Source organism: Thalassolituus sp. (genome assembly GCF_984348125.1).
In genome coordinates this window covers 57672-154791 of sequence record NZ_CFHJLR010000004.1, presented here as the reverse complement: position 1 = coordinate 154791, position 97120 = coordinate 57672, and the positions used below count along the sequence as shown (strand labels likewise).

General features: G+C 51.5%; 90 protein-coding genes, 1 other RNA gene and 1 pseudogene (1 of these 92 running past the window's edge). 16 read left to right on the top strand and 76 right to left on the bottom strand.

The window, feature by feature from the left end:
- Positions 1-299 (top strand): hypothetical protein (locus AC5E51_RS04505; RefSeq protein ID WP_491778183.1); only part of this gene is annotated, 299 nt, incomplete at its 5' end.
- Between the two features lie 103 nt (positions 300-402).
- Here the strand turns inward: AC5E51_RS04505 and prpF are convergent.
- The 9 genes from prpF to ppsA all read right to left on the bottom strand — a co-directional run bounded on the left by prpF (position 403) and on the right by ppsA (position 12483).
- A complete protein-coding gene (gene prpF, locus AC5E51_RS04500) occupies positions 403-1581 on the bottom strand; it encodes a 2-methylaconitate cis-trans isomerase PrpF (protein WP_491778182.1) in 1179 nt (392 codons plus the stop codon).
- Positions 1582-1841: 260 nt separating this feature from the next.
- The gene (acnD, locus tag AC5E51_RS04495; protein WP_491778181.1) at positions 1842-4439 is read right to left on the bottom strand and encodes a Fe/S-dependent 2-methylisocitrate dehydratase AcnD; all 2598 of its coding nucleotides are present in this window, start codon (positions 4437-4439) and stop codon (positions 1842-1844) included.
- 388 nt (positions 4440-4827) lie between these two features.
- Positions 4828-5949 (bottom strand): bifunctional 2-methylcitrate synthase/citrate synthase, encoded by a 1122-nt coding sequence (gene prpC, locus AC5E51_RS04490; RefSeq protein WP_491778180.1) that lies wholly within the window; start codon positions 5947-5949, stop codon positions 4828-4830.
- Positions 5950-6216: 267 nt separating this feature from the next.
- The gene (gene prpB / locus AC5E51_RS04485; protein WP_076514839.1) at positions 6217-7095 is read right to left on the bottom strand and encodes a methylisocitrate lyase; all 879 of its coding nucleotides are present in this window, start codon (positions 7093-7095) and stop codon (positions 6217-6219) included.
- Positions 7096-7119: 24 nt separating this feature from the next.
- The gene (locus tag AC5E51_RS04480; protein WP_491778179.1) at positions 7120-7785 is read right to left on the bottom strand and encodes a GntR family transcriptional regulator; all 666 of its coding nucleotides are present in this window, start codon (positions 7783-7785) and stop codon (positions 7120-7122) included.
- Between the two features lie 198 nt (positions 7786-7983).
- Positions 7984-8478: a ribonuclease E activity regulator RraA gene (rraA, locus tag AC5E51_RS04475; RefSeq protein ID WP_491222767.1), complete on the bottom strand. Its 495-nt coding sequence runs from the start codon at positions 8476-8478 to the stop codon at positions 7984-7986.
- Positions 8475-9143, bottom strand: coding sequence for an NAD-dependent epimerase/dehydratase family protein (locus tag AC5E51_RS04470; protein ID WP_491778178.1), 669 nt, complete (start codon positions 9141-9143; stop codon positions 8475-8477). Before AC5E51_RS04470 ends, rraA begins: the two co-directional genes overlap by 4 nt.
- Positions 9133-10086 (bottom strand): alpha/beta fold hydrolase, encoded by a 954-nt coding sequence (locus tag AC5E51_RS04465; RefSeq protein ID WP_068439631.1) that lies wholly within the window; start codon positions 10084-10086, stop codon positions 9133-9135. The genes AC5E51_RS04470 and AC5E51_RS04465 overlap by 11 nt, the downstream gene beginning before the upstream one ends.
- 27 nt (positions 10087-10113) lie before the next feature.
- Complete coding sequence (gene ppsA, locus AC5E51_RS04460) at positions 10114-12483, bottom strand: phosphoenolpyruvate synthase (RefSeq protein ID WP_297533964.1); 2370 nt, start codon at positions 12481-12483, stop codon at positions 10114-10116.
- Between the two features lie 129 nt (positions 12484-12612).
- Here ppsA and ppsR point away from each other — a divergent pair, with 129 nt between their 5' ends.
- Complete coding sequence (gene ppsR / locus AC5E51_RS04455) at positions 12613-13431, top strand: posphoenolpyruvate synthetase regulatory kinase/phosphorylase PpsR (RefSeq protein ID WP_068439635.1); 819 nt, start codon at positions 12613-12615, stop codon at positions 13429-13431.
- Positions 13432-13434: 3 nt separating this feature from the next.
- Here the strand turns inward: ppsR and AC5E51_RS04450 are convergent, their stop codons facing one another.
- The 7 genes and pseudogenes from AC5E51_RS04450 to AC5E51_RS04420 form a co-directional block, all read right to left on the bottom strand.
- Complete coding sequence (locus AC5E51_RS04450) at positions 13435-14280, bottom strand: alpha/beta fold hydrolase (protein ID WP_068439637.1); 846 nt, start codon at positions 14278-14280, stop codon at positions 13435-13437.
- Positions 14258-14944 carry a hypothetical protein gene (locus tag AC5E51_RS04445; RefSeq protein WP_301388534.1) on the bottom strand — a complete coding sequence of 229 codons (687 nt, stop codon included), beginning with the start codon at positions 14942-14944 and terminating at the stop codon, positions 14258-14260. The genes AC5E51_RS04450 and AC5E51_RS04445 overlap by 23 nt, the downstream gene beginning before the upstream one ends.
- A gap of 42 nt (positions 14945-14986) precedes the next feature.
- Positions 14987-15043 (bottom strand): annotated as a pseudogene (locus tag AC5E51_RS04440) (hypothetical protein); the annotation flags it as partial.
- Positions 15044-15063: 20 nt separating this feature from the next.
- A complete protein-coding gene (locus tag AC5E51_RS04435) occupies positions 15064-16707 on the bottom strand; it encodes an OmpP1/FadL family transporter (RefSeq protein ID WP_301378978.1) in 1644 nt (547 codons plus the stop codon).
- A 51-nt stretch (positions 16708-16758) separates the two neighbouring features.
- Positions 16759-17790: a flagellar protein FilC gene (locus tag AC5E51_RS04430; protein ID WP_068439641.1), complete on the bottom strand. Its 1032-nt coding sequence runs from the start codon at positions 17788-17790 to the stop codon at positions 16759-16761.
- A gap of 18 nt (positions 17791-17808) precedes the next feature.
- On the bottom strand, positions 17809-18711 hold the full coding sequence (locus tag AC5E51_RS04425) for a C39 family peptidase (protein ID WP_068439665.1): 903 nt from the start codon (positions 18709-18711) through the stop codon (positions 17809-17811).
- Positions 18712-18939: 228 nt separating this feature from the next.
- Positions 18940-19707, bottom strand: coding sequence for a DUF6160 family protein (locus AC5E51_RS04420; RefSeq protein ID WP_297533961.1), 768 nt, complete (start codon positions 19705-19707; stop codon positions 18940-18942).
- A gap of 342 nt (positions 19708-20049) precedes the next feature.
- Between AC5E51_RS04420 and AC5E51_RS04415 the strand changes: the two genes are divergently transcribed.
- A complete protein-coding gene (locus AC5E51_RS04415) occupies positions 20050-21333 on the top strand; it encodes an anthranilate synthase component I family protein (RefSeq protein WP_491778177.1) in 1284 nt (427 codons plus the stop codon).
- 7 nt (positions 21334-21340) lie between these two features.
- Here AC5E51_RS04415 and thrH read toward each other — a convergent pair whose 3' ends face one another.
- The gene (gene thrH, locus AC5E51_RS04410) at positions 21341-21958 is read right to left on the bottom strand and encodes a bifunctional phosphoserine phosphatase/homoserine phosphotransferase ThrH (protein WP_301179894.1); all 618 of its coding nucleotides are present in this window, start codon (positions 21956-21958) and stop codon (positions 21341-21343) included.
- A 168-nt stretch (positions 21959-22126) separates the two neighbouring features.
- On the opposite strand from thrH, the gene AC5E51_RS04405 reads away from it, so the two are divergent.
- Positions 22127-22855 (top strand): phosphoadenylyl-sulfate reductase, encoded by a 729-nt coding sequence (locus tag AC5E51_RS04405; RefSeq protein ID WP_491778176.1) that lies wholly within the window; start codon positions 22127-22129, stop codon positions 22853-22855.
- 34 nt (positions 22856-22889) lie between these two features.
- Here AC5E51_RS04405 and cysB read toward each other — a convergent pair whose 3' ends face one another.
- Complete coding sequence (gene cysB / locus AC5E51_RS04400) at positions 22890-23864, bottom strand: HTH-type transcriptional regulator CysB (protein ID WP_068439647.1); 975 nt, start codon at positions 23862-23864, stop codon at positions 22890-22892.
- Between the two features lie 129 nt (positions 23865-23993).
- On the opposite strand from cysB, the gene AC5E51_RS04395 reads away from it, so the two are divergent.
- From AC5E51_RS04395 to AC5E51_RS04385, 3 genes are all read left to right on the top strand, one after another.
- The gene (locus AC5E51_RS04395) at positions 23994-24767 is read left to right on the top strand and encodes a sulfite exporter TauE/SafE family protein (protein ID WP_068439649.1); all 774 of its coding nucleotides are present in this window, start codon (positions 23994-23996) and stop codon (positions 24765-24767) included.
- 135 nt (positions 24768-24902) lie between these two features.
- Entirely contained in the window at positions 24903-25082 is a 180-nt protein-coding gene (locus tag AC5E51_RS04390) for a helix-turn-helix domain-containing protein (RefSeq protein ID WP_068439651.1), read from the top strand.
- 70 nt (positions 25083-25152) lie between these two features.
- Positions 25153-26460 carry a 3-deoxy-7-phosphoheptulonate synthase gene (locus AC5E51_RS04385; protein WP_297533957.1) on the top strand — a complete coding sequence of 436 codons (1308 nt, stop codon included), beginning with the start codon at positions 25153-25155 and terminating at the stop codon, positions 26458-26460.
- A 53-nt stretch (positions 26461-26513) separates the two neighbouring features.
- Here the strand turns inward: AC5E51_RS04385 and AC5E51_RS04380 are convergent, their stop codons facing one another.
- From AC5E51_RS04380 to ybfE, 31 genes are all read right to left on the bottom strand, one after another.
- The gene (locus tag AC5E51_RS04380) at positions 26514-27233 is read right to left on the bottom strand and encodes an MlaA family lipoprotein (protein ID WP_297533956.1); all 720 of its coding nucleotides are present in this window, start codon (positions 27231-27233) and stop codon (positions 26514-26516) included.
- A gap of 68 nt (positions 27234-27301) precedes the next feature.
- Entirely contained in the window at positions 27302-28024 is a 723-nt protein-coding gene (locus AC5E51_RS04375; RefSeq protein ID WP_297533955.1) for an HvfC family RiPP maturation protein, read from the bottom strand.
- Positions 28017-28883 carry an HvfB family MNIO-type RiPP peptide maturase gene (locus tag AC5E51_RS04370; RefSeq protein ID WP_491778175.1) on the bottom strand — a complete coding sequence of 289 codons (867 nt, stop codon included), beginning with the start codon at positions 28881-28883 and terminating at the stop codon, positions 28017-28019. Before AC5E51_RS04370 ends, AC5E51_RS04375 begins: the two co-directional genes overlap by 8 nt.
- A gap of 8 nt (positions 28884-28891) precedes the next feature.
- A complete protein-coding gene (locus tag AC5E51_RS04365) occupies positions 28892-29272 on the bottom strand; it encodes an HvfA family oxazolone/thioamide-modified RiPP metallophore (protein WP_301387524.1) in 381 nt (126 codons plus the stop codon).
- Between the two features lie 139 nt (positions 29273-29411).
- Positions 29412-33311: an ATP-dependent RNA helicase HrpA gene (hrpA, locus tag AC5E51_RS04360; RefSeq protein WP_491778174.1), complete on the bottom strand. Its 3900-nt coding sequence runs from the start codon at positions 33309-33311 to the stop codon at positions 29412-29414.
- A gap of 68 nt (positions 33312-33379) precedes the next feature.
- The gene (locus tag AC5E51_RS04355) at positions 33380-35059 is read right to left on the bottom strand and encodes an AMP-binding protein (protein ID WP_491778173.1); all 1680 of its coding nucleotides are present in this window, start codon (positions 35057-35059) and stop codon (positions 33380-33382) included.
- Between the two features lie 133 nt (positions 35060-35192).
- Entirely contained in the window at positions 35193-36158 is a 966-nt protein-coding gene (locus tag AC5E51_RS04350; protein ID WP_491778172.1) for an AgmX/PglI C-terminal domain-containing protein, read from the bottom strand.
- Positions 36158-36652, bottom strand: a complete 495-nt coding sequence (locus AC5E51_RS04345; protein ID WP_273087293.1) for an ExbD/TolR family protein — start codon at positions 36650-36652, stop codon at positions 36158-36160. The genes AC5E51_RS04350 and AC5E51_RS04345 overlap by 1 nt, the downstream gene beginning before the upstream one ends.
- The gene (locus AC5E51_RS04340; RefSeq protein WP_273087295.1) at positions 36649-37158 is read right to left on the bottom strand and encodes an ExbD/TolR family protein; all 510 of its coding nucleotides are present in this window, start codon (positions 37156-37158) and stop codon (positions 36649-36651) included. The genes AC5E51_RS04345 and AC5E51_RS04340 overlap by 4 nt, the downstream gene beginning before the upstream one ends.
- A gap of 14 nt (positions 37159-37172) precedes the next feature.
- Entirely contained in the window at positions 37173-37829 is a 657-nt protein-coding gene (locus AC5E51_RS04335) for a MotA/TolQ/ExbB proton channel family protein (protein ID WP_076514816.1), read from the bottom strand.
- A 103-nt stretch (positions 37830-37932) separates the two neighbouring features.
- Positions 37933-38247 carry a hypothetical protein gene (locus AC5E51_RS04330; RefSeq protein WP_139325766.1) on the bottom strand — a complete coding sequence of 105 codons (315 nt, stop codon included), beginning with the start codon at positions 38245-38247 and terminating at the stop codon, positions 37933-37935.
- 8 nt (positions 38248-38255) lie between these two features.
- Positions 38256-39098 carry a tetratricopeptide repeat protein gene (locus AC5E51_RS04325; RefSeq protein ID WP_491778171.1) on the bottom strand — a complete coding sequence of 281 codons (843 nt, stop codon included), beginning with the start codon at positions 39096-39098 and terminating at the stop codon, positions 38256-38258.
- Positions 39079-41886 (bottom strand): tetratricopeptide repeat protein, encoded by a 2808-nt coding sequence (locus AC5E51_RS04320; protein ID WP_491778170.1) that lies wholly within the window; start codon positions 41884-41886, stop codon positions 39079-39081. The genes AC5E51_RS04325 and AC5E51_RS04320 overlap by 20 nt, the downstream gene beginning before the upstream one ends.
- On the bottom strand, positions 41886-43853 hold the full coding sequence (locus tag AC5E51_RS04315; protein WP_491778169.1) for a hypothetical protein: 1968 nt from the start codon (positions 43851-43853) through the stop codon (positions 41886-41888). Before AC5E51_RS04315 ends, AC5E51_RS04320 begins: the two co-directional genes overlap by 1 nt.
- A 4-nt stretch (positions 43854-43857) precedes the next feature.
- The gene (locus AC5E51_RS04310; protein ID WP_273087310.1) at positions 43858-44355 is read right to left on the bottom strand and encodes a hypothetical protein; all 498 of its coding nucleotides are present in this window, start codon (positions 44353-44355) and stop codon (positions 43858-43860) included.
- Positions 44356-44358: 3 nt separating this feature from the next.
- On the bottom strand, positions 44359-44853 hold the full coding sequence (locus AC5E51_RS04305) for a hypothetical protein (RefSeq protein ID WP_301387515.1): 495 nt from the start codon (positions 44851-44853) through the stop codon (positions 44359-44361).
- Complete coding sequence (locus tag AC5E51_RS04300; RefSeq protein WP_068443123.1) at positions 44823-45431, bottom strand: hypothetical protein; 609 nt, start codon at positions 45429-45431, stop codon at positions 44823-44825. The genes AC5E51_RS04305 and AC5E51_RS04300 overlap by 31 nt, the downstream gene beginning before the upstream one ends.
- Positions 45428-46138 (bottom strand): hypothetical protein, encoded by a 711-nt coding sequence (locus AC5E51_RS04295; protein WP_068443121.1) that lies wholly within the window; start codon positions 46136-46138, stop codon positions 45428-45430. The genes AC5E51_RS04300 and AC5E51_RS04295 overlap by 4 nt, the downstream gene beginning before the upstream one ends.
- Before the next feature lie 78 nt (positions 46139-46216).
- Positions 46217-47398, bottom strand: a complete 1182-nt coding sequence (locus AC5E51_RS04290; protein WP_068443118.1) for a vWA domain-containing protein — start codon at positions 47396-47398, stop codon at positions 46217-46219.
- 2 nt (positions 47399-47400) lie between these two features.
- Positions 47401-48243 carry an AAA family ATPase gene (locus AC5E51_RS04285; RefSeq protein ID WP_491778168.1) on the bottom strand — a complete coding sequence of 281 codons (843 nt, stop codon included), beginning with the start codon at positions 48241-48243 and terminating at the stop codon, positions 47401-47403.
- Positions 48244-48403: 160 nt separating this feature from the next.
- Entirely contained in the window at positions 48404-50599 is a 2196-nt protein-coding gene (locus AC5E51_RS04280; RefSeq protein ID WP_491778167.1) for a VWA domain-containing protein, read from the bottom strand.
- A gap of 60 nt (positions 50600-50659) precedes the next feature.
- On the bottom strand, positions 50660-51328 hold the full coding sequence (locus AC5E51_RS04275) for a YEATS-associated helix-containing protein (protein ID WP_068443108.1): 669 nt from the start codon (positions 51326-51328) through the stop codon (positions 50660-50662).
- Between the two features lie 263 nt (positions 51329-51591).
- Positions 51592-52011 carry a hypothetical protein gene (locus AC5E51_RS04270; RefSeq protein WP_301378951.1) on the bottom strand — a complete coding sequence of 140 codons (420 nt, stop codon included), beginning with the start codon at positions 52009-52011 and terminating at the stop codon, positions 51592-51594.
- Positions 51999-52442 carry a YcgN family cysteine cluster protein gene (locus tag AC5E51_RS04265; RefSeq protein ID WP_301378949.1) on the bottom strand — a complete coding sequence of 148 codons (444 nt, stop codon included), beginning with the start codon at positions 52440-52442 and terminating at the stop codon, positions 51999-52001. Before AC5E51_RS04265 ends, AC5E51_RS04270 begins: the two co-directional genes overlap by 13 nt.
- Positions 52439-52732, bottom strand: a complete 294-nt coding sequence (locus tag AC5E51_RS04260) for a YcgL domain-containing protein (protein ID WP_301378948.1) — start codon at positions 52730-52732, stop codon at positions 52439-52441. Before AC5E51_RS04260 ends, AC5E51_RS04265 begins: the two co-directional genes overlap by 4 nt.
- A 3-nt stretch (positions 52733-52735) precedes the next feature.
- Positions 52736-53878, bottom strand: a complete 1143-nt coding sequence (rnd, locus tag AC5E51_RS04255; RefSeq protein WP_301378947.1) for a ribonuclease D — start codon at positions 53876-53878, stop codon at positions 52736-52738.
- Positions 53875-54402, bottom strand: coding sequence for a toprim domain-containing protein (locus AC5E51_RS04250; protein WP_301378945.1), 528 nt, complete (start codon positions 54400-54402; stop codon positions 53875-53877). The genes rnd and AC5E51_RS04250 overlap by 4 nt, the downstream gene beginning before the upstream one ends.
- 3 nt (positions 54403-54405) lie before the next feature.
- Positions 54406-54732 (bottom strand): YbaB/EbfC family nucleoid-associated protein, encoded by a 327-nt coding sequence (locus AC5E51_RS04245; protein WP_068442809.1) that lies wholly within the window; start codon positions 54730-54732, stop codon positions 54406-54408.
- Between the two features lie 43 nt (positions 54733-54775).
- Positions 54776-56998 (bottom strand): DNA polymerase III subunit gamma/tau, encoded by a 2223-nt coding sequence (dnaX, locus tag AC5E51_RS04240; protein ID WP_301378943.1) that lies wholly within the window; start codon positions 56996-56998, stop codon positions 54776-54778.
- A gap of 111 nt (positions 56999-57109) precedes the next feature.
- Positions 57110-57206, bottom strand: an RNA gene (gene ffs, locus AC5E51_RS04235) — signal recognition particle sRNA small type.
- A 90-nt stretch (positions 57207-57296) separates the two neighbouring features.
- A complete protein-coding gene (ybfE, locus tag AC5E51_RS04230; protein WP_297533933.1) occupies positions 57297-57566 on the bottom strand; it encodes a LexA regulated protein in 270 nt (89 codons plus the stop codon).
- A gap of 208 nt (positions 57567-57774) precedes the next feature.
- On the opposite strand from ybfE, the gene AC5E51_RS04225 reads away from it, so the two are divergent.
- Positions 57775-60198: a Lon protease family protein gene (locus AC5E51_RS04225; protein WP_491778166.1), complete on the top strand. Its 2424-nt coding sequence runs from the start codon at positions 57775-57777 to the stop codon at positions 60196-60198.
- Positions 60199-60295: 97 nt separating this feature from the next.
- Here the strand turns inward: AC5E51_RS04225 and AC5E51_RS04220 are convergent, their stop codons facing one another.
- From AC5E51_RS04220 to AC5E51_RS04205, 4 genes are all read right to left on the bottom strand, one after another.
- The gene (locus AC5E51_RS04220) at positions 60296-61924 is read right to left on the bottom strand and encodes an ATP-binding response regulator (protein WP_491778165.1); all 1629 of its coding nucleotides are present in this window, start codon (positions 61922-61924) and stop codon (positions 60296-60298) included.
- A gap of 47 nt (positions 61925-61971) precedes the next feature.
- Positions 61972-62547: a chalcone isomerase family protein gene (locus tag AC5E51_RS04215; RefSeq protein WP_491778164.1), complete on the bottom strand. Its 576-nt coding sequence runs from the start codon at positions 62545-62547 to the stop codon at positions 61972-61974.
- Between the two features lie 125 nt (positions 62548-62672).
- Complete coding sequence (locus AC5E51_RS04210; RefSeq protein ID WP_084188703.1) at positions 62673-63137, bottom strand: DMP19 family protein; 465 nt, start codon at positions 63135-63137, stop codon at positions 62673-62675.
- A gap of 77 nt (positions 63138-63214) precedes the next feature.
- On the bottom strand, positions 63215-64126 hold the full coding sequence (locus AC5E51_RS04205) for an alpha/beta fold hydrolase (RefSeq protein WP_297533925.1): 912 nt from the start codon (positions 64124-64126) through the stop codon (positions 63215-63217).
- A gap of 123 nt (positions 64127-64249) precedes the next feature.
- Here AC5E51_RS04205 and AC5E51_RS04200 point away from each other — a divergent pair, with 123 nt between their 5' ends.
- Positions 64250-64429 (top strand): hypothetical protein, encoded by a 180-nt coding sequence (locus AC5E51_RS04200; protein WP_068438634.1) that lies wholly within the window; start codon positions 64250-64252, stop codon positions 64427-64429.
- On the opposite strand, the gene AC5E51_RS04195 is transcribed toward AC5E51_RS04200, so the two are convergent.
- Genes AC5E51_RS04195 through AC5E51_RS04180 form a run of 4 tightly spaced genes read right to left on the bottom strand, consistent with a single transcriptional unit; the run spans position 64426 to position 68036 of the window.
- Entirely contained in the window at positions 64426-65043 is a 618-nt protein-coding gene (locus AC5E51_RS04195; protein WP_068439593.1) for a MiaE family protein, read from the bottom strand. The genes AC5E51_RS04200 and AC5E51_RS04195 overlap by 4 nt on opposite strands.
- Positions 65040-65456 (bottom strand): acyl-CoA thioesterase, encoded by a 417-nt coding sequence (locus tag AC5E51_RS04190; protein WP_068439594.1) that lies wholly within the window; start codon positions 65454-65456, stop codon positions 65040-65042. The genes AC5E51_RS04195 and AC5E51_RS04190 overlap by 4 nt, the downstream gene beginning before the upstream one ends.
- 46 nt (positions 65457-65502) lie before the next feature.
- On the bottom strand, positions 65503-66264 hold the full coding sequence (locus AC5E51_RS04185; RefSeq protein WP_491778163.1) for a 5'-3' exonuclease H3TH domain-containing protein: 762 nt from the start codon (positions 66262-66264) through the stop codon (positions 65503-65505).
- On the bottom strand, positions 66264-68036 hold the full coding sequence (locus AC5E51_RS04180; RefSeq protein ID WP_488074200.1) for an ABCB family ABC transporter ATP-binding protein/permease: 1773 nt from the start codon (positions 68034-68036) through the stop codon (positions 66264-66266). The genes AC5E51_RS04185 and AC5E51_RS04180 overlap by 1 nt, the downstream gene beginning before the upstream one ends.
- A gap of 89 nt (positions 68037-68125) precedes the next feature.
- On the opposite strand from AC5E51_RS04180, the gene AC5E51_RS04175 reads away from it, so the two are divergent.
- Genes AC5E51_RS04175 through AC5E51_RS04165 form a run of 3 tightly spaced genes read left to right on the top strand, consistent with a single transcriptional unit; the run spans position 68126 to position 70737 of the window.
- Positions 68126-69196: a DUF2817 domain-containing protein gene (locus AC5E51_RS04175; protein WP_491778162.1), complete on the top strand. Its 1071-nt coding sequence runs from the start codon at positions 68126-68128 to the stop codon at positions 69194-69196.
- 59 nt (positions 69197-69255) lie between these two features.
- Positions 69256-69972 carry a TorF family putative porin gene (locus AC5E51_RS04170; RefSeq protein ID WP_297533920.1) on the top strand — a complete coding sequence of 239 codons (717 nt, stop codon included), beginning with the start codon at positions 69256-69258 and terminating at the stop codon, positions 69970-69972.
- Positions 69973-69984: 12 nt separating this feature from the next.
- Positions 69985-70737, top strand: a complete 753-nt coding sequence (locus AC5E51_RS04165; protein WP_491778161.1) for an alpha/beta fold hydrolase — start codon at positions 69985-69987, stop codon at positions 70735-70737.
- Here the strand turns inward: AC5E51_RS04165 and AC5E51_RS04160 are convergent.
- From AC5E51_RS04160 to AC5E51_RS04150, 3 genes are read right to left on the bottom strand one after another with little or no spacing between them, the layout of a single operon-like run.
- On the bottom strand, positions 70702-71187 hold the full coding sequence (locus AC5E51_RS04160) for a hypothetical protein (protein ID WP_068435884.1): 486 nt from the start codon (positions 71185-71187) through the stop codon (positions 70702-70704). The two genes, AC5E51_RS04165 and AC5E51_RS04160, sit on opposite strands and share 36 nt — an antisense overlap.
- Positions 71188-71202: 15 nt before the next feature.
- Entirely contained in the window at positions 71203-72573 is a 1371-nt protein-coding gene (gene rhlB, locus AC5E51_RS04155; protein WP_302473635.1) for an ATP-dependent RNA helicase RhlB, read from the bottom strand.
- A gap of 12 nt (positions 72574-72585) precedes the next feature.
- Entirely contained in the window at positions 72586-73161 is a 576-nt protein-coding gene (locus AC5E51_RS04150) for an elongation factor P hydroxylase (RefSeq protein ID WP_068435889.1), read from the bottom strand.
- Between the two features lie 78 nt (positions 73162-73239).
- Between AC5E51_RS04150 and AC5E51_RS04145 the strand changes: the two genes are divergently transcribed.
- Together AC5E51_RS04145 and AC5E51_RS04140 are read left to right on the top strand one after the other, a co-directional pair.
- On the top strand, positions 73240-74640 hold the full coding sequence (locus AC5E51_RS04145) for an MATE family efflux transporter (RefSeq protein WP_068435891.1): 1401 nt from the start codon (positions 73240-73242) through the stop codon (positions 74638-74640).
- Positions 74641-74763: 123 nt separating this feature from the next.
- Positions 74764-76365, top strand: coding sequence for an aldehyde dehydrogenase family protein (locus tag AC5E51_RS04140; RefSeq protein WP_068435893.1), 1602 nt, complete (start codon positions 74764-74766; stop codon positions 76363-76365).
- Between the two features lie 73 nt (positions 76366-76438).
- On the opposite strand, the gene AC5E51_RS04135 is transcribed toward AC5E51_RS04140, so the two are convergent.
- Both AC5E51_RS04135 and AC5E51_RS04130 read right to left on the bottom strand, forming a co-directional pair.
- A complete protein-coding gene (locus AC5E51_RS04135; RefSeq protein WP_301376788.1) occupies positions 76439-78049 on the bottom strand; it encodes a methyl-accepting chemotaxis protein in 1611 nt (536 codons plus the stop codon).
- A 153-nt stretch (positions 78050-78202) separates the two neighbouring features.
- Positions 78203-78865: a thioredoxin family protein gene (locus AC5E51_RS04130; protein WP_068435896.1), complete on the bottom strand. Its 663-nt coding sequence runs from the start codon at positions 78863-78865 to the stop codon at positions 78203-78205.
- Positions 78866-78971: 106 nt separating this feature from the next.
- Here AC5E51_RS04130 and AC5E51_RS04125 point away from each other — a divergent pair, with 106 nt between their 5' ends.
- Complete coding sequence (locus AC5E51_RS04125; RefSeq protein WP_301376787.1) at positions 78972-79649, top strand: DUF6436 domain-containing protein; 678 nt, start codon at positions 78972-78974, stop codon at positions 79647-79649.
- Here AC5E51_RS04125 and AC5E51_RS04120 read toward each other — a convergent pair.
- From AC5E51_RS04120 to AC5E51_RS04110, 3 genes are all read right to left on the bottom strand, one after another.
- On the bottom strand, positions 79569-81608 hold the full coding sequence (locus AC5E51_RS04120) for a transglutaminase TgpA family protein (RefSeq protein WP_301376786.1): 2040 nt from the start codon (positions 81606-81608) through the stop codon (positions 79569-79571). The two genes, AC5E51_RS04125 and AC5E51_RS04120, sit on opposite strands and share 81 nt — an antisense overlap.
- Positions 81605-82417 (bottom strand): DUF58 domain-containing protein, encoded by an 813-nt coding sequence (locus AC5E51_RS04115; RefSeq protein WP_301376785.1) that lies wholly within the window; start codon positions 82415-82417, stop codon positions 81605-81607. Before AC5E51_RS04115 ends, AC5E51_RS04120 begins: the two co-directional genes overlap by 4 nt.
- A 166-nt stretch (positions 82418-82583) precedes the next feature.
- The gene (locus AC5E51_RS04110) at positions 82584-83483 is read right to left on the bottom strand and encodes an AAA family ATPase (protein WP_301376784.1); all 900 of its coding nucleotides are present in this window, start codon (positions 83481-83483) and stop codon (positions 82584-82586) included.
- A 289-nt stretch (positions 83484-83772) separates the two neighbouring features.
- On the opposite strand from AC5E51_RS04110, the gene AC5E51_RS04105 reads away from it, so the two are divergent.
- Positions 83773-84900 carry a putative solute-binding protein gene (locus tag AC5E51_RS04105; protein ID WP_301376783.1) on the top strand — a complete coding sequence of 376 codons (1128 nt, stop codon included), beginning with the start codon at positions 83773-83775 and terminating at the stop codon, positions 84898-84900.
- Between the two features lie 89 nt (positions 84901-84989).
- Here the strand turns inward: AC5E51_RS04105 and AC5E51_RS04100 are convergent, their stop codons facing one another.
- From AC5E51_RS04100 to AC5E51_RS04050, 11 genes are all read right to left on the bottom strand, one after another.
- Positions 84990-86204, bottom strand: coding sequence for an O-succinylhomoserine sulfhydrylase (locus tag AC5E51_RS04100; RefSeq protein ID WP_301376782.1), 1215 nt, complete (start codon positions 86202-86204; stop codon positions 84990-84992).
- 5 nt (positions 86205-86209) lie between these two features.
- A complete protein-coding gene (gene purF, locus AC5E51_RS04095) occupies positions 86210-87727 on the bottom strand; it encodes an amidophosphoribosyltransferase (RefSeq protein WP_068435910.1) in 1518 nt (505 codons plus the stop codon).
- A 30-nt stretch (positions 87728-87757) separates the two neighbouring features.
- Entirely contained in the window at positions 87758-88249 is a 492-nt protein-coding gene (locus AC5E51_RS04090; RefSeq protein WP_273091307.1) for a CvpA family protein, read from the bottom strand.
- 78 nt (positions 88250-88327) lie between these two features.
- The gene (locus AC5E51_RS04085; protein WP_068435914.1) at positions 88328-88882 is read right to left on the bottom strand and encodes an SPOR domain-containing protein; all 555 of its coding nucleotides are present in this window, start codon (positions 88880-88882) and stop codon (positions 88328-88330) included.
- Positions 88867-90117, bottom strand: a complete 1251-nt coding sequence (gene folC, locus AC5E51_RS04080) for a bifunctional tetrahydrofolate synthase/dihydrofolate synthase (RefSeq protein ID WP_491778160.1) — start codon at positions 90115-90117, stop codon at positions 88867-88869. The genes AC5E51_RS04085 and folC overlap by 16 nt, the downstream gene beginning before the upstream one ends.
- A gap of 18 nt (positions 90118-90135) precedes the next feature.
- The gene (gene trpA, locus AC5E51_RS04075) at positions 90136-90957 is read right to left on the bottom strand and encodes a tryptophan synthase subunit alpha (protein WP_491227340.1); all 822 of its coding nucleotides are present in this window, start codon (positions 90955-90957) and stop codon (positions 90136-90138) included.
- Between the two features lie 291 nt (positions 90958-91248).
- Positions 91249-92433: a tryptophan synthase subunit beta gene (gene trpB / locus AC5E51_RS04070; protein ID WP_076514884.1), complete on the bottom strand. Its 1185-nt coding sequence runs from the start codon at positions 92431-92433 to the stop codon at positions 91249-91251.
- A gap of 13 nt (positions 92434-92446) precedes the next feature.
- Positions 92447-93094 (bottom strand): phosphoribosylanthranilate isomerase, encoded by a 648-nt coding sequence (locus AC5E51_RS04065; protein WP_301389048.1) that lies wholly within the window; start codon positions 93092-93094, stop codon positions 92447-92449.
- Between the two features lie 70 nt (positions 93095-93164).
- Positions 93165-93680 carry a protease complex subunit PrcB family protein gene (locus tag AC5E51_RS04060; RefSeq protein ID WP_491778159.1) on the bottom strand — a complete coding sequence of 172 codons (516 nt, stop codon included), beginning with the start codon at positions 93678-93680 and terminating at the stop codon, positions 93165-93167.
- 20 nt (positions 93681-93700) lie between these two features.
- A complete protein-coding gene (truA, locus tag AC5E51_RS04055; protein ID WP_491778158.1) occupies positions 93701-94528 on the bottom strand; it encodes a tRNA pseudouridine(38-40) synthase TruA in 828 nt (275 codons plus the stop codon).
- Between the two features lie 4 nt (positions 94529-94532).
- Positions 94533-97120, bottom strand: partial view of a motility hub landmark protein FimV gene (locus AC5E51_RS04050; protein WP_491778157.1) — the 3' portion only. It continues 739 nt past the right edge of the window; 2588 of the gene's 3327 nt are visible here — the last part of the coding sequence; its start codon lies beyond the right edge, outside the window; the stop codon is at positions 94533-94535.

Sequence of the window (97120 nt, the reverse complement as noted above, 5' to 3'; positions counted from 1 at the left end):
CCAAACCTGCAGCAGAAGCCAAACCTGCAGCAGAAGCCAAACCTGCAGCAGAAGCCAAACCTGCAGCAGAAGCTAAACCTGCAGCAGAAGCTAAACCTGCAGCAGAAGCTAAACCTGCAGCAGAAGAGCAATCTGCAGAAGCTGAGAAGAAGCCGACTCGCCGTCGTCGTCGCGCGCCGTCAGGTCGTGCACCGAACGACCCTCGTAATGCTGGGACCGCCAGCAATGAAGGTGACGAAGCAACCTCTGAAAAGCCGAAAAAGCAGGAAGTTGCTGAAGAGAGCCAGAGCGGAGAGTAATCTTCGCCCCTCTTTAGAGGCCACTCCCCTCTGAGTAACTCAGAGGGGAGCAGACGTAGAAAAGCCCGCAGATGCGGGCTTTTTTATAACCAGATACTTCTGATCAGAAAGTATCACCGGGGATATGAACATTCCCTTCCATAATGATGCGCGCACTGCGACTCATTACAGCTTTCTTAGCGGTCCATTCACCATTCACTTCCTCAGCCGCCGCGCCGACACGCAACGTTCCAGAAGGATGGCCAAAAGTAACCGCATCGCGATTACCGCCACCGGCCGCTTCGTTAACCAGAGTACCCGGAATCGCAGCTGCCGTCGCAATAGCAACCGACGCTGTACCCATCATGGCGTGGTGCAGTTTGCCCATCGACAGGGCGCGGACGCTAAGATCAATATCGCCCGTACCGATTTGCTTGCCGCTGGATGATTCATAGGCCGTTGCTGGTGCAACGAATGCAATTTTCGGCGTATGCTGGCGATCAGCCGCCTCGGCGACATCTTTGATCAGGCCCATTTTTACCGCGCCATAAGCACGCATGGTTTCAAAGCGAGCCAGAGCGTCTGCATCTGAATTCAGATCTTTCTGCAGCTCCGTACCTTTGTAGCCAATATCCGTAGCGTTTACGAAGATCGTTGGAATGCCCGCATTAATCATGGTCGCCTTGAAAGTACCGATACCCGGAACTTCAAGATCATCCACCAGATTACCAGTCGGGAACATAGAACCTTCACCATCGGCTGGGTCCATAAATTCGATGACAACTTCAGCCGCAGGAAAGGTCACACCATCGAGCTCGAAATCACCCGTTTCCTGCACTTCACCGTTAGTGATAGGTACGTGAGCTATGATGGTTTTGCTGATATTTTTCTGCCAGATACGAACCGTACAGATACCATTCTCGGGTATTCGGTCAGCGTCAACCAGGCCTTTGGAGATCGCAAACGCGCCAACAGCCGCAGTCAGATTACCGCAGTTACCAGACCAGTCAACGAACGGCTTATTGATCGATACCTGACCAAACAGATAGTCCACATCATGATCTGGCTGCTCGCTTTTTGCCAGAATAACGGTCTTGGAAGTGCTTGAAGTCGCACCGCCCATACCGTCGATTTGCTGACCATAAGGATCAGGACTGCCAATAGTCCGCAGCAGAATCTTATCTCGCGCATCACCTGGTACCTGAGCCGCTTCTGGTAGGTCCGTCAGGCTGAAGAAAACACCCTTCGACGTACCGCCGCGCATGTACGTCGCTGGGATTTTAACTTGTGGTTTATGAGTCATAAGATGCCCCATTAAATAATAAAAATAAGGTGGGCCATGCCCACCCTACCGATTCAGCTCTTTCGCCAACACCTCAACTACCTATCGACGGAAACAAGTCCGTTCGGGAGGCGTCAGTGAGACGGAAATCTATTCCCAACGCATTGAAGCGTCGGCGAAGACGCTGAGGCGAGGCGCAGACCAGCGAGGAAGCGGAGCGTACTGAAGTACGTGAGCATTCCGAGTTGATCTGCAACACTGTCTCAGCAATGCAGCCAGCTTCAGGCTCCCTTGAGGAAGTCTTTGGCGAATTTTTGTAGTACCCCACCGGCGCTGTAGGTCACAACTTCTTCAGCAGTATCCAGACGACAGGTCACCGGCACTTCAATGGTTTCGCCATTCTGACGATGGATAACCAGCGTCAGGTCGCAACCAGCAGAACGCTCACCAATTACGTCGTATGTCTCAGTACCATCCAGCTCCAGTGTCTTGCGCGTGGTGCCTTCTTTGAACTGTACCGGCAGTACACCCATACCGATCAGGTTTGTACGGTGAATACGCTCAAAGCCTTCAGCAACGATCACTTCAACACCCGCCAGACGAACGCCTTTGGCAGCCCAGTCACGTGACGAACCCTGACCGTAGTCTGCACCGGCAACGATAATCAGCGGCTGCTTGCGTTCCATGTAGGTTTCAATCGCATCCCACATCCGGACGACTTTACCTTCTGGCTCAATACGCGCCAGAGAACCTTGCTTCACTTCGCCGTTCTCCTGAACCATTTCGTTCATGAGTTTCGGGTTAGCAAGAGTGGCACGCTGAGCCGTAAGGTGGTCACCACGGTGCGTGGCGTACGAGTTAAAGTCTTCTTCTGGAAGTCCCATCTTGTGCAGATATTCACCCGCAGCACTGTTCATCAGAATCGCATTCGATGGCGACAGGTGATCCGTAGTGATGTTGTCCGGCAGAATCGCCAGCGGACGCATCCCCTTCATGGTACGTTCTGCTGCCAGAGCACCTTCCCAGTATGGAGGACGACGGATATAGGTCGACATTGGACGCCAGTCGTACAGTGGGCTCGGTGCTTTTTCAGCTTCGCCGAGATCGAACATCGGGATATAGACGTCACGGAACTGCTGCGGCTTAACGAACTCACCAACGATGGCGTCGATCTCTTCATCAGACGGCCAGATATCCTTGAGGCTGATCGGATTGCCATCAGCATCGTTACCCAGAGTGTCCTTTTCGATATCGAAACGAACAGTACCCGCAATCGCATAAGCGACAACAAGTGGTGGCGAAGCCAGGAATGCCTGCTTAGCGTATGGATGAATACGACCATCGAAGTTACGGTTGCCCGACAGGACAGCGGTGGCATACAGGTCGCGGTCAATGATTTCCTGCTGAATCTCAGGATCAAGGGCTCCCGACATACCGTTACAGGTCGTGCACGCGAACGCTACGATACCGAAGCCCAGCTTCTCAAGCTCTGGGAGAAGCCCCGCTTCTTCAAGGTAGGTGCGCGCCACTTTTGAACCCGGCGCAAACGACGACTTAACCCAAGGCTTACGTATCAGGCCCAGCTCATTGGCTTTTTTCGCCAACAGACCAGCCGCAACCACGTTGCGAGGGTTAGAGGTATTGGTACAGGAGGTGATAGCAGCGATGATGACCGCACCATCAGGAATCAGACCTTCAGCTTCCTGAGCTTTGGCCTCTTCCAGGTTACCCGCGATGCCCTTAGCTGCCAGATCTGCCGTTGCAAGAAGCGCATGAGGGTTTGAAGGGCCTGCCATATTACGACCAACAGAAGAGAGGTCAAATTTCAGAACACGCTCGTACTGTGCACTTTCCAGTGCGTCTGCCCACAGACCAGTTTCTTTAGCATACTGTTCTACCAGAGCCACCTGATCGGAGTCACGACCTGTCAGGTTCAGATAATCGATGGTTTGCTCATCGATGTAGAACATAGCGGCGGTTGCACCGTATTCAGGTGTCATGTTGGAAATCGTCGCCCGGTCACCGATCGTCAGGCTTGAAGCGCCTTCACCGAAGAACTCGAGGTATGCACCAACAACACGCTCTTTACGCAGAAACTGAGTCAGAGCCAAAACGATGTCCGTTGCGGTAATACCTGGCTGGCGCTTACCAGTCAGCTCAACACCAACAATGTCCGGGAGACGCATCATGGATGGGTGGCCCAGCATCACAGTTTCGGCTTCAAGACCGCCCACGCCCACAGAGATTACGCCGAGTGCGTCAACGTGTGGCGTGTGAGAGTCGGTACCGACACAGGTATCCGGATACGCAACGCCGTCGCGCGCCTGAACTACCGGAGACATTTTTTCCAGATTGATCTGATGCATGATGCCGTTACCCGCTGGAATCACGTCGACGTTGTCGAACGCCGTTTTAGTCCACTCGATGAAGTGAAAGCGGTCAGCATTACGACGCTCTTCAATGTCACGGTTTTTCTGGAATGCATCAGGATCAAAGCCGCCACACTCAACAGCCAGAGAGTGGTCAACAATCAGCTGCGTCTGAACCACTGGATTCACTTTGGACGGATCACCGCCCTGAGCTGCGATTGCATCACGCAGGCCAGCCAGATCCACCAGAGCGGTCTGACCCAGAATATCGTGAGTCACAACGCGTGCTGGGTACCAGGGAAAGTCGAGATCGCGCTTACGGTCGATCAGCTGCTCCAGGCTTGCGTTCAGTGCTTCTGGCGCACAACGGCGGACCAGCTGCTCTGCCAGAATACGCGAGGTGTATGGCAGTGTGTCGTATGAACCCGGCTTGATGGCTTCACATGCCGCGCGGGTATCAAAGTAGTCCAGGCTGCTGCCCGGAAGATTCTTACGGAATTCAGTATTCATACTCAATTTCTCATCACGGTTTTGGCGCACTCGATTCGGTGCGCGGATGAAAGCCGGTTTTCAACTCGTCGTGAATCTTTCCATGGAGACTCACGTCTGACTGCCGTCCGACCGCCATGGATGGCGGAAGTGTCGGATTCCGTAGGGAACGGAACCGACCATGGCATGCAGGGTTGAAAACCGGCTTTCACCCACACCCCCTACACCGGGTGGGCCGCTGAAGTCACCGCTCAATATGGCGGGGACTTCGGAGTACTCGAGTGAGAGCGGCTGTTGCGATCTGGCTGTGCACCACATGGATGTGGTGCCCAAGCCCCCAGGGATGGGTTCACGGCGCGCCAGAGAGGAATAGCCGCCTCTCACATTTAACTTTTAGCGGAGCAGCGACTTAGCGGTCAGCAATCGCCGGAACCGCACGATTCTCTTCACCAGTGTATTCAGCGCTTGGACGGATAATACGGTTGTCAGCGCGCTGCTCCATTACGTGAGCTGCCCAGCCAGTCAGGCGGGAACAAACGAAGATCGGAGTGAACAGCTTGGTCGGAATGCCCATGTAGTTGTACGCAGACGCATGGAAGAAGTCAGCGTTACAGAACAGCTTCTTCTCGCGCCACATAACCGCTTCACAGCGTACAGAAATGTCGTACAAGTTCGTGTCGCCATTTTCGTTCGCCAGCTTCTCAGACCACTCTTTGATCACAGCGTTACGCGGGTCAGATTCGCGGTAGATCGCGTGACCGAAGCCCATGATCTTATCTTTGCGCGCCAGCATACCCATGATGGACTCTTCAGCGTGCTCTGGGTTGTCCATGCCTTCGATCAGTTCCATCGCGGCTTCGTTCGCGCCACCGTGCAGTGGGCCACGCAGGGAACCAATAGCACCAGTGATACAGGAGTGCATGTCACTCAGCGTTGATGCACATACGCGTGCAGTGAAGGTAGATGCGTTGAACTCGTGCTCTGCATACAGAATCAGTGATGCCTGCATCACCTGAACATGCAGTTCAGATGGCTTCTCGCCATGCAGAGTCCACAGGAACTGTTCGGCAATAGAATCAGCAGCGGTATTCTCATCAATGCGCTTGTCATTGTGAGAGAAGTTGTACCAGTAGTTGATCATGCCTGGGAAAACAGCCAGCATGCGATCAGTCGCTTCCTGCTGTTCATCGAAGCTTTCTTCGGTTTCGAGGTTGCCCAGCATCGAACAGCCAGTGCGCATCACATCCATTGGATGAGCAGAAGCAGGAATGCGCTCTAGCACTTCCTTCAGCGCCTGTGGCAGACCACGCATGCCCTTCAGCTTAGTTTTGTAGGCATCCAGCTCAGCCTGAGTAGGCAGCTCGCCTTTCAGGATCAGGTACGCAACTTCTTCAAACTCACAGTTTGCAGCAAGATCTTTAACGTCGTAACCACGGTAAGTCAGGCCAGAACCTGATTTACCTACCGTCGACAGAGCAGTTTTACCGGCGACCTGGCCCCGCAGACCAGCACCACTTAATTCTTTAGCCATGTTTTAACTCCTGTTGAGCTAGCTGCATCGGTATCGCTGTGTTGAAGCTCTCTGAAAAATACTTACTTAGCAACAGTAAGCTCCGCTTTTTCATCGAGCTTCGCCTTGCGCTACCTTCTTCGCAAACGCTCATTCATTAAAATCAGTATTATCTATATAAAACAGATACTTAGATAAACACTTTAAACTAATTTAGACATCCGCCTGAGGCATCAACACCCACCCCAGAACCACAAGCGAGCGGCTTTGACGCCCGCCCACGGCGACTTACTTATTCTTACCTTCTTCGAACAGAGCATCGAGCTTCTGTTCAAAATCGTGGTAGTTCAGGTAATCGTACAGTTCCATACGGGTCTGCATAATATCGACCACCTTACGCTGGTGACCTTCTTCAAGCAGGCTTTTATAAACAGTCTCGGCTGCTTTATTCATCGCGCGGAACGCACTCAGTGGGTACAGCACCATAGCGGCGCCCCACTCACCCAGCTGCTCGCGACTCCAAAGTTCGGTCTGACCGAATTCAGTGATGTTTGCCAGAATCGGCACATCCAGCGCTTCAGCGAAAGCGCGGTAGTGTTCTTCAGTCTTCACAGCTTCAGCGAAGATGCCGTCAGCGCCAGCTTCAACACATGCTTTCGCACGTTCAATCGCCGCTTCAAGACCTTCCTGAGCGAACGCATCAGTACGGGCCATGATGAAGAAATCCGGATCAGTTCGAGCATCAACAGCCGCTTTGATACGGTCGACCATTTCTTCTTTAGATACGATTTCTTTGTTCGGGCGATGACCACAACGCTTTTGAGCAACCTGATCTTCGATATGCACTGCAGCAGCACCGGCCTTTTCCATCTCTTTAATGGTGCGAGCGATGTTGAATGCGCCCCCCCAACCCGTATCAATATCAACCAACAGCGGCAACGAGCTTGCAGAAGTAATACGACGAACATCTTCAACCACGTCGTTCAGCGACGTCATACCGAGGTCTGGCAGGCCGTAGGAAGCGTTTGCAACACCACCACCGGAGAGATAGATCGCCTGATGGCCAATTTTTTCAGCCATCATCGCGGCATACGCATTGATGGTACCTACAATTTGCAGCGGCTTGTTATCTTCAAGCGCCTTACGGAATTTCTGGCCTGGGGTCATATCAGGTCTCCTGTGCCGTATAAGTTAATGTCGGGCCTCGTGAGCCAGACGAGTTTCAAGGTTAGTCAAAGACACCTGGATATGGCGCCTCATCAGTAGTTCGGCGAGTTGCGGATCACGACTTTTTATCGCCTCCACAATGCGCTGGTGCTCTTTCAATGCCTGCAGCGGGCGCTCTGAGCTGGTACTGGTGCGATAACGATACATACGGATTATGTGATAGAGGTCACCACAGAGCATTTGATGCAAACGGCTATTCTTGCTGCCTTCGATAATGCGGTAGTGAAAATCCAGATTGCCCGACTTCTGGTAGTAACTGAGTCCCTGATCTGCCTCAATGGAACGTGCATGTTCTTCGAGAAGCTTTTCAAGTGCTGAAATATCAGCGTCAGACATACGCTCTGCGGCCAGGCGGCACGCCATACTCTCAAGCTCCAGGCGAACTTCATAGATATCACGCAGTTCCTCGAGCGACAAAGACACCACACGAGCGCCAGCATGCGGAACACGAACCACGAGATTGCGTGCCTCAAGCTTCTGAATCGCTTCTCTTATCGGCGCGCGACTGCCGCCATATCGGGTAACCAATGCCTGCTCCGACAGCCTTTCTCCGGGAGCAAGCTCTCCGCGCACAATAGCCGTGGCTAATTCAGAGAACACTTTTTCAGCAAGCGTTTGGGCTTCAGACATAAATTGTCGACAATCCTCAATAAGTCGACCGACATTCTACGCCGAAAAATGCGAGTTTCAATAGATCTACGACCAAGATTGTATACAACCCAAGCATACCCTATCGAGAGCAAGGTACAAAAAAGCCCGGACGTTCCGGGCTCCTTTTCATGCAGTTCATCAACCCACCAACCAAGCGGTTGTTTCAACAGGGTTAACTCAGGCTCCTGGCATTTCCAGTTTCTGCGGAGAAACGATAATGCCGTTATTATCTGCATAGACGAACTGGCCCGGCACGAAATCAACACCACCGAACTTAACCTTAACGTTTACGTCGCCCAGACCACGTTTATCGGTCTTCAGAGGATTCGTTGCCAGCGCCTGAACGCCCAGCTCAGTTTCCATAATGACATCAACATCACGGATACAACCGTAGATAATGATACCTTCCCAACCGTTTTTAGCTGCTTTTTCAGCCAGCATATCGCCCAGCAGCGCGTGACGCATGGAGCCGCCACCATCAACAACCATGACTTTACCTTTGCCGTCGGTGTCGACCAGCTCTTTTACTTTTGAGTTATCTTCGTGGCACTTAACAGTTACGATTTCGCCACCAAAAGACTCGCGGGCACCGTAGTTATTGAACATTGGCTCAACAACAGTGATGAGATCCGGGTATTCATCACAAAGATCCGGGGTTACATATTGAGTCATAGCGTCTCTCCTGAGTTAAACATGTCTATTTCACGTACTTTAAATCGGTGTATTCCGGTCAGATCCTGACCAGCGGCTACTGCGATCGCAGAAGCAACAGCAGCTCCATCCCGACCCTGGATATTTCTAGGTAAAGGCGACCGCAGGATACAACCCGCGATCTTTTCTGCAAACCGCTCCTCGCTGCGCTCGCCCAGCAATACGGACGGTTGCCAGAATTGCACACAGCGGGCGCCTAACTCGCTGAGCCCCGCCTCCATTTCGCCCTTGATCCTGTTATAAAAAAATATCGAACTGGCATCCGCTCCAGTCGCACTGACAATTGAACAGAGACTGGCACCTTTTGCGATCGCGGCAGATGCGGTCTCAACAACCAGATCCCGATCGACCGCCGCAAGGCCTGCCTTGCCAGCCACTTTTTGCGTCGTACCAAGTGCACAGAAGAAATGATCAACATGATCAGGCATAGGCTCAGAGAACGACTGCCAGATCAGCTGACCGCTATCGATGTATTTCTTAACAGAATCCGGCGCAGAACTACGCGCAATGGCAACGATTTTACGATAGCGGTTCTCCTGCAGCAGGCACTCCAACAGATGGGAACCAATCAGTCCGGTAACACCGACAATAACCGCAACTTTACTGTAAGGCTCCTCAGCTTGCATAAGCGCCAAGCCAATTACTGACCTTCGGCCAGACTTCGCGTTCGGCATCTTCGCCAATGATCATATCAATGTGAGCAAAATCCTTGCTAAAGCCGCTTCCAACGCCAAGGATAAGTTCCTCTTTAGGGCCGCCGTACATTCGATAAAAACGCTGACAATACTTCGCTGGATCCGTGGTATCACCCGCTGCAGAAACACCCAGAAGCGGAATTGTCGCTTCTTTCCACTTCGGCAACAGAGGCTCGCCAGTCGATGGCAACTTCCAACGCCCCAGCAGGCTATGGCGCGCAAGGTACTCATTAATGACACCTGCAGGTTCGTTTTCAGGCCCAATTTTCATCTGGCGACCGTCCAGCTCTTTCCTGAAAGAAACAAGCGCACGAGCAATTGGACCCGCGAGCGGAACCTGCAACGCCATATTCGGGCGCACCACTTGCGTACCAAACATGGCAAATGCTGGCAACGAAGTCAGAAAGCCACCGGAAACCGCAGTCGCGATGATAGTCCCACCAAGTGAATGCCCGAGCCAGGCCGGATAACGTCCACTCTGCTCGTGAATAAACTCATGAACCGCCGGGACATCGAAACGCGCGTACCGCTCAACAGTATTTTTTTGATAGTCATCATTACGGGGAGACTGGCCATGCCCACGGTGCTCGTATAACCAGACATCAAAGCCCTTTTCGACCAGAAAACTGGCCATGCCGCGCCCTTTCGCCGACAACCAGAAGCCTTTATTGGTGAAACTACCGTGAACGAGAACAACCGGAAACCCTCTGTCCTCACCTTGCTCGTTACCAGCCAGACCAATCCGCGACAGCGCTATCTGTACACTCGGGTCAGGATCGCGATTGTGTTTCACCAGATAGATATCCTCAGAGAGATCACCAAGGATATCTGCCCGCGATAAGGTCACGGGGAACAGCGAACTGCTGCTCTTCATAATTCGTTCGTCCTTTACTTGGGTTGTTCAGTCCTGCTTATTGGCAAGAAAGAACCAGGTATCCAACACGGAATCTGGGTTCAGAGAAATACTGTCGATACCTTTATCCATTAACCAGCGTGCGAAGTCCGGATGATCCGACGGCCCCTGACCGCAGATGCCGATGTACTTGCCTGCTTTCTTACACGCATCAATGGCGTTCTCAAGCAGAGCCAGAATTGCCGCATTACGCTCATCAAAGAGGTGAGCAATAATGCCGGAATCCCGATCCAGACCCAGCGTCAGTTGCGTGAGGTCATTCGAGCCAACAGAGAAACCGTCAAAATGCTCAAGGAACTGCTCTGCAAGAATCGCGTTTGCAGGGAGCTCACACATCATGATCAGGCGCAGGTCATTCTCACCACGCTTAAGGCCGTTTTCCGCAAGCAGCTCAACCACCTGCTCTGCTTCACCGACGGTGCGAACAAATGGCACCATAATTTCAACATTGGTGAAGCCCATTTCATTGCGGACTTTCTTCATCGCCCGACATTCGAGTTCGAAACAATCACGGAAATTCTTGGAGATATAGCGCGACGCGCCACGGAAACCCAGCATTGGATTTTCTTCTTCCGGCTCAAATAAGCGCCCACCAATCAGGTTGGCGTATTCGTTTGATTTAAAGTCAGAAAGACGAACGATAACGCGCTTCGGCCAGAACGCAGCAGCCAGAGTTGATATACCTTCAACCAGCTTATCTACGTAGAAATCAACAGGCTCGCTGTACCCAGAGATACGACGCTCGACGGTAGGTTTCACATCCTCAGGCAGCTGATCAAAATTCAGAAGCGCTTTCGGGTGAACACCGATCATGCGGTTAATAATAAATTCCAAGCGTGCAAGGCCAACACCGGCGTTCGGCAATGACTGAAAATCAAAGGCACGATCCGGATTGCCGACATTCATCATAATCTTAAGATCAAGATCCGGCATCGAATCCACGCTGTTGGTGCGAACATCAAAATCAAGCGCACCTTCGTAAACGAAGCCGGTATCACCTTCTGCACAAGAAACGGTGACTTCCTGGCCGTCGAAGAGTCTGTCTGTTGCATCATCGCAACCAACAACAGCGGGAATGCCTAGCTCACGGGCAATGATTGCTGCGTGACAGGTGCGACCACCTCGATTGGTAACAATTGCGGCTGAGCGCTTCATCACCGGTTCCCAGTCAGGGTCCGTCATATCAGCTACGAGTACTTCGCCTTCCTGCACCTTGTCCATATCTTCGATATGTTCAATAACGCGTACTTTACCCTTACCAATCCGGTGGCCAATGCTCCGGCCTTCAGCAAGGATATTGCCGGTTTCTTTCAGCAGGTAGCGCTCCATAACGTTTTTACTGGCGCGACTTTTTACGGTTTCCGGACGGGCCTGGACGATATAAAGCTTGCCATCATCACCATCTTTCGCCCACTCAATATCCATTGGGCGGCCGTAGTGTTTCTCAATGATCATTGCCTGACGAGCGAGCGACTGCACTTCGTCATCAGTAATAGAAAATATTCTGCGCAGGTCACGATCAACGCGTTGAGTCTCAACCGATTTACCAACCGAAGCCTCCTTGTTGTAAATCATCTTGATGGCTTTAGCACCAAGATTGCGACGCAGAATCGATGGTCGACCCTCAGTCAGGTTACGCTTGTGAACGTAGAACTCGTCAGGGTTTACCGCACCCTGCACAACGGTTTCGCCCAGGCCATATGAGGAGGTTATAAATACGACATCGTCGAATCCAGATTCTGTATCCAGGGTAAACATGACACCGCTGGATGCAGTCTCACTACGAACCATACGTTGAATACCCGCAGACAGGGCGACCTTGTGATGATCAAAGCCTTGATGCTCACGGTAAGCGATCGCACGGTCGTTAAACAGAGAAGCGAAGACATCACGGATCGCGAAAAGCACATTGTCGATACCGACAATATTCAGATGGGTTTCTTGCTGACCAGCGAAAGAAGCATCAGGCAGGTCTTCTGCAGTGGCTGATGAGCGCACAGCAACGGCCATGTTGTCATTGCCATCTTCCAGCCATGAGAACTCTTCACGCACTCTCTCTTCAAGCTTTGGCGGCAAAGGTGCCTCGTGAATCCACTCCCTGATTTGCTTACCCGTCGATGTCAATGCCTGAATATCATCAACATCCAGCCCCTGAAGCGCATCATTAATTCGTCCGCCCAGGCCCTCATAGGCGAGAAACTCCCGATAGGCATCTGCCGTTGTTGCGAAACCGTCTGGCACTGAAACGCCAGCGGCCGAGAGGTTTCCGATCATTTCGCCAAGTGATGCATTCTTACCGCCAACGCGCTCAACGTCATTGATGGTTACCTGATTAAACCTGAGAACATAATCGGTCAAGGAAACTCTCCTTCGTGCTGATGATTCAATTTTACGCTTGGGTGATTCGCATGAATCACCTATAGTTGCCTGCGTCTGCGGAACTCCGTCAGGCACGTAATACTAAGTGGACGCAGGAAAAATTACCATATGAAGCGCTTTGCCTATTTTATTTCCGACGGTACAGGAATCACGGCCGAAACATTAGGCAATGCCTTGCTAGCCCAATTCGACAAGCTTCAGTTTACCCGTGTAACACTGCCATACATTGATTCGACTGAGAAGGCTAACAACGCAGTGGCCAAAATCAATCAGGCCGCAAAGGACTCCGGCGCACCCGCCATTCTCTTCGATACGATTGTCGACAAGAACATCCGTTCTATCATCGACACCGCGGATGCATTTAAAGTCGACATTTTTGAAGCATTTCTGCATCCACTGGAGCAGGAATTAGCGACTGAAAGCTCGTACTCGGTCGGCAAGTCACACTCCCCTGCGGATAGTACGCGCTACCTGAACCGCATAGACGCAGTCAATTTTGCCCTCGACAATGATGATGGCGCACGCACCCGCCACTACGAAGATGCTGACGTCATACTCGTTGGCGTTTCCCGGTCCGGCAAAACTCCGACCTGCCTCTATCTTGCTATGCAATTCGGCATTAAGGCGGCGAACTACCCGCTGACAGAAGAAGATATGCTTGATCTGCGCTTGCCTGACAGCCTGCAGAAACACAAACATAAGATATTCGGGTTAACGATTGACCCGGAGCGCCTCTCAGCGATCCGCACAGAACGAAAAGCTAACAGCAGATACGCGTCACTTAAGCAATGCTACCACGAAGTAGACGAAGTGGAGTTTCTGTACGAGCGGGAGAACATCCCTTACATCAGCACAACCGACAAATCGATCGAGGAAATTTCTACTAGAATCCTTGATTCCACAGGGCTGAAGCGCTCTCTCGACTGATATTCAAGCACGTAGTGCATTAATCGCCGAAGCCACCTGCTTCGGCCTCGAATAAACAACGCCATGATCTGCACGCGGAACTTCGTGCAACACCCACGTCGGAGATTCAGCCGCCAGTCTTTTATGACGCATACGCATTGATTCAGGAGACAGGCCTCCGATGAGGCTCATACCTGGGACTGGTGAAATCCAGTTAGCATAATGATCTGAATACCGAGTCAACGCCTGACTAACCGCCCTGACACCATAGCCGAGCCCAGCCAGGTTTTCTGACAAACGTCGCACAACCAGGTCATCGCCAGCTTTATCACGAAACGGGGATACAGCATCCAGAAAACCAAGCACAGCATCCGCCTTACCTGACATCAGCAATTCAGCCTGGTCGCCATATTCTTCAGCTCGATGTATCAAAAGCTCTGGATTACTCGCCAACAAGGCCGCAGGCTCAATCAAACCTAATCGCTGCACCTTAAACGGCGCATCACTCAGCTCCGCAAGATGCATTGCCAGCAGCCCTCCAAAGGAATACCCGACAAGGTCAAACTGACCCCAACCCTGATACCTAAGGAATTCAGCGATAGCAGCCAGGTATTCATCAAAGCCCGCAGACTCTGCATTAACCCAAACAGAATCCCCCATTCCCGGAAGATCGGGAATCAGCACTTCATCCCATTCTGTCAGGTAATTAACAACCAGACGCCACGTCAGATCTCCGGCCAGGCCAGCACCATGCAGCAAGACCAGACGACGTGAATCACCCACAGCTGTACTCATGCTTTCTTCGAAGTTGACGAGCGTAGATGCAATATCACCGTGATTGAGGGTTTTACTGAAACGGTGCGTAGCCATCAGCCCAACGAATCTCCAGCGACATATCTTCCGCGGGTTTCATATCAAGATAAAGAATGAAACTCTCAACACCCTTGTCTTCGACAAGCACCCTGGCCTCCTGATATCCAACGCTATGCCAGCTTTCGGGAATACTATCGAGCGGCAAACGTCGCGAGTAGTACAGAGGCTTGAGGTCTGAGTTTAGCGAGATCAGGCTAGCCTCGACCGGAGCGCCACGCAGCCTGAGCACAAGAAATCGACGACCCGAAGTTGCCTTGGGAGGCTTTCCAATGTGAAAGTACCAGGCTGTGTGATTTCCCTGCGAAGTTGGGAACGAGCGATATCTGACAGGGTCAAACAGCTGCACCGACTTAAATTGCTTAGGGGCTTCAACAAACTGGTCAGTAAACGCTTCGCAGCACGCTCCCTGCGTCATTTGCTTATCAACCCGAAAAGGTGGCGCAAGAATAGGATCCCACCCAATAATGACCTCGTCATCGCCCACAATGGTCTCAGCAGCGGCTTCTTGTTCAGCTTCAGCGTCGTATGTTTCCGTACGAACACGCCCATCTGGCTCTACGATCACGTAAAAGGCAGGATTATCCTCATCGTACTGGCGAAGCTTTTCCTGAACCTCCTCCTCTGTCTGGTAGTCATTATCGTCACCAGGAGGTTGCTCCACTGGCTCTTCCTCACCGGGCTTCAGCGGGACATTATGAATTCGCCCCTGCGCATCAACCCAAGTGTAATAACTGCCGTCAGCCATGGCGACTGACGACAGCAGGAAGAGAAATATTAACCTCAGAACTTGGTCCTGAAGCTGATACCCGCGTGCCCAATGGTCAACTTGGTGTCGACATCGAGCCCTGGGTAAGGGTTGGTAACAACGCATGTAAGACAGTTACGGTTAAGAGAGTTACTTGAATTCGGATACTCATTATTAGAACTCGCGTCCTGCGGATCCGCCTTGATATGCTCAACTGATTTCATAAAACTCATCGACAGGTCGATGGTAGTATCCAGGTCCCACTGGTAGCCAAGGCCGACAGCGTACATACGCATAAAGCCAATCGGCGCCTGCAGGCTACGCGAATCCTTAGGAATTGAGCTACGACGGGGTTCAAAACCAGCACGCAGCTGTATACGTGAGTTAAGATCCATCGCCATACCAATATTGTATGTCCAGACACTACGGAAGTTCAGAGGCATTTCCAGAGTGGTATCAGTTACCAAATCCGGCGACAGGATTTTAGCCGTAGAAAGGAAGCTCACCTGACGGTCAAACTGGATGTCTAAGCTGTCCCATTCATCGAAGTCGGTCCAGCCAGCATCCAGATTGAAGTGAAATATATCAAAATACTTGAACTTCACACCCGCCTGAAAATGCTGAGGATAGGTCAGCTCTGACGTCACATAACCAGACTCATAAGTCTGCCCTTGCGGGAAAGAGAAAATCGCGCCAGTCACAGCACCAATAATCGATGAGTTAAAGGTACGGAAAAAGTCCGCAAAGTCGTCCGTATACTCAAGCTCGTAATCACCGGTCAGCTTGGTATTCGCCTCACTTTGATATGACATACCAAACTTAAACCAACCATTAGGTTCCCAAAGCATACCAAGGTTAAACGATGGAGACAGCGACTCAGTCATAGTGATATCAAGCGTGCCAATATCATCGTAGGGACCAACGTCACCACCACACAGCGTAATAAAAGGCGCCAGCGGATCATTCCGTTTGGGGTTGCCATTTTCATCGGGTTCGAGACAGCCAAAAGCATTTTGCAGCTCCTCGAGCACACCGACCAACACGTTTGGTGCACGAAGTTCCTGCTCTAAAGACACAGCCTGGTGTGAAAACAGGAGACCTGCGCCAACAGAGAATTCATCATTTACCTGATAACCAAATGATGGCGACAAATAAGTAAGCCGCTGAATTGCAACTTCTTTCGCCTGATAACGCCCCGGATCATCATCTCCCTTCGAGAAGCCTGCAGCCATTGGCGCATAGACAGCATTTGCAAAGGTAAATTTTGAGCCCGGCGGCTTAATAGAGAACCCCGCCGTTGGCAGAGCAATGATAGGCAATGGAATACCCTGACGGCCTATTCCAGGAAAATACGCAGCGACGTGCGCTCTACTTTTGCCTTCGTTCAACACAGGATCTTTGGAAGGGTCGAGCAAACCCGCCTCCCCAGGGTCAAAATCATCAGGCAAACTGAATTCAGCTTCAGAGTTCAGAATAATGTTATTGAACTGCAACTGAAACTGACGCCCATCAAGCTTAGTCAGACCAGCAGGGTTAAAGTGAATATCCATGATTCCGGTAGGGTCTGCTGTTACTGCGTTCCCCAAGGACATGGCTTTGTTGTCGATAAATAAGTTCTGCAGGAGTTCAGCATTTGCCACTCCTGGAACCAGCATCGCTAACAGCGCTAACTTCCGCATATTAAACCGCCACAAACTGTTATTTATTATCGTTTTATCAGTCATGACTGATTAGTTGCCCTCTGAAGGTTTTGCACCCTCAATATCAATAGGCAATGACAGTCCCAGCAGGATATCAGGAGAAAGCTCCGTCATACCAAAGCCGACGTTTACGTTTGCGATCGTTTTTGGGGATACGCGCACACCTAAGGCGAAGTTCATAATGCCGGTCATTTGGCCGGTCGTTTCAGAACGAGTCTCCTGACCAGTTGAAGGGCGATACAGAACAAATTCGCTTCCCATAGAGTAAGACCCCTGGAAAGATGCACTCAGAGAAACATCGTATGAAAGCGAGTAAGCAAAACCCATAGAGGCTGAGATATTGCCCTTATTATTCACTTCTTGCAGCAGCTGATCACCACGCACCTGGTTCAGATCAGTAGCGGGAAGGTCATAACCCGCTGAGAGTGAGCCGAACAAGACAACCGGATCAAGAACTTTAGAAGTACTCAAACCGCCACTCAAGCCAAATGTACCCGACCCTGTGGAAAGCGCTTCATTTTCATCAATTTCGTAAGGCGACTGACCGGTCGGTACACGAAGAGAACCGAAATACGTTCTGGATGCTTTACCCGGAATATACTCAGCTGGCTGCCAGCGAACAGTACCGCTGATATCACCCACGCCGTAACCGGAAAGCTCGTCCTGCGTTTCAAACTTGGAAACCAACGGCAGGCGAACACCGAGTGTCAGGTTGTTAAACAGGCCGTAATCAAACGCAAAGCTATTCGTAAATGAATGGCTTGCAACTGGACTTACATCAACACTACGAACGCGAGAGTCCTCAACATTGAGGTCTATGCGCTGGTCACCATAATAGCTGTAGTCGAAGTTATAGTTGAGAGACATCCCGCCTTTTTTCAGCAAGGAATAGTTCTTTTCCGCCGCCTCAAACACTTCCTCAAGTGCTTTCTCAGTATCAGCATCACTGTCCTGTTTTGAAAGAGCCTCGCGAGCCTTGTCCATTTCTTCAGCGGTATCTGCGTAAGCGCCATTCACAGCAGCCAGCAACAAAGTCAGCGATAAAATTCCGGAGCGTTTCATGATTCTGCTTACCTTTTATTATTTTCTTCTGTAACGGAGAGACTTATTAATACCTTGGCCATCTTCGACAAGGCCATCGGTGACCAGGATATTGAAGTTATCCGGATCGCCGCCGTCTTCAGCAGTTTTGATTTCAGTTTCAAATACGAATGAGCCGTCATCCCCCACAACAGCATCGCCATTCTCATCTACTTTTAAGCGATATTCGTATTCGGCGTTATTAAATGAAGCATAAATCGCATTCTGCAGCTGGTGCTCAGATTTGACATGCAACATTGGAAACTCTTTAAAGGCATTCTCAGCAATAATATGATCTGAAACAAAGCGCATATCCTCTTCATGCAGCTCTAAGCCGCTCGCGGGCTTATGGCCATTCGGGAACACTATAAAGAGAACGTTGTTATCCCAGACTTCGAGAAAACGATGAAGAGTAAAAGAGATGTTGCCCAATGCAGGGTCGGCAACGTAAACCCGGCCATCGTACACCGTGCGGATAACAACAAAATGTTTAAATCCCGCATACTGAATCGGTGCGATAGCTGGGTGATCTAAAGTTTCAAGGTCGGATGCTTCCGCCTTGAACCCCCCTGATGGATGACCGAGCGCCGTAACTAAGCGCTTCATGTCTAACATTGAGAAACCCCGACGCTCTACGATTCGTTCAGTCTCACCGAATCGCAGCAAACCTTCCATCACCTGACGTTCCTGGAAGTTCCTACCCAAGTAAAAGTCGAGAAGTGTCGTCAGGGCAGCAGAGCCACAGGAATAGTCATACACCTGACGCACGACATTTTTGAATTTTTTCGCAGCGAGAGGTTCGACATTAACTACCATATCTTCCTGATAGTCTTCACCGACGGCCACACGAACAACGGTGTCCCCCTGCTCTCGCTCATTCACAATGGCAAGCTCATGTGCCATGGCGAACCCGATAACAGATCCTAAGAGAATAATCAGCACGATTCTAAGGCCTCGGCCTCCCCCTTTATATTTTTATTATAATTTGTATCGTTATCCTATGTTACAGAAACAATTTAGCCCAACCAAGTATAATTCACTGATAAATCAGGTTTTTTCGCTCTTTTTCATTAAATACAGACATAAAAAAAGCCCGCCGGAGCGGGCTTTCTTTCTAGACGCTAAGCGAACTTAGCGACCAGAGATGGTTACAGCCGCACCGTTCAGAGCGATATCAGAGATAGCAACTGAACCGATAGAAGATCCACCCAGAGCCAAGTCACCAATCTCGATAGTACCAGCCAGGTCAAGACCTGTGATAGAGATACCGTCGCCATTGAAGGTCAGAGTAGAGTCAGTGCTAATACCAGTACCAACACCGCCAGTACCGTATACACGCAGATCAGTAATGCCAATCGCGTCGTTCAACAGCGTCATGCTACCTGAGGTAACTTCAACAGAACCACCAACTGAAGTAATGGTAGTATCCGTACCAGACTGTGCAATTGTAGTAACGCTACCCTGAACATCCATAGTAACGTCAACGTTACGCGCCAGGTTAGCAGCAGAAAGGCCAGCATCAGTGCGAGTTTCAACGTTACCGATACGTACACGCAGGCCTGACAGATCAGTCGCAGAGCTATCCATGATGATAGAACCAGTTTCATCAATGTCGATTGCGTTGAAGATAGTAATATCAGAACCATCTGCAGAACCAACGATGATATTGCTAATTGCCAAAGAACCGCCACCAGTAGTTACGCCGTCGACAGTATCGGTATACAGAACTTCACCGATAGAAATGGCATCGACATCAGACAGAGTAATATCCAGATCGATACCAGCCTGACCAGTAGCAGCAGCCATTGCCATTTCGTCCATTGCTACCAGTTCAGCGTTAGCAGCGAAAGATACAGCGGCGATAGATGCAGCCAGAGAAGCTTTCTTGAGGAATTTCATTTGTGCACACTCCTGATTGTTTTTATGTAGTACAGCGGGTCTTTCAGTTTACCCGTTGACCATCCTACTTGTTTCACCTTGTGGTGTCACCCGCTTGAATGGTCGATTTTCAATTTGCTTACTGTCTAATGAACTACCAGCAAGCTTTCGAATTAAGCCCCGCTACACGAGACTTGCATTCAATCTATTATGTTGATTTGCAGTTGTCTACCCTTTTTTCACACAAAGTTACGGATAATGGTTACGAAGCGGCTCTGGATGTATACTAGGAGTAAAGAAGCCGCAGAAAATCGCTATTTTTCAGTAGGTTATATACTCACCAACCCAACCAAGTGGCCTGTAATGTTCACCTGCAAACTTGAGCTACCCGGCGCCAAAATACTGAAAACCCTGTCATATCTGGACAACTTCAGCCTGCTCACCATTCCACACAGGCAACGCCATTACTCGAACCTGACAGAAGATGATCACTTCAAGGCAAAATACGTCATTGCGATCAATGAGTCCGAATCGACCAATCAACTACCGCCACTCAAGACCAGGCACCACGATAGAGAGACAGACAGTAAGGGCTGCTTTGTATCAGGTTGGATCGGTCTTCTGGATTACCCCGGCAGCGATAGCCAGACCAGCTTCAGGCGCTACAACTCTTCGCTACTCATAGACCCTGACAGCGACTATTGCATCATCCAGTCTCCTGAACCCATTACTGACTCAACAGTAGCGAGCTACCTTGAAACCCTGAAGCACTGCATGACAGCAACGCAGACCACACCTTCACCAAGAACATGGATGCCAGAGCAGACTCCAGAGCAATATACCGACAGCTTCGCCAAAGTACGCGAGTATCTTTTGAGCGGCGACTGCTACCAGATCAACCTGGCCACCCCCTTCCTCTGCAAGGATGACCTGAGAGATTGTAACCCGTCAGAGCTACTGGAGACTTTTGACGCACCGCATGGATGCATCATCAAAGACAGCGAGCGAACTATCATCAGCGTTTCACCAGAAAGACTTCTCAAGATCTCCCCAAAGACAAGCAAGACTAGCGCGTCACCGACCTTCCAGCTTGAGACGCGCCCAATCAAAGGGACCGCTCCCAGACACATAAATTCAACTGAGGACGCCAGGCTCGCCTCAGAACTAAGAACCAGCCCTAAAAATCAGGCCGAAAACCTGATGATTGTCGACCTGCTACGGAATGACCTGAGCATTCACGCCACCCCGGGCAGCGTCAGGGTGCCCGAACTCTTCACCCTTGAGTCGCATTCCAACGTACATCACCTCGTATCCACCATCACCGCAACACTGAAAGCCGACACACCCGCAACAAAAGCAATTGAAGCGGTTTTTCCGGGAGGCTCAATTACCGGCGCCCCGAAAAAACGTGCGATGGAAATCATCAGCGAACTGGAACCAAGAGAGCGAGGTGCTTACTGCGGCTCCGCTGGCTACATCGATGACAGTGGATCTTGCGACTTCAATATCCTCATACGGACAATTGAAGCAAAAGAAGAAGGCGCAACATGCTGGGGAGGCGGAGGTCTCGTCATCGACAGCAATGCCGACGACGAATACCAGGAGATACTCAACAAGGTGACGAAAATTCTCGACACCCCGTTATAAGTCTTACTTAAAGCGTCAGGTCGCGATTACTGGCTTTGATGAACTCTTTCTTAAGGTCTTCATAAGTGTGCACAGCCGGGAATTGTGGAAATTCCTCGATCACATTCTGTGGTGCATGAAACAGAATACCCGCATCTGCCTCTGCCAGCATCGTCGTATCATTGTAGGAATCGCCGGCTGCGATCGTACGATAATAGATGGTCTGCAAAGCACGGATAGACTGACGCTTAGGGTCAGCCTGACGCAGTTTGTAGTCAACGACACGACCATCTTCATCAGCAACCAGGCGGTGGCAGAACAGTGTCGGAAAGCCCAACTGGCGCATCAGCGGCTGAGAGAACTCGTAAAAAGTGTCAGACAGAATAATCACCTGAAAACGCTCACGCAGCCAATCAACAAACTCACGCGCTCCGTCAAGTGGCTTAAGAGTTGCGATCACTTCCTGAATATCCTGCAGTTTAAAACCGTGCTGATCGAGTAGCGCCAGACGTTGTTTCATCAGAACGTCGTAATCAGGAATATCACGAGTCGTTGCTTTCAACTCTTCAATGCCCGTTTTGTTTGCAAATTCAATCCAGATCTCAGGTACCAGTACACCTTCAAGGTCAAGACATGCGATTTCCATGGAGTCCCCATCAATTCATTCAGGTAATAAAGGGCGCTACTCTACCATTCATCCCGGCAAACACAACGGATTAGCAAACACATGAATAAGAGTATTCTTTTTTAGTATTATTTGACCTAAGAAGCCCCATGATAATATCACCTCAAAATACAACGACCGGATACACCGATGAGAGACGACCAGATTGCCGAACTGAACACCCAGTTTGAAGATAAACGCCCGAAAGACATTATTCGTCACGCCATTGAAAACCATGATGCCATTGCCGTTTCATTCAGCGGCGCCGAGGATGTCATTCTGGTCGATATGGCCGTCAAAATCGATCCAAACGTCGACATCTTCACTCTGGATACGGGTCGACTGCACCCAGAGACATACCAGTTCATAGAAAAGGTGCGCAAACACTACAATATCACCATTGATGTGCGCACACCTGAACAAGCTACACTGCAAGACTTCGTTAAAGAAAAAGGACTATTCAGCTTCTACGAAGATGGGCACCAGGAGTGCTGTGGCGTTCGCAAAATCGCCCCACTACGCAACAAGCTGACTGAACTGGACGCATGGATAACGGGTCAACGTCGCGACCAGAGCCCAGGGACACGATCAGACGTATCGATTATAGAACTGGATAGCGCCTTCAAAGGACGGGGCGAAACACTAACCAAGTATAACCCGCTCGCTCACTGGACTTCGGCTCAGGTCTGGGAATACATAAAAATGTTCGACGTTCCATACAACGAGCTTCACCAGAAAGGCTTCGTCAGCATCGGCTGCGAACCCTGCACCAGAGCCACACTGCCAAACCAACACGAGCGTGAAGGTCGCTGGTGGTGGGAGGAAGCAACCCACAAAGAGTGCGGACTCCACGCAGGCAACATCATCTCAAAGGGCTGAAACAAGCGCCTTCTATCGAGCCCCCCTGCTGCGGTCAGTGCACAGGGAGCTCGATCCCATCAAATAAATCTGAAACATCCTGCCTTCCCGGGCTCTGCGCAGCAACCTCAACCAGATCCCGAGTAAGATGAGGCGCAAAGGTAGCAATAAAATCAAACATATAGCTACGCAGAAACGTACCCTTGCGAAAGCCGATACTGGTAACACTTGAAGCAAACAAGTGAGACGCATCGATTGCTACAAGATCAGAATCAGTAGTTGGATCGATCGCCATGCTCGCCACAATCCCAATCCCCACACCCAGCCTCACGTAGGTTTTGATAACGTCAGAATCGGCCGCTGTAAAGGCCACCTTGGGCGTCAGCCCCTGCCCCTGAAATGCTTCATCAAGCTTAGATCGGCCAGTAAAGCCAAACACATAAGTAACCAGAGGGTACGCAGCCACTTGCTCCAGTGTCGGTCGCGGAGTGGCCGCAAGCGGATGCCCTTTGGGGACCAGAATGCTGCGATTCCACCGATAGCACGGCATCATAATCAGGTCACCAAAGTGCTCCATCGCCTCAGTAGCAATAGCAAAATCGGTCGTGCCATCCGCCGCCATTTCGGCTATCTGCATCGGTGTGCCCTGATGCATATGAAGAGACACATCCGGATAGCGCCTCATGAACGACTCAATCACCCCCGGGAGTGCATATCGGGCCTGAGTATGCGTTGTTGCCACAGACAGACTGCCGCGCTTTTCATCACTGAACTCCTGAGCGACCTGCTTAATACTCTCAGTTTTACGCAGAATATCTCCGGCGATCTTCAGAATGGCCTCACCAGCCGGCGTAATGCGCGTCAGATGCTTACCGCTGCGTGCAAAGATCTCAACGCCAAGCTCATCTTCCAACAGCCGAATCTGTTTACTGATCCCGGGCTGAGAGGTGTATAACGCTTGCGCGGTGGCGGACACATTCAGATCGTGGTGCGCGACCTCCCATATGTATCTGAGTTGCTGCAACTTCATATATCCCACCCCTTACGACAAAACGCTATTCGAGTTATAAAAATATAAACAAATATTCCTTTCCAGAATAGATGACAACCTCTACATTGTCGCATTCTGTACTATACGCACCCAGATTAGACGACTCAGATGGATTTTCTGCTTTATATCGGTGCCGGCGCTGCCGTCGGCTTTATTGTAGGCATGACCGGCATTGGTGGCGGCGCATTGATGACGCCACTGCTGCTCAGCTTTGGCTTCCCAGCGCATACCGCTGTCGGAACCGATCTGCTCTACGCGGCATTAACGAAGGCCGGCGGAGCGTATAGCCATCACAGACAAAAGCACGTCAATTGGGGGTTGGTCAAACTTCTTGCTGCTGGCTCAATACCCGCCGCACTAATTACCGGCGCCCTTCTTCATGTGTTCTTCAATGACGCTGAAGACTACGGCCACCTGCTGAAAAACGCCCTCGGCATCATGCTGGTCATGACTGCCGTCGTTATCTTCATGAGAACACGCATTCAAGCCTTTGCGGCGGCCCGCAACGCCCGCAACCTGAGTCGATTCAGACCAGCCGCAACTATCGTCATGGGCATCCTGCTCGGCATATTCGTTACACTCTCGTCTGTCGGCGCTGGCGCTATTGGTACAGCCATCCTCATGATTCTCTACCCTGCACTCCGGGGCACTCACATCGTCGGCACCGATATCGCTCACGCCGTTCCACTGACACTCGCTGCTGGCCTTATCCACCTGGGCCTTGGCAATGTCGACTTCCAACTACTCGGCGCACTGCTCCTGGGTTCCATTCCAGCCATCCACTTCGGAAGCATGATCAGCCGCAAGGTTCCTGACGCAATACTGCGCCCTGCTCTTGCAAGCATTCTGTTTTTCATGGGTGCACGGTACATGTTCCAGTAACAATACTTGCGCCCCAACCAAACAAAGCGCCTGCTCTGTCAGCTGAGTCAGGCGCAACGAACCACCGCCCGCCAACACGCTGTCAAATCCTGACTAAACTCTTACTCCAGTGCATATACATAAAGGAGTGCGAGCATGTCTGACCAACAACTTATGACCATCGAAGAAGTCGCAAAGTACCTCGAAATCAAAACTGTGACAGTTAAGCGCTATGCTCGCGAGGGACTCCTCGACTCATCAGGAGGCAGCGAGCCAATGCTTTTCGAAAGAAATAAAGTAGAACGATTCAAGGACATTCAAAGCCGTCTTCGCTAAAAATTAACTTTACTTAACCCCAGCCAGGCTATTAAGCTTAAGCACGAATAAGCTAACTTAATATCTAATTATGAAAACAACTGATGTTGTCGCCTGGTTCGGAACCAAAAAAGCTATTGCAGAAGCCTGTTCCGAAGACGGCTGGAAGCTGACCGCTGCGGCGGTCTCCCAATGGGGAGAAGAGCCGCCAGCAGGTCGTCAGAAGCAAATTGCTGCCCTGACCAAAGGGCAACTGACCGCAGGCTCAGCACCCTCCCAACCTGAGACAACACCAGCCCAACCGTCTGAAGGCCAACAGGAAATGACTGACAATCGCATTGAAGATCTCAATATTGAGTCCATCGCGACTCTGGTAACCCCAACTCAGCTCAAAGAAGAGATGCCTATCTCTGAGCAAGCTGTCGAAAGCGTCTGTAAAGGCCGCCAGGCCATTCGCGACATCCTGGATCGTAAAGATCACCGCATTTTTGTTGTGGTCGGCCCCTGCTCCATCCACGACGTAGATGCAGCTAAAGACTACGCTCAGCGCTTGCGGGATCTGGCAGAAGAAGTCAGCGATACCCTCTACCTTGTAATGCGCGTTTACTTTGAAAAGCCTCGCACTACCGTTGGATGGAAAGGGCTGATTAACGACCCGTACATGAACGACACTTTCAAAATCCAGGACGGTCTGCATACCGCGCGTCGCCTTCTGATTGATCTTGCAGAGCTCGGCTTGCCACTATCCACTGAAGCGCTGGACCCGATCTCACCACAGTACCTTCAGGATCTGATCGCATGGTCAGCTATTGGCGCACGCACTACAGAATCCCAGACACACCGAGAGATGGCTTCAGGCCTTTCATCGGCCGTTGGCTTCAAGAACGGGACCGATGGCAGCCTGACGGTTGCTACTAACGCACTGATGTCTGTAGCCAACCCACACCGCTTCCTTGGTATCGACCAGAGCGGCCAGGTTTCAATCGTTTCAACCAAGGGCAACCCTTACGCACACGTCGTGCTGCGCGGTGGCGGCGGTAAGCCAAACTACGATTCAGTGAACGTCCAGATTGCAGAAGACGCACTGTCTAAAGCGGATCTTGCGCAGAACATCATGATCGACTGTAGCCATGAAAACAGCAGCAAGAATCCGGCACTGCAGCCATTGGTCATGGACAATGTCAGCAACCAGATCCTTGAAGGCAACAAGTCCATTATCGGCCTGATGGTTGAATCAAACATCAAGCACGGGCGTCAGAATATTCCTGCCAACCTGGATGATCTGGAGTACGGCTTATCGGTAACAGACGGCTGCATCAGCTGGGAAGAAACTGAAGATGCAATCCGCAAAATGCGTGAGAAGCTGAAAGATGTTCTCCCTGGGCGCACAGCCGGCTAAAAACAAAAAAGGCCTCTCACGAGGCCTTTTTTATTATTTGTCGTAATCCATAGTCATTCATCGAAGATGCCAAACTCATCTTCAAACTCATCCTGCACCTGCCCATCATTGACCAGATACTCACGGCTCTGAAGATACGCACTACGGATAAAGAGATAACGGTCGCCGGTAATAAACTGCTCAGATTCAATCAGATCTGAACGAAGGTCGAGCGCTTTTAAGCCCAACATCGCAGCATCTTCACCGAGATTGTCGCCAAAATAGGTATACGACAGGCCGGTGTAATAGTCGCCGACATGTCCTACAGAATGACGCAAGGTACGTGGCCCAAAGAACGGCAATACCAGATAAGGCCCATTGCCGACCCCCCAGTAACCGAGAGTCTGCCCGAAGTCTTCACGATGCTTTGGCAGACCGATGTGCGTCGCCACATCGAAAAAGCCGAAAAACCCAACCGTACTGTTCACCAGAAATCGACCCACGGCCGTAGCTGCCCTAGAGAATTTAAGCTGCGCGACATCATTCACACTGGTCAGAGGGTCAAGCGCGTTCTGGTACATATTCGTAATGCCGGTATCTACCACCACAGGGGTCACCGCGTTGTACCCCCTTGCTACAGGCACAAAGAAATTTCGGTCCAGGTAATCATTGAAGGCGAAAATTTTGCGATTGGTTTCTTCAAAAGGATCGTATTCCTCTTCAGCTTGAGCAGGCAACGCCGCGAGGCCAATGGTAACCGTTCCAATCAGCGCAACAAGGGAATGAAAATACATAAGATGACGTCCTGTTTTTGTTAAGCTCATAATGTCAGAAACCGACCAGAACGTCAGCTTTTACTGTCTCACGAGCGGATAACACCTTGCCGGTGCCAGTCACCCAGAACCTGCAGCGCCCCCTGAAGAGCAACATCTCCATCCAGCCCAGCCTGAGACATTACCGATTCAACGGCCTGTCGTGCAGTCAGCATCGGTTCAGCCCGTGCAGTTTCGAGAATCATAAGTGACAAAGGAGTGCAGCTGATAAACCGTACTTTATCAGCCAGGTCACGATAAACGACAAACCCCGACATCTGTTCCGAGACCTCAGGTTCAAACCCTGACACCTGATGAACCGGGTACTGATAACACGCAGCAATCGATGCAGGATTAATTAAAATTGGCGAGTCCGGATCAAAGAGACCATCAGGCTCACCTCTGAACCCTTCAACATCCATCACATCAACGGCCAGCTCCAGCCACTCATAGTGAGCTAGCTCTGCCAGATATGGAAACTCACCAAGAATACTTTGCTGTGTCACCAACCATGCCAGAAATTCCTCACTTATTTCGAGAAAAAGCGGAGAGTTTGACTGGTGATCACGAAAAAATGCCCGCGAATATTCCTTCCATCGCTCATCGCCGACAGCCTCTTTGCAGACAGGAAAGGTACCATCGAGAAAGCCACAGACACTGTTAAAAAAGAGCTCCCGATAAATCTTGAGTCCGGGCTGTTCACCGAAACTTTCATCACCATCAGTGCGAATGTCCTTGGCAAACGCCCTTTGCATCTTCGCCAGATCAGACATGCACCAGTGCCTCCTGAAGCGCCTTAATCTGTGAGACCTCTGCAAACATATCGTCGAGATCAGGAAAGTTAAAATCCCGCTCCAGAAGCGTTGGCCTCATCCCGTGCGCATCATAAGCCGCTGATAGTAGTGCCCAGACAGGCTCAATAACATCTGCACCGTGGGTGTCTACCAACAAATTCGAGGAAGGATCATCATCACTGGCGTCGGATGTATCCTGATAGTGGCCAGCGACATGGTAATACCGGATTTTATCGCTCGGCATACTGCGAATGTACTCTTCAGCGTTGTACCCGTGATTTGTTGAATTAACGTAGACGTTATTCACATCAAGGAGTAACTCGCAGTCGGCAGCTTCAAGCACCGCTTTGACGAATTCTGGCTCTGCCATTTCGCGTCCGGGCTCAACATAAGCCGAAACATTTTCTATCACCAGGCGCTCACCAAGAATGTCCTGCACTCTCATGATTCGCTCACTGACGTACTTGACAGCTTCTTCGGTAAACGGAAGCGGCATAAGGTCGTACAGATGGCCATCGTCTGAGCAGTAACTCAGGTGCTCGCTATAGACCGCCACCTTATGCTCTTTCAGAAAGTCTTTTACGTCACGGACGAACGCTTCGTCCAACGGAGCAGGGCTACCAATAGACAACGACAGTCCATGGCAAGCAAATGGATAGCGTTCAGTAAAATAGCGGAATTGGCGGCCCAGACGACCACCAACCCGTAACCAGTTCTCGGGCGCGACCTCAAAAAAATCGACGGGGACTTCAACGCCGTTTTCTATGCGAGACTGCAATTCTGAGATAAACCCTCGGCGCAGACCTAATCCTGCGCCCGTGATCTGGTGGCGATTCATATCAGCGCTCAGCTCTCTTTTGCACCGCCGCACTTACCTTCGCCGCACTTGCCTTCTTTTTCAGACTTGACACCGCACTTACCTTCGCCGCACTTGCCTTCTTTTTCAGACTTGGCACCGCACTTACCTTCGCCACACTTGCCTTCTTTCTCAGACTTAGCACCACACTTACCTTCGCCACACTTGCCTTCTTCATCGGCCTTGGCGCCACACTTACCCTCGCCACATTTGCCTTCATGGTGCGCAGCCACTTTGTAACCCTGATTCAGTTCTGCAGAAGCAAACGGGTTTTCAGCAGCATTAACGCCTGCAGCTGAAACAGCGGTAACAAACGCCGTTCCGAGAACAGCAGACATCAGCTTGTTGGTATCTTTGGTAGAGTTTTTCATAGCAGTTTCCTTTTCAGTGTTAGGGGCAAAAGGTGCCCGTATGTATCCTGTACGTTCCAAAGCACAGGTTGGATTCAGTATGTCAGACGATTTTACTGTTACACACCGCATTTTTTGAGCCAACAGTCAGTTATTACGCTCAGAGACCCGCCTGAACGATCTCATGCCAACGTTTGTTAAGGCGCTTAAGCGATACCGGCTCTTGTGTACCCAGCGGTTGCGCGAATAACGACACTCGCCACTCCTCAAGCAGCCACCGGAACTCCTCAAGGGCTTCCTGATTTGCACCGCCACGATCTACCGCTTCTTTCCAAGGCACATAGACCGACTCGAACTCAACCATGGACTGACGATCACGCGCAAGGTTCCCTTGCAGCTTATCAATCCGATACTCCATAGCCCGCAGATAGCGGGTGAAACACTTCAACCTTGGCCATGGCACTTCGACAAGAAACCCCGGAGCCAACAGGCGTTCCAGATGGGCTTTGGTATCACTGAACGCCATGGCCTTATCCATTGTTACGGCGCCCCTGAGGCTCTTAAGCACACCATGCCGAATCTTCAACCACTGAACAAACTGGGTAAGCAGCTCTTCCAGATGTTGATGTAGTCGGCTACGTCGCTGAATTCTTACATCAAATTCTTCAGGCGTCCGCGGCAGAGCCTCATCAAGAGGTAGCATGATATGGGTATACACCGCATCAACAAGCTCGCGAGTAATCTCTCCTTCGGACCCCATACCTTTAGCCAACAGCCAGTGTGGTTTCATTTGCGTCTGGATAGATTGGCGGAGGTCGCGATCCATTCCTGCAAGCTGCTGGCGAATCAGGGCCAACACCCCTTCACGATGCGAAACCTCGGCCTGAGATTCACTATTCTCTGTTGTCAGGACTACCGTGTCGCCGTCGCTCTTAAGGCATGGGTAAGACCTCACTGGCAAGCCGGCCACTTCGGCCTCGGTTGACTCCGGCAATGCGCCGAAATCCCAGTCATTAACCGTATGTCCGGCAAACCGGTCATCAAGAAGGACGTATTCAGAAGTCTCTCCGCTAACATCAACACTCTCAATAAGCGCGGCCAGGTCTCTGCTTTCGGTGATAACATCATCGCCGTTGAGAACCCTGAAGTTCATTTTCAAGTGAGACTCCAGCGCATCACTCATCAGCTCTTCTGGCGTTACACGCTCGGGCCTTAAGGTCTGATTCAGAAATTCCGCCAGCTGGATATAGAGTCCACCCTTGGAAGCTGCAGCCTGATTCAGAAAGCGGGTTGCCGTATCTGGCACAGGTACAAACTGCTTCCGCACTGGCTTTGGCAACGCTTTAATAATGGCTACAACTTTTTGGTGAATAAATCCCGGAACCAGCCATTCTGTCAGCCTTTCATTAACCTGAGGCAGCATCTGAGCAGGAACGGTTAAGGTCACCCCATCGTCGGGGCTTCCGGGCGCAAAGGTGTATGACAACGGAAAATTAATACCATTAATCTCCAGCTCTGCGGGGTAATCATCACTGGATATACCGCGAGCAGCATCCGACAGAAGAAATTCACGAGTAAGATACAATTGCCTTTTATCGGCGTCTGACGCACGTTTAAACCAACTTTCCAATGCTCTGCGGGAAAAAACACCCTCAGGAAAATATCTCTCGTAAAAATCAATCAGCGCATGATCATCAATCACGAGATCACGCCGGCGCGATTTTTCTTCGTACTCAGTGACCTCTGCAATCAGTTCAATGTTTTTGCGATAAAATTCAACATCAGATTTAAGCTGCTGCGCGACGAGCGCTTCTGTAATAAGAATCTGGCGGCTTTCCTCAGGGTGAGTTTTCGAATAATCGACACGTTTTTTCGGGTTTACAACCAGGCCGTACAGCGAAGACTGTTCAGTCGCTACAACCTGACCTCGCTGCTGTTGCCAATGTGGTTCGAAGTACTGATATTTAAGTAATTCCCGACCACATTCTTCAATCCACTCGGGCTCCACCCTGGCAACCATGCGCGCAAACAGCTTACTGGTTTCAACCAGCTCGGCAGCGACCAGCCATTTGGGCGGTTTCTTATAACCGGCACTCCCCGGCGCCATCACGAAACGTCGGTTACGAGCACCTATATATTCCTTATGCTCCGCCCTGAAACCGATATGACTTAACATCCCAGAAAGAATGGCTTTGTGCAACGCGTCATAAGAAGCAGGCTCGGAATTTGTCGATATATCCATATCACGCAGCATCAGATGCAGCTGTCGATGAATATCCCGCCATTCGCGCATCCGCATATAAGACAGATAATTTTTCTTACACCACTTGCGTAGTTGACTCTGACTCAGTTCCTGGCGCTGTGTTTCGAAGCCATTCCAGAGATTAATCAGCGTTGCAAAGTCGGAATCATCATCCGCCCATTGCTTGTGCTTCTCAGCAGCCGCCTGTTGTTTTTCCTGCGGCCTTTCTCTTGGATCGGCAACAGTCAGGGCTGCGGCGACGATCATCATTTCAGTCGCACAATTTCTCTGCCCTGCGGCAATCAACATGCGTCCGATACGTGGATCGACCGGTAACCGAGCCATGGTCCTGCCCGTGCTGGTGATTTTCTTTGCGTTATCGACGGCACCGAGTTCGGACAGCAGTGTATATCCGTCTTTTACAAAACGATCGTCAGGTGCATCAACAAATGGGAATTTCCGAATGTCCCCCAAGCGAAGATTCAACATCTGCAATATCACGGCTGCAAGATTAGTGCGACGAATTTCCGGATCGGTAAATTCTGAGCGCGACAAAAAATCCTGCTCGTCATAAAGCCGGATGCAGGTTCCGGGCTCTATACGGCCGCAACGCCCTGCCCTTTGATTTGCACTCGCCTGAGAAATCGCTTCAACCGGCAGACGCTGCACTTTGGTGCGGTAGCTGTAACGACTGATTCTCGCGACACCGGAGTCGATAACATAGCGAATGCCGGGGACCGTCAGAGAAGTTTCAGCCACATTGGTACTGAGCACGACGCGCCGCCCGCCATGAGGGCGAAATATTCTCTGTTGATCAGCAGAACTCAACCGTGCATACAGCGGTAGAATATCCGTCGCGGGCAATTGCTGACGTCTGAGGAATTCAGCACACTCCCTGATTTCCCGCTCTCCGGGCAGAAACACCAGGGTGTCACCCGGACTACCCTTAGCCTTGTCGATTGAGCGCAATTCTTCGAGCGCCTCAGCTATCCCTTCGAATAAAGAGCGATCTTCCTCGTCATCGTCATTCCGAACCAGTGGACGATAGAGAACATCAACAGGATGTGTCCGGCCCGACACCTGAATCACCGGAGCGTCATCAAAGTGCTGAGAGAAGCGCTCAACGTCAATGGTTGCAGAAGTAATGATGACCTTAAGGTCTGGACGTTTGGGCAGTAACTGTTTGAGGTAACCCATCAAAAAATCGATATTCAGGCTACGTTCGTGTGCTTCATCGATAATGATGCAGTCGTATTCATTCAGGAAGCGGTCGTGCTGCGTCTGAGCCAGTAGAATACCGTCCGTCATGACCTTAATACGGGTGTCATCGCTTGACTGGTCTGTAAACCTCACCTGATAGCCCACTGTCTCACCGAGCGGGCTGTTTAATTCATCAGCAATCCGCTGTGACACCGAACGCGCAGCAAGGCGTCGCGGCTGTGTATGGCCAATCCGTCCATACACACCCAACCCCGCTTCAATACACATTTTCGGTAACTGAGTCGTCTTACCCGAACCTGTTTCACCGGCAATGACGACCACCTGATTTTCAGAAATCAGAGACAGAATCTCTGACCTCTTCTCACAAACAGGCAGGTTCTCAGGGTAATTAAGTGCAGGATTAGTGCTTCGGGCTGCAACCGCTTGCTGACTTTTTTCTATTCTGGAGACCAGCTTAGCCAACTGCGTTTGCTGTTTATCAAGGGGTTCTTTTTCAATGCGACGAAGTGCGTTACGGACCGGGTGCCGATCGCGGATAAGACAATGCATCAGGGATTTTTCGAGTTCAGAGAACATCTTGGTTACTTCGGTAGACATGTATCCCGCCAGTCAGAAACAAAAACGCCCCGGAAACCGGGGCGCTCAGTGTAACACGTCGCAAAGCCTTATTTGTGCTTGGCCAGCTCCTCGTCACGAAGCTCACGACGCAGGATCTTACCAACATTCGTCTTCGGCAGCTCGTCACGGAACTCAACGATCTTAGGCACTTTGTACGCGGTGAGATTCTCTCGACAGAAGGCAATAACATCTTTCTCCGTGAGCGATGGGTTGCTCCGGACAATAAACACTTTCACGGCCTCAGAGCTTTTAGGGTCTGGTATACCAATAGCAGCTGCTTCAACAATGTCTTTATGGGAAACAATAACGTCCTCCACTTCGTTGGGATAGACATTAAAGCCAGAGACGATGATCATATCTTTCTTACGGTCAACGATTTTGAGGTAGCCATCGTCGTTGATAACGGCCATGTCACCCGTCTTCAACCACCCGTCTTTGGTCATTGTTTCTTCAGTCGCTTCAGGACGCTGCCAGTAGCCCTTCATGACCTGAGGTCCTTTCACACACAGTTCACCAGCTTCTCCGAGGGGCAACTCATTACCTTCTTCGTCGATCACCATGCAGGCTGTATTCGCAACAGGCATACCAATGGTGCCCTGCTTGATGCGTGTGGTCGGGTTAAAGGATACGACTGGCGAGGTTTCGGTCATGCCGTAACCTTCAGCCACTTCACACCCTGTCACCGCTTTCCATTCATCAAAGGCAGCTTTGGTCAGCGCCATACCACCTGACACAGTCAGCTTGAGTTTACTGAAGTCCAGAGCACGGAAATCTTCCTGAGCGCACAGCGCGACAAAGAGAGTGTTCAAGCCGACAAATCCAGTGAAGTCTGTTTTCTGCAGGGTCTTAATAAAGCCAGGAATATCACGGGGGTTCGGGATCAGGATACTGTGATTACCAGTCTGCAGAAGCACCATGCAATGCATGGTGAACGCATATATATGATACAGAGGCAGAGGACAGATAACCGTCTCTTCACCCTCACTCATAACCTGTTTGAATACACCGTATGCTTGCGCCATGTTGGCCATCAGGTTGCCATGGGTAAGCATTGCGCCTTTTGCAACGCCTGTGGTGCCGCCCGTATATTGCAGTACAGCGATATCATCTGATGTCGCAGGTGCACTCGTATAGGGCTTACCTTTACCTTTGCTGAGTGCTTTGCGCAGTGGAATCGCGCCAGGAATATTTGCCGCAGGCACTTCCTTTTTTACGTACTTAAGCACTGTATTGATCAGGGTTCTTTTCAGCGGACAATGCATGTCACCGACGTTTGTCACAATGACATGCTTAATGCCTGTTTTAGGAACGACACGCTCCACCTTGTCACCGAAGTTAGCCAGCACAACCAGAGCTTTAGCACCTGAGTCGTTAAACTGGTGCTCCATCTCGCGCTCGGTGTAGAGAGGATTGGTATTTACAACGATAATCCCAGCTCGCATCGCGCCAAATACGACGACCGGGTATTGCAGTACATTCGGCAGCTGAACCGCAATACGATCACCTGCCTGAAGAGACGTTTCGTTCTGAAGGAAAGAGGCGAACGCAGCACTTTTTTCATCCAGCTGGGCATAAGTCATGGTCTGCCCGAGACATGTAAACGCTGGCAGTTCAGCGTACTTTTTAACGAAACCATCAAAGATTTCGGTAATGCACGAAAACTCATTAACGTTGACTGTCTTTGGATACCCCTCGGGGTAACGCTCCTGGAAAAACTGTTCGTTCATCTCTACCTCCAATCACTGAAATTATCTGCGGCGCAAACCGACGTCATTGCATTCAAGTTTAGCGGCATTGCGTCAAGTGGGCCAGTATCCGATACGGATAAAAAAAGCCCGGCATCTGCCGGGCTTCTGGGTATCAAGGGTTAAAGCGGATTGGATATTCCACCTTAGTAACCTCGACGTTAGGTCGACTTTCAAACACCATTTGCTGGCATTTGAGTTCAACACTGCGAATCAGTCGAGCGTCTTTAATTTCGCTCTTCGCAGCTTTACAGGAAGTCACTGAGCCATCCGGCTGAATCGTCAGCGCAAGAGTTACAGAGCCCTCGAGCGTCGGATTCTTACGTAAAGCCCGACGATACAACCTGTCGTAGTGTACGTTGTATGCTTCGAACACCAGTCTGAGCTCTTCCTGGCTACGCTTCTTCGACTCTTCTGCTGCGGCAACCGCCTCTGCAGCCACCTCAACCGTCGTTGTCGCGCGATCACCAAGGTTCTCTCCTGACGTGACATTGGTCAGCGATGCTACATCCACACCACCAGAGCCCCGGCTCGCCGCTGTGCGATCCACTACTGAGCCGACGTTAGTCGCCTGAGTACCCTTAGTACTGAGCGATGAACTTGAAGTGCTCAGCGCCGTAGTAGGAATCGCCGAACGCAAGTCACTCAAAGCCTGAAGTGCCTCGGTACCCACTGCATCACGTGCTTTCTGCTTGGCTGCCTGACGCTGCTGCTCGGTTGCTTCAACTTTCGGCTTAGGCTCGGGTTTAGGCTCCGGCTTTGGCTGAGGTTTCGGTTCTGGCTTAGGTTCAGGCTTGGGCTCTGGCTCGGGTTCAGGTTCCGGCTTAGGCTCAGGTTTTGGTTGCGGCTTCGGCTCAGGCTTCGGTTTCGGAAGCTCTTGCTTTTTACGCTCAATAACCTTTGCCAGCTGCGGCGGCAGCTCTTCAAGTTCAGACCTGTCTTTTTCAGGCAGATCGATGAAGGGAACCACAACACCAACCAATAACATCAGCGCCAGCAGTACGCCCAGAATCGTCCAGAGGCGGCGACCGTCCTCTCCGTCTGTCCATGGCAACTCAGGGGTGCGATAAATACTGCTCATCACGCACCTCCCGGCTGCTTCTGATTGACCGCCAGTGAGATATTGGCAAAGCCAGACTCGGCACAAGTACTCATAATTCTTTTCAGGACTGAGTATTCCGTTGCCTTGTCACCCACAATCGTCACTGGACGACTGTCTTCACCCTCGGCAATTGGTGTACGACTGGCCTGATATTCAAGCTCGGAGAGCAAGGAAGGAATAACCTCCTCATTCCCCAGCTTAACCGCAGACAGTTGTGCCACAGAACGCCCCTGAACAAGAAGGTCGGTATCTGTCACCAGAACCGTCAGTTGCTCTTCAGGCTTGTTCTCCGATACAGATACGGGGAGCTCAACGCTGTCCGTATTCTGCACTTCCACCTCTGACTGATTCACCATGAGGAAGAACACCAGAATGGTGAAAATATCCATCAGGGCTGTCAGGTTCAGACCATTTTTGTTGGCATTACGTTTGTGATTGCGCTGCATGCGCTTTGCGCGACGTGACATTTTCATGGTGCCACCTCCTGCGCGTCTGCTTCACCCAGAGAAATATCCGGGAACAGCACAGCATCTACCAGGGACGCAGCAACCACAGCAGGGTAAATGCGCACGGTATCCATAACGGTTACCAACGTCTGGTAATCCGTATTGGGCTCTGCAAGCAGAGTAATGTCTCTTTTTTCTGCAAATTCAGGATTTTTCTTGGCTTTCTGAAGGGCTTCTGAAAGGCCTTCGTAGTCAAGTTCTCCAGACTGAGCAGGAATAGAAGCCAGTTCAACTGTCTCTTCCTGATAAGTCCGGGATAGAGTAAATCCTGTCTTCCTGATCGTCACTTCAAGCGTGACATCCTCCGGGTTAACGGCGCCTGGCTCATCGCCAGAAGGTAACCTGAGATCCAGTACGGCCAGCTGTGAAAAGACCATATTCATCAACAGCACTGGTACCAGTACGATCATCAGGTTCATGAAGGATGTTACGTTGAGTTCCGCCTCTTCTCTGATTTTCTTATGGCGTCTCATCGAACGACTCCTGATTAACCGTTATTTGAAGGAGTGCCGTTTTGTCCTGCCTTTTTATCCGTAATGGTATTAAGGAACTTCACACCTGCCATCTCGATGCTGTCGACGATTTCAGATGTTTTAGTCTGCAGGTAGCTATGCAGCAGAATCAGAGGGATGGCTGCAATCAGACCAAATGCTGTTGTGTTCATCGCGACCGAAATACTTTGCGAGAGCAGTTCAGCCTTTTCCGCAGCCGGTGCGCTGGCTACTGCGGTAAATGCCGCAATAAGACCCATAATGGTACCCAGCAGGCCCATCAGGGTTGCAATATTAGCAAGTGTCGCGATGTACGGCGTACGCTTCTCCAGCTGAGGAATCGCTTCCATCAGGCCTTCTTCGAGCGCGTACTCAACTTCTTCACGACGCTGTGCAGTCGGAATACGCTGAATACCGGACGCAAAGATATTAGCGATATGAGTATCAGAGCTGTTGGCGTAGTTGAGTGCTGAACGCAAATCGCGTTTCTGCAGCATAGGGTACATTTCATCGAAAGCACGACGGTTACCCGACTTTTCTTTTGCGAGGACGAGCAAACGCTCAATTGCGACAGCGAGACCGATCACCATGATGATTGCAATCGGGTACATAAACACACCACCTTCCTGAAGGAAGCGAATGATGGAATCCATTGGATATCTCCGGTTCTGATACTATTGTTGTTCTGATAGGCAGCTCATTAAAGCTGCACACGGGCTGATTTAACCATTATTTCTCTGCAGAAAAAACCGCAGTTCATTCTATTTCCAGGACTTCGTTTAGCCTTGTGACGTGATCCTCTTTTTCGTTATAACGCTTCCCATAACGTATCTCGCGTTTCAGGCTGTCACGGGTTAATGGTCGGAACCAGTGACGATTGAAGCTGGTAACAGGCTCATACAGTCGCCCCGTTCCCGGAGGCGGCTGCCAGGCATTAATATAGAGGACATTGGGATTTTCGCTATTCCCACGAATCGTCATTCCCTGCAGGCGAACGACATCATCGTCAGCAGACAATGCTTCTGTACTGATAAGCATCAAAGGTAAAAGCAGAGGTATAAGCAAAGTCATCAGGTATCTCATATTGCCTCCCCTTCGGCCGCGCCCTGTTCAGAAGTTGTTGAATCAACGGGCGCAGAGTTCTCGTCTACCTGCTGAGGCATAACCGCCTCATCAGCGGGTACTACTTCTTGAGAGTTTTCTTCATCGACAACACCCTCTTGGGCGCTAATGTCGGTCACCTGGCTTTGTATTACGCCATCCGTAGTTTCGTCGGCTGGCGTTTTTAACGAGCTATACCATTCATCAATACTTGCTGGATCAGCCTCGTCGACACCGGCCCGCCGCGCCAGGTCGACCACCCAGATATTTAACTGCTCGTTATCAGGCATCAATCGACGCGCCTTACGGTAAAATTCAAGCGCGTTCTCAAGGTCGTTACGATACAGATCCAGAAGGATCCCAAGGTTGTAATAGTGGCGCCCTTCATCGGGATCACAATCAATAGCGGCGTAATAACTCGCTTGAGCATCATCAAAACGCCCCAGCTCACGATAAGCTACACCGCTCAACGAATGAACCGGGCAAAAAGTCGGATCTATAGTTTCAACCTGCTCGTAAGCGGTGGCGGCCTCTTCATAATTGCCTAGCTGATAATGCGCGAGCCCCAGGTTACTCCACACTCCCGGATACTGGCCAAAAACAACTGACATATCTGCCCAGTGCTGCAAGGCCTCATCAAAGCGTTCGTCTTCCATAAGCGACAAACCATTACGGTATTCGTTTTCAAACCCCTCTGGAAGAGGTTCAGCAACAGGCTGACCATCAGGGCCAAGTTCTGCCGAATCCTGGATTGCAGGCTTATTCGACGCACAGGCGCTCAATAATAGAACCAGTAACGCACTAGCGAATCTGATCAACATAGGTCACCGCTTTTTCTTGTTTGTCGTATTGGCCCGGCATCAATCTAGCCATAGACCGGAAACTTTTTTTAACCCATTCATCATAGAGGCCATCATAGGTCCTGCTGATATTGGTCTGATGAATATCAATCGCAGCTTCTTCCAGAGGAAATGCCTGATCCTCGAGTAGGAAGGTGTATTCTTCTTCTTCGAGTTCGTCCATGCCCGCTGGACGTTCAGATTCCATCAAACCGCGACTGAACTTGGCATACATATCACCAATATGAAAAGTCGCAGGCGTGGTAAATTCCAGAACTTCCATTTCAACGGCCTGGGTGTATCGTTTTAGCGCACCTTGCATCGCATTGTTTTTGCGTACGATACTTTTTGCCAGTGGCAGACTGATTTCTATGTCATCGAATCGACGTCGATCAAACTCACCCAACTCAAAGGCCGCCTTAGAGGCCAAATAACGCGACCGATCAGTCTTATTATCACCAGCGCGAGAATGGAGGCTGATAATTTTGTCTAACCAGAAGCGGCGTTTTTCTTCTTCACCAAGCTTCGCGTATATCTGATCAAGTTTGTAGTGAGCCTCGATCGCTGGATCAAACGGCCGTTTATAGGTGTGCGCATAGCTGCGATACATCACAATCGCGTTATCAAAGTCTTCAGCTTTTTCGAAATATTCCGCCGACTGGAATGCAGCAATACGTTTTTCTTCGTCGTCGGTGCCTGAATCAGAAATAGTCTTGAGTTCAAAGGCAGCCTCTCGCCACTCGCCCTGTCCTTCATACGCAATAATTAATTTACTGCGAATATCGTCAGCGAATTTACTGTTCGGGTGATTTTCACGGAATCCAAGAAGCACTTCTTCAGCACGCTCAAAATCTTCGACCTGCATTAACAGGGTCGCAGCATCGTATTCTGCGTTCTCACGGAGATCACTCTCGGGCACAACCTCGGCCAGCCGCAACCATTGCGCTACGGCTTCTTCGGGATTTTCTTCCTGCGCAGCTTCGCCCTGTTTATAAATTGCAGCCGCTGACTTCTGGCGAAGATCAGCGCGCTGCTTACGATTCAACTCTGAATACTCAGAGGCAGCAAGAAGCGCTGCTTCAGCCTCTTCAAACTTTCCAAGTTCGAAGGCTGAATGTCCCTGTACCAATGACGCTCCGTAAGAATAGCGAGGGGGTAACTCAACACCACCTTCCTGTGCAAGCCGGGCCGTCGTTAAAGCCTGACCGTAATATTCATCTGCAAGAAGCATTTCTGCGGTATTTACCAGTACGGTGCCGCGGCGTTCGTCCTGCGGAAATTCGAGGACAAATCGCTTAGCACTTGCTACGGTCAGCTGACGCCAGCGCGCTTCTTCTTCGGGCGTTGGCTTATATTTATTGTAAGCAAGCAACGCCGCATAACCTGCTTCAGCCGCGTTTTCGTAGAACGGATATTGATAAGCAACAATTTCATAGTTGTTGCGTGCATCATCGTAATTTCCAATCTCGTATGAAATTTCAGCCAGTAAGAAGTGTGCTTTTACCGCATCAGGTGCTTTAGGGAATGAGCGGATATATTCACGGTACCAGCCGGCGGCCTGCTCCAGTCGTTCACGCTTATCACGCGCTGATTTTGTTTGCTGACCCCAACCGTGCGCAAAGGTGGCGAGATCCCAGATATAGTCACCCAAAGCAACGGTAATCAGAGTGCGCACTTCTTCACCATGGGTCTCCCAATAAGGGGATCCGACACCGAAACGTTCGATAAAGATCTCTTTGTGCTTCCTGCGCAGCATCGGGTATCCGGCTTTTTCATATCCTGAAATCAAACGACGATAATAGAGCGGAGCTCGATCGTCATCCGGGAATCGATCAACAAATGCTCGCAGGGTTGATGCCGAGCTTTTGTAGTATTTCTTTTCGTAATACTGATTAGACAGTTCGGCGTAAATCCGATATTCGAAGTACCTGGTACCGTGCTCATCATAGAAGCGAGCAATTTCGTTCCAGTCGCCGAGATAATCGAACATTAATGCCATGATCCGAAGCGTATCATTCAATACTTCCAGTTCGGCACCGTCCGCAGCCATCAACGTTTCATCGTCTGGGAAATGCTCATCAATCATCTCCGTAAAGGAGAGCAAGCTATCTTCTAGTCGATTTTGCTTAAACAATGCCCAGCCGCGAAAATACTGCGCATCAAGGTAATACGGATTACCTTCGGGACCGAACTCTACGACCTGGGTGAAGCGACTTTCGGAAGCTTCGAAGTCGTTGACGTTGTAAAGCATTCTCCCCAGCCGGAACTGTGCTTCGAGATAGTAAATAGACTCGGGGTAACGCTCGGTTAATTCTTCGAGCACAGCGATGGCCTGATTTTGCCGACCAGCCAACGAATACGCTTTTGCCAATTGATAATAGATGGTGTCGTTATCTATTCGATCAGGATAGAGTTCAAGGAGGGCTTCATAATCGCCAATAGAGGCTTCGGCCATCTCCCGATCTTCTTCTACCATGGCAAGGATATCATCACCAAACTGATCCATTCGGATCTCGTCCCATTGGAGCTTCAGGCCGGCGATACGGTGCGCTACACGAACGCGCAATTCAGGATCAGTGGATACTTCCAGATAGGATTTATAGCTGCGAATCACATCACGATGATCTAAACCCAGAGGTTCATCGGACGCTGTGCGAACGGTAAGCGTGCCAATGTCTGAGATATACTTACGCTCGTCTTTTTTACCCAACCAACTACAGCCAGAGGTGACTACTACAAGCATTACTAATACCAGAAAACGGAACAACATTACTTAACCGCCTCCTGTTTTTCATTTTCAGGCTCATAGTCGAGCGAGCCAAATTCATTCTGTAGTGAATCGTCGTAGAGGCGAGCCAGCGCCAGGCGCGCCTGTGCGAGATAAAGCGTCAGGCGTTCATCGAGCTCTGTAAGGTGCTGTTTTGTCATTTCCGTCAGGAGTGCTTCCTGATCACGCTGAATCTCTGCGACATTTGAATCCAGCGCGGCAACTCTCTGCTGCAATACACCGACGCGTTCAGGAAATCCACGCCATGAACTATCAGCCCAAATCAGGGATGTACGTGTATTCTCTAATTGGCGGAATAATTTGTCAGTTTCAGAGCGCAATATCATATGGTCGCGCTCGGTATCCCACTTACGTTGAGGCTGCGCTTCATATATTGACCAGAGCTGCAGCCCCCTCATCCGCCGCCAGCGTTCTTTATATGGCGCAAGATCACGGGTCGGCGTGCCTATTTTCTGGAGCAAAGTAACCGCAGGAACGACGCTTCTTAAACGCTCGATGCGGGCTTCATCACTTCTGGATGCGTAAGAGAATACCGTTTCATCTTCGTCCAGGAGTCTGTCCTGAACAGCAAGAATGCTTCGAAGAACATCCATCTGACGCTCTTCAAGTTGTTCCAGCAGGGCCTCGCCACCCATCGCTTCGAGATTCTCCCGGCGCTGGACGAGGATATCTTCCCACAAGGTCAACTCACGCATCGCTTCTGCGAGATCAGCACGGATCCGATCAAGGTCATGAAGCCGCGCCAACTCTTGTGTAAACGCTTCTTCTTTCAGTAATCCCTGAGCAAAACGCGTTACCTGGCTTTGTGGCAGATCACCAAGCGCCTGTCTCTGCCAGCCCCAATTCTCAGTTTCATTCGACTGGCGCCACTCATCAAGCCAATTACCCAGTGACTCTTCCTGGTTGAGTTGTTTCAGCTCCCCGACCATATCAGTCAGGCGCTCCTCAACACGTTGATACGCCAGCACAGACTGGTTAACAGCATCGACCAACTCAAGCGTGTGAGGTACTGCAAGGTAGGATTCAACAACCGCAGGATGGTATTCATCGTAGAGCTGCTGCAGGATACGCCAAGGCTGAATAGCATCTTCGTAGCGCCACTGAGCCAAAAGATTCCATCCGTAATGCAATAAGGCGGGCGGAGTAAATACCGATTCCAGGGTCACGTCTGAAAAATAGCGGTTAGCCATTGCATGCTTATCCCGCTCCATCGCAGCAATACCAGAAATCAGCAGAATGCGATCACGCAGAGCCGTGCCTTCTTCGTTGTCAGGCAGATAAAAAATCGCTTCATCGATCGTCGCTTCGATGTCGCGACTTCTGAAATTCTGCCGAACCATCGCCAGAATCAGGTTGTAGCGCGCATACCCCGTCCAGATACTGGCATCTTCCATACCCTTGACTACGATCAGCGCTTCTTCGACCCGATCTTGCTCACTGATACTACTGGCCAAGAGATAAGAAAGCTCCTGGTCATAACGCCGGCTGAGAGCAGGCGATGCTGCCAGTGCATTCCGTGCAGCCTGCTCTGCGCGGCCGTAGAAACCTGCACTGAAAAGGCGTTGCGTCAAGAAATACCAGGCGTCTCCAGATGCGCTTCCGCCCTCTTCAAATACAGCGTAAAAAAGATCTTCTGCCTGATCCTCGAGCCCAAGCGACAGATAGACGGCAGCCCTCATAACTTCAGCTTCGGTCTCGGGCGTTGTGTCACTCCCAATAAGCTCTTTCCATTCGCGTAAATAATAAAGCGTCTGGTAATACTCACCGACGAGGTAGGAATAATAAAAATTACCACGCAGAAGGCGTCTTTCAACGTCTTCGTTGACGCCAATACCTTCGATATCGTCGAGGTCAATATCGATATCATCTTCTGCTGCGCTCTCTGCGTATACGCTCACACTGAACAGCGCCAGCGGTGCCAACAGAAGTAGAAGAAATAGTTTCTGCATCAAATTACCAGTATTTCAGCTGCAACCGTGCGCTCTGCAGGTCATCACGGTCGACGATCAGGAGCTCTGTAATAAGCGGTTTACCGGTTTTGCTGATCATTTCAGTGATCGCAAGTTCACGCCCCTGACCTTGATGGTCGACACCGCGAATTGTCACAGACACTTGATGCTTGCCCGGTGCAAGGTTGAGATCACCCAGAGGCTGCACCGCGCCCATACGCAAGGCTTTTACCTGACGTTCAGTATACAGATGCTGGAGTTCAAGCTTGCCATCTACCGAGAGTTCAACTGACAGAGGTTCAAAATATTCACCGTGATTAAGAGTCACATGAAATGCCGCCCGAGTCGTGGCTGGGCTCAGAAGCTCCCGCTCCAGCTCGTAGAGGTCACGATTAAGCTCAAGTACGGCCTCTTTTGCTGTCATCACCTGTTCGCGTACCGCTGCGTCCTCTGCCATAACCACCGAGGCAAACAGCATGCTCAGAACTAACAGAAATTTCATTTTTTACTCCGGTTGCTGATAGTCACGACCCTGGCTCATCCAGCGCATCACTACCTGCTCTGTTTCCTGATAATTGTCGTCGAGATCACCTGTAATCAGGTGATCCAGGCGCCCATCAGCATTAATCAACATAACCGCAGGGCGCTCTTCAAACATCCAGCCCTGACGCCACTTTGGCTCATATTTCAATACTGGAATACGCATATTTGGCGGCTGGCGCTTTCCCTTAGGGGTCCAGACAAACCAACCTTTTAGCCCTTCAATTTCCAGACTCTCAGCGAGAAGCTGATATCTGACGAGGCGCTCGGAACATTCATCACAATCCCCCAGCCATATCAACATCAGATAAGAACCGCGGGCTTCCTCAAGTCGCTGACCAAAGCCGTTCGTCGCCGGCAAAGTAAAGTCCGGAACCATATCCCCCGGTTTCAGACTTTCAGACGCCTGCAGCTGGAGAGCCAGACCGATCAATAATACAAACCGAGCGAGATATCCCACTGCGTGCCCCCATCAGATTCGAGAGACTGAAGGCGCTCATCGTCGACCAGAAACTCACGAACACCTATTCCCGTCCAGATCCGCTCGCCATGAAACTGCACGCTCAGGCCAAGCGATGCATAACGACCACTGGTATCACCGGAATGTTGTTCACCTGCATTAAGTTCCGCTGCCAGCACCCACGGCACCGCACGAACTCCGCTAGTACTGGCAGTCCCCTGAAGGAGCGCGTAACCCGCACCTGCTGAGTAACGAAGCAGCTCTTCGTCATCACTTCGCACTTCCTGGCCGTCATTAATCACAGCGCGTGTGCTGAACTGGCCAATCTGAGCTTCACCCAACAAATACCATTTTTCACCGGCAAAATAGCGCGCGGTAAAAAGAATCCCCGGCTGCGAATCATTGTTATACGCCAGAGTATTGGTGTAACCCACGCTGAAGACACCGTGTTCAACTTCAGTCTCACTCAAATCATCAAGACCGTTCCTCTGACTGCCCGGACTGAACACCTCCGCCGCAGCACTGAGCGAAAAAAACGCCATGCCAGCGAGCCCCACCGTCCGCCAAAAAGAAGTCATAAACGCAATCTCCAAACTATTGATACTGACCTGTGAGTTGTCATTTCACTGTCTAATGTGGCGCTTATTTCGCCGCGAGCACCAAAATCAAAATACCGGGCAACCCGCCACATTGATTCAACACCTACGCCCCCAACCCAGACAGGCTCAGCCGTGTCAGACCAATGTGTGTTGCCTCGCTCACTCTGGGCATAACCGGCAAACGCGTTCCAACTAAAAGTTATGTGGTCTGCGGGCTCAGCGAACTGAGTAATTATGCCAGCATCAAACATTGACCATGCTGAATCCCCCTCTGGGGCGCGAGTGTAGCGCACAGAGCCATACTCTCCGAGGACAGGAAACAACCATCCGAGGGAATAGGCGCTGGCGGTTGAAAGGGCCACTTCGAGTCGATTTTTCCCGGGGCGCGCGTCATTGACTAGCTTCCAGAGTTCATCGCGGGGGAAGGTTTCGAGCAGATGAAGGTCATCGACATGCAGCCAGCCACTGTTCCGCCCATCAGACGCGTTAACCCAGCTACCACGACGAGCGACCACTTCAAGGCGGCGGTATGGAGTGACTTCGTAGATGACAGGAAAGGCCTCAGACGGCCCATTGCGCAGGCCGATGTAGACCTGCTCAGCAGCAACCGGCTTAACACCCCCAAGAGTGATTCCTGTAGCAATCAGCAATGTCAGCAGTGGTGAAAACAAGCGTATCGCCTGCATGTAAAACATCCTGCATTCTTTATTATTTTCCGGGAAAACCTGCCCTCTCTGACAAGCTCCTCCGGCTTCTATTTTCAACTATTTGCTGAGAAATCTCATGGCATCCTCAAGACCTGACAGGGTCATGGGATACATTTTGTCTTTGACCAATGTGCGGATCGCCCCCAGCGAACCGCCATTCCCCCAATGGTCTTCCGGCGCTGGGTTCAACCAGACCAGCTTATCGAAATGATTCGCCATGCGTTCCATCCAGACCGCACCCGGCTCTTCATTCCAGTGTTCGACGCTTCCCCCCGCATGAGTGACTTCATACGGCGCCATCATGGCGTCGCCCACAAAGATAACGCGGTAATCCTGTCCATACTTGCGCAAAATGTCCCATGTTTCTGTGCGCTCGTTCATACGGCGGATATTATTCTTCCAGACAGACTCATACAGGCAGTTATGGAAGTAAAAGGTTTCCATATGTTTGAACTCGGTACGAGCGGCCGAGAACAGCTCTTCACAAACACGAACGTGAGGGTCCATAGACCCACCGACATCAAAAAAGAGCAGTACCTTCACAGCGTTGTGCCGTTCTGGAACCATTTTAATATCGAGCATACCTGCGTTGCGCGCGGTAGAACTGATGGTGTCATTCATATCAAGCTCATCGGCTGCGCCCTGGCGCGCAAACCGACGAAGACGACGCAACGCTACTTTGATGTTCCGTATACCGAGCTGTACGTTGTCATCGAGATTTTTGTAATTTCTCTGTTCCCATACTTTCGCCGCTTTTTTATGACGGGAACGATTCTGATCAATACGAACCCCTTCCGGGTTGTAACCTTCAGCACCAAACGGTGATGTTCCGCCTGTACCGATCATTTTATTTCCACCCTGATGGCGCTTTTTCTGCTCTTCGAGGCGCTCCTGCAGGGTTTTCATCAGTTCATCGAAGCCGCCCAGCGATTCAATCTTCGCCATTTCCTCTTCAGAGAGCAGCTTCTCCATTTCTTTGCGCATCCATTCGGCAGGGATACTGGCATCATCAAACAATGAAGGCAGCGCTTCGATACCCTCAAAGTAAGCAGCAAACGCCTTATCGAACTTATCGTAGTGTTTTTCGTCCTTTACAAGAATCAAGCGCGCAAGAGCATAAAACTCTTCAAGATCTGCAAAGGCTACCCGCGCCTGAACCGCTTCAACGAGGTCAAGGTACTCGCGAATCGAGCATGGTACTTTTGCGCGACGAACCGTATCGAAAAAGTCGATCAGCATGATCAGCCCCGACGGCGACTCATAAACGCAAGACGCTCCAGCAAGTGCACATCCTGCTCATTCTTCACCAGAGCACCCGCCATTGGTGGAATTGCCTTGGTAGTATCGTGATTACGTAATAACTCGACGCCGAGTTCATCGGCCATCAGCAGCTTCAGCCAGTCAACCAGTTCAGAAGTTGACGGTTTTTTCTTCAGCCCCGGTACTTTGCGCACGTCAAAGAAGACTTCAAGCGCGTCATTGACCAGCTCCGCCTGAATATTCGGGAAATGCACATCAACGATCGCCTTCATGGTTTCGCGATCAGGGAAGTCGATATAGTGGAAGAAGCAGCGGCGCAGGAATGCGTCAGGCAATTCTTTCTCGTTATTGCTGGTAATCAGAATAATTGGGCGGTGCTTAGCAACGATGCGCTCCTGAGTTTCATACACGAAGAACTCCATCTTATCGATTTCGAGAAGAAGGTCGTTCGGGAACTCGATATCCGCTTTATCAATCTCGTCGATCAGCAGAACAACAGGCTTATCCGCTTCAAAAGCTTCCCAGAGCTTACCTTTAACGATGTAGTTCGAAATATCATTGACACCATCAACACCAAGTTGCGAGTCGCGCAGACGACTGACGGCATCGTACTCATAGAGCCCCTGATGAGCCTTGGTCGTACTCTTGATGTGCCATTGGATAAGGTCAGTGCCCAATGAATTGGCCAGTTGCTCTGCCAGCATTGTTTTACCGGTTCCTGGCTCACCTTTCAGCAGGAGTGGTCGCTGCAATGTAATTGCTGCGTTGACTGCCATTTGCAGCTCAGGTGTCGCTACGTATTCACCGGTACCCTGGAATTTCATCAGGACTTAACCTCTCGATCTCTGATTCTTGACTGGCCAGAGTATAAGGAGGCCGCTTTAGTACAGCAAGGCAGGACCAGAAAAAGGCTTTAAAATCAGACAGAAAGGGATAATTGTACAGAAGCCGCCTCCGGTACCGGAGGCGGTCATAATATAAGCGCTATTCTTTTTTGTCGTCCGGGAGGTCGAATTCCCCCCAGTCATCGTCTTCATCGGCTGAATCTGCTGCATCCGCTGCGGGTTCAGAACTCCCCATATCGGTGTCTCCTCCCATAGAAGCAGTGACCTTGCTTTCTTCCTCCGCTGCAGGAATTTCTTCCTCCTCCGCACCGTCAAAGTTATCAAAGTCAGCGGAATCCAGATCGGCGTCATCAAGCTGCCCTGTCTCCAGATCCAACGCTTCGCGTGCGGCTACGTCTTCCGCGCTCTCAGATTTTCCTTTGCGCCTCCCCAGCCACCACCACGCCAGCCCACCTAGAAGTGCCAGATTTGCCACCCCAAGCAGGACGTATACCCACCAGGCAACACCCGACTCCTCTTCTGGCCCAACTTCTTCGACAGCAGACTGCTCACTGTATCTCGCCGCCAGATCAGGAACAATTTCATCAGATACAGGCACGACCTCAGGTTCCGCAGGTGCCTCTTCAGACGAATCAGGTTGTGCTGCATCAGTTTCACTCACAGTAGGCTCTGGTGCGTTCTGAACAGCCGCTTGCTCACCCCTGATATCAGGTTCGCTGACCTCTTCATTCACCAGCTCTGGATCTGGCGCTTCGGTAACTGGGGTACTTACTTCAGAGACCAAAGGAAAGATCACAGGAATGCTTTCAGGTTTACTCTTAAATGTCTTACCGCTGGCCGACACTCCACGGATGTTTAGCATAACCTCGTAACTGCCTGGGCCTTTGTCGGCGACAAGCGCAAGCTCCCACGCACCACTCTCGTCAGAATACTTCATCGCGTTAATCATGGAGCTACCATCAGGGCTGGATATTCTGGAAATAACACGTGACAAGCTGGTATCAACGAGGTCACTTTGAGGGTACACACGTACATTCAGGATCTGCTGGCCGACATCAGGCTCAACATCTACCCGCATCGGCTCAGCCAGCGTTGCCGTCAGAACCTGCTTGCGCTCGAATGTACGCCCCTGAGCATTAATCTCCAGCCTATATTCTCCGGGCTGATTCAACCGACTCAGGGTCTCTCTGAATATCCCATCAACAGGCAGGCTCTCCGGGTCAGACAGCAACTTGCTCCCTGTACGGCCATCCGGTGCAGTGACCTGAAGGCTGACATCCGTCAGTTGCAGAATGGTCTCTTCATTTACTGTTTCGCCTTCATTCTCAAGAGACATTTCAAGCTGCACCGGCACACCAGAAAAAAGGCTTCCCGGCAGGCCAGACACTTTTAGTTTGAGATCAGACAAAATCTGCACCCGACTGTCAGGAGCGACGTCGGCATCGGCGACCCAGTCTCCGGTTTCAGGAGACTTCACAGTAATCAGGTCGAAGTTCAGGTCATGATGCCAGCGGACATCAGCAGATGTCGCTGCAGAATCCTGAGAGATACGCACACCAGAGGGCGACACCAGTTCCGTAGGTTTGCTGGAAGCTGCCCTGAAAATCAGCGCAGTAAATTCGTTAACACTCGGGTCAATATTGAAGGTATTTCCAACAAGCGGAACCTGCTCGCTTGGTACGGCACGATCAAATGCTTTAAGAAATGCTGGCATCAGCTCGTCATTGGTATGCGCTTTCAGCGCGAGACCGTCTGTTTCCATAGCAAGCTGCCCAAGCATAGTAACGTCTGCGGCATCGGACAGGGCAAGAGTGTGAATACGGACATTCTTTGACATGTACTCAGGAAGAACCGTGCTGATAAGCCTTTCGCGAGCGGCTGTATTCGCCGGCGTGTCAGGGGCACCACCGGAGGTATCCATATCAATCCGACCATCGGTCAGGAGAATGACTGTCTGATCAAACTGACTGTTCTGAGTCGCCTCATAAAGGGCTTTATCGAGGGCTTCAACGAGGTTGGTATTGAGACCGACAGAGCTGATATCACCGCTGGCTGCGCGCGCTTTCTGGCGCCAAGCTTCATCTACGGTAGCAAGCGGCACCAACATATTCACGTAGCGCCCGAAGGTCCAGACACCGGCGCGGGCCCCTTCAGGTAATAATTCTGTCAGCAGATTAAGTGCCGGACGTCTGAGGTTTTCAGGATCTGTCTCCTTCATGCTACCGGAGATATCGATCACGATTCTTACGTCCGGAGCCTGAGACTCTTCAGCCCGGACGCTGAGGGTTAAAGCGGTGAAGAACACCGCCAGAAAAATCGCTCGGAAAAGCAGCATAAAAGCTCCGACTCCCTTTAACTCAGTCACCTTCAAGCTCAAGTTCAAGCTCAATCAGAATCAGAGGCTATTTTCGAGAACACGACGACCTTTCTCTGTGATGTGCCAGCGCACACCATTCTTACCACTCACCTTGCCTGCAAGGCTACGTGTAGTCAGTACGTGCAGTGTTTTCAGTACTGTCGACTCTTCCTGATTGCACTCACGACACACCCCTGCCAGTGAGCGGAAGATATACCGACCGTTGGACAGAATTTTGAGGATTTGGGTAGAGGTTGTGTCCAGCTCTTCTGACACATTCGCCATCTGCGGATCGTAACCACTCATGTCTTTTTCGGTTTCAGTATCAATCAGAGGGAGCAGCTCATTCTGAATAATACGAAGATCCTGCTCGACTTCTTCAGAACGCTGACGAGCAACATTCGCTTCGTTGAGAATCCGATCCGACATATTGTCGATAACAAAGCGACTCAGCAGCGCTGAAACCAGACAGAAACCGGTGAAAATGAGTAGCTGAGAGGGGTCGCCCTGACTTTCAAGAACCAGCTCGCTGTTCACCATATCCAGAACAACCGGTACCAGGAACGATGCGCCCACACCTACAACCAGAAATCGCGGAAGACTTGCCGAATCCGGATCTTTATCACCGTAGAGGTAAAAGTTCACCAGACCGCCGAAGATCCCTGCAAGAAGCATTACGGTAGCAAGAATGAATATATGGTTAGCCATTTTCTAAACCCTCAGTAGCACCGCCAGGTGCCTGTGTCACTAATCAGACATGCGTTTTTAATTCTGTGCCCAATCTGGGCACGGTATGAATTAAAACTAGCAAAGTTTTGAGAGTTAGCCAGAAATGTACGTATCAGCTTGTAAGTCACAGCAGAACAAAGATACAGGAGGGACATGGAAGTATGTTCCGTTGTGCCAAAACAGCACGATCACAGCTGCAGATAGAGATTGACAGACAAGCAAGACAGCAGTCCTTGCACCGTTCAGCGGAAAGGGTTTCCCTTAACTGGAGCCGCGTTTTTAGCGCGCAGAGGGGGCGTTTCGCGATCTTTTTCCTGCACGTTTGGCTTGGGCGCAAGCCCTGCTACCAGACCTACCAGAGTCACCAACAGTGCTATCCCTGCCGAGACTGAAAACCAGGTAACAAACTGCTCCAACCCGGCCAGACCCTCCGATATTAAAGCGAATGGTACCGCGATAAACCCCGGCGAAAGCACTTCAACACTGGCATCAGGAACCGGCACTGGCGTGAAGATGATAATGGCACCCACCGCACTGTAAATGTGATAAGCAACTCCACGCTGTTTTACCCAGAACGCCATTTTCCCCCAACACCAGAATGCGAGCAGACCAGCCAGAATATAAATGGCCCAGAAGGCGTAATAATCAGTCAGGCTTTCCATATAATGTGATCTTCCCAATCCTCTTCATTCACAAGATTATCAGCAACGCCTTTCCCTTTAAGGGATACACCAGCACGATGAACGGAGTCTGCATCCCCAGTTAATAGCGGGTGCCACTCTTGCAGTGGCTTACCTTCAGCAACAAGGCGGTAAGCACAGGTCTCTGGCAACCAGTGAAACTCAGAAGCCTGCTCTGGTGTTAACCAGACACAGTGAGGCACGTAGGTCTGCCGCTCCTTATAAACTGTGCATTGGCAGTTGCTCTTATCCATATAGCGGCAGTGAATATCGGTGTAATAAACATCACCACTGTCTTCGTCTTCCAGCTTATGCAGACAGCATAAAGCACAACCGTCGCAGAGGGATTCCCACTGCTGCCGACTCATCTCTTTTAAAGGTGTCGTTTCCCAGAAGCGCCGGTCCGCACTCATTCGTCGTCCTTTCGGCAGAAGAGATCCAGCATATAGGGTTCTTTTGCCGGAGGCATCTGTAGATAAAAGCCCTTCTCTTCGATATCAGCGAGAACCTTTTCAGCATCTGCCCGACCAAGATTTTTCTCTGGCGTCAGCAACAGGGTTAATGCCAGTTCAGGTTTACCAAACATTTCTTTCAACTCATCCGGTACACGAGCCAACCCCTCTTTCTTTTCAACGTAGAGGTACATCTCATCCTTGCGACGTGTTTTATAAACGTCACACAAAACGCGCTTAGTCGCCGTCATAATTTATTGCCTGATCTCTTTCAGGTGCGCCAAGAGGGCATCACCTATTTCTGATTTTCTCCACCCAAGGAGTATGGGTGGCAATTCATTGTCCGGGGTGCGCATTAACGCCTCCAGCGCTTTTTTGTTGGCCAGCACTTCCGGCGGAATATTGAGCGATTCCGCTTTTTTAATTACGCCTTTTTTCAGAAGCTTCATCAGATTACCGTCATCAACAGAAAGCGGCCGTTGCAACAACTCCGGCCATTCATCAGAGTCAGTACTCTGTGCCTGCTGAATAATCTGCAGAACCTGTTTGCCACACTCTTTGATGATGTTTGCCCGTAACCCTGCTTTGAAAAGCTGATCGCGGTTACGTGCTTTAAATCTGGATAAATTCCACAGCGCTGGATCATCCGCCACTTTATTTCGCGGGACATCACGCGCCCGCGCCTCTTCCTCACGCCAGACAGCCAGCTGTTGCAGAATGCTCTGTTCCTGCGGCCTTAGCTTCCAGCCTGACTTCACTCGCTGAAACGCACCTGTGAAGTCTGTATCAGGTTGACTCGCGGCGACTACAAGACGTTCGCACTCTTCCTCAACCCACGCTTCTCTTCCGAGACTCTCGAGCTTTTGTTTCAACCGTGGATAAATCTGAAAAAGATAAAACACATCTGCGGTCGCGTATTCCATCTGCACCGGAGTCAGTGGCCTCTGAAGCCAGTCCGTTCTGGTTGCTTCTTTAGGAATATCCAGATCTAGCAATTCACTGACGGCTCGTTGAAACCCTACAGAACCACCATACCCCGACAGCGCCATCGCTATCTGTGTATCAAACAAGGGGCTCGGTACGGCATCAAAAATACGCTTACAGACTTCAAGATCTTCGGCGCATGAATGGAATACTTTCACAACATCCGGGCTCTGCATAAGAGCTTTGAACTTGCTCCAGTCGTTGATTGCCAGAGGGTCAATCAATGCGCACGCATGTTTATCCGCGACCTGAATTAAGCCAGGTTTGGGATAAAACGTACTGGTTCTGACAAACTCAGTATCCACCGCGAGAAAATCCGCCGAAGACCACCTGATGCAGGCATCGTTAAGTTGCTGATCCGTCGCGATCCATTCCGGCACCGGCACTTCAGTCTGTACTCTAGGTTCAGTCAATCAAGACCCCTTAATATCTCACTCGCACGGTCAACACTGACACGCTCACCAGCCCGCCCCGAGCGCCGGAAAATATATTCTGCGGTCGTCCGCCCCTCAACGGAATCACCGCTGAGTATCAACAACGTCGCCTCTGGGAAGCGCTCAACGGACGCAAGCAGATCATCCATATTTATTTGAGAGGGGCCGACCCCGCTTGCTGGCGACAACTCACCGTGCAAAACAAACAGCGGCCCCTGATAATCAACAATATCAGACAACCGATTGAGTACCGCTTCCGTCGATGCCACCAGAAAGTAATCGGCGCAAGCGCCATTGGCCTGGCACTCCGATTGGCACTGAATACGATTACAGAGCCGACAGAGCCCCGCTTCGTTAATGCGCGTCAGGACCTCCGCCAGCTGCCTGCTATCACCGTGATAGACCAACCATTCCGCCAGCCGCTCTGCTGCCTGCGCACCGATACCGGGCAAGCCATCGAATGCTTCGCAAAGTAGCTGATAGTCACGCGGTCGGCTGGCCATGAATCAGAACGGCAGCTTCATGCCTGCAGGAAGCCCCATGCCTGATGTCAGCTTCGACATATGCTCCTGATTATTCTGTTCGATTTTACGAACGGCATCATTCACAGCAGCAGCAAGAAGATCTTCTAGCAGTTCTTTTTCTTCTTCCATGATGGAATCATCAAGGTCGACGCGCTTAACATCGTGACGGCCAGTCATAACGACTTTCACCAGACCCGCGCCGGCTTCGCCTGTCACTTCTGCAGAAGCCAGTTCTTCCTGAGCCTTCGCCATCTGCTCCTGCATCTTCTGAGCCTGCTTCATCAGGTTGCCCATTCCACCTTTAATCATGCGTACCTCTCTTCAATTCTTCAGGTCAATTCTTTATTAAACGTCAGGTATTCGGGCGGACAGTGTCTTCGATGACCTGCCCGCCTAATTCATTAACTATCTGGTCCACCAGAGGGTCGCTGTCGATTGCCTGACGCGCTGAATACAGCGCATCGGCCAGCAGCCGCTGCCTGCGTTGCTCCGGTGTCTCTCCACGTGTTGCAGTGAGAGTCATTCTGAGTGTCACACCTGGCAGAAATTCCCTCAGAGCCGTTGCGATTCTCTCTCGCTGGGTATCGTTGTACAACGCGCCTTGTGCGGGATCGACATCAAACTCAAGCACAGTGCCTTCCGGCGCCTCTTCACGCTGAATAAGTGCACTGTTTCGGGCAATTGCCATAGGTAATCCAGCGAGCGCCAGATGATCAACCCACATATGCCAGGTATGAGGAGCCAGCTCGGGCAACTCGTCGACACTCGCCATGGCAGACGACTCGGCTTCAACATCTGCCGCTGGCGATGAGCCTGACACTTCCGGCTCACTCACTGGCTCAACCACGGCCTGCGGAACCGGGTTCTCCATAAGGTCGGCCAGAGAGCCATCGCGACGTTCCTGCGTCTCATCACCAGGCATCACTGGTGCCAGCGCAGACTCATATTCGACAGGGACATCTTGTTGGACAGGGATATCGGCTGGAGCCTCAACAGGAGCGCCAGTGGAGCTGCCGGAATGCGCCTCTGCAGGGGTATCAACAGAAGCATCAGCGGCCGTTAAATTTTCCGCAGAGACAGCGTGATCTGTAATGATTGGCGTCGCGGATGGTTCCGGTTGTTGGGGCGTAGCTACCATTGATTCTGGCGCCTGCTTTGAATTTACAGGCTCTGAATTTACAGGCTCTGAATTTACAGGCTCTGAATTTACAGGCTCTGAACCCATAGGCTCTGCAGCGGAAGGCGTCGCAATCTGAGGTTCTGACTTTTCTGGCTCAGCAATAGCGGGCTCAGAAGCAGGCGAAACAGAACCGAGAGATTCGAACTGCCCTGCAGGCTCGTTCGGCTCTGATGCAGTACCTGCAGCAGTCTCTGAATCAGACTCCGGAACGACCCCACTACCAACCCCAGAAACAGCTTCAGCCGCTGGAGCTGTCAGTGGCTTTTTTTTTTCGAGCGCCGACGCCAGGTCGAGTTCAGGTACGACATCAGGTGCCGGACGGAATGCCAGCATGCGCAGCAATATCATCTCAAAGCCCTGACGAGGCTCTGGTGCCATCGCGAGGTCCTGTCGCCCCTGAAGCGCGATCTGATAACACAGCTGCAGATCTTCGGCGGGCATCGCCATCGACAACTGCAGGATCGCTTCACGATCGCCTTCGGCATTATCAATGGCATCAGGAACAACCTGAGCGAGTGACGCACGATGCCAGATGTGCAAAAGCCCCTGCAGAATCTCGTCATAATCCGGAGAGTGCTCCGCCATCGAAGCGGTCTCCGCCAGGATTTCGCTGGCATCGGCCTTAGCCATCACTTCGGCCAGCCTGAAGAGCCTGCCGCGATCCATACTGCCCAACATGGAGTTGACCTGCGACTCATGAACCTCACCTTCACCGAAGGCAATGGCCTGATCTGTCAGGCTCAACGCATCCCGCATACTGCCCTGCGCAGCACGCCCCAGAGACCAGAGCGCCGGCTCGTCGTACGGCACAGACTCCGCCTGCAGCACTTTACCCAGATAACCAACAATACGTTCAGGCGTCATATTTTTGAGGCTGAACTGCAGGCAGCGCGAAAGGATAGTCACGGGGAGCTTTTGTGGATCGGTCGTCGCCAACAGAAATTTAACGTGTTCCGGCGGCTCTTCGAGCGTTTTCAGCAAGGCGTTAAAACTGTGGGTTGAGAGCATATGAACTTCGTCAATCAGGTAGACCTTGAAGCGGCCTCTTGTAGGCGCGTACTGAACGTTATCAAGGAGCTCTCTGGTATCTTCAACACGGGTACGGGATGCTGCATCGACTTCAATCAGGTCAACGAAGCGGCCTTCTGCAATTTCACGGCAAGAAGAGCACTCGCCGCAGGGTCTTGCGCTGACGCCCTGCTCGCAGTTGAGGCATTTGGCCAGAATCCTGGCAATCGTCGTTTTACCAACACCGCGGGTGCCGGTAAACAGGTACGCATGATGGAGACGCCCTTCATTCAGCGCATTGATGAGCGCGCGCAGAACGTGCTCCTGCCCGACCATTTCATCAAAGAAACGCGGACGCCATTTTCTCGCAAGTACCTGATAACTCATGAAAATCTATTCGGCCTGAATACCTGTATTCAGCTCGCATAATAACTGGATAAGCGGGTAAAGTCAGTGACAATCTGGAAAGGAAAATACGGAAGAGAAACTGGAGATGACCTCTGCCAGCCACACCCCGGCACACGAGTCGACCACTACCGTTGCTTCCTTCCGGACCTGGCGGGGTTCGCGGTGTATCGTTGCGAGGGGACCGACAAAGGCCACCATAACGCCCCGCGATCAGCGGGGAGGCGTACATTAGCCAAAACCCGCTTCAGAATCAAGGTCTTATGAACAATTCATTGCGTCAGATGTGGAGCCACTGCTCCAGTGCTTTGGTGATTACTTCCGCACGGGACAAACCTAACTCGTCAGCAGCGCCATCCAGAGCGGCTACGACGTGCGCAGGCAATTTCACTTCCAGACGATGCAAGCCAGCATGCTTGTCGCGCAGACGCTGACTGCGTTTATTAAGGCGAGACTGCTGAGTTCTGTCATAGGGGTTACTGCGAGGGCGGCCCGGCCCTGACGAGCTGAACATATCTATCGTTGTTCTGTCTTCCGGCTGGACCGACATGGAGCTACCTTAACTGCACATTCTGAATACTGCGATGACACTTTGTTTGCAACAGATGCCAACAAAGCGTGAATTATCCCCGAGAACCGCACAAAAGCAACTGACAGAGCTTACCAGTGTGCGCTTTTCTCTAATCAGACTTGTCATACTGCGGCGAGCGCAATACTGTAACTGGGTACCTCATTAAAGAAGCGACATCAGAGCGACAATGACACAGAAGCCCCAAGCGTTACCCCACTCTCTTGCCACACAGACGATCCACCCCGATTCTCTCGACTTCAAAACAACTGCGGATATTGAGCCCTTTCACGGGGTTCTGGGTCAGGAGCGAGCCGTCAACGCGATCCAGTTCGGCGTTGCAATGGAACGCCCCGGTTACAACATATTCGTTATGGGAGACACCGGAACCGGTCGCTCGTCCTACGTGCGCGACTATCTGAAAAGCGAGGCCAAGCGTCAGAAGACCCCAGACATCTGGTGCTACGTAAACAACTTCAATAATCCGCGCGAGCCCAAAGTTCTCGCCCTGCTCCCACAGGAGGCCAGTGACTTCCGCGGGCTTATGACCGAATTGATTGATCAGCTGATTGCCAGCTTTCCAGCCGTTCTGGAGCACCCGACCTATCAACAGAAAAAGTCGGCCATTGATTACACATTTAACCGTCGTTATGACCGGGCGATCGAAACGGTAGAGCGGGAAGCGCACAAGCGCGGGGTTGCCGTATACCGGGATTCAAACGCTATCAGTTTCACCCCAATGCGCGAAGGCAAAGCACTGGATGAGACCGAATTTGCTCAGCTCTCCGAAGAAGAGCGGGAAACCTTCCACAATGACATCGCTGAGCTTGAACACATGCTCAGTGAGCAACTTGCAGAACTGCCACAATGGAAACGCGAAAGCAGCAACGAGCTTCGTCGCCTGAATCAGGAAACGATTCGCGAGGCGATCACTCCCTTGCTCGCTCCGATTCGCGAAGCCTTTTCTCATCATGAGCCAGTGATGGACTACATCACGGTGATGGAAGAGCACCTTCCGTCCGTTGTTCTGGAAGAGCTGGTCGAAGAGCGCCTGATGGACCTGCGTGAAGAGTACGCGAAACGCAGCAGCCTTGAAGATTCACTGCTGCCAAATATTGCCACGCATCATGCGCCTGACAGTGGCGCGCCGGTGATCTACGAGCCCCACCCGTCGTACGCCAACCTCGTCGGACGCATAGAGTACGTCAGTGAGCAAGGCGCCTTGGTCACCAATTATCAGAAAATCGCCCCAGGTGCGCTGCACAAAGCCAACGGCGGCTACCTGATTCTGGATGCCGAGAAAGTGCTGTCCGAACCCTTCGTGTGGGACGCGTTGAAACGTGCACTGCAATCCAACGAGCTCAAGATGGAATCGCCCTATTCCGAGGTCGGCCTGCTGAACACAACATCACTCGTGCCAGATGTTATCCCCCTCGATTTTAAGCTGGTGCTTATTGGCTCTCGTCAGATTTATTACCTGCTTCAGGAATACGACGAAGACTTTAAGCGTCTGTTCCGCACACTGGTCGATTTCGACAGTGATATCGAACTGACTGAACCCCACGTTCAGGCCTACGCTCAACTGTTGAAGAGCCGGATCGAAGAGCAGCAATACGCCGACCTCGACAAAGCCGCCGTTGAGCGCATGGTCCGACACAGCGCCCGCCTTGCTGAACAGCAGGATACCCTGAGTGCGTTAATTGGTGATCAGTTTGATCTTCTGGCCGAAGCCGACTTCATTCGCAAACTGGCGCAAGACGAATTAATCACTACAACCCATATTGATCGCGCTCTTAGGGCCAAGCAGGAGCGCACCGGAAGAGTGTACGACAAGCTTTTCGAGCAGATGCTGGACGGCACAGTGCTTCTCGAGACGACCGGCACCGCCATCGGTAAGATTAACGGACTGACCGTGATGTCACTCGGCGACACCAGTTTCGGCTCACCTGCCAGAATTACAGCGTCGGTATATCCGGGTTCAAAAGGTATTGTCGATATCGAACGTGAAGTCGCTCTGGGTCAGGCGATTCACTCTAAGGGCGTGATGATTCTTTCAGGTTTTCTGGGGAACCGCTACGCACAGAAATTCCCTCTCGCTATTTCTGCTCATATCGCGATGGAACAGTCTTACGGTTACGTTGATGGCGACAGCGCCTCTATGGCTGAACTGATTTGTCTTATTTCGGCTCTGATTCACTCACCGATTGATCAGAGCTTTGCCATTACAGGTTCGGTCAACCAATACGGCGAAGCGCAGGCCATCGGCGGCGTAAATGAGAAGATCGAAGGCTTCTTCCGGCTTTGCAACGCCCGGGGGCTGACAGGCAAACAAGGGGTAATTATCCCTGCAGCAAATCAACGTAATCTTGTTTTACATGATGATGTACTGAAGGCAGTCGAGGCCGGTGAATTCCATATTTACTGCGTCCGCCACGTCGACGAAGCCATCCACTTGTTACTCGACCGTGAGCCCGGATTAGCCGACGCTGAAGGTAATTTCCCCGAGGGCAGCGTGAACGGAGACATTATCCGACGACTGGAGGCCATTGCCCGAATGGCTGACCCTTCCCGTAAAAATGGAGAGTCTTCGGAAGATGATGCTTCGGAAAAATAAACCGACAGGTGACCGCTGAATTTAGACAGGTAGAAAAAAGGGCTGAGTTTTCAGCCCTTTTTTTATAAATATCGGACGTCACAGCAACACGTCGGCGTCAGGCAATGCGCACCGGGTGGCGCCCCTTCACGATAAGAGCGACCAACTGATCATAAAGCATTGAATAATCAACAGGTTTGCTGATCACACAGTCCATTCCGGCTTCCAGGCACTCCTGCCGCTCGGCGTCAGACACCCCAGCAGTTAGAGCCAATACTGGCAGCTCACCACCTTCTGAGCGGAGAATTCTAGTTGCCTCCATACCGCCAAGTTCTGGCATATGGCAATCCATAATAATCGCATCAGCCATTCGCCACGCATCGCTATCGATAAGCTCCCGGCCGTTATCAAAGACTGCGACATCAAGACCTTTCTTTTCGAGGATAACTTGAAGTGTTCTCTGGTTGGTTGCGTCGTCTTCACACACAAGAATCTGATACGCAGGGCCGTCTTGAGCGCCGGCAACAGGCGAACTATCAATTCCGAGAGGCACCTCAAGCCAGAAGGTTGACCCCTTGCCCTGACGGCTGGTCACACCGACACTCCCACCCATGAGTGAAGCCAGGTCATGACATAGACTCAGGCCAAGCCCTGTTCCACCATACACTTCTGCGGTAGCTTCGGTTTCCTGAACATAGGGCTTAAACACAGATGTCAGACGATCTGGCGCAATTCCGATCCCTGTATCACTGACCGATACGAACAGGGTCCACTTATCTCCACTTGGGGTACCGTTCAGACGCACTGTGACCTGGCCGCCCGCCGGCGTAAACCTTGCAGCATTGCTGAGAAAATTGGATAACACCTGACGCAATCTGGCCTGATCACCAATCAGACTGACAGGAATATCTGCCGATACTTCGCACGTAAGCCTGATATCCTTCTGCCGAAGTATTGCTTCATAGGTTGAGGCTGTTTTCTCCAGCCAATAACGGACATTAAACGCAGCTTCCTGAAGACGGAACTTACCTGCCTCAATCTTAGCTACATCGAGTACGTCATCGACCACGCCTAACAATGTTTGAGTGGTGAATTCGAGACCTTGTAGAAGTTCAGATCGTTCGGCTTCATCCGCATCGCCGAGCAATTCAATAATGCCAACCATACCGGTCAGAGGGTTACGTACTTCATGGCTGAGATGCGCAAGGAATCGCGACTTTTCTTCCAGAGCTTTACGGGCAAGTTCACGCTCACGTTCAGCATTCATCGCCAGCGAGGCAAAATGTTCGGACAACAGAATATCCCGGTACCCACGAAGTGCTGTAGTCAGTGAAACGTAGAGGCGCTCTTGAGTAGATTCACTCTTGGCGAGGTAGTCATTAATGTCGTAATTCTGAACAACCCGATATTCCGGTGCGAAACCAGCCTGACCGGTACGGAGAATAACCCGGATCTTCTGGTTATTGAGTTCTTCGCGAATGCATTCAACCAGTTTGAGGCCTGCGTCATCTTCTTCCATGACAACATCCAGAAACACCACCGCGATGTCACTGCGCGCAGAAAGTATTTCGCGAGCAGCCATAGCCGATCGGGCCTGGATAACAGTAACCGGGCGTTGCTCAAAACGGTACCGCGACAGAACAAGACTCGTAACATCGAGTACCGATTGGTCATCATCAACAACCAAAACGGGTATTTCGTCGGGTAACAGATCGCTTCCCGAGCGCGTGAGTTCTGTTTCAGTCATTTAGCAATCCTTTGCACTATTTTCTGCTCCCAAAGCCCTGTCCCGGCTCAAAGACCCAGCATTTTTTCCCGAAGACTGGTCTGTACCGGGTCGTCAGAGAGCCAGATGCCTGCCATTGCCGAACGAAAATCCAACCCCTCAACGACTTCAAGAAGCTCACCATTGCGGTAAATCTCGGTTCCTGCGTCGGGGTTATAAACCAGATCAAAGACATCGCCGACCGACAAAGAGTTCCGGAAAGTTTTGATCATAGTTTCTACCTGAGGACGTATCGGACCCAGGTCTCCATGGGTAGATCTGACGAAACCGTCCATTGCAGACTCAGCAAAACGATCAGCTGTCACCAGATCCGAAATAATAACGACACGGATATCCAGCGGACTTCCAGACGCAAGAATCCCGTCTGCGTCAGTCGAAACTTCCGGGAGGTACAATGCTGCGACGTAGGCATCAACGAAAAAACGAGACCGAACACCGGCACCATTTAAAACCAGAGTGTGACCAGAAAAAGTAACTTCATCTGGTACAGATACACCTTTGAGTTTCACATCTGCAAAAACAACGGAGGCAGAAAGAGCCAGCGTTGCACACAGAAAACACGATGAGACCATTTTTATAATCATAGGCAATCCCTTTATTGCTGCTACATAGTTTCAGCGTTTGCCCTCGATATTACAAGATAAGCCTCAACTCGCGCCGATACTGACCCAAGCGCCCCTCCTCATAAACAGCCTTGCCACCTGTTTGATCAGTGAAACTCACGCAGGTTTTTCTGAACAAATCGCAGTGTCAACCCGACCAGATTTTCACCGCTGTCGTAGAAACGATCATCCAGAGCTGCGATTTTATCAGCATGTTCGCTTTCGATATTATCGAAAGCATCAATGCGATCATCTTCATCTGAAGGAATATTACGATCAGGAAACAGATCGACTATCTGATCAAGCAGACCAGCCGACACTGGCGCTTTAATACGCTCAAGTGCTTCGAGCGTGTCTTCCGCTTTAGCGCCTGCTTCGTGGTGAACGAACTGCACGAAACCACCGTTCTCCATCTCTCTCAGCAACTGATCGAGACAGAAGACAGTTTTCTCTGCTTCATTCAGGGAGTCATAGCCATTCTCGGCTTCTTTGTCGTAGATCACATCGGTGATCTGCAGGAAGGAATCAGTCTCATCGGCAACATCTAAGGCTGCCTGAATCTCCATGTTCATAGGGTCCTACTCGAAACTCACTTAATTGCCCAAGTAAAAACCACCTTAGCCCAGAGCGCGCAAATTGACAAAGGTTTTCATAGCCCCCGGCCGGAATCGACCAATATGTCATTAATTTGCACCGCTGCGGCCTCTGGCGCTTCCATAGGAAAGCAATGACCACCATCAAATACATGTTGCGAAATACGCTTATTCCGGCCCACGGCACGCTTTACTGCTGGACGGATAAATGGATATGAACGTGTGGCGACAACAATATCGACCGGCACACTGACCGTTCTGACTGCCTGCCAGAGACCACGCGGGTAAGAGCCAAAAATGGAGGCCTCCCAACGAGGGTCGCAGGCCAGTGTTAGTGCACCTGCCTCGGTTGTACGAGTTCCGTAGTGAGCAAATGCGTCCAGTGCTCCAGGAGTCCAGTTCCGGTATAGCGACTTGGTCGACAGGTCTGTTTTCAATGCATCCACAGACGGCCAGTCCGAACGACGCCGGGCGACCGAGCGTACCAGAGACGTTCGTTGCCACAGCCCTGTTTTTCTCATCAGTCTTTGGTAAAAAATAACTTCTCGGCTGAACAGAACCGGATCGAGCAACACAACTCGGGAAAACAAGTCAGGATAACGCGCTGCGGCAAGCAGCGTCACCACACCACCCATACTGTGACCTATCCCCGTTACTGGCCTGTCAATGCGAGCGGCGATACTGTTTGCAACGCGGTCAGCCATATCATTCCAGTCTGGCTGTGCGTTGACATCCGGCCCCCCTGAGGCGCCATGTCCTGGTAAATCAGTGAACAGCAGGGGATGACTTCCATCTGTAATTTCTTCTGCCAGGGGAGCTAACGTGAGTCCGCAAAAACCGTTGCCGTGAAGAAAATGAAGCGGTTCTCCTTCACCCTCAATGCAATCGTAGGTAGCCAGTCCAGCTACCTGCCGGGTGTCCAATGAATGCCCAGCGCAGATTGCGCCATCTAACGGGAGTTTGTTCACTTTGCGATCACTCTGTTAAAGAAATTGTAATCATTGCAGGTCTTAGGAACGATAGCTACTGGTGCAGTTCTGAGAGGGAGTCTAGTTTGATTGTGACATCAGAACGTCCTGAGGAGCCCACCCATGACTGCAGCAGTAACCTTAAAAGCACTTGAAGCCAACCGCATGTTTACCGACTTAAAAGACGCAGAGGCGCGGCTTGAGCAAGCCAGTCGGGACCTTAAGGCTGGCGCTATTGATGAAGCGACGTATCAGCGCGAAACCGATATCTGCATCAAGATCATTCGCGCCTGTCAGGATTAAGCGGCGGCAGGAACGCCGCTGTGGAAACGGAATTCCGGGTCCGGACTCATAATCAGCTCACGCTCGATTTCACGGAACTCGTCAATCCGCCACTGGATATCTGTTCCCGCATACTGTCTGGCAAGTTCCAGATAGTCCTGGTAGTGGCGCCCCTCTGAGCGAAGCAGGGAACGATAAAATTTGGCCAAGGCCTCGTCGAGGTGTGGTACCAGCGCCGCGAACCGCTCGCAGGAACGCGCTTCGATTAAAGCGCCGCAGATAAGCACATCGACCAGCTCATCCTCTCCGCCCTTGCGAACCAGTTCGCGCAACCCAGAAGCGTAACGTGACGACGACACATGACGATAGCTGACACCGCGATCCTTCATGATGCCAACCACTTGTTCGAAATGCAGCAGCTCTTCGCGCGCGAGCTGGCTCATTTTCTTTAGAAGGTCATCGCGATCAATGTAGCGGTACAGAAGATTCATTGCTGTCGAGGCTGCTTTTTTTTCACAGTTAGCATGGTCAATCAGCAGTAATTCCTGATTTTCGAGAGCAACATCAATCCAGGCGGACGGTGTTGGGCATAGCAGGAACTGATTAATCTCTGCCATCACGTCATCAAGGTTCATGCCCCGGCTTCCTCTGCAACCTGTTCAAGAATAGTCCGGATCTCACCTTCGAGCGGAACAGCCTTCTCGGCCACCGGGTCCATCACACAGAAGGTCACCGTGGCGTCGACCACCATCTCAGTTACACCATCTTTCTGGCGGGTTACTGTCTGCTCAAAAACCGCGCTTTTGCCGCCAATTTTTGCCACACGAATCCCGAGGTCCAGAACATCATGGATAACCGCAGGGCGGCGGTAGTTGATATTAGTATTTACCACCACCATCGAAAGCCCAAGCGCAGCGATTTTTTCGGCAAAGCCAGTGTGATCCATAAACTCCCAACGAGCTTCTTCCAGAAACTCCATGTAGCGCCCGTTATTAACGTGCTGGTACACATCAATATGGAATCCACGAACTTTTATCTGAGAAGACATATCTGCTCCGCTGAGGCCTGTCAAAATGGCGGGCAAGTTTAGCCGATCACGACTTTGCCCTCAATGAAGAGAGACTGATCCCTAACTCGAGGTCGATTCGAAGGGTCGCCAGAACACGAGTCCGGATCGCCGAAGGGATGCCCTGTTCCAGCGCATTTGAAAGACGTTCGGGCAATACCTCTGGCCAGCCGATCGCATGATCCAGGCTACCACAGAGATCAAGAACCTGAGCGGCGCCCTTCTTACCGATGCCCGGCACGCCCGGCAAATGATTTGTCTGATCACCGCACAGAGCCCAATAGTCGGTCAACTGAGCAGGTGCCAGTCCCCAGCGCTGGTGCACAGCTTCTTCATTCCAGAGAAATCGATCAAAGTGATTAAGTACAGATATACGTTCTGACACCAGCTGGCAGAAGCCTTTATCGGTCGACAGAATGGTTACCTGAAGGCCGCTACGGGCAGCCCGGTCCGCCACCGTTGCAACCACATCATCCGCTTCCCAGCCCGACATGCGGTAACTATGAATACCGCTGCGTTCAAGATCCGCTCGCATCTCAGAAAGATCATTGGCCAGCGCTTCAGGCATGGGCGAACGCCCGGCTTTATACTCTGGCCAGATGCGGTGACGCCAGGTCGGCTCCTGATCCTCATACACCATCAACAGATGCGTGGCTTTGCGCCCCCGGACGTTGGCACCAATGATATCGATCACTTTATTGCGGGTTGCTTCAGCCGCAAACTCAGAGTCTTCCACCGCAGCATAGACCCGGCGTATCAGATTCATCGCATCGATTAACAGCAGATGCATCAGCCAATCTCCCCAGAGGCTTGTTGAGCCTGCCATAGCGCCGCGTAACGACCGTTCTTTGCCAGAAGTTCTCTGTGGTTGCCACGTTCTGCGATCTGTCCGTTTTCGAGAACCGCAATTTCATCGGCATCGACAACCGTCGATAGACGGTGCGCAATGATTAACGCGGTATGCCCTTCGGACACCCTGCGAATCTCTTTCATAATGCTGCGCTCAGTTTCAGAATCTAACGATGAAGTCGCCTCATCAAAGACCATAATGGCGGGTCTTTTAAGTAGCATTCGGGCGATGGCAATGCGCTGCTTTTCACCACCAGACAGCTTTAACCCTCGCTCCCCCACGACGGTTTCCAGACCGGCTGGATTTTCTGCAACCAGCCTGTCCAGACTTGCCATCTGTATAACGTCCTGCAGGTCTGCCTCGCTGGCATCCGGGCAGGCATAAAGCAGGTTATTTCTCAGTGTGTCATTAAACAGGACGGTATCCTGCGGAACGATGCCCAGGGCCTGCCGCAACGACGTTTGAGAAACATCGGTTATACCCTGACCGTCAATACGTATCTGACCGGATGTCACATCGTAAAAACGGAACAGCAACCGGGTTATCGTTGACTTACCCGCGCCGCTGCCGCCAACAAGCGCGAGCGTCTTTCCTGCAGGCACAGAAAAGCTCAGATCGTTAAGCACCTGCCGACCGTTGCCATAATCAAAACCGACCCGATCAAACACCACCTCACCGCGAGTCACATTCAGGCCTTTGGTGGCGTTATCGGGCACGTCGGTTTCAATATCGAGCAGAACAAACATCCTCTCAATATTAGCGACCGACGCCTTAATCTCGCGATAAACAAAGCCAAGGAAGTTCAGAGGCAAAAAAAGCTGAAACATAAAGGCATTCACCAGCGTGAAGTCACCCAACGTCATCTCCCCGATGAGCACATAGTGCGCTGCTGACATCAACATGCAGGCCATGGCGACTGAAATAATAAGCGCCTGACCACTGTTCAGGGTAAACAGCGACAAGCGGTTCATTCGTCGGGCTTTTTCCCAGCGGGCAAGTGAACCGTCGTAGTCAGCCGACTCCCGCTCTTCCGCGGTGAAGTACTTAACCGTCTCATAGTTTAGGAGGCTATCAAGCGCCCGGGCATGCGTTGATGAGTCCATCTGATTGGCTTCCCGCACATAGCGCGTACGCCACTCCGTGACCTTCACTGAGTAGCCGACATACAGAATAACGGCCACCAGGGTGATCCCAGCAAACACAGGCGGGTAGTTAATCAAGAGAAGAACGATAACCAGACCGAGTTCAAGAAATGTCGGAAGGATATTGAAAATCAGAAAACGCATCAGGAACGAAATGCCGTTAGTCCCTCTCTCAATATCACGCTGCAATGCACCCGTCTGACGATCCAGGTGAAACGAAAGACTCAGGCTGTGAAGATGCCGGAACAACGCCAGTGACATTCTGCGCATCACCCGCTCTGCGACCCGACCAAACAGCAGATCACGGAGCTCCCCGGCAAACACGGTCATAAACCGCACGGTGCCATAAGCCAGCAACAGTAATAGCGGGAACGCCGCCCACCAGTTCTCACCAATGGTGCCAGCTGCATCCAGATGATCGACCTGATACTTGAGCAAAAATGGCATAACCACGCTGGCCAGCTTGGCCAACAAGAGGCAAATCATCGCCCCGATGACCCGACCGCGATACTCCAGCAGAAAGGGCCAGATAGTAGTCAGCCAACGACGAACGCGCAGTTTGTCAGGCATGTCCACCGGTGTTGACTGGAAGCTTCTCATTGGCGGTGTAACCTGTTAGATATAGTCAAAAGGCCAAAGAGCATAAGGTTCACCTCAACGTGATTCAACGCATTTCCCGCCTTAACGCGGCTTTGCCAGAACTGGCAGAACTTGAGTCCCTCATCGAAGAGGGCAAACAGTACATGCGGATTCGTGTACCTGCTCACATACAGCACAAGGGTGAACATCTTCCTTTCTATGTTCTTGAAATGGGCAGTACTGCTAAAGATGCTCCGGTGCTGGCATTGGTTGGCGGTGTACATGGCGTCGAACGCATTGGCACCCAGGTCATTCTGTCATTTATGAAGAGCCTGGTGCGTCGTCTGCACTGGGACCCTGTTATTCGCGATCAACTTGAACACCTCAGGCTATTAATCATCCCTATCGTTAACCCGGGTGGCATGGCTGAGAATACGCGCTGCAACCCTAACGGTGTGGATCTGATGCGCAATGCGCCGGTCGAAGCCGAGGGCAAAACCCCATGGCTGGTGGGCGGCCAACGTATCAGTTCCGCTCTGCCCTGGTACCGCGGCAAACCTGGCCGCCCGATGGAGCCCGAGAATCAAGCGCTAAGCGACGCCATTCATCATGCTCTGCGCGATCAGAAATACTGCATCAGCCTCGACTGCCACTCTGGCTTCGGCACCCGCGACCGGCTCTGGTTTCTATACGCTAAAAGCACTGCCCCATGGCCCGGAATAGGCGCTGCCCATACGCTGACTGAGTTGTTTGAACACAGCTTCCCCAGCCACGAGCAGTATCTGTTTGAGCCGCAGGCGCACAGCTATACCACCAACGGTGACATGTGGGATTACCTCTACGATGATTACCGGGCGATGCAACCAGAAGGTTGTTTTATTCCTATCACTCTGGAAATGGGCTCCTGGCTTTGGGTCAAGAAAAACCCACGACACCTCCTGCGTTATCACGGTTTATTTAACCCGGTATTACCCCATCGCCAACAGCGGATTCTGCGTCGGCATCTGGTTCTGTTCGACTTTCTGATGTCTGCTGCTCGGACCATGCCGCAGTGGGCGCCTGAATCAGCGGCAGATCAGACGAGAGCCCTTCAGTCTGCACTTGAACGCTGGTATCCGGGAATGAGCGGAAATATCACACCGGCAGTGTGAAGCGAGCGCCGCTTCCGCTACACTAGGCGCCTGATGTATCTGACGGATTTCGTAACCTTATGCCACGTCTGCAACACCTGTTTGTATCACTCACGTCAGCCGCTTTACTGACCTGTCACCATGCCGCATTGGCTGATGTTACCGCCGACCTTGGAGTCACCTCTGAATTTGTGCGTGACGGCATAAGCCAGACCAGCGGCAAAGCCGCCTGGCAGGCAGGCATGACGGCCACCCATAACTCAGGGTTTTATGCTGGTGCCTGGGGCAGTAACGTAGACCACGGCAGCGCAGATAGCCTGCACTCCGAATGGGATGTGTATGGCGGTGCTAACCTGCCGCTCTGGCGAGCATGGTCTGTTGATGCCAGCCTGACGCGCTTCACTTTTCATGGTGACGCTGAAGAAAAAGGCGATGCATACAACGAAACAGCACTTCGTCTGTTGTGGGATAACAACCTGACTCTGGGATACCGGGCGGCAGATGGCTATTACGGCAGCGAGTACAACCTGCATACCCTAGAAACAGCCTACACCTTTCAGACCGGGTCTTTTTCAATCGAACTCTACGGCGCCAATCATCGCTTAGACGGTACCGACGAAACGACGAACTTCGGCAGCTCGACGGCTGACGATTACTGGCACTTCCGAGTAGGAGCCGCCAGAACTTGGAATCATTGGGATTACCGCCTGACCCTGGAACGCACTAATCTGGGTGGCGACTTCGATGCAGGCACTCTGATTCAGTTCAGCGTCCACCGCTTCTTCCGTATCTGGTAACAGGATAAACGCTTGAAGCCGTCCTCTGATAAACCTGTACTCGTTTTTCTTCGGGGCCTGATCCGCAGCCGTTATCACTGGCTGGAATTCCCGGAGAGGTTTGCAGAGGACTTTCAGGTTATTCAACCTGAGTTGCCAGGTAATGGCTATCAGTACTCCCAGACAACCCCTTCTGACATTCCGTCTATGATGGAAAACATTCGCGCACAGGTTCGCGCTGAGCACGAGGGGCCGATAACGGTAATTGCTGTCTCTATGGGGGCTATGATTGCTGCAGAATGGGCCCGCCAGTACCCAGACGAGATTGAATCACTCCATCTGATCAATACCAGCCTCGCCAATATGTCTTATCCGTGGGAGCGTATGACGGCCGTGTCATTTTTCAGGCTGCTATTCTGTTTTGGCGACCGCCTGCGACTCGAGCGGACCATTTTTGATCTGACCATAAACCGCGCACTTACCGCTGGTGAATCTGCCCCATGGGTTCGTTTTGCAGATGAACACCCGCTGCGCTGGCGTAACGTATTCGTGCAACTGATCGCCGCAAGTCGCTACAAAGGCCCGACCAGTGCCCCAGTCCATGACGTGTTCTTTTACAATGCGGCAGGCGACAGGTTAGTTAAACCGGGGTGTACAGCGCGCATTGCGCATCGCTGGAAGAAGCCTTTGTTCACACACCCTTCTGCGGGGCACGACTTACCCGCGGACGATCCGAGCTGGTTGGAGCAATCAATCCGCGCTCAGCTCACACCGCGTACCAACTGATACCCAATCGACGCATGGCTGCCCGGCGAGGCAAAGAGCCGGAAATTCATCCTGATCAATGTATATGGTGTCCGCCAGTTCAACACCGCGCGGAAAGGATAGCTGCCCATCCGGCTCAATAAAAAGCGGTAGGCTGGCAATATTGCGGTAGTAGCCAAGCAACGTGGTCTGATCAAACACCAGCAAGCTGAAATATTGGGAATAATCCGCCCCCTTTACCCGCTCAAGACCAATCAGTGTCCGATCATTGTGAACGCCAAAGTAATAGTACGAATTCACATGGTCGCCTTCGCTGTTATGAATCAGCGGGGACCTCATAGATTCCAGGCACAGTTCAGCCTGCTGAGGCGTTACCGCCTCGATAGCAAAATAACTTGCTGCGTCCTGCGGTTCCAGCGCGTAGGTCACTGGAACCAATAGTACGAAAGACAGAAATACCCGCCAGCACATACCCAGCCTTAATCCTCAGGGTTGCGTCAGTTCCAGCTTGGTGCCGAGGTATTTTTCGAGGTCCGGCAGTACGAACGCATCATCCTCTGACACAAAGCTCACCGATACACCTTTGGCACCTGCCCGGCCCGTCCGGCCGATACGGTGAACGTAATCTTCCGGATCTTCCGGCAAGGTGTAGTTAATAACATGACTGACACCGTCAACGTGAATACCGCGACCAGCAACGTCTGTGGCAACCATGATATTTACCCGTCCGTCACGGAAACGCTCCAGTGTACGGACCCGTTTGTCCTGGCTGACTTCACCAGACAGGAGAACAGCAACGTGGCCGTTCTTGTTCAGTTTATCGCACAGATTACGGGTCAGGTCGCGACGGTTGGCGAAGATGATCAGTCTCTCTGGCTTCTCTTCGTTCAGGACCCGCTCCAGCAAGCTATATTTGTCTGAGTCGGCACAAAGATATAGTTTCTGATCAACACGATCAGTCGTTACCTGCTCCGGCTCGATTTCAACCTTCATCGGGTTCGTGGTCCACTGATCAATCAGGATACGCACATCAAAATTGAAAGTTGCGGAGTACAGCAGGGTCTGACGGTATTCTTTTGGCGGTGTCCCACGGACAATCCGCTTCACATCAGGAATGAACCCCATGTCGAGCATGCGGTCAGCTTCATCAAGGACAAGCACTTCAACCTGATCCAGGAACACATCCTGACTCCGCATAAAGTCGATCAGACGGCCCGGTGTCGCTACCAGTACGTCGACCACATGATCCCGCAGCATTTTGCGCTGCGAATCATAGTTCATACCACCGACAACGGTGACAGTATTCAGACCGGTGTATTTACCCAGTGCTTCCGCATCTTTACCAATCTGCAGTGCCAGCTCACGAGTCGGTGCAATAATCAGAGCACGAGGTTCACTGGCGAAGCGCTCTTCCGGCTGGACAGTCAGGAGACGGTTGAAAATCGTCAGCAGAAAGGCGGCTGTCTTACCCGTACCAGTCTGCGCCTGACCAATCATGTCACGACCTGTCAGCGCTGCTGGCAGGCTCTCCGCCTGAATCGGTGAGCAATACTGAAACCCGGACTCATGGATACCGCGCATCACAGAATCAGGCAGCTGAAGATCGTGGAAACGGGTTTTTCCTTCCTGAGGCTCAACTTTGAAATCCGAGAGACTCCATGGAGTCTCGATCACTTCTTTCTTAGGCTTTTTATTCTGTGCCGTGGCCTTATCACCACCAGCGTTGCGCTTAGAGCCATGACTTTTGGCATTTTGCGTTGGCTTATTTTTCTGAGCCGGGGCCTTTTTAGCAGCTGCGGGCTTCTTCGATTCCGGCGCCGGCTTTGAGGCGTTGGATTTGAACAGTTTCTTTAACAAACCTATCTCCGTTCAGATATTTTCTGGCACAAACAGATGCGTACCAAATAGTGTATGGCGGTGATAATAATCCAATAGCGCCTCTTTTAGTATCTCAGCACGCTCTGGCAGCCCGTTTTTGAGATACCATGTCGCCTGTTTGACTACGGCACCACGGAATTTTTGCCGCCCCAGCTCCACCGCATCGGGGTCGCCATCCAGATTATCAGTACTGATGTGAAACTTGCGTCCGCAGGCCTCTGACAGTATCCACTCCAATGCCTGAGGTTTTACTTCGACCTGCTCAAACTCTCTCTGGCGCTCAGCAGAACGGCCGTCGGGCTCATACCAGTAACCATAATCAACTAGCTTACGCCTTTCAGCGCCCGCAATGCACCAGTGTGCAATTTCATGCAGCGCAGATTCGTAGAAGCCGTGGGCGAAAATAACCCTATGGTAAGGCACTTCAGTATCCGCTGGGAGATATTCAGGCTCACCACCACCTGAGACCAGGCGAGTGTTTTCAGAGACGCTGAAAAGCCGATCAAAAATAGATACGAGATCGGCCGGCAAAAGTTCGATGACGTCGGGTTGTTTTAGCAGGTTCATTTTCTTTCTGTTATTCAATATCAAGCACAGGCACAATAGCCGCGCCTGTCAATTATACGGTTCAGCCTCTGTTTCGCTATGTCTACCGCACACTCTACCTCTTACCACCAGCAACCAGCATCAGACCTCAAAGCGATTCTTAAACTTACGGGCCCGATTCTTCTTACACAGCTCGCGCAGGTCGGTATGGGCACCATTGATACCGTCATGTCGGGATACGTGAGCACCCGTGATCTCGCCGCCGTCGCGATTGGCAGTGCCGTCTGGACGCCAATATGGCTATTTCTCGCAGGCGTTCTCGTTGCTCTCTCACCGGCCGTCGCCAAAGCACGTTCAGGTCCATCGGCGTCATCCGCCATACAATCCCTGCTGGCTTCGGGCATATCGCTCGGGCTTCTGACGGGCGTCATTCTCGGCGGTATTACTGCCGCCATTGCTGTAGCTCTTCCCTATTGGATTGACGATGCGCATACGGCAACAACTGCGAAATACTATCTACTGGCCATCGCAACCGCGATGCCCATATCCGGAATATTCCTCGCACTCAGATTCCATGCCGAAGCTGTTGACCAGGCCCATCACGTTACCCGCATCATGCTGATTGGTTTGATACTTAATATTCCGGTGAATGCGGCACTGATCTATGGCTGGGGGCCCCTTCCGGAACTGGGTGGTATCGGTTGCGGCATCGGAAGCGCGATCGTCGTCTGCTTTATGACCTGGGCGCTGCAATGGGACTGCCGACGCTATCGGGCCGAGCAAAGCATACGCCTGTTGTCATTCTATCGCTCAACCGTCAGCGACCATGTAAAAAGCCTGAGCCGTGTTGGACTTCCCATCGGTGTGGCCATATTTTTTGAGGTCAGCCTGTTTACCGTTATTGCCCTTTTCCTGACCGACTTAGGTCCCGTCATCGTCGCAGGTCATCAGGTAGCACTGAACGTCTCATCGGTGACCTTTATGCTGCCTCTCAGCCTTGGCATGGCGTTAACGGTCAGAGTGGGTCACCATCTCGGCCAGCAGAACAATGCACCCGAAGGAGCGCTCAGCCCTGCTCGACAGTGTGCCTGGCTGGGAGTAAAGCTCAACCTGCTGCTGGCTCTCTTTAATGCCGCAGTCATTCTGTCTGGCGCTGGCATTATCGCGAATCTTTATTCCCCAGACCCAGCCGTTGTCTCAATCGGCGCTGCCCTGTTGATTTACGCGGCGATATTCCAGATCCCCGACGCAATTCAGATCGCTGCTGCTGGCGCGCTCAGGGCCTACGAAGATACCTTCGTAGTCATGCTCATTACCTTCCTGTCTTATTGGATCATTGGCTTTGGTACCGGTTGGTACCTTGCTTACGGGCTCGCAGAACCGATGGGGGCCGCCGGGTTCTGGATCGGACTCATTGCCGGCCTAAGCTGTGCAGCAGTTTGTCTGCTGCTGAGGCTGCGCGTCGTAAGTCGCCGCTCCCAAGGCGTCTCTTCCGAGTGACATAGCGACAGACTGGCTCATTTAGCCTGCTCTGCAAGGCCGGAACCGACTTGTTCAGCGCCGGGTTTACTGTGCTAACATCTGGCCGTCAAAAGTTACAGAAACCCGCACAGGTATTTCACCATGAATGTAGCCAATCCAGACGTGGCGTATGAAGTCAGTATTAATCCAGCGACTCTTGAAGAAATTGGTCGTCTGCCACTGACAACTCAGGAAGAGTTCACCACGGTGTTTAATCGGGCGCGCGATGCTCAGAAAATCTGGGCACAGACTTCTTATAAAGAGCGTGCATCTTACGTTCTGAAAATGGCAGATTACATTCGTGATAACGCAGATGAACTTGCAGGCATCATCAGCCAGGACAATGGCAAGCTGAAAATTGATGCCCTGAATACTGAAGTTATTCCATCCATCATGAGCTGTACCTGGTACGCGAAGAACGCGCCTAAAGTGCTCAAAGATGAACTGCTCCCTCCTGCGTCCATGATGTTCTTCAACAAATGGTCGAAGCGCGTTTTTCAGCCAATCGGTGTACTCGGCATCATCAGCCCATGGAATTACCCGTTCAGCATCCCGTTTGGTGAGCTTGTTATGGGCCTGATGGCAGGTAACGCAGTTGTGCTTAAAGTGGCTGCCCAGACGCCTATGGTCGGCGAAGCCATTGAGCGCGTCGTTAAAGCATCAGGCTTACCTGATGGCCTGTTTACTCATGTTGTTGGTTCCGGCTCAAAAGTTCTTTCATCCATGCTTGAGAACGGCGCGGATAAAATATTCTTCACCGGCTCTACCTTCGCGGGTAAGCAGGTTATGAAATCATGTGCAGAGTATCTTGTACCGTGTAGTCTTGAGCTTGGCGGTAACGATGCCATGATCGTTCTTGAAGATGCACCTATCGAACGTGCCGTAAACGGTGGCATGTGGGCTGCCTACCAGAACGCGGGTCAGTCATGTGGTGGCGTGAAGCGGGTTTATGTACACGAAAAAGTGTATGACGATTTCATCAAAATGGCCGTTGCTAAGACCAAAGCACTGCGCCACGGTGATAACGGCCATGACGCTGATATGGGTTCAGTAACCACCGAAAAGCAATTCCAGCAGCTCGAAAAAGAGCTTCAGATGGCGCTGGATAATGGTGCTCAGATCGCAGCTCAGTCTCAGGCCGTCGGCAACCAGAATGGTTATTTCTTCCCTGCGACCCTACTGACTGACGTGACCTCTGATATGGAGTTCATGCAGGACGAAATCTTCGGGCCATTTATGCCTGTTGTGAAAGTCAGCTCTGAGGCGGAAGCAATTGAACTGGCGAATAAATCACAGTACGGTCTGACAGCATCGGTCTGGACTCGTAATAACGCGCACGGCAAAAAAGTTGCCAAACAGCTTCACGCTGGTGCGGTTACCGTCAACGACCATCTGTATACCCATGGATTAAGCAACACCGAATGGGGTGGCCCGAAAGAGTCAGGTATTGGTCGTACACATGGCGCCCTCGGTTTACTTGAAGTGGCTGAATCAAAAATCGTGAACTGGGATATTTTACCGACACTGAGTAAAAACAATGCCTGGTGGTTCCCGTTCGACGAAGCGACCTACGAAACTATGCTGAAGATGACTGCCTACGCGAAGCCGCGCTCTGCGTTCGAATGGATTGGTCTTAATCTGACCGTTATTCCTAAAGTCATGAAGAAAATGATGAGCAGCTGGAAGGTCGACAACGACCGTTAATTAAAACAGTGATCTGTCCTGAAATAAAAAAGCCCCGCACTGCGGGGTTTTTTATTGCTGAATTTAAGAGACGTCAGCTTACTTCCATGCGGAAATGCTTTAGTTGCCCAGCCAGGTCCTCAGCGAGACGTTCGACATTTTCAGATGTGCCTCGGAGCATGTCTGAAACATGTTTATGACCGTCTGCCGACTCCGCTACGCGTGAGAGGTTACTGTCCATTTCTGCTGCAACCTGTTCCTGCTGGGTGACACTCGCGGCCACCTGATGATTAATATCTTTTACCAGTGTCATGTTGCTTGAGATACCAGCCAACTGTTCTTCCGTTGTATTTACCTCATCCGCACAGGCTTTTGTCTCTTCAGCACTCAACTGCATTGCTCTGACAGAATCATTGGCCACCTGTGTAATGGTCTCAATTACGTCTTTAATTTCACTGGTGGCGACACCTGTGCGCTGAGCCAGGGTCCGGACTTCATCAGCAACGACAGCGAACCCGCGCCCTGACTCCCCCGCTCGAGCTGCTTCAATAGCTGCGTTCAAGGCGAGAAGATTGGTCTGTTCAGAAATACTCGCAATCACTTCTGCCACATTCGAAATCTGCTCGGCAGACGCATGCATTTGGGTAATGGCAACCGATGCCCCTTCCAACTGATTTAACACGGTGTACACCCGCTTTCTTACCGCAGAAACAGAGTTGGCACCACTGGAAGCAGCGTCCGTTACTTCAGTCATACGCTGTGCGGCGTCGCGTGCGTTACCGGCAAGCACCTGCGTCGTCTGAACCATTTCAGTCATCGCGACTGATAGCTGATCAAGCTCCCGGTATTGTGAATCAGAGCCTGCGCTCACCTCTGACGTTGATCGGGCAACGATGTCGGCCTCGCGGTTTAGTCGGTCGCTATCATCCCGAATACGGCTTAACAATTCGGCCAGCCGCGATCGCATTTTATTGATAGCTACAGAAATACGATCAAATTCAGGAACACCCGACCGTTCACATTCAAATGACAGATCACCTTCTGCCAGGTTAGCCATGGTCTCTTCAATTCTGCGGATAGGTTTTGATATTGCGGCGGTAATGTATCGTGAGCAGATCAACATAAACCCGCCCCAGATGAGAAGACATAAAAGAGTCCAACTTCCCCGGCTCCAGATGACCGCCTGAATATCATCAATATATTCACCGGTGCCAATATAGAGATCTGATCCGGCAACAGGTGTAATTGCACTGAGTTTACTGACCGGTTCATCACTACCCGGACGCGGCCATTTATAATTAACAAATCCTGTACCGCCCTTCTCAACCGCTTTCTTCATCTCACGAAACAGATAAACACCATCAGGGTCGCGAACTTTGGACACCGACGTCTCATTCAGTACGGGCTTGAAGGGGTGCATTTTCATAATTAGCTGCTCGTTAATTACAAAGAAGTACTCCTCACCGTGGTAGCGAGAACCGTTAATCGCGGAGAGCCCCTCCTGTAGGTCACCACCGTTGCTCAGTAACTGACTGAGCAGACTTGCCTGCGACTCGACTAACGCCGATAGCTGCTGTTTTTTCTCTTCCACCAGCTGATTCTGATACTGATGAAAATCGACAGCCATGGAAATAACACCCATGAGAAATACTGCCGATAGCATTATCCATAAACGCTGACGAATACTCAGGCGCTCAAACTCCATAGTTACACCACTATTGATCGTTATGTCATCAGCTTTGACTATAGGAGGGTAACCGCGAGCTTCCAGATTAATTATCCCCGCGGGCCTAATTACCTGAAGGGCGGGAACGCCGGTAAAAACAAGTAAACAGAGCACGCATAGATAACGGTATAACTAAAGTACTTTACGACGCCACTCTGCGACCAGTTTCCGATCAGGAATCAGGTCCGCTAAGGCGATGGCTAGCTCTCGCAGGTGGTCAGTTGAGGCTGAGATTTCCAATGATCGTAACACTGCTCGCCAATCGCCGCTTTCCGCCTGCTCAAAAAAGCTGTCCCTGACATCAGACTCCGGCGGTGGAAGCTTAAGGTCACGCATGGATAGCCACGAACGTGCGCGCTGCACTTCTGGCGTACGGGACTCTTCGTCCGTCAGCAGCCCAAGGACTGAGCGCAACTGATCGAGCTTACCCTCGCTCAGTAAACTTCCGACCTGATGAGCAGGGTCGACCGCAAACGGTAAATGTTTGTTGAGAAAATGCCGGATTCCGACCATTGAGAGATTGTTCTGTTCGCGCGCAGCTACTTCTCCCCGATGGTAAATCAGCAGTAGAGGAACAGTTCGGATCTGAAGTTCAGCCACCCACTCGGGCGACTCCTCGGCACGAAGCTGAACGATCGGGCAGCGAGGGTCAAGCGTCGGTGCCAGTAGCGCTAGCAACTGCTCAACTGCACGACAGGGTGCACAGTGCTCACCAACTACCTCCACGAGAAACCATTGGTCGCATGCAAGTGACTCGGCCGTCAGTTGTTCTGCGGTCAACACCCTGAAAGACACGGGTACACTCCAGATTCGTTTACAATTAGAAAGCTATGTATGATAACGCCAGCCACCCGGGAAGCGGTAGCTGAGAAAGTAACCCATATTCAGAGCCATTCAGACCATGTCAGTATCTAACGCGTCCGATGCCCCAGGTCGTAAAAAAACACTCCTTGTTTCCGTACTGATCTTCGTCTGGCTAACAGGTTCACTGTTTGGCTTGTGGTGGTTTCAGCAGCAGTCACTGCGTCCATTTGTCGAAGCAGGCGCCCCTGCTGAATCGCGCAGCCCCGACATTGTTGAGCAAGGCCTGGCAGCGCTACTGAAGAGAGTGTCGGCTGAATATCCTGAAAGTTCCGATGCACTGGTGACTGTGGTACATCTCTGGAAACCAGACTGTCTGTGCAACAACGTCAGTGCTCGTCACACCCGAGCCATTATTGAGCAATGGCCAGAAGGCGATGAGGTTAGATTTATTATCTTAGCGCCAGAAACACTTCCAGAAAATCGACTGGCGGAAGCACGTGAACTCAATCCTAATGCTCTGGTCATGAAGGCGTCTGCCAATGACAGGCTACCCCTGACCGCCAGTCCGGGGCTGGCGGTACTCAACCAGAATGCCAGCCTGGCTTATTTTGGCGCGTATGGCTTTGGTGCCCTCTGCAGTCTCTCGGACGAAGCGTTATTCACCAACATGATTGAGCGTCTGCTCGCGGGCGAATCATACGGGCCTTTTCTGAATATTGCCGGAAGTGGTTGCTTCTGCGCCTGGCCGGACCCGACGCAGCTGCCGGTTGAGTAGCTGCAGTTGTCGAGCAAGGTTTTTCTCAGCACGCTCCAACATTTCCTCTGCCTCTGATTTGTATACCTGTATAAGAGCGCAACGTGCAGTGTGACACTGGGCTGCAAGAGACGGATATATAATTTCGATTTCCGCCAGCAACGATAAGGGTGCCGTCCCCTCCCCGACCGTAATTTCTTTTTTTAGCGCAGTACGACGCAACTCTGACCAGATAAGAATCAGCCGCTTTCTTTTCTCCGGGCGCTGCTGCCACCATTGCCACAGAGCACCAATTACAAACAAACCCGCGATTGAGCCGGCGATAATATACAAACCGTCAACCAACGCATCGATGCCAAACCAGCGGGACAACAGGCCTTTCTGCCTTTCACCGTCATATGCCAGCACCCACCGGCTCCACTGGTAATTGATAGTATCCAGCTGCAAGCGCAGACTGTTTACCCATCCAATATCGGTATAACGGTGCGGAGACAGAGGACTCTTCTCAAGAAAGGAATCTTCCTCTAGAAGGGCTCCTTGCAGGCCATATTCAATCCGATCTGGCGCCACTGCTGAGGTAGGATCAACCCGGAACCATTGCTGGCCATCCCAGAGTTCAACCCATGCATGTGCATCATATTGTCTTACGGTCAGATAGCCATCCGGATGCCACTCCCCCCCCTGGTATCCAGCAACCACTCTGGATGGAATGCCAGCCGCCCGGGCAGCGAAGGCCATTGCCGAGGCATAATGTTCGCAAAAACCTCTGCGACCAGAGAACAAAAACTGATCAATATCATCTTCGCCGTAACGAGGTGGTTTAAGCGTGTAATAAAATGGCTGCTCACGTACGAATTGTAGGAACGCTTTAGCAAATTGCCCGGCCTCAGAGGGCAGCTCCCTCGCCCATTCCCGGATCATGGGGTTAGCGCCAGAAGGAAGTGCGAGATACAAATCAGGAGCGGTTCTCAATCCAGAGTCAAAGGCAGGACCAATAACCGGCTCTATTGGCGCACTGACGTCATATCTGATGCGCTGATAAACAGGACGGCCGTATCTCAATAAACGGGTTGCTGTCAGTTCGATATCCCTGTCTCGGCTTACCGAGCCCGCCAACGCAAAAAGATACGCCTGCCCCGTTGCTTCCTGTATTACTTCGTAGTCGTAAGTGGCCTCTTCAATAATTGCAGGCATGGGTAGCTGAGCCGCATCCAATACTGACTTATCCCAACCGTCCCCGTCATGTTTATCCAGCGTCATGGCTCTCCAGTAGAGGTCACTGCGAGAAGGTTTGACGCCATTAAAGGTCACCCTGAATGCAACTTCAGATGACTGACTAAGCTCCGAAATATCCCCCGGCTGCAGGCGCTCAGACAAACCGGTCAAGGCTGAGTCGGATTGCAGCGCTACGCTCCAGAGCGGACCAAGACGAGGAAATAAGAAATAGACGATGAGCATAAACGGCAAAGCCGTCAGTAATAGCTTTGCAGTCACACCAAATACAGGAACCTGCGAAGATAGTCCCGTTCGGGTGGCAGCCTGCGTGGCGACCATCGCCGCACAGGCCAGAATCAGCGTCCCAATCCCCTGAAGGCTATACAGAATGCTTTGATTAAAAAGAAAACCTGAGGCCTGAATAAATAAAGCAATAAAGACAACGACTACGCCATCTCTTCTGGTGGCCAGCTCCAGAAGCTTAAGAACCCCTGCCGATATAAGGAAGGCGCTGCTTCCCTCAAGCGAAATCCGGCCACCGCTGAGCGCATACACCCCCACACAAGCCAGAACAACCGCAACCAACTTTGCGAAACGTCCCGGGAAGGACAGATGACCGGTATATACGAGCCATCGCCAGCCGAGAACAAATGCCACCATCAGATAGAGCCATACCGGCAGGTACCCCAGATGCGGCACGAGTGAACTCAGTACCGCCAACACCTGAAGCAACAATGCTTTTCTTGGGAGAGCAACACCGGTCATTCGCCTGCTCCCCATAATGCCAGAGCCTTAAGGCAACGATGGCGATGCTCGATTCCGGTATCGGCAGGTATCTCTACACCAGGTACCGAAAGACCATACTGCCACCCCAGCGCCTCAGCCTGATCAACCCATGAGGCCAACCTCGATAAACGAACTTCCGGCTCCAGGCCTTTGAGGCTCTCCCAGTCGAGCAAACACATAACGCCCTGCTCCTGCTCACGCTCGAACGACTTAGGAGACCCGGTCCGTGCGGTATGCTTCCAGGAGATCTGATTCATACTGTCGCCGCGCCCGTACTCACGGATACCCGACACGTCATCTCGCCCAATCAACGCCACGGCTACGCCCTCAACCTCATCACCGTCACCGGCTGACAGATGCACGGGTGTAAACTCTGGCTTAGGGTAAACAACCACATCAAAGTCGAGCGCGACCCAGCTCCAGGCACGAAACAAACCAAATGGGTACTCAGTTTCTACCCGGATCCGCTTCAATGGCAGACGCCCCCGTTTAAGAGTACGCCGCGTAAGGGAGGCCTCGAGCGACTCGCCCGGAGCCAGAGTAAAGTCCTGTTGGGTTTCCCCTGGGTACCCCACAGCAACTGCGACGGCCCAATTCCGGGCAGAAGAAATTCTGACCGGCAACTGAAGACTTTCGCCGGCATAACACGGCTCTACCTTACCTGCGGACATCTCAAGCCCTGAGAGATTACGAAAAGTTAACCAGATGGTGCCATGCCCCAGACTGACCAACCAGAAGGTTAAGCCGTAGATAAGTGAATTCTGATAATTAATAGCGGTCAGCAACATGGCCACAAGCAGACCCGCAAAGGCCCACCCCGTTCGCGACGGGAGAATGAAAACATTCCTGTGAGAGAGAGCCAGCCGCGACACGGGGGGAATCCTGCGATTCAACCACGACTGAAACAGTCGCCTGCCCCATCCTCTCTTATCTGACTGCGCTCGTTTGACCATATCAGGCTAAGGCAGCAACATTTTCTAGTATATGCCGCGCAGCACCAGACTTGAGACGGTGATCGACGACAGGTTCTAACACCGCCTGTACATCCTCGGGAATCAGAAATGTGCGCCCCTCGATAACGGCCCATGCTTTAGCTGCACGCAGTAAAGCAAGCCCGGCTCGCGGCGAGAGACCATGAGTAAAGCGCATGTCATTACGACTGAAGGCCAGGATACGCTGCAGGTAATCCAGAACCGCAGAAGACGCCTTAACGCCCGCAACGGCCTGACGTAGCCGCACGAGTGTTTCCGGACTGATCACCGTCTGCAAGTCCTCGACCAGATGGCGGCGACTTACTCCTTCAAGCAGTTCCCGCTCGGCACGCTCATCTGGATATCCAAGACTGAGGCACATGAGAAACCGGTCGAGTTGAGATTCAGGCAGTGGAAATGTGCCACCCTGAGAAGACGGGTTCTGAGTAGCAATCACAAAAAATGGCTGTGGCAGAGGTCGGGTTTGGCCCTCAACGGTGACCTGCCGTTCCTCCATGGCTTCAAGAAGCGCACTCTGCGACTTCGCCGTGGCTCGATTAATTTCGTCGGCCAGAACCACCTGAGCAAAGACAGGGCCTTGATGAAAACGGAAGGCGCCTTCGCCAGAATCCGGATCTTTCTCAAAAATACTGACACCAATAATGTCAGCAGGCAAAAGGTCGCTGGTAAATTGGATCCGGCTGTATTTCAAACCAAAAACCTGTGCCAGAGCATGCGACAGTGTCGTTTTCCCCATCCCCGGTAAGTCTTCGATCAACAGGTGCCCGTCTGCCAGCAGGCAGCACATGGAGAGTTTTAACTGTTGATTTTTACCGAGTATGACGGTCGAAAGACTGGATAACGCCCTTTCAATGGCAGACATGCAGAAACCTCAGAAAATTTGACACATAAGAGTATCTGACCCGATGACAGTTTTTAAGTGCTCAGCTAACGACAATGTGCGGAAATAATCCGAAAAACAGACATCGCGCACATAAAATCCTACTAAGAAATCATTCGCTGAAGGATCACTCTTGCCAGCTACACCTTTGTTCAGGCAGGCTATGGGCCATCTCGCGCCAGACACATAAAGGACGAATACAGACAGGTGTCTGAGTCGGTATAATTGGACCCGATTCTGAGCCACCAGGGTTAAACAAAAAGGATCTTTAATGAAGAACCCTCTACTACTTCCGGCGTTCTGCCTCCTGATGTTATTGACCGCCTTACCAGGCATAGCAGAAACGACCACTAAGGTCAGAAGCCATCAGACTCTTGAGGCCGCCGTTCTGAATCCGAACCTCCCTCTGGAGAAAAGGATCAGGGCACTGAAAACACTTCTCAGTGATGAAATGACCGATGGCAGACTGCACCGCACTTTCTGTATCTGGGACCCAATCAGCAAGGCCGGTCCAATTGCGAGCGCCGCCAAAGATCAGGTACTTCGCTCACTGCATTATGGCATGCAGCTGACGATTGAAGTTTTCCAGAATGAACAGGAGATGGTCGACACTTTCGTCAACAAGAAAACGTGCGACGCCATTCTTGTTCGCGGTGCAACCGCACAACGTTTTAATCGTTTTCTGGCGACGACAGAAGCGCCTGGCGCATTGCCTGACCGTCAGCATTTACAGCTACTGGCACAGGTTCTGGCAAAACCCGAGATCGCCGATCACATGACCAACGGTCAATACACGGCGCTCGGCCTGGTCAGTATTGGCTATAGCCGCCTTTACGCCGACTCTGCAGACAAAGCGTCCCTCAATTCTCTTGATGGTAAATCCGTATCCGTTGCAGATACCGATACCGGCTTTATTCGCTTAGTAGACGCACTCCGCGGCCGGACACGCACAGGCAGTATGCCCGCGACTGTGCAGACATTTACCAATGAACTGACCGAACTGATGGTCGCACCTGACATCGGCTACCTGGCAATGGCCAGCGGCCGAACTGGAGATCAGACCCGTGGACTTGCTATGCCTCTGGGTCAGTCGACACTGCAATTAATTGGACATGCCGATCGTTTTCCGCCCGGCCTGGCTCAGATTTTACGTGAAGACTTTTTATTCAAATTTAATAGCTACGCACGCATGCTGGATAAGGAGCTGAGTAACATCCCTGAAAGCTTCTGGATTAACCCATCCCCTGCTGACCTGACAACACTGAACAAAAGTGCTCAGAAAGTCCGCCTGGATCTACGAGGCGAAGGTTATTACGATCCGGTGATGCTGAGACTGGCTCGCAAAATCCGCTGTCGATTCTCTCCGGGTGAGAGTGAGTGTAAAAATCCCGTCGAGTAAGCGAAGCCCTATCGAATAATCGGAGCTTCAATCAAAAAAAAGGCTGCATAAAGCAGCCTTTGATATCAGATGGTAAGCGATTCTGGCAGCTACAGAGCATCAAGTCCGCGCGCAAGGTCACGCTTAATATCTTCAACACTCTCGAGCCCAACTGAAATACGTAACAGCGCCTGAGATATTCCTGCTTCGTCTCGCTGCTCATCTGACAAGCGACCATGAGTCGTAGTGCCTGGATGAGTAATCGTCGTTTTCGTATCACCAAGATTAGCGGTAATTGAAATCATGCGGGTCGCATCAACAACCTTCCAGGCTTCTTCCTGTCCGCCTTCCACCTCAAACGACAGCACGCCTCCAAACAAACGCTGCTGACTCTTAGCCAACTCATACTGTGGATGGTTAGGTAAGCCACAGTAATTGACTTTCGCGACTTTCGGGTGCTCTTCCAGCCACTGTGCCAATGCCAGAGCATTCTCACTGTGCGCTTTCATACGCAGCGAGAGCGTTTCCAGCCCTTTCAGGAAGACCCACGCGTTAAACGGACTCATTGTCGGACCGGCGGAGCGTAGAACCCCAATAACGGGCTCAATCAGCTCATGCGAACCGATGACCGCACCGCCAAGGCAGCGGCCCTGACCATCGATGTATTTGGTCGCAGAATGCACAACAAGGTCTGCACCTAAAGCCAGAGGCAATTGAGCCGCCGGTGTACAGAAGCAGTTATCTACGGCAAACAAAGCACCTGCAGACCGCGCAATTTCAGAAATAGCTCGCAGGTCTGCCACCTCAGTCAGCGGATTAGACGGCGACTCAAGGAACAATAGCTTCGTATTTTCCTGTACGGCACCTTGCCATGCACCCAGATCCAACAGGTCAACATAGGTAATTTCCACATTGAATTTACGCAGAAATTTTTCCAGAAGAACAGTCGTCGAACCAAACACGGCTCGAGAGCAGATCATGTGATCGCCCGCCTGCAGATGTGCGATGCACAAGGCATAGATAGCGGACATACCTGAGGCTGTCGCTGCGCAGGCTTCGCCACCCTCAAGAGCGGCAAGGCGCTCTTCAAAAGTTCTGACCGTCGGGTTGGTGTAACGGGAATAGACATTGCCATCCCGATCGCCACCAAAAGTCGCTGCAGCTTCTGCCGCTGAAGAGAACACATAACTGCTGGTCGGGAAAATAGCTTCCCCGTGCTCACCTTCCGGCGTGCGCATCTGACCGGCACGAACAGCGAGAGTATCAAACTCTGCATCCGTCAGATCAGATTGGTAGCGCTCTGGCCAATCAGGTAAGTCTGCCATTTTCCTCAGGCCTCTTTCTGGTTATGCAGATCAATCGCTTCATTATCGATCACCTGCAGGGTTTTGTTAGCGTCATTCCGAAGTTCATACAAACGACGGAAATATTCGTCGTTAATATCTTTAGTGACATATTCGCCATTAAATACTGAACAATCGAATGCTTTAGCATCTGTTGTCGCACCTTCAAGGCAAGCGTCTACCAGATCTTCAATATCCTGATAAACAAGCCAGTCAGCACCGATGGCTTTTGCAATTTCTTCGGTCGAGCGATCGTGCGCGATAAATTCTTCTTTCGCTGGCATATCGATTCCGTACACATTCGGGAATCGAACGGCCGGTGCCGCAGAGGCAAAATACACATTTTTCGCGCCCGCTTCGCGTGCCATTTCAATGATCTGTTCGCACGTTGTTCCACGTACGATAGAGTCATCAACAAGGAGAACATTCTTACCGCGGAATTCCAGGTCGAGTGCATTCAGCTTCTGTTTTACGGACTTCTTGCGTAGCTGCTGCCCCGGCATGATGAAGGTCCGGCCAATATAGCGGTTCTTCATAAAGCCTTCGCGGTATTTCACACCCAGATGATTCGCCAATTCCAGTGCTGAAGATCGGCTGGTATCCGGAATCGGTATAACTACATCGATATCATGGTCCGGGTGCTCACGCATGATCTTATCGGCGAGTTTTTCACCCATACGCAGGCGGGCTTTATACACAGCGATGCCATCAATGATGGAATCAGGACGGGCAAAATAAACATGCTCAAAAATGCACGGTGTCAGTTCCGTCTGCTCAGCACACTGCTCTGTGAAGAGCTGACCATCTTCGGTAAAGATAACGCACTCACCCGGCGCGATGTCACGGTCGAGTTTGAAATCCTGTGCATCCAGGGCAACTGACTCAGAGGCAACCATGTACTCAGGGCCGTTCGCAGTATCACGGTGACCAAATACAGCGGGGCGGATGCCGTGGGGATCGCGGAAAGCAACGATACCGTAGCCAGTGATCATAGCGACCACAGCATACCCACCACGGATACGCTCATGCACTCTCCGCACCGCCTTGAAGATAACCTCTGGAGATGGCTTGAGCTGACGCTGCTCCTGAAGCTCGTGCGCGAAAATATTCAGTAGAACTTCGGAGTCAGAGGTGGTGTTGATGTGACGCAGGTCTTCGCGGTAGATGTCTTCCGCAAGTTGCTCTGTATTCGTCAGGTTACCGTTGTGCGCCAAGGTAATACCGTACGGCGAGTTCACATAGAACGGCTGAGCCTCAGCAGAACTTGAGCTGCCAGCTGTTGGGTAGCGCACATGACCGATGCCAATATTGCCAAGCAGTCGCTGCATGTGGCGGGTTCTGAATACGTCACGAACAAGGCCATTATCCTTTCGCAGACAAAGCTTGTTACCGTAGCTGGTCACAATTCCTGCGGCATCCTGACCACGATGCTGCAGCACCGTCAGAGCGTCATAGATTGCCTGGTTAACATGGGACTTACCAACTACACCCACTATTCCGCACATGCGCGTATTACCTCAAACAAGCGAAGTTTATTAAGCTGCCAACACCTGGCTCACGGCGGAGGGAAGCGTTTTACGCGCCCAATCCGCCAGCGTTTCCAGGTATGGAATAATTGTCGATTCCTGCCACCAAAGATCCTGCTGAGGAATCCCGGTCAACTGAGCTCCGTACACCAGAGCAACCAAGATGATAACACCCCGCAGGATGCCAAAAACCATGCCGAATACCCGGTCAGTACCGCTTAAACCAGTGGCTTTAACCAGTTGAGCTACCAGAAAATTCACCATAGCTAAAACAACCAGAGTCGCAACAAACAAGATACCAAAAGCGACCATCCAACGAACACTGTTTGTCGAAATACTGTCTTCAAGGAGAGTGGCGAGGTTACCGCTGAAATAACGGGCGACAAGAAAGGCAACCAACCAGGATACGAGAGACAGGGCTTCTTTCACAAAGCCACGCACCAGGCTGATCAGGCCAGAGACGCCGATGATACCCAGGATCACCCAGTCGATAATGGTCATTCGCTGCCCCGGCAGAAAAAGAAAGCGCGCAGTATACCAGAGCCTGCGCGCTATAAAAGAATTGACAATCTTCGCGTGTCAGCTCTCTGCCTTGTAACGGCGAAGGTATGCTTCAGAGATATCATCCCGCTGCTTTAACTGACGCTGTATTTTTTCAGCATCGGCTCTACGCAGCTCAGGCCCAACATAGACCCGGGTGATTTTTTCCTGCTGAAATTCCTGGACGTAAGCTTTGTAGCCATCATGGCGCAACAGGTCTCGAAAACGATACGCGTTGTCCCGCTGGCCAAACGCCCCAACCTGCAGGGTCCAGGCATAGGGGATTTTGTCCTGATCCAGTCTGGTCTGATCCGCCGGAACACCGGGCGCAGGAGGCTCATCACGGTCGACAACGTCAACAGAAGGCATGGATACATCGGCGGTAGCCTCACCTGATGCCAGCGCCTCAACATCTCTGCGTACCTGGCGTTCGTATTCCTCTGTTGCCCAGCGTTCAGTATCGGGCATTGCCGGGGCATCTGACTCAAGAAGAATATGGGTGCGCGAACCGTCCAGCACAATAGGCGCGACAACCAGAATCGCGGTCACTGTAAGCCAGGCACCTAAAATTCGCTTCTTTAAATGGAGTTCCATTTACCCTCTCCGGCGTGAAGCCATTCAGCTGCAGCCTCTACTGTGTGAAATGATCCAGCGACCAGCGTGGTCCCCGTTGCTGGAATAGACTCCAGAGCAGCGCCCATAGTTTCAAAGCTTTGATCCACTGTAAATCCTGCTGCGCTACTTTTTGCCGCCAGCTCGTCACACGTCAGGCCACGCCAACCTGTGAGAGTCACTACGCAAAAGCGCTTAAACGGAGGCAACGCCTCCAGGACACCCGAAACATCTTTATCACTCAGCATCCCCAGAACAAGACAGTCCAGCTCTTCTATATGATGACGCAGATAGGCAGCCGCCTGAGGGTTGTGCGCAACATCAAGTACCACCGTCGCCGAACCCTTTTTCCAACTCTGCCAGCGCCCCGGAACCCGAAGGCTTGCCACAACCTCTGAAACCTCCTCTGGGGAGGGCAATAGATCAATAAGCGCGAGTGACTGTATCGCAGTCGCAACATTATGGTGAGGGATATGGTAACCGGTCAGAGTGATGGTATTCGTCTCGTCATTAGCCCTATAGCTCACTGTGAGCTGCTGGCCAGACTCAACCACATCAAACATATCACCACGCGCTGCAAGCAATCCGCCAATACTGTCAACGGTCGCCGCAGCACGCACAGGCGCATCAGGTTGACCACAGACGAGCCACTTCCCTTTGCGCGCGATACTGCACTTCTCATAGGCAATATCGTCTGGCGTATCACCCAGCCAGTCCTGGTGATCAAGACCAATACTGGTTACTACCGAAATATCAGGATCAACGATATTGACGGCATCAAGTCGCCCTCCCAGGCCGATCTCCAGAACAACGGCATCAAGCATCTGTTGCTTGAAGTGCCAGAGCGCTGCCAACGTACCAAATTCGAAATACGTCAGTGTGATATCACCGCGCGCCTGTTCAACCGCGTCGAAAGAGAGGCATAAATCGGAATCTGAAATATCAGAACCATCCACTGACACTCGTTCGTTGTAACGGTGGATATGAGGAGAATTATACATCCCGACCTTCATACCCTGCTTTCGGAGCAGCGCAGCAATTAATGCCGAGGTCGTACCTTTTCCGTTGGTACCGCCGACCACAATAACCAGCGGCGCGGGTTTCACACAGTCGAGCGTTCCTGCAACACGAGCAACACGTTCAAGACCAAGATCTATACCAGAAGGGTGAATGGCTTCAAGATAGCGAAGCCATTCATCAGGGGAGCTATAGAGCATCAAACAGTTCCAGAGAGATCAGACTTCCGCCGCAGCATTTGCATCCATCGCTTCGCGCATACTGCCAGCAAGGCCAGTAACGTCTTTGATCGCCTGGACCGGGTTATCTGCCTGATCAGCGATACGACTCACCAACGCACTGCCAACAATAACACCGTCACAGACCTCAGATACGCGTGCAGCAGCCTCAGCATTCTGAATACCGAAACCAACGCAAAGAGGCGCTTTCACATGTTGACGAATACGATCCAGATTACGCTCAACATCTTCAACATCAATGGCTGCTGATCCAGTTACACCCCGCAAAGAGACGTAGTAGACGTAACCGCGACCAACTTCACCAATAGTTTTAATGCGTCGCTCTGTACTCGTCGGAGCAAGCAGATATATAAAATCGAGACCTGCTTGTTCAAACATGGAATCGACGCTGCGCGCTTCCTCTGGCGGCATATCTACCACCAATACACCATCAACACCGGCAGCTGACGCTTGCTCGACAAACTCGGGATATCCCATTGCTTCCACCGGGTTCAGGTACCCCATCAGCACGACCGCCGTATCTTTATCGGTCTTGCGGAATTCAGCAACCATACCCAATACATCGCGCAGGGACGTACCGTGTTTAAGAGATCGTTCACAGGCCAGCTGGATAGTTGGGCCATCCGCCATCGGGTCAGAAAAAGGAACACCCAGTTCAATAACATCCGCACCTGCTTCAACCAAAGCGTGCATCATTGGTACTGTGGTGGCTTTATCCGGGTCACCCGCAGTTATATAAGGGATCAGCGCCTTCTTGCCCTCTTCGGCCAGACGCTCAAACGTTTTTGTAATTCGGCTCATGTCTTTCACTCTACTTTTAGCCGGCACCCATCTCCAGATACCGTCAATCCGTGGATAAGCTGAAACATCCATTCAGGCCGTTGCGACGAATACACCATCACTTCGGCCATGTCTGCTCCTGCAGTTCTACGCTCCTTGCGGGCCACTACTGGCCTTACAACTTCAACAAGAAATTGCCGCACAATAGGTAGATAGCAAAAAGCAGGCACAAATGGATGACATGGAACTGGCAAATGGATCTAAAACGGCCAAAGCCTACAAACAAACAGTCACCACTCGCCAAACTCCAGCTTATGCAGTAACACCGTCCAATTCTGCGATGGTGTGTATGTCTTTATCGCCGCGGCCTGACAGGTTTACGACAATAACTTTGTCTTTATCCATCGTTGCCGCCAATTTCATGGCATATGCGATCGCGTGCGAACTCTCAAGTGCTGGCATGATGCCTTCAAGTCGCGTTAGCTTGTGGAAGGCCTCGATCGCTTCGTCATCAGTCGCAGCTACGTACTTTGCACGCCCAACATCTTTCAACCAGCTATGTTCTGGCCCCACTCCCGGATAATCGAGACCTGCAGAAACGGAATGCGTGCCCATAATCTGGCCATTCTCATCTTCCATCAGGTAGGTGCGGTTACCGTGCAGAACACCCGGTTTACCTTTACTCAGAGGCGCAGCGTGGTCATCACCCTCAAGGCCCAGACCACCGGCTTCGACTCCGTACATCTCAACCTCAGGGTATTTAATGTACGGATGGAACATACCAATGGCATTTGAACCGCCACCGACACAGGCAACAACAGCATCAGGCTGACGACCAATCTGCTCATCACACTGACGCTGTGTTTCACGACCAATAATGCTCTGAAAATCACGTACCAGCATTGGATATGGGTGCGGCCCAGCTGCCGTACCGATGATGTAGAAGGTGTCATCGACATTGGTAACCCAATGGCGCATAGCCTCATTCATGGCGTCCTTCAGTGTTTTGGTGCCACAGGTCACTGATTCAACTTCAGCGCCAAGCAGCTTCATGCGGTACACATTCAGCTTCTGACGTTCAACGTCAGTGGAGCCCATGAATACCTTACACTCAAGACCAAAACGCGCAGCCACCGTCGCAGACGCGACACCGTGCTGACCAGCGCCGGTTTCAGCAATCACCTTCTTCTTGCCCATAAACTTGGCAAGTAAGGCCTGGCCAATGGTGTTATTAACCTTGTGTGCGCCCGTGTGGTTCAGGTCTTCACGCTTAAGATAAATTTTCGCGCCACCGCATTCGTCCGTCAGGCGCTCCGCAAAATAGAGCGGTGATGGGCGGCCAACGTAGTGCGCCAGCTCTTTATCAAATTCAGCCTGAAAGTCTGGATCATTACGCAGTTTTTCGTAGGTTTCCTGAAGCTCGTCCAATGCTGCTGTCAGGGTTTCGGAGACAAAACGTCCCCCAAAGATACCGAAATGGCCATCGGCATCTGGCATTTCAACATTAAAGTCAGTCGCTTGCTTCTCGGTAGTGTTGATCGACACGATACACCTCGTTCACAAATTCTTCGATTTTGCAGTGGTCCTTGATGCCTTTCGAGGCTTCAACGCCTCCGCTGATATCGACAGCGAAAGGGCGAATCTGAGTAATCGCAGATGCGACATTCTCAGGCTCAAGGCCACCGGCAAGAATAATGGGCTTTGGTGGAGTTTCGGGTATCAGTGACCAGTCGAAGGTCTCTCCTGTACCACCCGGAACTCCGGGCTTATAGCTGTCTAGGAGAATTGCCAGTGCGCCAGGGAAGCGCAGGCACGACGCCACCACATCCGACGCTTGCCGGACACGGAGGGCTTTGATGTAGGGGCGTTTGAACTGTCGACAAAAGTCGTCATCTTCATCACCATGGAATTGGATAAGGTCAATTCTAACGCTATCAAGTACTCTTTGCACCTCCTCAACGGTAGGATTTACAAAGAGAGCAGTTACACTGACAAAAGCAGGGACATTGCTGACTGCGTCCACTGCCTGGCCGACATCCACTGCTCGGGGGCTCGGTGGATAGAAAACCAGCCCCAATGCGTCAGCGCCGGCTTCAACGGCGGCATCTGCATCTTCGGCGCGTGTAATTCCACAAATCTTGATTCGGGTGCGGCGCATAACAACTCATTCGATCAGTTTAAACGCCTTATGATACCAGAATCGGAATAGCGCCCTCAGCAGAAACCATTCAACATTCTGTGTAAGACACTGCTTCTGACAGCACGACTGGCAGTTGAGTTTCCAGTCGTAAGAAAAGATAAGGAGTTGTCTCTGCTTCAGAAACAGAGCAATCCTCTTCAGGGTAGGTATAACGCAACTCTGCAGTCACGATCCCTTCTTCTTCGTAGACATCACTCACGGCAATGGCATATCCGCCGGTGCTCCGGGTGCCCATATCGATCAGAAGAAGCTGAAACTCTTCAAAGTCGACATCCTGCGCTGAACTATCGTCGGACGAGTAGTTAAGCAACGCATCCTCATAACTCAACTGATCGCGAAGGAAGCGCACCTGGCGCTCGTGGGTGGCACCGGTTCCGTTATTAGTTCCCTGGTGCAATGCAAGCCTTGCGACATCAGTCTGTACTGGCTCTTCTCGATCGCCAAAGCCGTCACCGTCATTCTCAGGCCCCCAATCTCCGCCACAAGATGCAAGGCCTACCGAAAACAACGCCACTGTTAAAAATTGTCTTAACGCCGCTCGCATGGGTGATTCACTCCAGAATTCTATTTTTCAAAAAGAGGCTGCAGCAATGCTGGCCCCCAAGGCTCACATGGAAGGGTGAACTGCTCAGGGTATTTCACTCCAACAAAATACAACCCACCACCCGGTGCCGTGATGCCTGCTTTTGAGCGATCCCGGAATTCAAGAACGTCTTTCATCCAGTCCGGAGATTTGTGCCCTTCTCCGATTGGCAAGAGCACGCCTACGATGTTACGAACCATGTGATACAGGAACGCGCTACATTCCAGTTCTATGACCAGAATACGATCAAAACGTTGCACTGATATGGCATGCATCTCTTTCACTGGAGATTTAGCCTGACAGTCCTTCGCCCGGAACGATGTAAAGTCATGAGTGCCAATAAGGTGCTGAGCCGCCTCGTGCATACGCTCAGCATCCAGTGGGTATTTACACCAGGTCAGCTGGTCATGCATCAGCGCCATACGAGACGGGCTGTCATAAATCACATACCGATAGCGACGGGCCTGGGCTTTGTAGCGAGCGTGAAAGTCACCTCCGACCTCACCAACCCACTGCAAAGCAACGCCGTCCGGAAGATGAGTATTCACCCCCATCATCCAGCCATAGTCCTTGCGTTGAGCTTTCGTATCGAAGTGAATAACCTGCCTCGTCGCATGGACGCCGGCATCGGTGCGACCGGCACAGGCAACGCTTACAGGGTGGTTAGCTACAACAGAAATGGCCGCTTCGAGAGCGGCCTGTACGGTAGGTTCGTCGTGATGTTTCTGACGTTGCCAGCCATGAAAGCAAGCACCGTTGTATTCAACAACCGCCGCGTAGCGACGGTAGCCATCTTCTAAATCAGTCATGCTATCAGGCGAGCTTATCCATCAGGTCTTTCGCTTCCTGCTTCTGAGCATCATTCCCTTCCTGGACGACTTCCTGAAGGAGCTCTTTCGCACCATCAATATCTTCCATATCGACGTATGCGCGCGCCAGATCAAGTTTCGTAGCACACTCATCAGTGCCCGCCAGGAAGTCGAACTCGTCATCAGCGGCTGCCAGCTCATCTAGGTCGATACCTCCGATCAGGTCACTGCCACCCGCCAGGTCATCATCACCAGACATCAGGGCTTCGAGATCGTCCGATACGTTTTCACCCTCGGAGTCTGGCGCTGCAACCAACTCATCTTCGTCTGCAGAGCTTTCGTCAACAGGGTCAGCAGAGGTGTCGGATTCAGGCGCTTCGTGCGCGACCTCTTCTCCAGCTTCCTCACCGGCCTCTTCAACAGAAACATCATCTGCAGACTCAGCAAGTTCAGAATCAGCATGTTCAGAATCAGAGCTATCTTCCACATCGAACGTCAGCTCTGGAAGTTCTTCTTCAGAGGAAGCAACAGTATCCAGATCACCGTCCGCATCAAGAAGGTCGTCCAATTCTTCATTAGAAGATGTCGTAGCTTCGTCAACTTCGAAATCGAGTGACAGATCGTCTTCAGAATCTGCCAGTTCGCCAGCAACCGGAGACTCCGCAGGGCCTTCTAACGTTTCTGTAGAATCCACAAGATCGTTGGAATCTGAATCCAGATCGAAATCGTCAACACTGAAATCGATTGAGGACGCACTATCATTCTCAGGCTCAGCAGGAAGCTCCGCTGTAATATCTTCAAGATCAGTCGTTAAATCGTCTGCATCGAGATCCAGAGAAGGAAGCTCGTCGTCGGCATCATCAAGCGACGCGAGACTGTCACTCTCTTCAGTTAACACATCATCGGACGAATCAGCCGCAACTGTCTCCGCAGAGAGCTCATCATCGTCACCCAAATCAAAGTTAAGAAGGTCATCATCCAGCTCCGGCGCATCATCTTCGAGGGACATGTCGACGCCCTCTTTTTCTGCGTCAAAATCTGAAGACTCATCCAACTTAAGGTCAGGCACCTCTTCCAGCTGAGCGCCAATACCATCGTCTTCCGGTGCTGCATCATCACCGAAGTCCAACGCGGCACCAAAGTCCATCCCACCTTCAAATTCATCTTCTGCGGATTCATCAATTGAAGGCAGCTCGCCATCAAGGCTCAATGCACCTGGTTCGTCAGCACGGATTTCCGGCTCAATTGGATTAGACAGTTGCTGTCTGAATTCTGCTGCTTCTGCGTTCGCGGCCGAATCACCAATCGCAATCAGGTTCGCCTCTGCCTCGGCAAAAGCTTCTGCATCATCAAGCGAAGAGAGTACTTCAAGCTGCTTCAGCCGCAGGTCCGTGCGTTCTGGCTCAGCCGCAATTGCACCTTTGAGAAGCTCGATCGCCTGATCAAATTTCCCGTAGGCAATGTAAATGTCCGACTCACTGATGGCGTCTTCGGTCTGACCGACAGTTTCATACTCGCCATCGGCATCTTCGTAGGCATCCAGGTCGATATCAGAGAGATCAGATTCGATATTGCTATCGAGCTCTTCGTCGCCCAGATCGAAGTTACCGAAGCTGTCATCGCCATTATCTGATGACAGATTGTCATCGAATCCCGGAAGTTCATTGTTATCAGGCAGATCCAGCTCAGAGTTACCTGGCGCCATCGCTGCTGCCTCGGCTGCATTCAATTCCGCTTCGGCTTCTGCAACGGCATCTTCCTCTTTACGCGCTTTCAGCTTCATGATCGCGTAAACAAGCATTAGCAACAGACCCGCCGCAACGGCGAAGTACGGGTAAGGGTCAGCCATAACTTTAGCGACGATACCTTTATCCGATTCTGCCGCAGAGCGACGAGCTTCCGCTGCCGCTCGCTCAGCCATAGCTTTCTGTTCAGCAGTCTGAACTGGAGCAGCCTGCTCAGTCTCGGCTGCAGCACCTTCGCTGTAGTTGTAATCAGTACCTGCCTCAGACTCAGATTCAGCGTCTTCAGTTGCCGGAGCTTCTTGAGGTGCCGCTTCGGCTACTGCCTCAGTCTCTGTTTGCTGCTCTACTGGAGCAGCGTCTTCAGCAGGCGTTGTGGCAGATTCAGTTACTGATTCACTTGTCTGTTCGGTTGCGGCTTCAGTGGTAGCTACGCCCGCCGTTTCCGCCGCTGGCTCTTGAACCGTCGCGTCCGCTTTTGCAGCTGGCTCGGTCCCAGCCTGCATATTGGCTAGCTGGTCATTCTGAAGCGAAATCAAACGCTCCATTTTAGCGAGCTGCTCTTCAAGCGCATTAAGGCGCTCTACCAGCTCCTGATTCTCACGCTGGCTCTTATCGAGATTCTCAAGCGCAATCGCCAGATCTGTTTCAGCCGCACCAGCGGTGCCGGCTTTACCCGAAACAGCCCCACCCGACTGGTTCGAGTCGCCGCTTGCTTCAGATGCGAGAAGGCGAACTTCGCCATTTCCGGTTGATTTGCGTGGGCCAGAAGTATCAGTATTACGGCCAGTTGCATCAATCTGAGCAACACCGGCTTTCAGTTCACGGTTCTGACGTACTACTTCAGCAA

What these genes read in the sequence shown, in the direction of transcription:
- prpF (WP_491778182.1), bottom strand. Translation starts at nt 1,581, where the DNA reads ATGACTCATAAACCACAAGTTAAAATCCCAGCGACGTACATGCGCGGC.
- acnD (WP_491778181.1), bottom strand. Translation starts at nt 4,439, where the DNA reads ATGAATACTGAATTCCGTAAGAATCTTCCGGGCAGCAGCCTGGACTAC.
- prpC (WP_491778180.1), bottom strand. Translation starts at nt 5,949, where the DNA reads ATGGCTAAAGAATTAAGTGGTGCTGGTCTGCGGGGCCAGGTCGCCGGT.
- prpB (WP_076514839.1), bottom strand. Translation starts at nt 7,095, where the DNA reads ATGACCCCAGGCCAGAAATTCCGTAAGGCGCTTGAAGATAACAAGCCG.
- AC5E51_RS04480 (WP_491778179.1), bottom strand. Translation starts at nt 7,785, where the DNA reads ATGTCTGAAGCCCAAACGCTTGCTGAAAAAGTGTTCTCTGAATTAGCC.
- rraA (WP_491222767.1), bottom strand. Translation starts at nt 8,478, where the DNA reads ATGACTCAATATGTAACCCCGGATCTTTGTGATGAATACCCGGATCTC.
- AC5E51_RS04470 (WP_491778178.1), bottom strand. Translation starts at nt 9,143, where the DNA reads ATGCAAGCTGAGGAGCCTTACAGTAAAGTTGCGGTTATTGTCGGTGTT.
- AC5E51_RS04465 (WP_068439631.1), bottom strand. Translation starts at nt 10,086, where the DNA reads ATGAAGAGCAGCAGTTCGCTGTTCCCCGTGACCTTATCGCGGGCAGAT.
- ppsR (WP_068439635.1), top strand. Translation starts at nt 12,613, where the DNA reads ATGAAGCGCTTTGCCTATTTTATTTCCGACGGTACAGGAATCACGGCC.
- AC5E51_RS04450 (WP_068439637.1), bottom strand. Translation starts at nt 14,280, where the DNA reads ATGGCTACGCACCGTTTCAGTAAAACCCTCAATCACGGTGATATTGCA.
- AC5E51_RS04435 (WP_301378978.1), bottom strand. Translation starts at nt 16,707, where the DNA reads ATGCGGAAGTTAGCGCTGTTAGCGATGCTGGTTCCAGGAGTGGCAAAT.
- AC5E51_RS04430 (WP_068439641.1), bottom strand. Translation starts at nt 17,790, where the DNA reads ATGAAACGCTCCGGAATTTTATCGCTGACTTTGTTGCTGGCTGCTGTG.
- AC5E51_RS04425 (WP_068439665.1), bottom strand. Translation starts at nt 18,711, where the DNA reads ATGGCACATGAGCTTGCCATTGTGAATGAGCGAGAGCAGGGGGACACC.
- AC5E51_RS04420 (WP_297533961.1), bottom strand. Translation starts at nt 19,707, where the DNA reads ATGAAATTCCTCAAGAAAGCTTCTCTGGCTGCATCTATCGCCGCTGTA.
- AC5E51_RS04415 (WP_491778177.1), top strand. Translation starts at nt 20,050, where the DNA reads ATGTTCACCTGCAAACTTGAGCTACCCGGCGCCAAAATACTGAAAACC.
- thrH (WP_301179894.1), bottom strand. Translation starts at nt 21,958, where the DNA reads ATGGAAATCGCATGTCTTGACCTTGAAGGTGTACTGGTACCTGAGATC.
- AC5E51_RS04405 (WP_491778176.1), top strand. Translation starts at nt 22,127, where the DNA reads ATGAGAGACGACCAGATTGCCGAACTGAACACCCAGTTTGAAGATAAA.
- cysB (WP_068439647.1), bottom strand. Translation starts at nt 23,864, where the DNA reads ATGAAGTTGCAGCAACTCAGATACATATGGGAGGTCGCGCACCACGAT.
- AC5E51_RS04395 (WP_068439649.1), top strand. Translation starts at nt 23,994, where the DNA reads ATGGATTTTCTGCTTTATATCGGTGCCGGCGCTGCCGTCGGCTTTATT.
- AC5E51_RS04390 (WP_068439651.1), top strand. Translation starts at nt 24,903, where the DNA reads ATGTCTGACCAACAACTTATGACCATCGAAGAAGTCGCAAAGTACCTC.
- AC5E51_RS04385 (WP_297533957.1), top strand. Translation starts at nt 25,153, where the DNA reads ATGAAAACAACTGATGTTGTCGCCTGGTTCGGAACCAAAAAAGCTATT.
- AC5E51_RS04380 (WP_297533956.1), bottom strand. Translation starts at nt 27,233, where the DNA reads ATGTATTTTCATTCCCTTGTTGCGCTGATTGGAACGGTTACCATTGGC.
- AC5E51_RS04375 (WP_297533955.1), bottom strand. Translation starts at nt 28,024, where the DNA reads ATGTCTGATCTGGCGAAGATGCAAAGGGCGTTTGCCAAGGACATTCGC.
- AC5E51_RS04370 (WP_491778175.1), bottom strand. Translation starts at nt 28,883, where the DNA reads ATGAATCGCCACCAGATCACGGGCGCAGGATTAGGTCTGCGCCGAGGG.
- AC5E51_RS04365 (WP_301387524.1), bottom strand. Translation starts at nt 29,272, where the DNA reads ATGAAAAACTCTACCAAAGATACCAACAAGCTGATGTCTGCTGTTCTC.
- hrpA (WP_491778174.1), bottom strand. Translation starts at nt 33,311, where the DNA reads ATGTCTACCGAAGTAACCAAGATGTTCTCTGAACTCGAAAAATCCCTG.
- AC5E51_RS04355 (WP_491778173.1), bottom strand. Translation starts at nt 35,059, where the DNA reads ATGAACGAACAGTTTTTCCAGGAGCGTTACCCCGAGGGGTATCCAAAG.
- AC5E51_RS04350 (WP_491778172.1), bottom strand. Translation starts at nt 36,158, where the DNA reads ATGAGCAGTATTTATCGCACCCCTGAGTTGCCATGGACAGACGGAGAG.
- AC5E51_RS04345 (WP_273087293.1), bottom strand. Translation starts at nt 36,652, where the DNA reads ATGAAAATGTCACGTCGCGCAAAGCGCATGCAGCGCAATCACAAACGT.
- AC5E51_RS04340 (WP_273087295.1), bottom strand. Translation starts at nt 37,158, where the DNA reads ATGAGACGCCATAAGAAAATCAGAGAAGAGGCGGAACTCAACGTAACA.
- AC5E51_RS04335 (WP_076514816.1), bottom strand. Translation starts at nt 37,829, where the DNA reads ATGGATTCCATCATTCGCTTCCTTCAGGAAGGTGGTGTGTTTATGTAC.
- AC5E51_RS04330 (WP_139325766.1), bottom strand. Translation starts at nt 38,247, where the DNA reads ATGACTTTGCTTATACCTCTGCTTTTACCTTTGATGCTTATCAGTACA.
- AC5E51_RS04325 (WP_491778171.1), bottom strand. Translation starts at nt 39,098, where the DNA reads ATGTTGATCAGATTCGCTAGTGCGTTACTGGTTCTATTATTGAGCGCC.
- AC5E51_RS04320 (WP_491778170.1), bottom strand. Translation starts at nt 41,886, where the DNA reads ATGTTGTTCCGTTTTCTGGTATTAGTAATGCTTGTAGTAGTCACCTCT.
- AC5E51_RS04315 (WP_491778169.1), bottom strand. Translation starts at nt 43,853, where the DNA reads ATGCAGAAACTATTTCTTCTACTTCTGTTGGCACCGCTGGCGCTGTTC.
- AC5E51_RS04310 (WP_273087310.1), bottom strand. Translation starts at nt 44,355, where the DNA reads ATGAAATTTCTGTTAGTTCTGAGCATGCTGTTTGCCTCGGTGGTTATG.
- AC5E51_RS04300 (WP_068443123.1), bottom strand. Translation starts at nt 45,431, where the DNA reads ATGACTTCTTTTTGGCGGACGGTGGGGCTCGCTGGCATGGCGTTTTTT.
- AC5E51_RS04295 (WP_068443121.1), bottom strand. Translation starts at nt 46,138, where the DNA reads ATGCAGGCGATACGCTTGTTTTCACCACTGCTGACATTGCTGATTGCT.
- AC5E51_RS04290 (WP_068443118.1), bottom strand. Translation starts at nt 47,398, where the DNA reads ATGCTGATCGACTTTTTCGATACGGTTCGTCGCGCAAAAGTACCATGC.
- AC5E51_RS04285 (WP_491778168.1), bottom strand. Translation starts at nt 48,243, where the DNA reads ATGAAATTCCAGGGTACCGGTGAATACGTAGCGACACCTGAGCTGCAA.
- AC5E51_RS04280 (WP_491778167.1), bottom strand. Translation starts at nt 50,599, where the DNA reads ATGCTGCTTTTCCGAGCGATTTTTCTGGCGGTGTTCTTCACCGCTTTA.
- AC5E51_RS04275 (WP_068443108.1), bottom strand. Translation starts at nt 51,328, where the DNA reads ATGGCTAACCATATATTCATTCTTGCTACCGTAATGCTTCTTGCAGGG.
- AC5E51_RS04270 (WP_301378951.1), bottom strand. Translation starts at nt 52,011, where the DNA reads ATGGAAAGCCTGACTGATTATTACGCCTTCTGGGCCATTTATATTCTG.
- AC5E51_RS04265 (WP_301378949.1), bottom strand. Translation starts at nt 52,442, where the DNA reads ATGAGTGCGGACCGGCGCTTCTGGGAAACGACACCTTTAAAAGAGATG.
- AC5E51_RS04260 (WP_301378948.1), bottom strand. Translation starts at nt 52,732, where the DNA reads ATGACGGCGACTAAGCGCGTTTTGTGTGACGTTTATAAAACACGTCGC.
- AC5E51_RS04250 (WP_301378945.1), bottom strand. Translation starts at nt 54,402, where the DNA reads ATGGCCAGCCGACCGCGTGACTATCAGCTACTTTGCGAAGCATTCGAT.
- AC5E51_RS04245 (WP_068442809.1), bottom strand. Translation starts at nt 54,732, where the DNA reads ATGATTAAAGGTGGAATGGGCAACCTGATGAAGCAGGCTCAGAAGATG.
- dnaX (WP_301378943.1), bottom strand. Translation starts at nt 56,998, where the DNA reads ATGAGTTATCAGGTACTTGCGAGAAAATGGCGTCCGCGTTTCTTTGAT.
- ybfE (WP_297533933.1), bottom strand. Translation starts at nt 57,566, where the DNA reads ATGTCGGTCCAGCCGGAAGACAGAACAACGATAGATATGTTCAGCTCG.
- AC5E51_RS04225 (WP_491778166.1), top strand. Translation starts at nt 57,775, where the DNA reads ATGACACAGAAGCCCCAAGCGTTACCCCACTCTCTTGCCACACAGACG.
- AC5E51_RS04220 (WP_491778165.1), bottom strand. Translation starts at nt 61,924, where the DNA reads ATGACTGAAACAGAACTCACGCGCTCGGGAAGCGATCTGTTACCCGAC.
- AC5E51_RS04215 (WP_491778164.1), bottom strand. Translation starts at nt 62,547, where the DNA reads ATGATTATAAAAATGGTCTCATCGTGTTTTCTGTGTGCAACGCTGGCT.
- AC5E51_RS04210 (WP_084188703.1), bottom strand. Translation starts at nt 63,137, where the DNA reads ATGAACATGGAGATTCAGGCAGCCTTAGATGTTGCCGATGAGACTGAT.
- AC5E51_RS04200 (WP_068438634.1), top strand. Translation starts at nt 64,250, where the DNA reads ATGACTGCAGCAGTAACCTTAAAAGCACTTGAAGCCAACCGCATGTTT.
- AC5E51_RS04195 (WP_068439593.1), bottom strand. Translation starts at nt 65,043, where the DNA reads ATGAACCTTGATGACGTGATGGCAGAGATTAATCAGTTCCTGCTATGC.
- AC5E51_RS04190 (WP_068439594.1), bottom strand. Translation starts at nt 65,456, where the DNA reads ATGTCTTCTCAGATAAAAGTTCGTGGATTCCATATTGATGTGTACCAG.
- AC5E51_RS04185 (WP_491778163.1), bottom strand. Translation starts at nt 66,264, where the DNA reads ATGCATCTGCTGTTAATCGATGCGATGAATCTGATACGCCGGGTCTAT.
- AC5E51_RS04180 (WP_488074200.1), bottom strand. Translation starts at nt 68,036, where the DNA reads ATGCCTGACAAACTGCGCGTTCGTCGTTGGCTGACTACTATCTGGCCC.
- AC5E51_RS04170 (WP_297533920.1), top strand. Translation starts at nt 69,256, where the DNA reads ATGCCACGTCTGCAACACCTGTTTGTATCACTCACGTCAGCCGCTTTA.
- AC5E51_RS04160 (WP_068435884.1), bottom strand. Translation starts at nt 71,187, where the DNA reads ATGTGCTGGCGGGTATTTCTGTCTTTCGTACTATTGGTTCCAGTGACC.
- AC5E51_RS04150 (WP_068435889.1), bottom strand. Translation starts at nt 73,161, where the DNA reads ATGAACCTGCTAAAACAACCCGACGTCATCGAACTTTTGCCGGCCGAT.
- AC5E51_RS04145 (WP_068435891.1), top strand. Translation starts at nt 73,240, where the DNA reads ATGTCTACCGCACACTCTACCTCTTACCACCAGCAACCAGCATCAGAC.
- AC5E51_RS04140 (WP_068435893.1), top strand. Translation starts at nt 74,764, where the DNA reads ATGAATGTAGCCAATCCAGACGTGGCGTATGAAGTCAGTATTAATCCA.
- AC5E51_RS04135 (WP_301376788.1), bottom strand. Translation starts at nt 78,049, where the DNA reads ATGGAGTTTGAGCGCCTGAGTATTCGTCAGCGTTTATGGATAATGCTA.
- AC5E51_RS04125 (WP_301376787.1), top strand. Translation starts at nt 78,972, where the DNA reads ATGTCAGTATCTAACGCGTCCGATGCCCCAGGTCGTAAAAAAACACTC.
- AC5E51_RS04120 (WP_301376786.1), bottom strand. Translation starts at nt 81,608, where the DNA reads ATGACCGGTGTTGCTCTCCCAAGAAAAGCATTGTTGCTTCAGGTGTTG.
- AC5E51_RS04115 (WP_301376785.1), bottom strand. Translation starts at nt 82,417, where the DNA reads ATGTTGCTGACCGCTATTAATTATCAGAATTCACTTATCTACGGCTTA.
- AC5E51_RS04110 (WP_301376784.1), bottom strand. Translation starts at nt 83,483, where the DNA reads ATGTCTGCCATTGAAAGGGCGTTATCCAGTCTTTCGACCGTCATACTC.
- AC5E51_RS04105 (WP_301376783.1), top strand. Translation starts at nt 83,773, where the DNA reads ATGAAGAACCCTCTACTACTTCCGGCGTTCTGCCTCCTGATGTTATTG.
- AC5E51_RS04100 (WP_301376782.1), bottom strand. Translation starts at nt 86,204, where the DNA reads ATGGCAGACTTACCTGATTGGCCAGAGCGCTACCAATCTGATCTGACG.
- purF (WP_068435910.1), bottom strand. Translation starts at nt 87,727, where the DNA reads ATGTGCGGAATAGTGGGTGTAGTTGGTAAGTCCCATGTTAACCAGGCA.
- AC5E51_RS04090 (WP_273091307.1), bottom strand. Translation starts at nt 88,249, where the DNA reads ATGACCATTATCGACTGGGTGATCCTGGGTATCATCGGCGTCTCTGGC.
- AC5E51_RS04085 (WP_068435914.1), bottom strand. Translation starts at nt 88,882, where the DNA reads ATGGAACTCCATTTAAAGAAGCGAATTTTAGGTGCCTGGCTTACAGTG.
- folC (WP_491778160.1), bottom strand. Translation starts at nt 90,117, where the DNA reads ATGCTCTATAGCTCCCCTGATGAATGGCTTCGCTATCTTGAAGCCATT.
- trpA (WP_491227340.1), bottom strand. Translation starts at nt 90,957, where the DNA reads ATGAGCCGAATTACAAAAACGTTTGAGCGTCTGGCCGAAGAGGGCAAG.
- trpB (WP_076514884.1), bottom strand. Translation starts at nt 92,433, where the DNA reads ATGCCAGATGCCGATGGCCATTTCGGTATCTTTGGGGGACGTTTTGTC.
- AC5E51_RS04065 (WP_301389048.1), bottom strand. Translation starts at nt 93,094, where the DNA reads ATGCGCCGCACCCGAATCAAGATTTGTGGAATTACACGCGCCGAAGAT.
- AC5E51_RS04060 (WP_491778159.1), bottom strand. Translation starts at nt 93,680, where the DNA reads ATGCGAGCGGCGTTAAGACAATTTTTAACAGTGGCGTTGTTTTCGGTA.
- truA (WP_491778158.1), bottom strand. Translation starts at nt 94,528, where the DNA reads ATGACTGATTTAGAAGATGGCTACCGTCGCTACGCGGCGGTTGTTGAA.